Here is a 115343-nt window from a genome sequence, read left to right as displayed (position 1 = left end):
CAGGGAGCGAGTCGGGTACACTAAAAGAAATAAAAGATGAGATGCGCAGATGAAAAAGAAACCATCGCTTAGCGAGGAGGAGCAGACGCTGTTCCGACAATTAATGACCGGCACGCGTCAAATAAAGCAGGATACGGTAGTCCACCGCCCGACACGTAAAAAAATCAGTGAAGTCCCGGTGAAGCGCCTGTTGTCGGAGCAGGCGGATAACAGCCACTATTTCTCTGATGAATTTCAGCCATTGCTGAACACCGAAGGGCCGGTGAAGTATGTGCGCGACGATGTCAGCCATTTTGAACTAAAGAAGATCCGCCGCGGTGACTATTCCCCGGATCTGTTTCTCGACCTGCACGGCTTAACGCAGCTACAGGCTAAGCAGGAGCTGGGGGCGCTGATCGCCGCCTGCCGACGCGAACACGTCTTTTGCGCCTGCGTCATGCACGGGCACGGTAAACATATTCTCAAGCAGCAGACGCCGCTCTGGCTGGCACAACATCCGCATGTTATGGCGTTTCACCAGGCACCCAAAGAGTACGGTGGCGATGCGGCAATACTGGTGTTGATTGAAGTCGAAGAGTGGCAGCCGCCTGAGCTTCCCTGAACGCAACGGACGCGCAGAAACGTAAAAAGCCGCACAAGTGCGGCTTTTTTTCACGGTCCGGCGAATCAGATTGCTTTTGGCATTCTCAGGTTGCAGGGACTCATTTGCCAGTTGTAAACGCCTTTACCGCTCTCATCCAGCGTCACACTGGCAATCGCGGAGGTAGTGAACATTGGCGGTGTTTCACCCGGGCAAAGCTCGGACACCAGATACCCCACCAACGGCAGATGAGAAATCACCAGCACAGAGGAAGTACCTTCATTTGCCAACGCCTGGAGATAGGCGCTGACCAGACCAACATCACCACAAGGGGTCAGTTCGGGCAGGACATCCACGTTGTCGGGCAGGTTCATGCATTCACCCACCTCGTTTAGCGTCTGTTCAGCACGAAGAAACGGGCTGACCAGAACACGTTCGACATCCACTTTTTGACCTTTCAGCCAGGTTGCCATCTGACGAGATTCATCACAACCACAAGGGGTTAGAGGACGAACTGAGTCGCTGGCTGCATCGAGGGCTGCATCGCCGTGACGCATGATAAAAACTTGCATATTGCACCGCTTTTGTTAACCAGAAGCATTAACACTCCCCGCGTGAACAGTTCCATTACGACAGGAAATATCAATGGCCGGGCATTGTGCCTGATCCATTCGATGAATGAAACGCTGTTTTTTACCTCAATGGCGTAAGTATAGTCAATGACTGTTTACAAAATAACCATTGCCGCTTCATTCAACGCCGGATTTACCCTTTTTTGACCTTAACTTACAAAATCAGTTTCCTGCTTGTCCCAAAACTTTTCGCCCTGCTCAGCCATTTGTAACAAAAGCTGACAAGGTGCAAAACGTTCCCCATAAAGCGAAGCCAGGCGCTGCAGAGTTGCGACAATATCACCCGCGCCAAGGGTATCCATATAGCGGAACGGGCCGCCCAGGAAAGGCGGAAAACCGATGCCAAACACCGCGCCAATATCACCATCTCGCGGGCTGCGAATCACCTTCTCGGCGAAACAGCGTGCGGCCTCGTTAAGCATCATCATGACGCATCGTTCGGCAATCTGTTCTGCCGATAATTTGCCTGTGCCAGATGCCCCCACAAGCGGGTAAATTGCCGGGTCAGGCTGTTTGTTGCTTTTACGCCCTTTCTTACCGTAAAGATAGAAACCGCGCTCATTTTTTCTGCCTTTGCGATCGTCATTCAATATTGCAGAAACGACGCTTGCAGGGGCACTAAAACGATCACCATAAGCAGCCTCCAGTACAGGGATAATTTTAGTCCCGGTGTCGATGCCCACTTCATCCAAAAGTTGGATTGGGCCGACAGGAAAGCCAAATTTTACCAGCGCCTTATCGATATTCTCGATACGTTCCCCTTCGCTCAGGAGCCGCATCGCTTCGCTCATATAAGGCGCCAGAATGCGGTTCACGTAAAAACCCGCTTTGTCCGCCACGACGATCGGCGTTTTGCCCTGCTTCTTCGCCAGTTTCACCACTGTCGAAATGGTCTGTTCATCAGTACCGGCATGGGGAATGACTTCCACCAATGGCATCTTCTCAACCGGGCTAAAAAAATGTAATCCGATAATATTGCCAGGGCGCGCGGCCCTGGCCGCAATATCACCGATCGGCAATGACGACGTATTGGAGGCAAAAATGGTCTGCGGCGCACACTGCGCTTCAATCTCCGCCACCATCTGTTGCTTAAGAGTCAAATCTTCGAATACGGCCTCTATCACCACATCCCGATGGGAAAAACCGCTGTAGTCCGTAGTACCGGAAATGCGCGCCATTTGCGCATCACGCTCAGCAGATTTGAGATGGCGGCGACGCACCTTTTTATCAAGCTGTTCCCAGCTATATTTCAGCGCGTGGTTAATGCCTTTCGGATTAATATCTTTTATGCGAACCGGGAGATTACCCTTCACTGCCGTCACGTAGGCGATCCCGCCGCCCATTAACCCACCGCCGAGAACACCAACAGAGCGCAGCGGACCGGCGGCAACCGGGCTGCCGGGGTCTTTTTTCACCTCAGTGCTGGCAAAGAAAATATGCCGCAGCGCCTGCGATTGCGGGGTCATAGCCAGTTGACCAAACGCGCGTGCTTCGGCGTCATAACCACTGCTACTGCCCTGGCTTAAGCCCGTTTCGATAACATTCAGAATACGGGTCGTCGCGGGGTAGTTGCCCTGGGTTTTTTGCTCGGTTTTTTTTGCGACCATGCGGAATAACAGCGCGCGGACCAGCGGCCCGGCCAGCAGACGTTCACGTACCGGCAGGCTGCGGCTGGCAGGACGGTCCTGCGCGGCAAGCTCTGTGGCAGCATCCAGCAAAATGGACACCGGCACGACATCATCAACCAGCCCGGCTTTTAACGCCTGGCGCGCGCGCAGTTGTTTACCGGTCAGGATCATATCCAGTGCAGTGCTTACTCCGACCAGACGCGGCAGCCGCTGGGTGCCACCAGAACCAGGCAGCAGACCAAGCTGCACTTCGGGCAGCCCCAGGACCGTCTTCACATCATCCGTACAAATTCGGCGATGGCAGGCTAATGCCAGTTCCAGACCGCCGCCAAGACATGGGCCATGGATGGCGGCGATCACCGGGATCGACAGCGCGTGGATCTCGGCCATGATCTGCTGCCCCTGGCGCGCCAGATCTTCGGCCTCTTTCGCCGTTTTGCAGCGATCGATCATGTTGATATCCGCCCCGGCGATAAAATTATCCGGTTTTGCGGAAATGAACACCACGCCGCGAATCTGTTTGTTTTCACGAATTTGTTTAAGGATGGCGCGTACCTGGCTGCCAAACTCCGCCTTTAGCGTGTTCATCTTTTCGCCGGGAACATCAATACTGACAACGGCAACATTGTCCGGGCGTACAACGAGGGTAAATGCTGAGGTCATGTCCATTATTCGGCCTCCAGAACCATAGCTGCGCCAAGCCCGCCTGCGGCACAGGCGGTGACAAGGCCAAATCCGCCGCCGCGTCTGCGCAGTTCATGCAAGGTTTGGGTGATCATTCGCGCACCGGTTGCCGCAAACGGATGCCCGTAAGCAATTGATCCCCCCAGCACGTTGAATTTGCTGTCATCCACCTCACCCGTTGCCTGCGACCGGCCCAATACATCGCGGGCAAAACGCTCGCTGGCCATCAGTTTCAGGTTGGTCAGGGTTTGCGACGCAAAGGCTTCGTGCATATCCAGTAAGGTTAAATCCGCCATCGTCAGCCCTGCTCTGTCGAGCGCCAGCGGCGTCGCCCAGGCGGGTCCCAGCAGCATGTCCTGCTGCACGTCAATGGCGGTGAAAGCATAGCTTCGCAGGTATCCCAGAGGCTGCAAACCCAGCTCTTTCGCCCGCGATTCGGTCATCAGGATCACCGCTGCCGCGCCATCGGTAAGGGGAGTACTGTTCGCCGCGGTCACGGTGCCGTGTCGACGATCAAAGGCCGGACGCAGTTTGGCGTAATCCGCGAGGCTGGAATTTTGCCGTACATTATTGTCCTGGGTTATCGGATCGCGAAAAGGTGGCGCATAGGCGGTCATCACTTCATCCGCCAGCTTTCCTTCAGCCCAGGCCTGCGCCGCAAACTGGTGAGAACGGTGGGCCAGCGCATCCTGTTCTTGACGCGTGATGCCATAGGTTTTCGCCATCTGCTCTGCGGTATCGCCCATGCGTAAACCAGTAGAATATTCAGCTACCGCAGGCGGCACCGGCAGTAAATCACGCAGCCGTAAACGGGAGAAAAGCTTTAATTTTTGCCCTGTGCTGCGCGCTTTGTTGGCATCAACCAGCACGCGAGCCAGTTTTTTGCTCACGCCGATGGGCAACACTGATGAGGAGTCAGCACCACCCGCGATACCTGCACGGATCGTCCCCGCCATCAGGCTTTCGGCAACGTTTGCCACCGCCTGAAAACTGGTGGCACAGGCGCGGCTGACGCTGTAGGCATCGGTGTGCACACTCATGCCCGTTCCCAGCACGATTTCTCGCGCGATATTCGGCGCTTCCGGCATTTGCACCACCTGGCCAAAGACCAGTTGTTCAATGATTTCCGGCGGGATTTCGCTACGGGCAAGGAGTTCGCCCACCACCATTTTGCCGAGATCGATAGCCGGGACACCGTGGAATACCGTTGCCTGACGGGCAAATGGCGTACGTAATCCACTGACAATGGCGATGCGGTCGCCCTGACGGGTGACAAGCGGTAATGCCTGACTCATAACACTCCCCTGTTAACAGCATGATGCACTAGTGGTCGGACCTGATAACAGTCTTAACTAATTATTTACATTTAGCCAATGGGGGAAAGAAAAAAGTGGGAGGTAAAACACAGAGATGATTGAAAAAACGCTCCCGCAGATGCAGGAGCGCAGGCAGGAAGATTAACGCAGACCTAACTGGAAAATCAGGGTTTCCGCTTCGCAAGCGAAAACAAAATCGATATCCAGACGCACGCCGCCATCAACCTCAGTGAACGTTGAGGTGATCTGGCAAGGATCTGACTCCACGCCACGCGCGCGCGCCGTCAGCGCAGCCAGCGTCTCTTCTGCATCGGTGCGGTTTGTGAACACACGGCTATACGAGGCGGTGCAATCGGAGTTGTCCATGATGGTACCAACATCCATACAGCAGCAAACCGGGGTTTCGTCAGCACTGCATTTACTCATTGTGATTTCCTCTGAATTCGCACCCAAGGTGCCAAATAAACGTTGTGCATATTTTACCCCCCTCAATAACGCGTCTCCAGTTGATAATTTGAGGAACCGCCCTAAGTGACCGAAATCACACTTAAAAATGATCCAGAACAAAAACCACCCATTATCATTAGCGGCGCTGGCCACAATTTTGCCACGCAGATCCCGTTTCGAAGATCACAATTGAAAAATTTTATATACAAGCTTGCAACATTTGCTCTGGTCCGACCTATACTCTCGCCACTGGTCTGATTTCTATGAAGTACCGCAGACCCTACACTTCGCGCTCCTGTTACACCACGTAACATAGTTTAAATAAAAATAACCGGATGAGGTTTTGGTCATGAGCCATAAAAACCTGTTTACCAAATCTGCACTCGCAGTTGCAGTGGCAATCGTCTCCACCCAGGCCTGGTCCGCAGGCTTCCAACTCAACGAGTTTTCTTCTTCTGGTCTTGGCCGCGCCTATTCCGGCGAAGGCGCTATTGCAGATGACGCGGGCAACGTCAGCCGCAACCCGGCGCTGATCATGATGTTTGACCGTCCGACTTTCTCCGCGGGTGCTATTTTCGTTGACCCGGATGTTGATATTTCAGGCACGTCACCGACAGGTGCCAGCCTCGATTCGAAAAATATTGCGCCAACAGCATGGGTTCCAAACCTCCATTTCGTCGCGCCAATTAATGATCAGTTTGGCTGGGGCGCGTCGGTTACCTCTAATTATGGTTTAGCAACCGAGTTTAATAACAGCTATGCCGCAGGCGCATACGGCGGTAAGACAGATCTGGAAACCCTGAACCTGAACCTGAGCGGTGCTTATCGTCTGAATAACCACTGGAGTTTCGGTCTGGGCTTTGATGCGGTATATGCCAAAGCGAAGATCGAGCGCTACGCAGGTGACCTGGGCAAAGTCGTTGCTGGCTCAGGCGCGTTACCACCGATCCCAGGCCTTGCACAGCAGGTTGCAGGTATCCCGGCAAATACTCAGATAGCTTATCTGAAAGGTGATGAGTGGGGCTTCGGCTGGAACGCCGGTATCCTTTATGAACTCGATAAAAACAACCGTTACGGCTTAACCTACCGTTCTGAGGTGAAAGTCGACTTTGATGGCGATTACAAGAGCAGTCTGCCTTCAGCCTATAACCAGATCCTCGGCAACTTCGGTCTGCCAATGGGCACCAATGGCAGCACCACTGGCGGTTCTCTGACCCTCAACCTGCCGGAAATGTGGGAAATCTCAGGCTATAACCGCGTTGCGCCGCAATGGGCTATCCACTACAGCATGGCCTATACCAGTTGGAGTCAATTCCAGGAGCTGAAAGCGACAAACAGCAACGGTCAGACTCTGTTCTATAAAGATGAAAGCTTTAAAGATTCTTACCGTATCGCGCTGGGTACCACCTACTATATGGACGATAACTGGACCTTCCGTACCGGTATCGCCTTTGATGACAGCCCGGTTCCGGCCGACAAACGTTCTATCTCCATTCCGGACCAGGACCGTTTTTGGCTGAGCGCAGGTACCACTTATGCGTTTAATAAAGATGCGTCTGTGGATGTCGGCGTGTCTTATATGCACGGTCAGAAAGTGAGCTTCCAGGAAGGCCCGTACAAGTTCACATCAGAAGGTCGTGCGTGGCTGTACGGCGCGAACTTTAACTACGCGTTCTGATTTATTGCAGCCGTAAAAAAGGTGAGCTTCGCGCTCACCTTTTTTCGTTTATTCGGAGTCGATATCCTTGAGGTCACCCTGAATCGCCTGGGCGTTCGGGTTTTCCTGCGGTTTGAGCTTACCGCCGTTGGCGATAAAGTCATGACGCTGGAAGTAGGCTTCACGCACCATGATGTAAGGGTCGGAAGACTGACGCAGCAGGCCGTCGGAATCGAGCAACTGCGCGCGGGTTTCAATACCTTCCACCGTCCATTTACCAACCGACAGCGGCCAGGTCAGCCAGGACAGCACCGGATAGAGCGTATCCGCCATGTCGCCGCCATCTTCACGAAGCGTAAAGCTGCCGTAGAATGGCAACTGCATGTACGGCCCGTAGCCAACGCCATAATGCCCCAGCGTGCTACCAAAACGGTGCGGTTCAACGCGCTGCAGTTTCGGGTTCGACATCCCTGCAACATCCATCAGGCCACCCATACCCAGCAAGGTGTTGAGGAAGAAGCGCGTAAAGTGAACCATACCCTGATAGGGATCGCCCTGCAGGAAGTAGTTCACCATGATAGCCGGTTCTTCAAGGTTGCTGGTGAAATTGCTCAGGCCGTTACGCGCAGGCTGCGGCACATAATCACGCCATGCCACCGCAACGGGACGCACAACATACGGGTCCAGGACATTAAAGTTGAAGTTGTACATGGTGCGGTTAAATCCTTCCAGTGGATCTGAACGCCCCTGCGTGTCTCCTGAACTGGCGCAGCCCGCCAACAGTGTGGTTGCCAGCGCAATCGCCGACACACGAAATTTCATAGGTGTCTCCCTGAAGAAAATGGCTTTCGCTCAGTGCCATCCAAAAGGGCACAAACGCAATCTGCCTCGGTTCGCGTCATAAACATGCAAGGCATTGTATCAGCACACCTTGTGTTGTCTACGCAACGCGCGAATCTCATATTGAGCATAGTCGCAGTTTGTCCCCTCGTTTCGTTACAATTTTATCTCATCTTCGCCAAAGTCATATCACCATAGCTGCCATCTCCACCAAATTAGGAGGAAGCCCTCCAGACCTTCTAAAAAAAGCCGCTACGCTTAGACCATGGGCCACAAGTAGACAGAGGCAATATGGACGGCATCAAAGACGAGAAAATCGACAAACACAGCGACGGAATAGATGTGGAAAGCGAAGAGAAAATAGGTGGCGAGCAAATTGAAGTAGATGAAGAGCGCCTCCCCTCCCGCGCGATGGCTATCCATGAGCATATCCGTCAGGACGGCGAAAAAGAGCTGGAACGCGATGCCATGGCGCTGTTTTGGTCCGCCATCGCCGCCGGGCTGTCGATGGGTGCCTCACTGCTGGCAAAGGGGATTTTTCACGTTCAGCTCGCAGGCGTACCGGCCGCCTTTATTCTGGAGAACCTCGGCTATACCTTCGGCTTTATTATTGTGATTATGGCCCGCCAGCAGCTTTTTACTGAAAACACCGTTACCGCTGTACTTCCGGTGATGCAAAAGCCCTCATGGGTCAATTTTGGCCTGATGATGCGCCTGTGGAGCGTTGTGCTGCTGGGGAATCTCATTGGTACGGGTATCGCGGCGTGGGCCTTTGAATATATGCCGATTTTTGATGAGCCGACGCGCGACGCGTTCGTTAAAATTGGTATGGATGTAATGAAGAACACGCCGATGGAGATGTTTTCCAACGCCATTATTTCCGGCTGGATTATTGCCACCATGGTCTGGATGTTCCCGTCTGCGGGTGCTGCGAAAATCGTGGTTATTATCCTGATGACCTGGCTTATCGCTCTGGCCGACACCACCCATATCGTGGTAGGCGCGGTGGAGTTTTTTTATCTCATCTTTAATGGCAATATCCACTGGAGCGAATTTTTCTGGCCGTTTGCGCTTCCGACGCTTGCCGGAAATATCTGCGGCGGTACGTTTATCTTCGCGCTACTGAGCCACGCGCAAATTCGCAATGACATGATTAACAAACGCAAAGCTGAGGCAAAAGCCAAAGCAAAACAGGAAACAGCCGAAAACAGGGGCTGACTGGCGACACTTTAACCACTCGGGCGCAGGACACTTAACGCAAAGGCGAAATGACGTTATACTCCTGCCGCCTCGTCCCCTTAGTTAAATGGATATAACGAGCCCCTCCTAAGGGCTAGTTGCAGGTTCGATTCCTGCAGGGGACACCATACACACCTCTCCTGATCTCTGGCGAAACCGCTCTTCCCGACGTATGCCCATATGCCATGCCACCATTCGAGGGTCATCGTGTTCTTCATTTCCTGGTTTACCTTTTAACTAACTAAAGACAAATTTATCTGATATCGGCTAAATCAGTACTGATAAGCCCTTGTTGTTATGATAGCTACACCGACCTGCTTATCATTATCGGATATCGCCGGAACAACGCATTGCGATTCAGGCCCGCTATGACCTGAGCGGTTAATATACGCAAGGCGGCAGACATTCTCAGGCATACATCCATGTAAAGCCATCCGGATGAGATCAACGTCAATATTTTCTATTTATCAGGATAAGCATCCGCTAAAAAATGCTTTCCCCGAATCATTATTTTTAATCTGACACGCTTACTTAATACAACAACTCCCGGAATAGCCCAAATCGTATGTAAATAACCAGACCCACTTTTTTAATGTAGCAACAGTACAATATTCATAAAGCAGTGCTTTAGCGTAAATTATTCGACAAATGGCAATAACCAGCCACACTTTTAATGTTGTTTTCTCGCATCTTTCCAGCTCTGCACATTTCAACATCAATAAGGAGTTAGTTATGGACTGTTATATGGGAACAATTCTTCCTTTTGCTTTTAACTACGCACCAAGCTATTTTGATTTCTGCAATGGGCAACAATATAGAGTTTCGCAATATCAGGCGCTTTTCGCTTTGTTGGGCAAATTTTACGGTGGTGATGGCGCAACAACGTTTAACCTGCCTAATCTCCAGGGGCGAATGCCTATTGGTTTCGGTCAGCTACAAACGGTTATTCATAACATGGGCGATACTGGTGGCACTGCCAATGTTCAGTTGTCTACGGCAAATATGCCGGCACACACACATACCCCCGCTTTACAGGTAAAATTACAGGCCAGCGGCACTGCCAACCCCACAACACCGGCCAGTATCCCCTCAGCACAGGCGCCGTTCATTGGTGCATCCGGCGGCGGCACGGGGCTGGCAACCATCTGGTCAACCACACTAAAAGATCCTGTAGACGTCGGCGGTACCAGTATTACGGGTCAACTGAACCCTACAGGCGGGAATGTCCCTGTATCTGTCATGAACCCATTTCTGGCGATTAACTTCTGTATCGCAGTCACCGGAATATTTCCCATGCGCAATGATTAACATATCCAGAGGGTCTTATGCTGGAAGAAATTAACAGCCACTTATTTACATCTTTTATTGGGAAAACCTGTACGATGGATGCTGATAATGGTATGGCATTAACTTTATCAGTGCAGTCCGTCACATTGCTACCAAGAGCACAAATGCCTACGAAGCGGAATATATCACGCACTCCGTTTATTGTAGAACTGCAGGCCACGGCAAATACACCGTTGGTGAATGTCTATGGCATCTTACGATTACCTGAAACCACTGAACATCAGGAGTTAAAAATAGAAGGCGTCAATATCAACCGTACTCTGGAAATGGGAAGAGATCCTGCTTACAGTTATTTCCAGCTCATTTTTAATTAACGCCCTGGCGCAGAAAAAAATTCTGCGCCAATATAATTAGCTGTCTGAGGGATACCACACCCATTTATCCGCAACTGCACCTTGTTCCTCACACCGAAATCCCAGCGCCAGATATAACCGTTGGGCATCGTGATTCATTCGCCAGACGGTAGCACTGAGCGGGCAGCCGACTTTACGGGCAGCAACCTGTAGTTGCTGTAATATGAGGCGTCCGTAACCTTGTCCACGCGCTTGCGGCAACATAGCAATGAATATCACCCTTGCCTCATTAAGACCAAAATCGACCATCACGGTGCCGACATTCGAACCTGCACGCTCCACCATAAAATGCATGGCATTAGGGTGCTGTTCACCGCTGGATTGCTGCATCATATACCACTGTTGCTGGCGTACGGTCTCTATAAGCGCCTGTTCCCCATCAATCCACTGCAAATCAGGTCTGGCACTCTGATAAATTTGCTCAATCAATGGCATATCCGATGTGCGTGCAGGCCGCAAAGATAAGACATCTATAGACTTCGAAACCACGGGCTTAGACACCATCATGACTCCTTTATGAAAGGTAAATCCTGCCTCCAGACGGATTACAACCCCGCCTCCCGACCCAGACTGACCACCAGCCACTGCCAGGCACGTTGTAAAAAACTATGATGCTCACTCTGTAACACCACTTTTCCGGCCATCTCACGTTCTGGCGAAAGGCGTGTTTCGCAGGCGTCCAGACGAACGCGGAAAATGGTGTTGATGGGCACCAGACGCTCATTGATGATCTGCACCGGAATGCCACCTCCGTACACCGATGCCAGCAACGGTTGGTCAAGCGTCGTTTGGTTAAGCCTGTCAACCTGGCCGACTTTACAGCGAATCGCACTTGTTTCACCGCTGTCCGGCACAAAGAACGCAGCATCGCCAGGGCGCAGGGTCGTGACCGTATCTTCATCCACCCAACCTTCACCACGCATACCCTCTTTACCCAGAACTTGCATCAACCGCTCGCCCTGAACCACTACGGTGCCAGGCTTTAACGTATCGCTGGCATCCGCTATACGTCCGGCGAAAGGGGCGGTTAATGTCAGCCGCGCTTGCTGACGTAATAAACTTTCGATTTGCTGCTGAGCGGCCAGCGCCAGCTTTTTCAGTGCCGCACCTTGTTCATCAAGCCCCTTTGAAAAAGGCTGCTGAGCAACCTGCCAGGCCAGATTCGCAGCGATAACCTTAGCCTGCGCTATCTGGTAGTCAAGGCTGTCCGACGTCAATACCGCCAGTACCTGCCCTTGTTGCACCCAGTCGCCATCATGCACATTCACCTGCCCGACTAACGCATCCTCTGGCACATAAATAGCCTGAGATTGTGCCGCGTCCATCACGGCGGGTGCCGAAACGCCCCGCTGCCATGGCACAGCCAAAAAAAGCACTATCACAGTCAGGAAAAACAACGTGCGCCAGGTTCTGAATCCCCAGCGTAAATCATGGCGCCGCCGCCACCAAACCTGTAATTCATTAACAAAGGGTCGCACCACAAACCACCCCAGTTCCACCATCAGTAATATTATCCCCAGCGTTTTAAAAAAAAGGTGATAAACCAAAAACGCGATGGAGGTGAAAATGACCAGCCGGTATAACCAGGTCAGCCAGGCAAAAATAAGTAAACCACGTCGCCGTGAAGCAGAGAAATGCTCTGGCTCGGGATCATCAAGCCCCAACAACACTCGTCTCAAGTGCCAGCGTGCCAACGCGAAGGACCTGGCGTGTAGATTTGGCATCTGCAGCAGGTCCGATAACAGAAAATAGCCGTCGAACCGCATAAAGGGGCTGGCATTAATAGCCAGCGTCGCCAGCCAGGTTGTGCTGGCTAAGAGAAAAATACCGGCGCGAAACGGGCTATCGGGTAAGAAACACCAGAGTAACGTCGCGCAGGAGGCCAGCGTCAGTTCAGCCATCATTCCGGCGCCGCCAATCAATAATCGTTGCCGACGCGACGGTAATTTCCACGCATCATTGGTATCGGTATACAGCACCGGGACCATCACCAAAAAAGCGATCCCCATGGCGGGCACCCGGCACCCAAAATGGCGGGCGGTAAACGCATGTCCCAGTTCGTGAACCACTTTAGCGACACTCAGGGCCACCGCAATCCCTACCGCCGCCATCCAGCCGCCATAACTTGAAAACGTATGCGTGAAGGCATCCCACTGCTGAGACACCATAAACAAGCCGCTCAGGGTTATCAGCGCCATTAGCCACCAGAATCCCGGGCGAAAAACCCAACTGATCCAGGGTAACAAGCGAGCCAGAAGCGCATCCGGGCGAACCAGAGGAATACGGAAAAACAGATAATGGCTGAGCAGCCAGGATAAATAACCGCGATGGCGATGCTGATGCAAACGCCACAGCTCTTCACTCGACTCTGTTTGCAATAACTGATTTTCGCGCAGAAATTGCACCAGGTGGTGGATATCGTGCATATCCAGCGTCAATGTGGTTTGCGTATTGACGGCCTTCATCAGACGCCCGGCATCCCGTGCTCCCCAGCGTGACAGCATCTCAAAACTGGCCCACCCCAGCAGGAAAAAACGGTTTGCCGCCGGGTCGTGCAGCACCCAACCTGGCGAGCCATCCTGCTGATCCGGCCCGGCATGCAGGGTCAGTTCCTGACGCAGTGGAGGAAGCAGGAAATTATCCATGCTACCACCCAAGCCACTGTCGGGCGGCGGTCAAAGGACGCCGCAGAGCATAGTAGCCCAAAGGAACCCAGTCGCCATAAATACGCGCGGTGCCCATCTGCCCAATCATGGGTGTCTGTTTTGGCGCAAGGAATTTGGCCTGCAGGCGATAGCTCAGCACGTTGCCATCACTGACCTCTGCTTTATACGCTATTCTTACCAGGGTCGCGTCAAAGGCGCTAAAGGGCGATGCGTTTGGGTAAAGAGTGACTTTCGCCCCCGGTTGCAGATGAATAGCATCTGCCGCGGGTAACCAGGCCGCCAGCTCCACGTGTTCCGGATCGGCCAGGGTCATCACTTTCTCACCAACGTTAACTGCTTTTCCCTGCCATTCCTCAGCATCGGAAAACACCACCACGCCGCTGCCCGGCGCCGTCACGTTAAGTTTATCCAGCGCCTTTCCGGCATAGTCGGCCGAGATGTCTTTTGCCGCCAGACGAGATTTATCCTCAGCCAGTTCCAGCTTATTCTTGTCGCTGGTCACCGCCATCTGCGCACTGATCCGAAAGCGCTCTTTTGCCGCCAGCGCCTCCTGTTTTGCCAGGGCGAACTGCCCGGCCAGTACCGTTGCGTCCAGGGCGAAAAGCGCCGTTCCCTTCTGCACCACCTGATTCGGCTGTACCAGCACTTTATCGATAACCCCAACTACGGGAGCACGAATTAGCTCGGGATCCGATGGCACCACCTCTGCCCGCGCAAGCACACTCATCCGCACGGGTATACATAACAGGAGCAGCGGCGCCAGCAGCCACCATTTACGACGCGGCGACGCTTTCAACCAGGCCTGAAATTTCTGACGGCTATTCAGGTGAGGCAGATGCTGAACCAGCGCAAAACGGTAGCCGTGGATCAGTTCCTGGGCCAGATGGAGGGTTTCGTCATCCCAGGGCTCATCGCTGGCAAACAGTAATGCCCCCGCAGATCCCAACGGGAACCAGACGGCATGGGCGGGTAGCCACTGAGACCAGTCCGCAGCCAGAGACTCAGGTAAAGCCGCAGCCGTTAACGCCACATACGGCGGCAATTCAGGGTGGTGTTGATAAAGAAATCGAAAAACGCCGCTTAACCACTGTAAATAGGGTGACGTGGCGTCAGCTTCCGCAAGCCCGGAGACGGAAACAACCTGACGGCGCAGCCCCTCCTGCCAGAACGCCGCCTGGCGATAAACCAACAACTGGCGGGACTCATTCACCATAATGAATCCCAGACGTAGCGGACTTTGCGCCTCTCGCGCCAGATGAAGAAGATGCAGCAGTACCGCCAGCCCGTTATGTTGCGCTTGTTCCATATCAACCTTAATTAAAGTTTGCCCACCCACTCATACCGGGTAACAAATTCTCCGCATTCCCGGTGATAACGCCAATCACCGGAATGGTCTGGCTGACAGGGTCGATTTGCGCGCCTGTACGCTTGATTTTTGCCGGGAAGGTCTGCCCCAACTCATCAATCGTCACCTGGAATGTGGCACCGGCGTTTAAGCGCGGTAGCCATTTTGACGGCACCAGCATACGTAACTCCAAATCCTGGGTTGCCACAATATCGAGTACCGGTGCGCCTGGGGTCATATACTGCCAGGCGGCGGCATGTCGTTTTGAAACACGCCCATCAAAAGGTGCTGTGATCGTGCATTTTGAGACCAGCGTTTGCATATAGCTGACATCTGCCGCCGCCTCATCAAGCTTTCCTTTTGCCTGGGTCAATTCCAGGGTGCCGACAGAATTGTATTTCGCCAGTTGATTGTTCACTTTCAGCAACTGGCTGGCGGCCTCCTGCACGGCCTGCGCCTTACGCAGTTGCGCGCGATAGGTCGCACAATCGAACTCAATCAGTGTCTGGCCCTGTCGAAAGCTGTCGCCTTCCGATACTTTAAGTGCGGCAATGCGCGCCGCGACTTCGCCGGAGAGCGTTACCGCATGAGGAGAGAGCAGTTCAACACGAATCCCGCCATCACTACTGCCTGACGGCGTGCTCTCCGGCGTCGGCGATGAGCCGGTCGTTGCGCCAACCGCGCTGGCGCTCAGGACGCCCGCCATCAACCACAGCGCGTATTTTTTCATTGTTTATCGCCTGCCATTTGCTTATTTACGCGGGCTGTAACGCCTTTAAAGGCTTGATCCAATGAGGCAATATCATATCCACGCGTATCTTCCGGCAAAGGATCAAGCCCAAGGCTGGCCCCCATTTGTCCGTAGGCGTTTTGTAATGCGCCATAGGACTGATAGAGCCGTAATGATGAGTAGACTGCGTTAGCATCAGCCAGAATACCCTGCAAACGTGCCGATGCGCCGCTCTCTACCGCATGGCGTGTCTGCTCGTAAATCGTTTGATCAACCGTATTCAACTGGCGTTCCAGTTCAAACTGTTTGGTTTTACCTTCATAATCCAGCCAGGCGATATTCACCTGAGTCAGCACCGCCATGCTCAACGCCAGGCGCTGGGCATCGTTGACTTGTTTTTCCGCCTCAGCCGCTTTGGTAATCGGCCCGGCATTAAACAGATTGAGCAGATTCCAGCTCACACGTAACCCGGCATATCCCCAGGCATTGTTTGTCAGGAATTTATTGCTGTCATAGCTTTGCCCAACGCTTAACTCAATACCCGGTAATAGTTTGGCGATCGCTTTACGGGTTTCCAGTGCGCTGATGCGCTGGCTGTAATTCGCTTCCACCATTTCAGGACGGTTAAGCAGAGCGATATCTTCCATCTTATCGACGGGGATACCCAACTTAGGTACTGGCATATCATCAGATACCGCGACACTGAAATCGAGCCCAGGGGAAATGTTCATTAATGCTGCCAGCCGCGGTTTTGCCTGAGCCAGCGCGCTGCGCACCGCCGTTAGCTGGCGAATAACATCCAATAACTGACGCTGATAATTCAGGGCTTCCAGCGGGGAACGCAGTTTTAAGCTTTCGACCTCCCTGGCATCTTCCAGCGCGGACTGGGCCTGAGCAAGAAGGGTATCGATTCGCCCTTGTAACTGCTGCGCGCCTGCGGCCTGCCACCATGCTTCGCGCACTTGCTGAACCAACTGTTGCCCTACCCGGCGTTTACGTTGTTCCAGAATCAAAACGCGATCAGCCTGTTGCTGCGCGGTGTAATAACTCACGCCAAAATCCAGCACGTTCCAGCTCAGGCTTAAATCCGCCATGCGGTCCTGTTTTTCGGTTGAGATAGACGGAGCAAGGGATTGTTCGCCAGTGGCGATATTTTGCGATGAAGAGGCGTTGTCTTTATCCCTGGCGGTATAACCGGCAGAGGCGGCAAGTTTGGGCAACATATCCAGATTCGCCACATCCAACTGACGTTGTCCCATGGCCTCTTCCATGAGCTTGACGCGGTAATCCATATTGTATTTCAGCGCCCGGGCCATGGCATTTTCCAGAGTGATCGGCGCTGATATTTTTTCCTGGCTGCCAAACAGCGTTTGTTTATCGGCGGCGGCAGTGGCCTGCCGCTCTTGCAGGCTCACAGGATGCGGTTTGACCATACACCCTGACAGCAGCAGAGCGACCGCGACAGGGAGAAGGACAAACCGGCCTGGATGACGTTGTGCGGATAACGTACCTTGCATGCTACCATCCTTAATATATCAATTGATTTTAGTTATAAAAAACAGCGCATTAGATATTGGGTAAACATTACACCTGTTTTTCAGGCGTCATCAGTCGCCCTGCAAAAACGGTCTTTTGAGCAGCGATTTGTTGATCCAGACCGGGCTTGCCCGGTGATGCCTGAAGACTTGCCGAAGGGGTGGCTTCCCGCGGCCCGGCGACTTTCAGCTCCAGATGGCTGGTACCTGAATGCCCTTGTTTATCCACCACCCGAATTTCAATAGAGACGGGTTGCTTCCATCCGGCGGGTGGCTGTCCGGAAAACCGCCCGGTTGCTGGATCGAATTTAATCCATGAAGGCAGCGGCATACCGTTACTTTGGCGCACGGTCACCGATAAGTTCGCCATAGATTCACGGGTTAAAATCGTGCCTGCCGGGAGTGACACGCTAAAGCTTTGGCCGGATACGACCCCTACACTGCCCACATCCGCCCGCACTTCAAGGGCTGCCGTCGGGCTACTGGTAATAGAGCCAATATAAGAAGGCGATGCCGAACCGCCCGGAACCGCAAACTCACCAAAGGCTGGGGTAACGGAGAGGGTTAACGGTAAGGTTGCGTTTCCTGTTGCCAGCAAACCATCCCCGGTCAAACTTAACGCTGGCGTACTGATGCCGTTGAGCGCTGTTAAAACAATATTGGGCGCGATGGGAGAAGGAGCAGCCTCCTGAAACAGGCCTTTCATTGAATCGCTGAGCGGCGACTGCAGTGCTATCGCCGGCGCCGAATTCCCCGGCACCACTGGCGATACGGTAGACGGTGTTGTCGGCGTCACAGGTGTAACAGCAGGCGCGACCTGATACACCGGAACGCTGGCCTGCGAGCCTGACAACGTGTTCCCCGCGATGTCTTTAATAGTGCTATCTACAAAACCCAGGGTGACGGTGCCAGTGCCCTGGACACTTAATACAGCCTGCCATGTCGTGGCGTTGACCTGAGTAACCGAAACGATATTCGCCTGGACATTGCCCGTGACCAGCGCCTGCAACTCACTCGCGGATAAAGTCTGAACAGGTTTCGTGAAGGAGATGTTATACCCGACCTGCCCCTGAGCCCCTGTAAGCGTATTCTGCGCGGTAACTGCCTGCACCTGAGGTGCGGTGGTGTCCACCGTAAAGGTTGCAAACGCAGTCGCGGCACTGACGTTACCGGCGGTATCCGTCGCGGTGGCGCTGACCGTATGCGCGCCGTCGATCAGCGGAGTCGCGACGTTGTACTGCCAGACCCCGCTGCCGTCCGCGGTGGTGCTGCCAACAGCAGAACCATCGATATAGACCGTCACCAGGCTGCCCGCGGTAGCTGCCCCCGTGAGGGTCGGCTGGGGATTACTGGTCACCCCGTCACTGGCGCTGGCTCCGGTATCGGTGGCTGCGGTCAGCGTAATCCCTGTCGGGACTGCCGGGGCGGTAGTGTCCACCGTGAAGATCCGGGGGGTTGCCGCGGCACTGACGTTACCGGCGGTATCCGTCGCGGTGGCGCTGACCGTATGCGCGCCGTCGATCAGGGGAGCCGCAACGTTATACTGCCAGACCCCGCTGCCGTCCGCGGTGGTGGTGCCGACCGCCGTTCCGTCGATATAGACCGTCACCAGGCTGCCCGCGGTGGCTGCCCCCGTGAGGGTCGGCTGGTTATTAGCGGTCACCCCGTCACTGGCGCTGGCGCCGGTATCGGTGGCTGCGGTCAGCGCAATCCCTGTCGGGATCGCCGGGGCGGCGGTGTCCACCGTAAAGCTCCGGGGGGTTGCCGTGGCACTGACGTTACCGGCGGTGTCCGTCGCGGTGGCACTCATCGTATGCGCGCCATCGGCCAGGGGTGCCGCGACGTTATACTGCCAGACCCCGCTGCCGTCCGCGGTGGTGGTACCGACAGCCGAGCCATCGATATAGACCGTCACCAGGCTGCCCGCGGTGGCTGCCCCCGTGAGGGTCGGCTGGTTATTAGCGGTCACCCCGTCACTGGCGCTGGCGCCGGTATCGGTGGCTGCGGTCAGCGCAATACCAGTCGGGATCGCCGGGGCGGCGGTGTCCACCGTAAAGATCCAGGGCGTGGTCGCGGCACTGACGTTACCGGCGGTATCTGTCGCGGTAACGCGTACCGTATGTGGACCGTCCGGCAATAACCCAGCGACGTTATACTGCCAGACCCCGCTGCCGTCCGCGGTGGTGGTACCGACAGCAGAACCATCGATATAGACCGTCACCAGGCTGCCTGCGGTGGCTGCCCCCGTGAGGGTCGGCTGGGGATTACTGGTCACCCCGTCGCTGGCGCTCGCGCCGGTATCGGTGGCTGCGGTCAGCGCAATCCCTGTCGGGATCGCCGGGGCGGCGGTGTCCACCGTAAAGCTCCGGGGGGTCGCCGTGGCACTGACGTTACCGGCGGTATCTGTCGCGGTGGCACTCACCGTATGCGCGCCGTCGGCCAGGGGGGCCGCAACGTTATACTGCCAGACCCCGCTGCCGTCCGCCGTTGCGGTGCCGACCGCCGTCCCGTCGATATAGACCGTCACCAGGCTGCCCGCGCTCGCCGCGCCCGTGAGGGTCGGCTGGTTATTACCGGTCACCCCGTCACTGGCACTGGCGCCGGTATCGGTGGCTGCGGTCAGCGCAATCCCTGTCGGGATCGCCGGGGCGGCGGTGTCCACCGTAAAGCTCCGGGGGGTTGCCGCGGCACTGACGTTACCGGCGGTATCCGTCGCGGTGGCGCTGACCGTATGCGCGCCGTCGATCAGCGGAGTCGTGACGTTGTACTGCCAGACCCCGCTGCCGTCCGCGGTGGTGGTACCGACAGCAGAACCATCGATATAGACCGTCACCAGGCTGCCCGCGGTGGCTGCCCCCGTGAGGGTCGGCTGAGGATTACTGGTCACCCCGTCGCTGGCGCTGGCGCCGGTATCGGTGGCTGCGGTCAGCGCAATACCAGTCGGGACTGCCGGGGCGGCGGTGTCCACCGTAAAGGTCCGGGGCGTTGCCGCGGCACTGACGTTACCGGCGGTATCCGTCGCGGTGGCGCTGACCGTATGCGCGCCGTCGATCAGCGGAGCCGCAACGTTATACTGCCAGACCCCGCTGCCGTCCGCGGTGGTGCTGCCAACAGCAGAACCATCGATATAGACCGTCACCAGGCTGCCCGCGGTGGCTGCCCCCGTGAACGTCGGCTGGGGATTACTGGTCACCCCGTCACTGGTGCTGGCTCCGGTATCGGTGGCTGCGGTCAGCGCAATCCCTGTCGGGATCGCCGGGGCGGTGGTGTCAATCACTACCGACACGTTAGCGGAAACCACACTGTTCACGCTGCCGAGCGTAGCCATCGCGCTAATCGCATGGCTGCCTTCACTCAACGCACTGGAAGGGGTAAATGACCAGGCGCCACTGCCATCCGCCGTTGTGGCGCCCACTGAAACAGTATCGACATACACAGTCACGGTACTTCCCGCCTGGGCCGTGCCGATAAACGTTGGCTGTACATTGCGGGTTATGCCATCGGAAGCGCTGCTCCCCGTATCGCTGGCGGCTGTGATCCCGGTGACAGAGGGTACGGGAATGGACATAGCGATAGAGCGCGTTACGGTCGCACTGTTTTTGATTCCGTCGTTCACCGTAATACTGATAACCCGGGTTGCTGTATTGGGCGTGGTGGCCCCATCAGCCCAGGTCACCGCCCGTAATGCCGACTGCCACTGGCTAAGGGTCGCGGTAGCGCCAGCAGACGTCAGCGTTAATATTCCCGTGCCGCCATTATAACTGGCAACGATATTGCCAAATGTCGCGCTGCTGGTATTGGTAAAGGCCAATACATCCTCTGCGGATTGGAAGTTGCCGGTAATGGCGACGGTAGCGCTGGAAAACGTGGCGTTATCCAGGTCTGATAATGTCAGACCGCTGTCCACCGCAATGGGCGTACCAGGGGTTCCCAACGGATACGTGGTGCCAGGGCCAGATGTTGTTGCAATAGGGCTTTGATCCGTACTGGCAACCGTCACGTTTCGTGTCGCGGCGGTACTGGTTTTCGTGCCATCGTTGACACTAAAGCTGATGGTTCTTGTCGCGGTATTAGGGGTGATTGCCGTATCCGTCCAGGTCACGGACCGTAACGCAGCCTGCCACTGGCTCAGGGTCGCGGTAGCGCCAGCAGACGTCAGCGTTAATACCCCCGTGCCGCTATTATAACTGGCGACGATATTGCCAAATGTCGTGCCGCTGGTATTGGTAAAGGCCAATACATCCTCTGCGGAGTGGAAGTTGCCGGTAATGGCGACGGTAGCGCTGGCAAGGGTGGTGTTATCGATATCGGAGATCGTGAGAGCGCTGTCGATGACAACGGGCGTCGAGGGGATGTTATCGCCGGCGGTAAAGGCAACACTGCCGCCACTGGTCGTCAGTATCGGCGTCTGATCTGTCGCGGTAACGGTTATCTGCCGTGTCGCTACAGCGCTGTTTTTCGTCCCGTCATTAACGGTAAAGCCCACCGTCCGGGTCGCCGTGTTGGGTGTCACCGCTAAATCTGTCCAGGTAACCGCCCGTAATGCCGCCTGCCACTGGGCAACTGTTGCCGTCGCCCCGCTTGACGATAAGGTCAATATACCGGTCGCGCTATTATAACTGCCGACAATATTGCCATATATCCCGGCATTATTATTGGTGAATGCGAGCGCATCCTCACCGCTATGGAAATTACCGGTAATGGCCACGGTTGCCGAAGCGAATGTCGTATTGTCCAGGTCTGCTAAGGTCAGGCCGTTATCAACAACCACTGGCGTCGGCGCGGTATTATCACCCGCGGTAAAGGCTGCGCTGCCGCCGCTGGTGCTCACTATCGGTGTCTGATCGACAGCCGTTACCGTGACCGTCCGGGTGGCGACCGGGCTACTGTTGCTGCTGCCATCAGTGACCTGGAAACTGATAGTACGGGTAGCCGAATTGGGCGTCACGGCGGTATCCGTCCAGGTGACCGCTCGCATCGCCGCCTGCCACTGCGCAATCGTCGCCGTCGCGCCACTGGAGGTCAGTGTTAAAACACCGGTTGCCGCATTATAGGAAGCGACGATATTGCCATAGGTTGTCGTGTTGGTATTGGTGAATGCCAGAACGTCTTCGCCACTATGAAAATTCGAGGTAATGGATACCGTGCCGGACGCCAGCGTGCTGCTGGCATGATCAACAATACTCAGCCCACTATCGATAACCACTGGTGTTGAAACGCTATTATCCCCGGAGGTAAAAGCGGCACTGCCGCCGCTGGTGGTAACCAGGGCATTATTGTTCATGGCAATGGTGACACTGGATGTACTGCTGGTCTGCCCGCGGCCATCATTCACCACCACTTGTATTGTACGGTTTCCTGTTGTCGGCGTGGTGGCGCTATTGTAATAGGTCAGGGCACCAACCAGTGTCGAGACACGGCTGGCTGTCGCATTCGCGTTAAAGGTAATACTCAGATTATCGCCGTTTATCCCATCACCGTTGGTGGCAATACTCCCGATAGCGACGCCGCCAACAGAGATTACACTGCCTGCGGTCGTGCCATTACTGGCGGTCACCGTACCACTGGTATCGATACCCAGAACATCTTCTGCGCTATGGCCGTTAGCGGTGATTTGTACTGTCAGGTTTCCGCCATTGAAACTGGTCGTATCGCTATCGGTGACCGTTGCAGCGGTTCCGCTGTCCAGATGCACTGCCGTCCCGCCTGCATAAAATGTCCCGCTATCGCCATTAAGATTGCTGATAACAGGCGCGACATCCGCAGCAACGGTGACAATACGCGTTACGGTGCTACTGGTATTACTGGAAGCATCGGTAATGGTAAAAGAGAGTGTTCGGGAACTGGTATTTGGCGACAGAGAGCTGTCCTGATAAGTCACCGCTTTCAGCGCTGCCTGCCACTGCGCTGTCGTAGCCGTGCTGCCAGAAGAGGTTAATGTCAGCAGGCCCGTTGCACTGTTATAAGAACCGATAATATTGCCGTACGTCGTGGTATTAGTATTACTAAAGGCCAGCACATCTTCGCCACTGTGAAAGTTTCCGGTGATGGCAATTGTCGCGCTGGTCAGCGTAGAGGCGGCGGTATCGGTTAGCGTGATACCGCTATCGATGGCAACAGCGTTTCCAGTACCGCTGCTGTATGCTGTGCTACCACCACTTGTCGTTAATACCGGGCCGGGGAAATGGAAGTTAGTGGCATTAATCGCGCCAATACCAATTAAGCCTGTAATAGTATGGCCATTTGCCGCCGTAACGCGAAAGGAATCAATGTCCTGAAAAGCAGAATTAGATGAGACATTAAATGTGACAAGATTGCCACTGTTGTATATGTCATTAACATTCAATGTTAACGAGGCGGCGCTGACCGCAGAACCATTCAGATAGCCGGTTAATGTAACCGTTCCCCCGCTAAAAGCGGAATCATAGCCATTAACCACCACGCCAATAGAATTCAGCGTAAACAAAGAACCATCATTGGATTTTACCGAAAAATAGGTGATTTGCTTTAAGCCATCGCTCAAAGCATCGACGGTTTCCACTGTACTGGAACCATCTTTTTCCACAATAATCATTTCGTTCGCACCATCAGATGGTGAATTCATCTGCATGGTAAAGTCCCAGCCCATGTAATTAGGCGCCGTTATCGATGACTGGCCATTGGGGATGACCGTTAAAGAGCCATCGAGGGAATCAAAGAACGTTGTTCCTGACGTAGGACGAGTAAGGAGGCCGTCATAGCCCACTAAATCCAGGGCCGCGACATGTAACTTATCGGTGCTGTATTCCAGGGTCCAGTTACCGCCCAATGCTGCGGCACCAGTGGGATCCGTAGAACCCGCGACGGCATGTTGCGTGTCCTTAGCCAAAGCGCCAATCAATGCGGCACCGTCACTGCCCTGCGCAATACTACAGCCATACAATAAAATATCGCCATCGGCGCTCAGTGCCTGGCCGATGGTCGCCAGTTCACTTTCGTAATTCGCTATATTGGCGCTGTTCAGCGCCATCGTTCCCAGCATCAGGTCATTCTTTTCACCATGTGAAAGAATATGCATCGCACTGTAACCACTATGCGCACTGGCCCAGGCGGCGATTTGCGCCAGACCATCTTTTGAACTGTCCAGCACGACCACTTCATAACCGGACGGTAATTGATTGATCAGAGATTGATAATCCTTCACATCCGACTCCACAAATACGACCTGTGGCCCGCTGGCACTGCTCGTGCCGGATACAACGCTGGCAGCAGAGGTTTTACTGGTGTCCTGTGTTGTTGTGTTGGATGCAGAAGACGTTGAACTGGATGTTACGGCAGTGGTGCCAGATGTGGTTTTGCTGGTTTCGGCTGTTGTGGTCGCCGCCGCCGTGGTGGTGTCCGTATGCGCCACACTCACGGATGCCGTGGTATGCGATGCCGTATCAGTGTGAGTGGCATCAGCGGTCGCGGTAGTTGCGCTGACGGCAACACCATCAAACATCATTCTGGGCTCCAGCGCCTGAAGCAACAAGCGCCGGGGTTCAGGGGCTGCCGTTGAATTAATGATCGTTTTTTTTCCAGAAAAGACTTTCCACCACGACATAATCACTCCCCTTAGGCCCGAAGGTATTTGTCTTAAAAACCCGCAACACGATCCTATCGGCAGCTAAAAAATTTACTTTACTCTTACATTTTTTTACCAATCGGCAGAAAAGCACATAAAAACAGTGGGAATCAGGGGGTTAGCTTTCTTAAAAAAAATTAAAAGAGAGAAATCCGTCACATATTTCTTTCAATGTAACGACTGTGTTATGAGGGGAGTGTCTACAACACGCTAAACGCTGGCCCCGCACCGGGGCCAGCTTCCATCACACTTTTTCAATACAAGCTGGTAGTCCCTGACGCACGGACGACCCGGTTACCCAGTCAAGCCAGGGGCCGGGCACCTTGCGGGTGGGATCGGCAAAGCCCAAATCGTTGAGATTGACGCCGGATGCTATCTGGCTTTTATGCGCCAGCGGTTCACCGTCAAGCCAGTGCTGACGCGCCCCCATCTCCGTATGCCCATACCCATGTTCCATAGCAATCACACCCGGCATCACGCCTGAGAGCAAACTCACCCGCGCCTCCACACTGCCTCCCGGCGTCGTTATCTTTGCCTTGTCGCCATGCTGTAACCCAAAGCGTTTACCATCGTCGGGGTGAATGGCCACCAGTCCCATCGGCTTAACGTGATGCAGCCGCTCAACAACTGTCGTGGAGCTACTCATCAGGTTTGATTTAAAAGACATCAGTTTCATCGGCCATGTTGTCTGCGGGAAGACCTCCTCCAGCGCCCGTCCATCGGACAACCGCGCGGGATACCAGGTCGGGCAGCCGCTGAATCGCTCGCCGGTCATGGCATATCTGAAGGCCGCCACCTGGGCGTTCCAGATCTGCAGCGGCCTGGCCCATTCACCGCCGACCATCCCCTCTTTACGTCCTGAGGCATCGGGCGCAAAACGCCCTCCCCGGCTGTAGAGAAAGGCAACGGGCAATGCCTCTTCTGATTTCAACGTACGCTTTATTGCCGGAAATATGCGCTCAACGCCGGACAGCGCCACATCCTGCTCGCCAGCCGGCGGCAGCGGTTTCTGCCCGGCAAAAGTAACATTGGCCGCCACGCGCAGGTAGTAATCCTCCGCGCGGTTCAGGTCATGCATCGCCCCTTGCGCATCCGGTATCGCTTTCTCGCCAAATCCCGGCAACTGCATCCGTTTAGCCACTGCAATACAGAAGGATTCCATGGATACCGGGTCACCCTGTAGCGTCCTGACGGTCGCGGGAGCGACAACAGGCCAGCGCGCCGTTGCGGTTTTACTCGCCACGCCCCCCCAGGGAGCGCTGAATCCCCAGCTTTCAAAGTTATGGGTATCCGGCACGATATAATCCGCCAGCGCAGTGGTCTCATTCATAAAAGCATCGATGGCGATAAACAGCGGCAGACGTTGCGGATCTTTAAGCCGCTCTTCAATGACCGTGCGCAGACCGGGCACGCCGTACAGCGGATTGGTCATATTCGAAATCCACGCTTTTAATGGATAGGGATAGCCCTCCAGCGCGGAGGGTAAAAGTTCCGTCAGTTGCCCGGCAACAAACGGGTACCACGGCGCATTGGCGGGCCACGGCGACTGACCGACGGCCACTTTTGCCTGATACTCATCGGATTTGGCGTAGTCGGCTTTACTGCGCGCGATATTGAGCCCTTTGGGCGCGATCTTGCCGGGAAATTGTTCAATGTTGTAGCACGGCCCGTTAATCTCGCCGTTGAATTTACCCCCGCCGACAAATACACCGCCGCTCAGACTCATATTGCCCAGCAGCACATTGAGCATCATCACCGCCCAGGCATTATAAAAACCGTTGCCGGACATCATCCCGCCATGGGTCACCACCGCTGCCTTACGCCCGTGATTGGTAAACGCTTTCGCCAGCGCATGAATCTGTTTAACCGGCACGCCGCATTCCATGCTGTATTGCTCCAGCGTGAAACGGTGGGCCGATTCAGTCAGGCATTGAAAGCTACTTTTCACCGTAACCGTAGCGCCATCGTGCAGCGTGACCGCCTGCGATACCCGTAACGTCCCGCGATCGCACTGGCTGACAGGCACCAGATCTCCCGCCTCGTTCACCACCAGCGGTTCATCTGCCTGCCCGTCGCCGCCATTGAGATGGGATACGCTCAGGTGCTGTCCGCTCAGCGGATGGTTTTCATCGGTAATAACCAGCCAGGTGGCATTGCTCCAGCTTTTTTCTCCGGCGCGCGTCATCGCTTCCCGACTGGTCAGCATCAGGTACGCGGCCACGTAGCGTTCGTTATCAATAATCCAGCGGATCATAGCCATCGCCAGCGCAGAATCCGTTCCCGGTTTTATCGGCAACCAGTGACCATGGTCATCAGCCAGTACCGTGGTCAGGGGCAGCGCGGGAGACACCACAACGTAGTTAAAGCTTTTACGTAAGCGGGCGCTGGCAAGCTGTCTCGCCTGGCGTTTGAAGGGATTGCCGGATTGTGCGGGAGATGTCCCCATAAACAGCGCAAACTCGACGTTTTCCCAATCGGGTTTAACGTGGGGATTTTTATCCAGATCGCCCATCAGCGCACCGGAACCGGCGCGATAAGAGAGTCCACAGTAGGCACCGTGCGCGCCAAAGTTCTTTGAGCCAAAACTGTTCAGCGCAAAACGGCGCAGGAAGCCATCCCTGCCTTCATCGCTGGTGTTGGTAACCAGCAACTGGTTGGCCTTCGGGCCATAGGCGGGATGTTTTGCATCAACGGGCGTATTGAGATCACGAATGGTACGCAGTCCGTCGACGTGGCCTTCGCCAAACAGGTTACCGCCCTCCACCACCTCTTTAATCAGTTGCTCAAAGCTGATGCGCTGCCACTTGCCTTCCCCGCGCTTTCCGGCGCGTTTCATCGGCGTAAGGATACGCAGCGGGCTGTGCAGGCTCTCCAACAGAGTGGCGCCGCGCGCGCAGGCGGTAGAGCGCGATTCAAGCCCGCTTTCCCCCGCCATCTTTTGCAGCGCTTCGGAAAACGGCATCATGCTGTCAAAAGGCTTCTCGTGTGACAGCGGGTGCCATGGGTTTCCGGCGATGCGTAAGACTTTATTCTCTGCTCTGTTCACACGCACGCGAATGCCGCATAGCGTCCAGCATCCAAAACACTGGGTCATGGAGACCGCCTGATCGGGGTTACTCTGCCAGCCGCCGTGCGCGCTACCTTCCGGAACAAGAGCGTTACCGTGGATCCTGTCCCGCGTCACCTTCCCGGACGTGCCATTGACCAGCCCGTCCACAGCCCGTTTTGCAACATCACGATAGCTCAAACCGAACGCGGCAAAGCCCCCTACAGCTACCCCAATTTTTAGCCATTGACGGCGGGATAATTCAGACATGACGAAACCTCCTTGAAAGCCAGTTGACGCATTCCCTGATGGTTATCATGAGGGCGAACCACAGCCCGAAGGTGCCAATAATGGCCAGCAGACCGTCGGTCCCCGGGGGAAGGTGGTAGTCGTTAATCAGGGCGTTGTATTTCGGAACCGTTTGCCCGCCAATCAGCAGCGCCCAGCGCAACGTCCAGCACAGTGCCGCCACCAGCAGCGTGCTCGCCAGTGTCAGCGATAACGGAAAATCGTAGCGGTTCGCAGCGAGCGCCAGTACCAGCACGACGCCCCATAACGTCACCATCACCAGCATGTAAAAACGGATATCCGTAGCAAGCCGCCACTGCTGGCGCAGGGCCTCGCCCGACAACGTATCCCCCAGCAGCCATACCAGCGCCACGGCCCCGAGCAGCAGTAGCGTTACCACCTGCCCTTTCGCCAGCAATTTGCCGCAATAGCGATGCTTATGCAGGGCCAGGCTGAGGAGTGCCAGCAGCGCACTTATCGCACTTATAAACATCACCAGCGGATACCCATAGCTGAACCATATCGGTCTGGCCTGCACGACCGAAACTTCGCGTCCGGTATAGAGCAGCAAGCCGACCGCCGTCAGCGCCGCGGCGAGAGCTATCCAGCGCATCAACGGTGTAAAACGTTCCGTGGCCACGCGCAGATGGAAAAGCAAAAACCACAGCCCAACAAACACGGTAAACAGCGGCAAAAACAGCGCGCCCCAGGGCATCCATGACCAGGGCGTCGGCCAGACATAAAAGTGCCAGAAGCGGGCGGTCTGATGCAGATCAGCGGTTAACGCCAGCGGCGCGGCAATCCCGCAGGTTAAAGCGAGGAACAGGCAAATTCGCTCGAACGCTTCGCGATACCGATGCTGAGACCAGCGTGCCGCGCAGGCCAGCAGCACCGCGCACGAGGCGATACCGATAAAGAAAAAATACTGTACGGCCCAGGGAAGCCAGGTAATGTCCTGCGGCTGAGCCAGCACCTCATCAATGATCATGGGTGACATATTTCCATCTCCTGCCAGAGTGCGGGCTGCGCACGCCCCTGCAACGGGGAGACAAAGGCGTCGTCGAGCCCCAGATAAAAGACATGCGGGTGGGTGTTATTCTCCGGCTTGAGGACTTTTATCGCGTCCCGGTGCGCCGCCAGCAGCGTGCTGATCGTACTGTTGGGATCGTGTAAATCGCCAATAATCCGCGCGCCACCCACGCAGGATTCCACACAGGCAGGGAGCAGCCCGACCTCCAGTCGGTGTGCGCAAAAGGTGCATTTATCCGCCGTTTGGGTCGTGTGATTAATAAAGCGGGCATCATACGGGCAGGCCTGCACACAGTAGGCACATCCCACGCAGCGGGTGTTGTCGATAACCACAATCCCGTCCTTGCGTTGAAAGGTGGCCTGCACCGGGCAAACCGGCACACAGGGCGGATCGTCACAGTGGTTACACAAACGCGGCAGCAACACGTTGGTCACCTCGTCGCTGTCGGCGAGCTTCACCTGATACTGGTTCACCGTGGTACGGAAAGCCCCCTGCGGGATCTGGTTTTCTATGGTGCAGCTCACCGTGCAGGACTGGCAGCCAATGCAACGGCGCAAATCAATAAGCATGGCGTAACGCTGCTTCTCGGAGCCTTCGTGCCGTTCAGGCTTTAATGAGAGACTCGCCTGCGCCAGCGGTATCAGTGATGCCCCGGCGGTGACAACACCCAATTGCTGCAAGAAATGTCGCTTACTGATGTCCATAGTGACCTCCATTCAGTGCGCGGCTAAGGAAAAGATTAGGGATGGAATTACCTAACCAAATGTGATTAGTTACAGTCTAAAAATCCCGCCGGGTCGCCCTCTATTGTGGTTAACCACATAAACGAAGCGGGCTTGATCTACCGCAAACGAAAAGGGGCATTTGTCGCATGGATCGCATCGCAAAAATCCTGTTGTGCCTGTTCATCGTCGGGTTTAGCTCCCCTCTTCTCGCCGCTGACTGGACCATCGGCATCCTGGCATTGCGCGGTGAAGCGGCAACTCAACGTCACTGGCAGCCGCTTATCGACTCGCTTAACGACACCGTACCGGATGCCCATTTTCGGCTGCTCCCCCTTGATCTCAACGCGATGCGCGAGGCGGTAAACGCAGGAAGCGTCCAGTTTGTCATCACCAATCAGGCGCAGTTTGTGCAGCTAAATAGCCACTATCATTTGCGCTGGCTGGCATCGCTACGATCCGGGAAAGGGGCCGCCGGGGAGAGCATGGCCACCGGCAGCGCTATTCTGGTTCGCCGTGATAGCCCCATCACCCACGCGCGGGATCTGGCCGGACAAACCCTGGGCGCAGTCGATGCGCAGGCTTTTGGCGGCTATCTGCTGGGCTACCGTGAACTGCTGGATGCGGGGTTACGGGTGGACGACCAGGTGAAGGTGAGATTTTTGGGCTTTCCGGCTGATGCGCTGCTCTATTTGCTGCGCGAAGATGCCATTCAGGCTGCCATCGTTCCCGTGTGCCTGTTGGAAGATATGGACGCGGAAGGTCTTATTGCGAAAAACGCCTTTCGGGTTCTGCTTCAAAAACCGTCCGCATCTCCCTGCCTGACCAGTACCGCACTCTATCCTGACTGGTCGTTCGCTGCCCTGCCCGGCGTGGGTGACCGGGTTGCCGATGCCGTCGCAAAGGCGTTGCTGACGGCACCCCAGAGTGGTAGCTGGCACTGGGGCGCACCCGCCTCAACCAGCGATACCGAAGCCCTGCTTCGCGAACTTAACCGCCACCCGGAGCAGCAGCGGATCGGGCAAACCCTGCTTGCCTGGCTGAGCCAGCACAGGCTAATGATTGGGCTGATCCTTGTGCTGGGCGTGCTGTTCGTTGCCAATTATGGTTGGGTGATGGTGCTGGTAAACCGGCGCGGTAAAGCGCTCGAGCAGGCAAACGCCCGGCTGCGCGCCCAACAGCAGACGCTGGAGCAGGCCCGACAGATGAGCGTACTGGGTGAGATGGCCTCCGGTTTTGCGCACGAGCTTAACCAGCCGCTAGCGGCAATCCGCATGTATGCGCAGGGAGGGCTTACTTATCTCCCGCAGCCGGAAAAGAGAGAATCCATAGAAGAGGCGCTACACAACATCGATGCTCAGGCCGAACGCTGTGGACTTATCATCAAACATTTACGGGAATGGGCGAGTCCGCAGCAGCAAAGTGAAAATGCGCCCTGTGATGTCGCAGATACGCTCCGACACGTGCTCAGGCTTTTGCAGCTTGATAAAGCGTCACCCGACCTGCTTGTTGAGGTAAACATCAAGCGCCCCATGCCGCTTTCTCTGCCACCGGTCCTGCTGGAGCAGGTACTGGCAAATATCATTTTGAATGCGGTCCAGGCAGGTGCCACTCGCCTTTGGGTTACGGAGGAACGTGTTGGTCAACAGCAGCAGATTACGCTACTGGACAACGCGGGCGGCCTGTCAGCGGAACAGCTCTCGGCGCTGTTTCGCCCTTTTCACTCCACCAAAAAAGGGGGTATGGGGCTGGGACTCGTTATTTGCCAGCGCCTTCTGCGCAGCGTCAATGGCGAGATTAGTGTGAATAATCACAGCGCCCCGGATGGGCGTTATGGTTTACTCGTGGCCCTGACCTTTCCGACGGACCAATAACACAGAAGATTCAAATGATTCATTTAGTGGATGATGACGAAGCGGTGACCCGCTCATGCTCTTTTTTACTGGAAAGCCTGGGATACACCGTTCAGTGCTGGAACCAAAGTGAGCGCTTTCTGCACGAAGCAGCGCTTAAAGATACGGGCGTCGTGCTGTTGGATATGCGGATGCCGGGTATGGACGGGCATCGCCTGTTTCAGGCCATGCGTCACGATAACAGCACCCTTGCCGTTATTTTCCTGACAGGCCATGGCGATATCCCGATGGCGGTAAAAGAGATCCAGTCGGGTGCCGTTGATTTTTTACAAAAACCTGTCGCGCTTGATGCCCTAAAAGAGGCCATCAGTAAAGGCTACGAACACTCTGAGCGGCTGGCGAAAATACAGGAGCTTAAACAGCGTTACGGCCAACTGACACCCAAAGAAAAAGCCGTGGCGCATTATGTAGCCGCAGGCATGATGAATAAGGATATCGCCTCGCAGATGAATATTGCATTGCGCACGGTGGAAGTTCACCGCTCACGAGTTATGGAAAAAATGGACGCCAGAACGATGGCAGAACTGATCATGCAAATGAATAGCATTGATCTGTCAGGTGAAATTTAATTAAGCAATAAACCGACGCATTTGCTTCACCACAAAAAATAAAAAGGGGAATGAGATAAAAAGAAAACGCCATCTGTCGTCGGAAATGAACGGACTTTGAACAACTCAAAAAGCAGAGCAATAGCGTAACAGCGCTGATGGATTATTACGCTATGCTCTCCAGCGCTTTATTTTTTAACGTATGCAACAGCTTCGATTTCTACCAAAGCATCTTTCGGCAGCTTTCCTGCCTGAATACAAGAGCGCGCTGGCGCGCCAACATCGCCAAAGAATTCAGTATATACCTCATTAAACGCGGCAAAATCTTCCATTCTGCCCAGGAAACAGGTGGTTTTAATCACCGTATCCAGAGATGCCCCCGCTTGTTCAAGCACCGCTTTAACGTTGAGCAGGGACTGCCGTGTTTGTGCTTTTACGTCATCCGCAGGAAATGCCATTGTTACCGGATCAAGCGGCAACTGCCCGGAAGTAAATACCAGATCACCAAACGAAATGGCCTGAGAATAAGGCCCGATCGCAGCGGGTGCAGATGCAGTATTAATAATCAATTTCATTATTTTCTCCTGTAAATAAATAATGCTATGTTTGCACCAGCGCAGGCTGACACAATCACGCTGATATTAATTAACCTTCCAGATGACGCAGCGCCTGATCGAGATCTTTGACCAAATCAATCGGATCCTCTAAACCAATCTGCAGACGGAATGCCTCGCCTTCATACGGCCAGTGATATTCAGGACGGTCTTTACGCGGATTGAACGGGGTTGCCAGGCTTTCAAAGCCGCCCCAGGAAAAACCAATGCCGAAGTATTCCAGGCTATCGATAAATTTCTCCACAGACGCTTTTGAATACTGAGGCTTCAATACCACGCTAAACAGACCGCTTGAGCCGGTAAAATCGCGTTTCCAGAGTTCATGGCCCGGACATGACGGCAGTGCCGGGTGCAACACTTGTTCAACTTCCGGACGTTCCTCAAACCATTTCGCAATCTTAAGGGCTGAGGCCTGGTGGCGCTCCAGACGCAGTGACATGGTACGCAGACCACGCTGGGCAAGGTAGACATCATCCGGGGCTGCATGCAGGCCAAACAGATAGACGAAACGGCGAATCGCCAGCCATGTCTCTTTATTCGCGGTAATCAGCCCCATTTGCGCATCAGAGTGGCCGACGATGTATTTCGTGGCAGCATGGACTGACACGTCGACCCCGTGATCAAAGGGTTTAAAGAACAGTGGTGTCGCCCAGGTGTTGTCAATAATCACTTTGGCATTGCGCTCATGAGCGATTTTGGTAATGGCCGGAATATCCTGAATATCAAAGGTCTGTGACCCCGGAGATTCAGTAAATACTACCGTCGTGTTTTCTTTAAAGAGATCGACAATACCGCTGCCGATTGTCGGATCAAAGAACGTGGTCGAGACCCCCATTTTCGCCAGGACATTGTTTACGAAACCGCGCGTTGGTCCATAAACGCTGCCGCTGACAAGAATATGGTCGCCCGCTTTAACCAGCGCCAGCAATGCACTTGTGCAAGCGGCAAGACCTGTCGGCACTAGCAATGAGCGATAGCCTCCTTCCAACTCAGCCAGCGCTTTTTGCACAGCAAAGGTCGTCGGCGTACCGAAGCGTCCGTAATACATGATTTCATCTTCAGCATCTTCAAACAGCGCCTGATGACGCTCACTAAGCTCTTTGCAGTTCTTAAAGATAACGGTAGATGCATGGTAGACCGGCGGGTTAACTACGCCACCGAAGACTTCCGGATCAAACGGACCGTGACAAAGATACGTATCCGCTGACACCTGGTTATCAAAATTGTGATTCGACATTTTTCCCTTCCTCTTCTTACTACACTTACTTAATTTATCTGCCCTTTTCCCTAACGGATTAATAGGGCAACACATATCGATAATATTCATCTCACATTTGAGATTTATCTAAATAAGCACTCTAACTTTTCAACTGAACTAGCCAGGATTTGACACCGTTTAGAAAACATGGGCATATCAGCATTTTTAATATCAAAAAAACCTGTTATGAAATTATGGATAATTTGTAAAATCGCAATGCTATCTAAACATGTCAGGTATAAACCTATGCGTCATGTAATAACTCTTATGAGAACAGCATGACAAATGGCCCGATGCACATCAGCATACCAATCAAAATAACGTAATAGACAGACGCACCGCGTAAATCAACGAATTTATCATTTCTGAGGATAATTACCCCGGGAACGATACAGCTAATAAGTCCATAGGTTACACCACCAAATACAAAGACTTTCAGAATCGGGAAGTTCGTTAACACAATCAACCACAACACCAGCACAACCATAAAGAAAGCGGTAACGGTATTGAATTTCTCACTGTTATCTTTCTGCCGGAATACTTTCTGAGCAGCCACTTTGATTAACCCAACGAAGGACTCATGCACGGCCAGATAGAGAGCCAGGAATGCCGTCACAATAGAGAATACGTTGAGGATCACGCTCATGTATTTTACTGTCGCACCGGGAATCACTTTTGCCGCCAGAGCAAGCGCCGAGATATTATCCTGGTAAGCGCGTAATGCATCGGCTTCGCTGATAGACAAAACGATAGAAACAACGAATAACAAAACTGTTGCGACCAGAATGACGTAGGCCACTTTGTGTACGCGCAGCACTTTGTATTTCGCAACTTCTTTATCTTCTTCACGCTTTTTATACGCAATATTCATTGGGTTCAGAATACCGACAAACATAATCGAGAAGATGGCAAAAGGCAGCGTCGGGAAGGTGCCGACGACCAGATGGCTAACACTTGGAAAATCACCAATGTTATTTAAGTCCCAAAAAGGTACTACCACGAACCCAATAGCGACAATAATCACCAGTTTCACGGCAATCATACTGCCTGAGACTTTAAACAACAGCTTCTCACCTTTGGAGGCAACCAACGAGAGTCCTGCAATTAATAATAACGACCACCACCAGTGCTCAGACAGCGTCTGGGTCGTCAGACCAAATGTTTTCAGATAAGAAGCGCTATCGTTCGTTATTGCAAGTGCATATTCCACCATCGATTTCAACATGGTGATGGAATAGAGCGCGCCCAGAAATACGCCCCAACGACTGCCGACGTAGCTGGTGATAATGCTAAGGTATGAGTCATGTTCATCGCTACGCGCCATGGTTTCAATGAACAACTTTTGCATATAGTAAACTGCCGGATATCCAAGAATAACGGCCAGGGCAAATACCCAGACACCTTTCAGACCAACCTGTAAAGGAAAAAAGACAATTCCGGAACCAATGGCTGCGCCGATACACAGTACCACCCATCCCAGATCATACATGGTAAAAGGTATATTCTTTTTAGTAATCACTTCGTTATTAATTCCTACACTCATAGGAGTCCCCAATCAACTAAAAATAATCAACCGACCTGAACATGGCTTCAAAATATGTTCTTACATTTTGACGAACTTGCATGGGAAAGTTTCACTGCGTTCTTTTCCGATTATTTCAATCAAATAACCACATTGATACTAATGATTGAATGAAGAAAGCTTTACACAGCAAAAAACGGATGGCGAATGAATATTAGAGAAAACAGTTTCCACTTTTATTCACATCCAATTATTTAAAAAACTCATGATCAACCACACATTTATTTATTTTTTGCGATCAACAAATGTGATCTAAACGCTAGATTTTTATATTTATACTTTTCACTACTCGACTTTAAAAACGTGACCTGTGTCGCATTTGATTGTTTTCTGTTAAGACAGTGCTTCAATATCTTTTTCCCAGGCGTTCCACGGTTGTTTCTCTTCAATCAGGAAATCAATAAAAGAACGCACTTTGGGGTTGCGAAACTTACTGGGAAAATAGAGTGCATACAAGCTGTGTGTGGGATAGGCGTATTTTCCATCAAGCTTCAGCGCGACCAGTTCTTCGCTGGCGATATGCTTATTGATAAGATAAGAGGGTAACCAGGCAATCCCCTGCCCTGCAAGCGCCGCTTTCAGGAGTATCAAGCTACTGTTAGCCTGCACCGGTGTCTTCGCTTTGATATCACAGTGAGAGTGCTGCGGCATATCTGTAAAACGTAATGGCGGCGTCAATCCCGGGTAGACCAGGCATTCATGGCTGGTCAGTTCTACGCGTTTTGTTGGCGTCCCCATCCGTTGCAGATAGGCTGGAGAAGCACAATACATCCAGCTAATTTTGGAGAGCTTGCGGGCGGCATAATTCTGCGGTGGCGTTGCGGTAATCCGTAGCGCAATGTCTACATTGTTTTCATTGAGATTAATAAGGTGATCGTCAAGGTCCAGAATGAGTTCGACATCATGATTCTTTTGTCGGTACTCTTCAAAAATATCAATCAAATGCGCATAGCCAAATGCAACAGAACAGGTAATTTTTAATGCGCCATGGGGGTGATTAAAATAACCGCAGGTTGTATTAACAATATCATCAAATTCTTTTAATAATTCACTGGCTCGTGAAACAAAATATTCACCTGCCTCGGTCAACTGAAACGTCCGCGTGGTTCGTTGAATAAGCGGAACACCCAGGTTTTCCTCCATGACCGCAAGACCTTTACTGATCGCAGAGGGTGAAAGATTGAGAAGTCGGGCCGCTTCCGAGAGCCCTTTCCCCTCGCTTATTTTAACCAGCATTTCTATCTGTTTGATTGTCAGTGGGATTGTCATATCGTCTACTATTACGGAGTGCTCTCAAAGATTGAGATAAAGAGAGCACTTGTCATCTGATAGCAGAAGTATGAGTTGAAAAAAATTCACAACCAAAGCAGATTAACTTTCAATTACAGATAGTTTTTCTTTCCAGACTACGCCAGAACCCCCGAAAATCTATTAAAATCGCGAGCTTTGCGTCATGGGCACCCCGCTAAAATTCTTCGACTGACAACGCGTTAATTATCATACTATTTTCCTCTTATCTTTTTATTCCTGATCGTTTTATTAATTAACGGTGAGCACCATACGGAATTTAGCTTTCCCTGAGCGCATTTTTTCCCAGGCCTGCCGGGCGTTTTCCAGTGGCAGGGTTTCAATCATGGCGCGCACATCGGCCAGCAGACTAAAATCCAGCGCTTTTTCTAATTCGACAGGTGTACCGGTAATGGCACCCTGTACAGAAATTTCCCTGCCGACTATCAAGCCTGGCATCAGTGACAGGTTCTCTTTTCCAACCCCTAACACCATCAATTTTCCCTGTGGGGCGAGTGCAGGTATAAGCGCGGAGACGGCAATACTATCAGTGATGGTCGACAAGATAGCCTGCGCCCCTCCCAGCCCTTTAATGATTTCTACTGCATCTTGTTTATTGGTATCGATATAGACATGCGCCCCAAGGGCTTTTACGTCGTGCGCGATATCATTGCCCCGCCCCACTGCAACCACACGAAAACCCATTTTTCGGGCATATTGCAGGGCAAGATGGCCCAGCCCACCCACGCCCTGAATGACCACAGTATCCCCCGCCTGCGCGCGGGATTTTTTTAACGCATTGAAGGTGGCGATACCCGCACAGAGTAAAGGTGCGGCGTCGACGGAAGAGAGATCGTCCGGGATAGCCACCAGCCCCGTAGCCCGGGCAAGCATATACTCCGCATAGCCGCCGTCGCGAGAGCTGCCGGTGACAGGCTGATTCTGGCAAAGATTAAAGTGACCAAGACGACATTGCTCACACGCATTACAGTGCCCGCCCAGACGACCAACACCGACACGCTGCCCGACTTTTAAATACGCAGGCACCTGTTCCGGCAATTTCGCGATGGTGCCTACCACTTCGTGGCCGGGTACCCGAGGATATTCCACCCCTTTCTCATGTCCTTCAATTGCCCCCGTGTCGGCACCACAAATACCGCAGGCTTCCACTTTTATTAACACCTCGCCCGGGCCGGGAACCGGTAACGGACGTTCGACCATGTCCAGTTGACCTGGCGCGGTGACTTGCATGGCTTTATAGGTCGTTTTCATCTTTTCGCTCCGTATCATGCCCTTCGGTTCGGGTTTTTGAGGCCATTTTTACCGTCAGCCGGTTAACCCCTTCACGCGCTGCTTCGATAGCCCCCGCCAGATAGCCGGGAACCGTCGGAGACCATTCACTGGCGATACCGGTCAGGCAATGCGCCCACACGCCCTCAGAAGGAAAGGCAGGCGGAACATGATGAGCGGCCTGCACCACTAAATCGTGCGGCGCGGCGGTGAAGGGATCAGCAGACCAGTCTTTAAGAAATTCCGCAGAGGGAAACGCGGCTTTCTCACCAAATAACCTGACCATCTGCGCGCGGCACAGTGAAAGCAGCCTCTCTTCCCCAAGCGAGTGACGGGATGAGGCAGGTATGCCGAGGAAACCAAACAGGGCATTGACCCCGCCAGGCACGGAGACGTCATGCAGCTCAACTAACGGACCGACCATACTTCGCCCTTCCCCGGACAATCCTTCTGCCGTCCAGAAAGGGTCATCATAAAGCGCCACATATTTCGCCTGGGGCGCCATCCAGGTGCCGGTATTTCCCCACTCATCCGTCAGACGCCTGGGTAGCGCAGGCGTAAACCGAATCGAATTGACCAGCATGGGAGGCAGCGCCAGCAACAGATGTTCAGCTTGTACAACAACCTCTTCGCCACACACAGTGACGCCCCGTAACCTGATCTTCTCGCCCGTGTGTTCGGCATGGGTGATGCGCAATCCAGTGAGAGTATTCTTCGCTGGCAGCCGTTGATACAGTTTTTCTGTCACCTGAGACATCCCGTCACGCACACGCATGGCAGCAGGAGTTGAGACGTAACCAGGATAACGAGAGAGTGACCCCATTGCGCGTTCATAAATGAGATCACCCGTCTCATTCTGCGGGATAAGTGCAACGCCCAGACCCGAGAGCACCCTGACTATTTCAGGCTGAACAGCAGGCCAGATCCAGGTGGCCCCCAAATCCACCCCGGTATTGCCCGCCTGCTGGATGCGACCACCAACAAACGCCCTGCCTTCCAGCAAGAGATAATTGATATTGGCTTGCTCCAGCAGACTGGCGGCATATAAACCACTTAATCCCGCACCGACAATAGCCACCTGTGTTTTTAACATTGTGCGGTTTCCTGCATGGCTAAGAGATGCCCTTTTTTTATGTACAACAACGTATCGTCCGAACCGGCACTGCACACCAGTGGCTGCGTGACGGGAACACGTAGCCAGCTTCCTTCCCCATGGATACCATTTCCCTCAATGAGTGAGCCTCCCAGCACGAACAACTCAACGCCGCCGCTAAGCGCTGGTTCAAACAATAGCGTCCCGGTCGTCAGGCGCAGCAGACGGGTGTTTTCATGTTCGTTTTCAAACAGAGGGCACACCTTTATTCCGTCCTTCTCATGCCAGTTCGCTACATCACGGGTATTTATCCGAACGCGCGGCTGAACACCTGAGTTCATTTGTCCCAGTTTGACAAAAATTAGGGTGCCATTTTGGCTATGCGGTTGATGAGAGGAGCCCGGCGGGTTTCGTAAATACCATCCAGCAGGATAATCATTATCCCCCTCAGAAAACTGACCGGCTAAAACCAGAATTTCTTCACCGCCAGGATGGCGATGGAACGGGAATGGCGTCTCAGGAAGATAGCGGACAACACTGGTTGCGCGCGCAACCTCTTCACCAAGACGATCCAACATCACACGATCAACTCCCGCTTGTGGAGAGTTCACCCATTCATACTCTTCCCTGGCTATCGTGACGCGTCGGTTAAAATCATGATTAATCAACATCCTGAAATCCAGCGGTAGCAATAAAAAGCGACTCTCCCGCAGGAGAGTCACTGAGAGAAGATTATTTTGGCAATGCATCAAACGCATCAAGCGCACGGCTTGAGTAAACTAACGCCGCCCCCGTATTCAGGGTAATAGCGACAGCTAACGCCTCGGCAATCTCTTCACGCGTTGCGCCATGCTTTGCAGCGGCTTCGGCATGAACAGACAGGCAACCATCGCAGCGCGTGGTGATTGCAACCGCCAGCGCAATCAATTCATGGGTTTTGGCGTCCAGATGCCCGGATGCAGCAGCACCTTTTTCCATCTTGTCGATACCCTGCATAAACTCAGGTTGCAGGCCCGCAAATTTACCGACGGCAGAGCGTAACTCTTTACGCAGTTCAGTCCAGTCCAGATACATGTAAGCCTCTATAAGCGTTGGGGGTTACGCAACTGTGTAGATACGTACATCGGGTGCGCTGTTCAGATATGGTTTCAACGCTTCAACCACATCGTCGGTAAAGAGCTGAGAGCTTAAATAAGCCTGCGCTTGTTGTTCAGTTTTAAAACCATGCAAAACCTGAACATCTTCTTTACGTACCAGCAGTTCTTTTGATACCGCACCGTCAATGTTGCTGAGGAACGGGGCTTTATACTTTTGGTACACCGCCGCTGCCGCAGCACGGTTTTGCTCACTGATATCCAACGTAATTTGTAAATAAGCCATGGTTAGCTCCTGGATTTGATTAATTACCGGTCGGTCTTTAACACGGCCGATCGCGTCCCACATGTTTTACGGTGCCAGGCTCGACAAGCCCTCCCCGGCAAATACAGAAAGAAAATCTTTTTGATTTACTCTAAGCAATAGCTGCGCCGGTTGAGAGCTTTGTTATGATCCCCCTCACCGTTTCTGCATTATGTTAATGATCCCCATCAGGAACAAATGAGATAATCTTGGCTCTATAAAAAGTTTTTCTATCTAATATGAAGATACCTGTTCATCTCAATGCATTACGGGCCTTTGAAGCCAGCGCCCGTCACCAAAGCTTCTCCCTGGCAGCCGAAGAGCTGAACGTTACCCCTGCTGCCGTCGGCCAGTTGGTACGTTCCCTGGAAGATGTAGTGGGCTACCCGCTATTCCATCGCAGTAATAATCGACGTGCCGCCCTGGTGCTCACCGAGCCTGCGCTGCGCGCGTTACCCGATATCCGCGCCGGGTTTCAAAGCCTGAATTTAGGGATGACGCTTCTGCGTGAAGGGGCGACAAATGGCATTCTCAATGTCACCATCAGTCCAGCATTTGCGGCGAAATGGCTGCTGCCGCGCATTGAAGATTTTCAGAGTCGCTGGCCGGATATTGATGTCCGTCTTGAAACCAGCCTTAAAATCCTTGATTTCACGGCGCAGGGTATTGATGTAGGGATTCGCTACGGGTTGGGTCAGTGGGAGGGATTACAGGCTGAACTGCTGATGTCTGAGGAGGTGTTCCCGGTTTGCGCGCCGTCATTGATGGCCTTAAACCCGACCCTGAATTGCCTGACTGGCGTACCGGAACAGACGCTTATCCACGACCTGTCTATGGAGCATCACAAAGACTTTATTACCTGGGAGCAGTGGCTTAAGCGTTTTAACGTCCAGGCTATAGCCCGTAAACCTGGTCTCAGGATCAATAACTCAGCGGCAGTGTTACAGGCTGCAATTGACGGACATGGTATTGCGCTGGCGCGTAGCATTATGGTTGAAGACGATCTGAAAAGCGGCCGCCTGGTCCGGCTTTGTCCTGAATTGTCTCTGCAAAGCCCACTGGCCTATTACCTTGTTTATCGCCCTGGGTGCGACAGCCTTCCTAAGATTGCCTGGTTCCGTGAATGGGTGATTCAACAAGCGGCATTTGTTAATCAGGCGCTGATGAGCAGTCATTGAGGTGTATATCAGGGGGAGGTTTACAAACCGGGGTGAATGTCGAAGAAGCTGTGCTAAAAATACAAAACCTGCCTATCCACGCTCAAACCAAAGCGGGCTTACACCTTGCAAAGCCATATGTAAAATGGCGCGTGAAAGCCCGGCTTAACAGCGATTAACCCTGCACTTTCACCGTCACGCTGTTTTTAATAATGGAGAGAAACGCAATGCCTACCGGGACAAGCGATCCCCACAATACCGCGTTCCAGCCAAAAAGATTGAGCAGTGCCCCCGATGAAAATGAGCCCACGATCATCACACCAAACACCACAAAATCATTGAGCGACTGCACCTGCGTCTTTTCCTCCGGACGATGATAATCAATGATTTTTGCTGACGCGCCGATAAAACCAAAATTCCAGCCAATACCCAGTAAAATGAGTGATAACCAGTAATGGAAGATGTCGGTTCCGCTTAACCCGGCCACCACGGATCCGGCAGTAATCAGTAGCCCGACCGCCGCAATACGCATAGCGCCAAAGCGACCGATGAGTTTGCCTGTAAAGAAACCCGGCCCGTACATCGCAATAACATGCCATTGGATCCCAAGATTAGAGGCCTCCTGCGACAGGCCATGCATATGCATTGAAAGCGGGGCCGCTGTCATCAGGAAATTCATCACCATATAGGTGACTGCACCGCTAAATACCGTGTTAATAAAGCCAGGCTGGCGCACAATTTCAGCCAGTGGTCGCCCTGCGGCTTTCGCCACAATCATTGGTTCTACGGATTTTACCCCTTTCAGCACCAGTGCGGAGAAAGCAGCCACAAGCGATTGCGCGATAAAGGTCATCGCAAACGTGTGAGGCGGCCAGAGATGCATGGTGCCAGTTACCAGCATGGGGCCGATCACGCCCGCCGCCACGCCGCCGCCCATCACCAACGACAATGCGCGTGCACGACGCTCTGGGGTGACGCCATCCGTTGCAGCAAAGCGGAAACTTAGCGCAACGGCCGCATAAGCGCCGCCAAGAAAGGCCGCGATACAGAACAGCAGAAATGAGCCCAGCACCACCGCGAGCGCAGCCGTAAGTCCCGTAATGACCCCCGTCCCGGTTCCGGTCATAAAAGCCGTTTTACGCCCATAGTTTCGCGCAAGCGCTCCCAATGGGAGAATGCAGGCCGCCATGCCCAGCACAAACATGGTGATAGGCAGCGTCGCCAGCGAGCTACTCGGCGCGATGGCATTTCCCACAATCGCCCCGGTGGCATAGAAGACCACTGAGTTAGCCCCGGCTAATGCCTGGGCCAATGCCAGGCGGGTAATATTATTATTCTGCTCAGCGACAGACAGCGTACGTTCTTCGGTCATCGGATAAATGTTCCTGATTTTTTGTGCGTCGCAATGAGCAACATAGTTCTATTATCGTTAGCCATTCAGGTCACGACTAAATTACCTTCAATCGTCATGTTCTGTGACAACAGCCAGCGGTTAGGGGAAAGTGTTATTACCCGGCGATGCAGATGCTCATATTGGCTGATATTCCCGGCGCCACTTACATGAATGATGTACTGGATCCGTCCGGGCACATTCCGGGTGGATGGCTTACAGGAAACCGGAATCCCCGTACTGAGTTCGCCCCACGTCTGGATTTCGAGCGAAGTCAGGCAGATATTATCCCGACTGGCCTCATGCACAAATGCGGCAGTCATGCAGGCATTGAATGCCGCCAGCAGCAGTTCCTGAGGATTTGCTGCCCGTCCTTTACCACCCAGCGGTTCTGGCTCATCCGCATGGATCACCTGTCCGTGTGAAGGCTGCAGGATCTCCCCGACAATGCAGGAGTGGCAGCATGTCTGGCTCGCCATGCCGCCTCGCCATGTTGTCACGATGTCATACTTCGCAACGTCGCTTTCCATTTTCTCTCCTGCGCCGAGCGCTTTTACCCGCACGGCATAGTCATCAGGTGTTACGGCCCGCCATGACGCCACCATCGATATCCCAGATGGCACCGGTCACCCATTCAGTCTTCTCTGACAGCAGGAATACAACGGTTTCAGCAATATCCACAGGTGTCCCCACACGTCCAATAGGATGGAAGCTGTCGAAGCTGTTCATCACCTCTTTTACATCGTCTTTCGGAATAAAACCTTCATAAATTGGCGTGTGCACCACGGCCGGAGAGACCGCGTTAACCCGAATGCCTCTACCACCAAGCTCAATAGCCATGTTTTTGGTTAACGCGTGCAGGCCCGCCTTTGCCATTGAATATGCCGAAGATGGCGTTGCGCCGATGGCCTGCTGCGCCCACATAGAGCCGACATTGACAATAGCCCCTTTCATGCCAGCTTCAATCATGTTGCGTACCACATCGCGGGTAATAAAGAAGATGGCGCGGTTAATACTCATATACATGTCGTAATCCGACGTTTCGTGTTCAGTAAAGGCTTTCGGGAAGAACACACCCGCCGCATTCACCAGCAGGCTGATGTCTTTATGTTCGGTATTAATAGCGTCTATAACGTTTTGCATGCCCTTTTCTGTCATGAGATCCGCAACGATAACAGAAACCTGTCCGTCAACAGCCAGCGTCTGGCGCGCCTGTTCCGCTTTATCCTGACGGTTGCCCACCAGCACAACGCTTCCCCCCTTTTTCAGGACGAGTCTTGCCGTTTCAAACCCCATTCCGCTCGTACCACCCACTACCAACAGCTTTTTACCGACAAAAGATGTGTTCATCGCTAACCTATTGAGATTCGTTGAATTATTAAAATGAGCTGGTTTTATACTCATCGTGTGAAAAAAGAATGCCATGGCTGCATAAGGCGGACGAATGAGAAGAAATTGCGATACGAGAAAGAAAATCTATCCCGGTGACATATACTGATGGACATCAATGAAAATCAGGTTGCAGGAATGCGTTCGCTTAATCGATTGAAATGGTTGCATGCTTTTGAAGCAACGGCCCGTCATGCCAGTTTTACTGGTGCAGCGCAGGAACTGGGAGTGACTCCGGCAGCGGTAGGTCAGCTTGTCCGCGCACTGGAAGACTGGGTGGGTCATCCGCTTCTTCACCGAACGCGTTCGGGCAAAGAACGTCTGACGCTGGTTGAAGAAGCGCAGGACGCGCTTGAGGACATTACAGAAGGGCTGGATAAACTCGAAACGGGTCTTAATAAGCTGCGCGGTCGACGGGCTCGGTCCGTTGTGGTGATCACCGCTTCTCAGGTACTGATGATGAACTGGCTAATGGAGCGTCTGAATCGGTTTTCCGAAACCCATGAGAATATCGACCTGCGTCTGAACGTAACCGAGAAAATAATGGATGTCTCCCACGGCGAAGCGGATATCGGGATTCGCTGCGGACAAGGAGACTGGCAGGGCGTTAACAAAACCTGGCTGATGGATGAAGAAGCCGTGCTGGTCTGTAGCCCCCGGCTTGTACCACCGGTAAAAATCAGTTGCGGTGAGTGGCTCGCCACACAAAAATTGATTTACGATGACACGCCGCACCCGGGGGCCAATTTTCCAACGTGGGAAAATGTTCTCAGAACAGTAGGTGCACCCGAAGCACGCGAAAGTGGACTGCACATTAACTCCACCTCAGCCGTCATTTTGTCTGCACTGAGCGGCCGGGGAATAGCCATCGTTCGTTATGCGCTGGTAAAGCAACTGATTGCTACCAACCAGCTTGTGCAACTGCATTCCGAATATCGCTGGCCATTAAAATGGTCTTATTACCTGGTGACGCCACAACAGAAAGTTGTGCGCAAGGAAGTCAAAGTGTTTCACGACTGGCTTCTTGAGGATGTTATTTCTGAAACCCCGTGATAACCCGTTTAGATAAATTTCTGGGCCGCGGTCATAATGTCATCCGATGAAAGCTGTCGGTCAGTAGCGACACGAATCTCCAGATGATCACCGGTGAGTGAGTGAACGCCTGCGTGCATAATATTTAGGGTCGCTTTCTCGCCGTTAGGGTATTCACAATCAACGGTCTTATCGCTGGCATTTCTGTCAACAGCTTTGACTGGCTGAGAGTTGAAAAAAACCAAAACTTTTGATGTCATAAGTCGGTCCTTAATTGATTACGTGAGGCAGGCGAAATATCTATGCGATATGCGTTGCTGTGATATTTCTGACAAATGGCACAGGATGCATTGTCGCTAAATTGTAACGTTCATTGGTTACCATTACGGTTTTGCAAAAAATACATTTTGCGCCATATGGATTAGTTTCTGTTACATCAAAATGCGAAACACGATATTGCGAGCCGTGACATTTTGGACAACGAAGATGAATATTAGAAATAGTGAAAGTGTCCTTAAAGTACTACTACATTAACAGCGGAAGGGCCTTTCGGACCGTTTTCGACTGAGAATTCAACCTCTTGATTTTCTTCAAGCGTTTTAAATTCATTGCTTTGAATAGCAGAAAAATGCACGAATACATCTTTGCTACCATCTTTTGGAGTGATAAAACCAAAACCTTTTTCAGGGTTGAACCACTTTACGTTACCTGTCGTTTTTGAAGACATAATTTTTTACCTATATAAATGTAAGCCTTTCGGCATGCAGGGTCCGATTACAGAATAATCGCATAACTTTCAATGAAGACTCAAAAAGAGATATCTAAGGATACTTAAAATGAGGGCTAAAAATGGAATGCTTTGGACTGGTCTGTGTATCAAACCGACAACTCATTAAGGCATGTCATATCCTATTATGCAAGTTTTATTTTCCTGGTCCATTCACCCCCGTTACGTTCGCAAGCATTCGTTTAATGTTGAAATCGCCAGCGACGCGTTTCTGATGCAGGGACTAATCATGCCTTTTAACGTAAAGAACTGCTACAAAACAGGCCAGGCCCGGCGATGACCTTTTTAACAAAGCGCCCTGACCAGCATGGATAATATCCCTGCTTAAATGGGAGCGAAAAAATGAGTATGGGCAATGCGCGCAGGGATAGTGTATGGTTACAGCCCATTTATCAGGAAAGACCCTATGCCACAACGCAAAGATTCAAAAAATAATCGCAACTATCTCGTCAAATGCACCTGCCCTCACTGCACCAAACAGTCAGAACATAGCTTTACACGAGTCCAGAAAGGCTTGTCATTGATGTGCCCTCATTGCAGTAAACTTTATAATCAAGACAAAACAGCCTTTGCTTAAGTCCGGTGTTTTTCCCGGAAATACATCACGGGTCAGAAGATCGTATAATACTTAAGTATTAATTTCATACGAAACCCTCCCGTCTGGCTTTTTCACACAGACGGGTACCACAAAGCTATATGCTCTGAACTCTATAACAAATCTACTTGTTCGCCTCCTTTCCAGAGGAATTATCTTAATTTATTTCACGTACAAACTGTAACAAAATAAGCGCAACAGCTAACCAGCAAATGCTATAAATATTATCAGGATGGAAAATACAGAGTGCGGAAATAAGGAGTAAATATGAAAGTTAAACTAACAGCCCGATTTATGGCCAGAGTGCATTTATTTTTGGCGTTAATTTGGGCAGTGCTGACAATCCCAACATTGCTGTGGTGGAAAAATAGCATACTCTGGGTTTCGCTAATGAGTATTTACGCCATCGTCATTTCGCATCTGGCAGCCTATAGTGCCGCACACGCCGAAAAAGCCGCCAGTCAGGCACTGAATGAAAGTGGCGAAGCGAATAAAAAAATACATGCGAAAAATACAGAGGCCGCAAAACAATAATCACCCGGAATTCACCTCGCCTGCTTTGCAGGTGAGGTCAGATTAACCGGGCGCAGTAATGTAGGGTTTCGATTCAATCTGACATAGCATCAAAAAAACGCATCGCAGGAAAGAACGTATATTATATTTCGTCATCCTGTCGCAGTAACGTCACTCTTCTGATAATACCCCACCCGGTCGGCTTCCCAACCAGAATCAGGCGACACAGTTTTTTAGAGATGCATTTACTCAGAAAATCAACGTATTACTCATCCTTTTTTTTGAGAAGAGGTACTCTATTCATACTGATAATGCTGTGAAGGCGGGATGCCATTTTATTTTTCTCTTCTTGCGAAACGTCGGTGCAACACTCCGCCAGTTCCTGCCAGAGGAACAGCGCCCCCTCTGCCATCGTGTACCATGTAGCAGCCACCCGACCATACTCGGGGTCACATTCACGGATGGCCTTGTCCATCATAAGATTCAACACACTTTCGGTATGATCAGTTATCACATCAAGCCGCATAATTTATCTCTCCACGATACATTATGTATGGGATAGCGTAACGGTATAAGATTGTTAAAATTATTTATATACTACTGAATAATATATTTTCGGAATAAGCTTAAATTCTGATTTTTGAGACGAAGTGCAAAGGAATACTATACCGCATTTGCTGCCAAATTAACTCAAGCAAAACATAGTGGTGGTGAAGATACCAGGCAAAAGGAGTGTAAGCCTCACTGTGTCGACCAAAAAAGGATCCCCCTTCACAATTGAAGCAGCACTGCATAAAAATTAATAAATACTTAAACCGCATCTTTCCGCCAGCACGAAAGCATAGAGAAAAAAGCTGTTCTAATAACGTCAAAAACACACATGCAGCGAAGAGCAGGCAGAATACATACCTGAAACCTATGACGCCTCTTATGCATTCATTCTTTACCATCGCCTTCTTCTATGAATAACAATTCACTTTTTCATAATAATAAAGTTGTAAAGGTTAGCCAGAAATGTGCCGATAGCACTTATAAGACAACACAGCAAATAAGGAAAATAACGATATGTCATGGATTTATCGTATTTCTATGAGAATGAAGTTATTTATCGCGTTATTCCCTCTGCTACTTGCGCTGATATGGTTTGCCGGTTCAGGCATGCTCAGCCGCATCGGTACCGAACGACAGATGGACACTATCGGTCAGTTAACAACGCTTGCCCGCAGCACGGGGGACGTTGTTCATCAACTGCAACGTGAACGTGGAATGAGCGCCGGTTTTATCGGTGCGCGTGGGCAGCAGTTCCGCGATGAAATCCTCGTGCAGCGGAAATTAACTGACGACGCACTGGTAAAGTTAAACCAGGCGTTAGCCCGGACGGATACGAATTTAATACAGGGCAATATTGCCGCCACACTGAAAATGTTTAAAGACAATATTCAGTCCCTCGACGCCACCCGTAATGCGATAAGCGCGCTGAATATAGAGGCGTCAAAGTCGACGCAGTTCTATACGCAGACCATCTCCGGGTTGCTGAGTTTCGTTGGTGGTATAGGTCAGTTAAGTGCCTCCGGCCCAATGGTGAATGAGCTGGCAGCCTTCTATAGCCTGCTGAATTTAAAGGAGCAGGCCGGGATCGAGCGCGCACTGCTCACCAATGTCTTCTCTGTTGATCGCTTTAGCGACGGTCAATTCCGTATGCTCAGTGATGTGGTGGGTAAACAAGAAGCCTGGCTGACCGCCACCCGCCGCTTTAGTAGCGAAGCTCAGGCTGCAGAGCTGGATAAAGCCCTTGCGTCGGCCGAAGTCACCCGCGCTCTTGAGCTGAGAACGATTGCCTTGAATAAAGCGCAGGAAGGCGGATTTGGCGTTAAACCGACGGACTGGTTTACTGCCCAGACCAAACGCATTGAGATACTTCGCCAGGTAGAAACCCAGGCGGCGGATGCCCTGCTCGCACATTCGGCGGCACTGGCCCACAACGCACGTGTTGACTGGCAATCTTTTCTGGCGATCAGTCTGATTGCCCTGCTCATTGCTATTGCCTTTGCCATGATAGTGGTGCGCAGTATTCAGCAACAACTAACCAACACACTGAAAACCATCAATGAGATGGACGGCGATTTGACCCGCCGCCTCGATGTACCGGGTAGCGACGAGCTCTCTGCTCTTAATCGCGCCTACAATCAGGCAATCGAAAACATTCAGCATATCGTGCAGGAAATTAAATCGGGTGCGCTGATACTCAGTAACGCCAGCAGTGATATTACCGACGGTAACCAGGATTTGGCTCAGCGTACCGATGAGCAGGCTGCATCCATCGTTGAAACCGCCGCCAGTATGGAACAGATATCGACGGCTATCTCCCAGACGGCCCATAACGCCAGCGAGGCGGAGCGACTGACCCAGTCGATGGCAAATGATGTCATGGATGCGACCCGCGTTTCCAACGAGGCCAGCCAGAGCATGGCGGCTATCCGTTCGTCCAGCGACAATATTTTCCAGATTGTGGCGTCAATCGATGAGATCTCGTTTCAAACCAACTTACTGGCGCTAAACGCCGCAGTTGAAGCCGCCCGCGCGGGGGAACTGGGCAAAGGTTTCGCCGTTGTGGCGGCAGAGGTGCGTCATCTCTCCCAACGCTGTGCCAGAGAGGCCAGCCTGATTCGGGAGTTGGTTAATCAGAACATGGATAACATTGGCGAAGGGGTGCAACGGGTTTCGGCGTCCGAGGCGGCACTGAAAGCGGCGGCGGATACGACCGGGCGGATGAAGCAATATGTCAGTGATATCGCCCGCGCAGCCAATGAACAATCGCTTGGCGTAACACAAGTGCATCAGGCATTGAATCAACTGGAGCAGGTCACTCAGCAAAACGCGGCGCTGGTTTCCCAGATGGCAACTGCCAGTCAAATGCTTGACGCACAGTCGAAATCGATGTCCACGCTTGTTGACCGCTTTGTATCCTGAGATAACGGAAAGCAGACATCAGGTCTATCCGGGTGTCTGCCGCCCTCTCAGGACTCAACAACGCTTAATTATATTAACCGTAAACGCGACATAACGTCCCGGTTATACTCAACGTCCAGTCACCGGTCACTGCTGGAATAAACACCGATTGCCCCTCCTTGAGGGTCGCCGTTTCTCCACAAGGATGATGCAATAACGCCTGCCCATCGATCACTAAAACAATCTCTGCACTCGTAGTCTGTATAGCAACATCTTTCACATCGCTATAGACATCAAAGCAAAAATCCTCCACCGGAATCGGATAATGGTGTTTTCCTGCTTCACTTATCGGCCGCATGCGTAATTGCGCCGCATACACCGGTTCAAATACCGTGCAGGCCATAAGCTCCTTCAGATTAATTTTTTTCGGCGTTAATCCGGCTCGCAAAACATTATCGGAGCTGGCCATCACTTCCACGGCGACGCCATGAACATACGCATGTAACGTACCGGGTGAAAGAAACATCGCCTCCCCTGGCTGCAATGTCAGGCAATTGAGAAACAGCGGCGCGAACAGGCCAATATCGTCAGGATAATATTGATGCAGGCGTAATATAAACGTCGCCAGATTATCGTCATACCAGTCCCTGGCATTATCAATAAGCCGTTTTAATGCCTGCTGTTTTTCATCCTGTGGTAGCTGCATCACCAGGAGGAAAAATGCCTGCAGTGTTTCTGCGCAGGGGGAGACGACTAATTGTGTTAACGCATCACTGAGTGACGGAATATTAAGTGGCGTAAAGTTACCCACAATGTCAGCGGGGTTACGAAAGCCGTTCATCGCCATAAACGGCGTCAGCGCATAAACCAGCTCTGGCTTATGGTTATCATCGTTGTAATCAGGCGGGTTATCCGGATTTTGTTGTTGGCGCTGAAACACCGCCTGCGCCTGCGCTTTTTGCGGATGAACCTGAATCGACAGCGCACTTTCGGCGGCAAGGATCTTTAACAGATACGGTAGCTCACCGAATTGACCGGCAATTTTACTGCCGAGCATGGCCTGCTTATCAGTAGCAATCAGTTCCGTCAAAGAACAGGTGCCGTCTTCACAGACAACCTGAGAAATCCCCGCCGGATGCACGCCCATCCATAATTCTGCCTGCGGTTGGTCATCAGGATTCGGAATATGAAAACGTGCGTTGAGCGCAGAGCGACTCCCCCACGGATAATTCTTCACCACATTTACAAGTGGATAGAAACAGTGACTCACGTCGATTACTCCTCGTCAGTGAACTGGTTGGTTTGGGCAAGCGTCTTAAACCATACCCCGTTGCGCTTTATATGCCGCTCCCCTGTTTCAATATCGAGACGATAAAAGCCATAGCGACGTTTGAAGGAATTAATCCACGACCAGTTATCAATGAAGGTCCACTGGTGAACACCAAAACAGTTCGCCCCATCCGCAATAGCCCGATGTAGCTGAATTAAATGCTCCTTCATCAGACCGATACGGAAACTGTCATCAATCATGCCATCAGCCTGAACCGGTCCCTCAGATTCGAGATCCATGGCAATACCAATCTCCGCCAGATACCATTTAATATTGCCGTAGTTGTCGCGGATATTTGCGGCGATGTCGTAAATCGCCTGCGGCAAAATTTCGTTATTATCCCGGTATGGGTTAAAGCGCCCGTGCGGATTCACATAATTTTCGAAATAAAATTCTGGGGTGAAATAATCGAGGGTGTAGGCGGACTCCCGTGCTTTTACACGCCGGGGGACATAATAATTGACGCCAAGAAAATCGATATGCGATGAAGTAATCAGGTCAACGTCGGCTTTCGCCACCTCCGGCAGGGACTTATTCGCGACGAGGATTTCGCATAACTCTTTCGGGAACTGATGTTTCACCAGCGGATCAAGAAAACTGCGGTTGAACAGTAAATCAGCATACGCGGCGGCTTTTTTATCTTCAACAGAATCATTGCGGGTGTAGGACGGCGTCAGGTTCAACACCACACCAATCTCGCCGTCCAGCGCCAGTTGTCGATAGACCTGAACCGCCTTTGCATGCGCCAGCATAATATTGAATGCCACCTGCGCCGCCAGCTTGCCATCTTTTTTGCATGGATAGTGGAAGTCATACAGATAGCCCCCTTCAACCGGCACAATCGGCTCGTTGAAGGTTATCCAGTATTTCACTTTATGGCCGAACAGGGTGAACGCGGTCTGTGCAAAACGGGCGAACAGGTCGGTGACTTTCGCTGATTCAAAACCGCCATATTTTTTCTGCAGCACTTCGGGCATATCAAAGTGGTAAAGGTTGATCATCGGCTCAATGCCGTTGGCGATCATCTCGTCCAGATATGCATGGTAGAAACGCACCGCGTCGGCATCGGGCTCACCCGTTTCAAAGTCGGCAATCAGCCGCGACCACTGAATCGAAGTGCGAAAAGAGTTGAAGTTCAACCCTTTCATTAACGCCACATCGTCTTTGTATTTGGTGTAGGTTTCACATACCTTTTGCGGCCCCATTTGCTGATAAAACCGCTCAGGGTGTTCAGCAAACCAACTGTCCCAAATGGAACGATGGGCTTTCCCTTCTACACCTTCGGTTTGTGGGCCAGATGCTGCTGCACCCCAGAAAAATCCGTCCGGGAATTGATACCGGGTCATAACGCCTCCTCAGATAAAAAAAGGCTGCGCCCAACGGACGCAGCCAATGTCACTACTCTGCAGTCACTTCAATGGATTTAATAAACATGTAGCCCCAGTCGCCCGGGAACTTGCCGAAACTAATGGTATTTGTGCCCGCGTTTAGCGTCACAGGCACAACCATTTGCTGACCTTTTTCATCGGTCTGCGGGAATTCAACCTCGACTGGCGCCTCCTCGTTCACAACAAACGAATTCTTTTTACCGCCCCATTTGCCGTTGAAGGTCACGTGTAACGCGAAGCGCCCCTCCCAGGGAACCTCCACCTGCCAGGTAACCTTATCGCCTTCACTGGCGAACGGGCCGAGAAAACCGTCATCGCCAATGGCAAGCTGGTTTTCACTGGCTTTCACCACATTCAGTTTGCCTTTACTGACGTCCAGCACGCCGCCGCCAAAAGTACAGTAATCAGCGGGTGATTTACCGACGGCCTCTTTCACCGTGACGTTGACGGTTTTGCTCGTACTCAGCAGGCCGTCGTCAGCCGTAAACGTCAGGGCATAAGTACCCGGCGCGGAGAACCAGGCACGCGTGTCGGCTTTACTGCTGTCGCACAGATGCACCTTGTCATTGCCGTTATTGCTCCAGCTAAGCGCCAGTTTGCGGTCAGGCAGATTGTCGTCTGTCGCGGTGGCTTTCAGCGCCACGCCTTTATCCTGTGTTGTCGCCAGGGAAGCGGTCAGCGCAACGGTCGGGGCTTTATTCTCCTGAGTATGTTTCACGCTGATCACGTTCGATGGTGCTGATGCCCCGCTCTCGTTTTTGGCTATCACGCGGTAGTAATAGGTTTTTCCCAACTGTAAGTTGCGGAAGTCGTCGCGGAACAAGGCCATCGTTGCCGGGTTCCACTCGTTCACCCCATCAGAGATATCTTTGCCGACCACCTGCCAGGGACCGGTTGCCGAGGCGGCACGCTCAACATCGTAATTGCGCCCAACGGCGGCCCCCATCCAGTTAATGGCAAAAGGTGAATTGGTTTCACGCAGACGCGGCGCATCCGGTACGGGGAGCGCAGGTGCTTTATCTAAACCAGCAAGCTGCGCTGAGGCCCTGCGCACCAGATTCACCACCTCCATTTCCTGATTCGCTTTACCTTCTAGCGGGAATCCTGGCAGGTGGTAGCTGTAGTGGCCGGTGTACTCTTTGTGCCAGTAAAAACCGCCGTCATGGCGATGGCCGCGAAAGCCCCAGATAAAGCCGCCGACGGCCTGCGCGCCGTTGACCTCGCTGTGCACAATCGATTGCATAATGTCATTGAGCTGCGCGTGGCCAAGCAGGCCAAATTCGCCGACCAGATAGGCTTTTTTACCGCCGATGGCCTGCAGATCTTTGCTGACCTGATCGGGGTGGTTATTCCCGGCATTGGTGTAGTAGTGGTTGCTGACGATATCGATATTCGGATCGGTCAGGGCAAACGCATTTATCTTTTTATAGGTGCCGTCGACGATGAGCTGATGCGGTGCCCATTTACGGATCCATGCCGCCGTTTGTTTGAGGAAATCGGCATTGGTGTCTTCCAGCTCATTGCCCGTTTCCCAGGCCATGATTGCTTTTTCATCGAAGTAGGCTCGCCCGGTTACCGTATTGGTACGAGTAATCACCTGACGAATAACGTCCAGATAGGCTTTAAAGGTTTTACTGTCAGTACGGTAAAAATCCTCGGGTTTTTCATGATAGAACGCGGCCAGTTGTTCACGGCCGCCCCACCACCACCAGTGATCGATAAAGGGCAGGATTAAACGCAGTCCTTGTTTATCGGCTTGCGCAATCATGTTGTCGTAAACTTTCATCGCCACTTCATTCAGACGCGGCATGCCATCCGGCGTTTCAGGCGCGAGAATATGCGTTGCGCGCCCGCAGGCTACATCGTTTTCCTGTTGAACAGAGAGCACATAGACACGCTGCGCTTTGGCGCCGGTTTGTACTATCGCGCGGATCCAGTTTTCCTGTTCTTCTGCGGTTGGCCATTTGAAGTACTGCCCCCAACCGCGTGGATCGGCTTTGCAAACTCCACGCGCGTCATCCTCAATGCGATGCAACTCCGGCGCGTGGATACCGGCAAAGCGAAAGACGTTGTTGCCGTCTTTCAACTGCGCGCCATCACGGGTGATAAAGTTTTCGAAATGCGACTGTTCTGCGGCCATGGCCCCTGAGCTTCCCAACACCGAAAGCATCGACACCAGCAGCCATTTGCGTAAAGGTTTAGACATGTTCATCTCTCCTTAGAACCACACTTCAGCCTGAACGCCAAAGTTTACGGTGTCCGTACTGCCGCTGCGGCTGTACCCCCCGGCGGAGATGGTGTTGGTGCTCCAGTCATAGTTGCCGTCCAGGGCATCAGATACGCCTTTATCCCATTTGGCGTACGTTACAAAGAAGCGCAACTGCGGGCGACTCCAGTAACCCGAGTCGAACGTCAGGGTTGGCGCGACGGTCACTTTCGTCAGCCCCCCTTTACCTTTGCCATTCACACCTTTGTAGTTTTCATCATCCAGATACTCGTAGCCTACTTCATACTGCATGGCGAAATTCTTAGTTATCTGGTGATACGGACGAACCCCGGCAACCCAGCGCGTGCGGCCCCAGCCGTCAGCATCGCTGCTCCACCAGCGGTAATTTTTATCCTTCTGGTAATAAGCGAAGGTCGAGATATCAACGTTATTCACTGACGCCATGCTATCCAGTATGACGCGCCACGACTGGGTATCGTCCAGGTTGGCCCAACCCCAGCCATTTTTACCCAGCGAATCCCCCGCCCCCAGGCCGCGTCCATACTGCATAACCAGTTTTGAATAGCCGCCGGTCAGTCCCCAGAAACCATCAAAATTGTAAACCCCGGTGATGCCATAGCCTTTTTCAGCAGACGTTGGATGGTTTTCGTTGCGGTTCATGTGATGACCGACGAATTCAAGATCCAGGCCGGTGCCGCCGATTTTCTTCAACCACACGTTGAGGGAATAGTCATCCGGATACCCCTGATCGCCCTTATCAACAGGATAGGCTTTGGTTTCATCGGTCGGAGAGAAGGCGTAGACACCGGCATCCAGGCTCGCAAAACCGAGATCCATATGATCGAAACCGCCACCGGTACCGTTGTACTGAATGTATTCCCAGTCGTACTGATGACTTGAGGTATTGGAACTGCTGTAGCGCTTGCCGCCCCAGAAGGTGATGTCCGGGGCAAAGTCGAGGTTGCTTAATTCAACAAACCCTTCGCGGAATTGCGCGTCATGGCCATCGTCGTCCCGGCAGTTCCAGTCAGCGGTACATTTGCTCTGATGGGTAATATTGGCCTGAATTTTTGCCACCGCGCCTGATGTTGATTTCAGCGTAACCTGTGGAATTAATTCGATTTTGGTGTCTTCTTCGTTCCCCAGACGCCATTTTCCGTCGGGCATCAATCCTACGGAGTCGACGCGGTTGCCATCGGAATTCGCCAGAATGCCGGAACGAATATAGCCGTGAAGCGTGAAGTCATATGCCTTGACCTCCTCAGCCTGGGCGTTCGCGCAGAGTGCAGCGTTAATGAGTAAGGCCAGAGGTATTAATCGGTTCAACCTGTTCATGATTTTCCTTTTTCTTTTTCTGAGTGAAAGAGCGTCTTATTGGCGCGAAGGGAAATTTACGGATCAAAAAAGGAAAAGTACATCCAGATACGGAAAGCGCTTTCCATAATTGCCGGATCAAATCACAAAATCGAGAATAATGGCAATGATAACGTGATGAAAATCACATAAATGGGTGTGAGTTATAAAAAAGCCAGCGCGGTCATCGCGCTGGCCGGGAAACGGCGGCAGGTTTACTTACTCTCTGCATCCAATAACTGGCGTTCATACACCCTAAAAAATGGCCGGTAGATCATCCAGGAGTTGAACAACGCAAACAGGCACATAAACATGTTTTTCCAACTGCCGTTTGCTGACCAGGCAGCGGCGATGGCATTGACCAGGGCAACATCGCCACGGCGCGGTCCAGTACGCCAAGGTGTGTGAGATACCAGGCAATACAGGCATTGATGACAGGAACGAAAATAAAAGGGATTAAAAATATGGGGTTAAGGATAACCGGAAAGCCAAACAGAATAGGTTCGTTGATATTAAACAGCGAGGGAATAAAGCCAAGTTTCCCGACGCTTTTCAACTGCCGGGAACGGCTGCGTAGCGCCATAAAGATCAGTGGTAAGGTGGAGCCTATTCCGCCAATCAGCAGATAGAAATCCCAGAAACCCTGCAGATAAATATGGGGAAGCTGTGCCTGCCCGCTTGCCAGCGCCTGCTGGTTTTCAAACAGATAAGTCATCCAGAAGGGATTTATGATGCCGGTCACAATTAAGGCGCCATGGATGCCGACAAACCATAATAAATTGCAAATAATCAAAGAGATAAGAATAGCCGTCAGCGTATCAGAAGCGATAATTAACGGGCGAAAGGCTTCGCTTATCAGACCCGGGAGGATCATGCCGGTGGTCAGCTTTAACGTCATATTTACCGCCGTGACAGACAGCATCACCACCAGCAACGGCACAAGGAGCTGGAAACCATTGCGCGTCATCACCGGCACCTCATCCGGCAGGCGTATACACCAGCCTTTATTGTAAAAAAATCTAATAACTTCAATACTATAAAAGCTTGATATCAACGCGCTAAATATCCCTAACCCTCCTAAATAAACATTGCTCCCATCCGTGGTTTTAAAGCCAATAAAGAGCAGAAAACTTATGCACCCTGTCAGGCCCGATAACCTTTCCGGCAACTGGTATTGCTTGGCAAGACTGGCGCTGGCCCCAAAGGCAATGATTAACGCCACCAGACCAATCGTCAGTTCAAAGGTGGGTAAAAGCATCGGGCGAACAAACTGGTAGTAACCGCCAAACCACGAGAAAGGGTTAATGGAAACAGGCGGAAAGATCAACGGCACCATCAGGCTACCGACGATAACAAAAGGCATTGCCAGCGCAAAACTGTCGCGCATGGCGGTGATGTGCTGGCTGCGGGTGAGCATATTGGCAAAAGGGGTAATCCGTTGCTCGATCAGCACAACAACAACATTCATAAACTGAATGTTCATGATGGAACCTATTTAATCCACGAAGTCGCGGGATCATCGCTTACATCGATCCAAAGTGAAAGTCTCAAACTGGTGATCGTGCTCACATTTAATGCATCCATCTATGGAAAGCGCTTTCCGTTCTGAATCCAAAAAGTCTATAGTGCGCCCATTCTCGTCACACAGTCAGGAGTCTTTTCATGAAAAAAATCATGCTTTGTTGTTCCGCTGGCATGTCGACCAGCTTGCTGGTGAAAAAAATGGTGGAAGAAGCGGAAAAGCGCGGTCTGGACGTTGATATCAAAGCCTTTGGTGTCGCGGAATTTGAACAACAAGTGGGGCATTACGAGGTCGTTCTTCTTGGCCCGCAAGTGAAGTACATGCAGAAGGATCTGCAACATAAAGCGAATGCCTACGGTATTCGCGTTGAGCCCATCAACATGATGGATTACGGGATGCAGAAGGGTGCAGCAGTTTTAGATTTTGCCCTTTCATTAATCGACAATAAAAAATAAGGGACACGCCATGAGTTCTCTGTACTCGAAATTAATCGCGGTGATTGAGCAAAAAATCACGCCGCTGGCCGGCGCCGTCGGCCAGCAAAAATACGTTACCTCTATTCGTGACGGTTTCATCCTTGCGCTGCCGTTTATGATTGTTGGCTCTTTTATGCTGGTGTTTATTTTTCCGCCCTTTTCCCCCGACACCACCTGGGGATTCGCACGCGCCTGGCTGCAATTCTCGCTCGATCATCGCGCCAACCTGATGCTGCCGTACTATTTCAGCATGGGCATCATGACGATATTTATTTCTGTCGGGGTTGCCGCCAGTCTCGCCCGCCATCATGAACTGGATCCACTGACGTCAGGCATGCTCTCGCTGATGGGCTTTTTGCTTATCGCCGCGCCGCTTAAAGATGGGCAAATTTCGACGGCGTATTTCTCCGGCCAGGGGATTTTCACCGCCCTGCTGGTCGCCATCTATACCACGGAGCTGTACGCCTTCCTGCGTCGGAACAACATCACCATCCGCCTGCCGCCTGAAGTCCCGACCGGGGTGGCACGTTCGTTCGAAATCCTCATCCCGGTTCTTGCCGTGGTGCTGACGCTGCATCCGCTGAATCTGGTTATTGAAGCCCAATTTGGCATGATCATCCCGGAAGCGATCATGTCGCTGGTTAAACCGCTGGTCGCCGCGTCGGACACCTTACCGGCTATTTTGCTCTCTGTGCTGGTGTGCCAGATCCTGTGGTTTGCCGGGATCCATGGCGCGCTGATCGTCACCGGCATTATGAACCCTTTCTGGATGGCGAACCTGTCCGTCAACCAGGCGGCCATTGCCGCAGGCACCGCCATTCCCCACATTTATGTGCAGGGTTTTTGGGATCACTATCTGCTGATCGGCGGCGTAGGTTCAACCTTACCGCTGGCGCTGCTGTTGATTCGCAGCAAAGCCGTGCACCTGCGCACTATCGGCCGTATGGGTATCGTTCCTGGTATGTTCAACATCAATGAACCCATTCTGTTTGGTGCACCGATCATTATGAACCCGCTGTTCTTCCTTCCGTTTGTGCTTGTGCCGATGGTCAATGCGACCCTGGCCTACCTGGCACTCGACTTTGGCCTGGTCGCCCGTGTGGTCTCGATGACCCCGTGGACCACGCCGGCGCCGATCGGCGCCTCCTGGGCGGCGAACTGGGCTTTTAGCCCTGTCATTATGTGTCTCATTTGTATGGTCAGCGCCACCGCCATGTATTTTCCGTTCTTTAAAGCCTACGAAAAACAGCTGCTTGCACAAGATACCGCTGAAAATCAGCCATCCGGTGCTACAGGCCAGTCAGAAACCGCATAACTGCAATAACCGAACTCAGAGGATGTTATGGAATTAGAAGAGCAAGTCATGGGCATTATCATCAATGCCGGACAATCACGCAGCCTGTGCTATGAAGCATTGCAGAGCGCCAAAGAAGGCAATTTTGCCGATGCTGATGAAAAAATGCAGCAGGCGCAACACTTTGCCCGTGAAGCGCATTTAGTCCAGACCCAGCTTATTGAAGCCGATGAAGGCGAAGGAAAAACCAAAATGACGCTGGTGATGGTGCATGCCCAGGACCACCTGATGACCTCCATCCTTGCGAAAGAGTTAGTGACGGAACTTATCGAGATTTACCGCACGCGCCATTAATTGCACGACACCGAAGAGAGGCACAGCCTCTCTTCTTTTACTGGAGGATGACAATGCTTCACCTTGGCCTTGATATTGGCGGTACAAAAATGGAAGCGGTACTGCTGGACCAAAACGGCACCGTTCGTTTTCGTGAGCGGCGTCCAACGTATAAAGCCGACTACGCCGGATTTCTTCATCATCTCGTCGGGATGGTGGAATACATCAAAACCGAACAGAAGCAGGAATTTACCATCGGGATTGGGCTGCCGGGCGCGATAGACCCGGAAACCGATCTTATCAAGAATTGTAATTGTCTGGTGCTGAATGGCGAAAATTTAGCAAAAGATCTGGCCTGTCGCCTGGAACAACCGGTTTTTCTGGCCAACGATGCCGACTGTTTTACCCTCTCCGAGGCCATCGACGGTGCGGGCAAGGGTTATGGGACGGTGTTTGGCGTTATTATCGGCACCGGATGCGGCGGCGGCGTGGTGGTGAATGGACAGTTACTCAGCGGCCCCAACGCCATTGCAGGCGAATGGGGACACAATCCACTGCCAGGCTGGACAGCAGAAAAAGATGGCCCGATTCAGCACTGCTATTGTCTGCATGAGAACTGTATTGAAAGCTATATTTCCGGCACCGGATTTAGCCGTCGTTTCAATGAGAAACAGGAAAGCCAGCTAAGCACGGAGTCGATCATTGCCGCAGCCGAAGCAGGCGATCCGCTGGCATTCGCCCATTATCAGCACTTTATCGACGCTTTTGCGCGCAGCATCGCCGGGGTTATCAATACGCTCGATCCGCATGTCATTGTCATTGGCGGCGGCCTTTCTAACGTTGCATCGATCTATCGCGACCTTCCACCAGCTATCAAGAGGTACATTTTTTCATCCTCTTGTCACACTGCTATTGTGAAAGCCAGGTTCGGCGACGCCAGCGGGGTTCGCGGCGCTGCATGGCTACCCACGCTTCATTCACACCAAACTGATACGGCGCGCCGTACGGCGTAAGTGACTAAAACTGGTCTGCATTTATGGTATTATTGGGAGAAAATCGCCATACAGAAAACACCATGCCTACTATTGATGATGTTGCAAAATTAGCCAATGTTTCCCGCGCCACGGTTTCACGCGTGCTGACCGGCACACGTGGCGTGCGCGACGATAGCCGTGAAGCGGTGTTAAAAGCCGTTGAAGTGCTCGACTACCGTCCCAGTTTTGCGGCGCAGACGCTGGCCAGTAATACATCAGGTTATATCGGTATGGTGTTGCCCGCTCATGAAGCCAGTTTCAGCGCGACGCTTTTGCCTCGCCTGTCGCTTGCGGTGAAAGCACTCAATAAATCATTACTGATTCAGTACGTTAATGATGAAAATGAGCAAAAAGCCGCCATACACAGTCTGCATCATCAATGCGCGGCTGTGGTGACCTTAAGTCATGCCAGTAGCGATATGCCAGCCAATGTCATCGCCTTTGACGCCTTTTCCACCAAAGGAAGCGCCAACCAGGGCTATAACTATGCTTTCGCGGCAGAAAGCGCCTGTCGTTATGTGCTCGGGAAAGGGCACCGCAATATTGCCTTGCTCGTTGATAATGAAGACGACGTTGCCAGTAAGCAGATGCTGGAAGGGTATCGCAGCGTTTTGCAGAATTACTCGCTACCGTTTAACCGCCAGTTGCTGGTTATGGCCAACAACAATATCGAACAGGCATTGTTAAAACTCATAAACAGTTTTACAAAATACACGGCAATCATTGCCAAACGCGACAGCTACGCCGCCGAGGCCATGCGTTTATTGCGTGAATTTAATATCGCCGTACCGCAAGAAGTCTCTATCGTCAGCCTTGAGGATTCCCCGCTTGCCGCGTTGCTTTATCCTCCGCTGACCTGCATCGCTTACCCTGTCGATCAATTGCTGGAACAATGTATACAACGTATTCAGTCATTGATTGATGGGCACCCTGTCTTTGTGGAAGAGGGCAAATCGATTACCGGACGCCTGGTGGCACGCGCATCGGTAACCGATATTAACGCGATGTGAAATTCCCTTTCGCGTAAATGGGCGCAGCGGGAAAACCTCAACATAAGGAGCACGATTCTGTCGCTGTAGATGACCTTGCCTGCCCTTATCCTTCTGCCCTGCCCCGTTTACGCCGTCAGCGCGCGACATTCCGCCATAAGATATTCGCGCTACTGCCGCGGCTCACTAAAACGGCCGCGTCGCGGAGGTGCGAATGGAGAAATCCAGAGAAACAGCGTCATCCTGGTCAACGTCTATTACGCTCATCACACGGTCATCCGTGCTGACGTGGCGCGACCTTAACGCCTGTGCTTTTTCCGGTTGCCCCGCCAATTCGTAGGCCTGCGCCAGATCGCGTCGCCAGTTGGCATTCCATGGGCAGGCCTGGAGTCCCTTTTCCATGTGCCCGATGCCATCGGCCAGGTGCCCTTTGCGAACATAAATCAGGCCTACCATGAAATGCGCGGTAGCGTGTTCGGGCAGATGGTGCAACAGGCGTCTGAAAAGCATCTCGGCTTCATCAAGTTTTCCCTGACGATAGTAGACGATACCCTCGGTCTGCATTCCCGGCACCGGCAGGCTTACCATCTCAACAGGCTCATGCACGATCTTCGCATTGGTTCCCGCGGTAAGCGGCGCCAGAAAGTCCGCGTAACGCCGCCAGCGTTCGCGCGCGGTCTGATAGATAGGCTGACGCACCTGCCACACACTGGCGGTCTTGACCGGCCTGTCCAGTTCAGACGTGTCGAGCACCTGTGGCTCCCACTGCACGCCCAGATAAGCGAGCATGCGGCGCGCCTCACGCTCCGGGTCAGAGACGACATCCTCGTAGCGCACCTCAAGAATTTCGCCGGGGAATAGCTGGTTCCAGTGGTGCATCAACAGATTGTGGTCGGCCAGTTGTTCACCAATCCATTGCAAATCATAGGCGAAGCCCATACCGCCATGTTTGGCTGCGTAGTCGGTGAAGTAGTTGGAGATAGCGATATCACGCGGGTCGCGTCGCACTGAGATTATCCGCGCGTTCGGGAACAGCAGCTTGATAAGACCAATGTTCTCGAAATTGTGCGGCAGCTTGTCCACCACATGCCGAACCTCAGAAGCGTTTTCTGGCACGGTTTCCCGCAGTTCCTTGAGCAGGCTGGCGGTGATACCCGCCACGACATCGGCCGACAGATCGTCCACACAGTCCGGATAATGGTGTCCTGACCCCGTATGACGCTCCCAGCGTTCCAGCCTGGCGATCGTGCTGGGAATCACCCCCAGTTCGCCCGCGCCGTGGATTTGGCTGTGCCCCGCCAGAATCTGTTCAATCAGCGTCGTACCGGAACGCGGCATACCCAGTACGAATACCGGCAGCGTTGAATCGTTGCCGATGTGGCGCCGGTGATCGTAGAGCGAACGGCTGAATGCGTGGCGGATACGCGCGCAGCTTTGTCGGTGTGCAACCGGATCGTAACGTAGAAGTGCGCGGTGGGCGGCATTGGCTTCGTTGGCCAGGGTGAAGGCTCTGGCGTACTCTTTGCGTTTTTCCCAGGCGGCAGCCAGTTGCAGCAGCAATCCAGGCTGCACCGGGCCGGACAAGCCAGGCCGACGCGCCAGATTTTCCAGGCGAATCAACGTCTCTTCATCTTGCGGAAAACGACGGGCATTGATCAGCGCCGCATGACCGCGTGCCGGATCGATCGCCAAAATTTGCTCGAACAGCCCAACAGCCTCGTCGATACGCCCCAATTGCATATATAACTGTCCCAGCCCTTGCAGTGCCGGGAGCAGTTGCGGATGTGCCTGTAGCACGTCGATGTATCGCGCCTCTGCCCCGGCGTACCGCTGTTCCTGCGCGTCTGCACCGGCCAGTGCTACTTGCGCCTGCGCCAGCCAGTGACCGATTTGCGCGGCGTCCATATCGGGTGAAGGCGTCAGCGCCCCGGCCTCCTCAAGAGCCTGTTCAGCCATTGTACGCACCAACGCCGGATGCCCCTGGGTAGCGACGCTGGCAAGCTTGAGGCGCAGAGGAAGCGTTATTTTTTGCTGCTGCCCGGCCAGATTAATGGCACGGTGCAACAAGGCAATGGCATGCGGTATGCGCCCCTGCAACTCAGCCAGTTCAGCGTGCTGTAGGTACAGGTCCGGATGTTCCGGGTAATGACGCAGACCATGGCGCAGCGCATCCTCGGCCTGGGCATGGCGTCCTCGCTCGGCCAGACGCTGAACATAACCGGTCAGCAGGCCGCAGTAATCGTCCTCAGCCAGTTCAGCATGGCGTGCGTCCAGCCAGGCATCAGCGCGGGCGAAGTCGCCACAGGCCAGCCACAGCTCCAGACGCAGGCCGCGCAGTTGCTGATCGTGCAGCGCCACCTGCTGTGCGGGCCAGTGCTCCCGCTCGCCTGCCCAGAAGCGGTCTGCGGCGGCCAGCGTCTCTTCGGCCTGATGCAACGCCTCACTTTGCAGGTAGAGACGCAGCAGTTGCTGATAGACGTCGATACGTGGTTGCAGGCGCAGACTGCATTCATACAGGGGGATAGCCTCCTCCTCCCGTTGATGCTGCACATAACAGGCAGCCAGACGCGCCAGCAGAAGCGAGTGGTCTGGTGCCTCGGTGCGGGTGGCTTCCAGCAGCGCCTGCGCCGTGGCAGATTCCCCAAGAAGCAGATGCACGGCAGCCAGGTCGACACGGGCATCGACCTCCAGTTCAGCCGGGATCAGCACCCCCAGCGTCTGGCGGGCCGCCTCTGGCTGGCCCAAATGGGCCTGAGCCAGGGCCAAAAGCACCTGTTCTGCTGATGAGAGCGCAGGCAGGCTAAAGACAGCCTCCTGCAGCGCCTCGAATTGCCGCATTTCGACCAGACGGCGTAGCAGAATCAGTGAACCTGTCATGGTATCGCCAGCCCTTGCGAGGTGAGGACGCCGGCAGGCATCGCCTGCAGATACGCCTGAGCAAACGAATTATCCGAATTCGGGTTCGCGGCCCAGGTGCCGTTCCAAAGATCCGCGTTATTTCCACCACGAGCGAATTGGCCATTTGCGGCAACGCCGGCGACATTAGAAGAAAGCGTAGAAGAGAACCCCGCCACCCAGTTAACGTAATTGCCGCCGTGATTCATCGCCATTACTGCGTCGCCATGGCTTCCCTTAACATCACTCCCCGTGCCCACCAGCACAATCTTGTCGTCCGTGCCCAGATTCTGCGCGCCCGACCACATTTCGTTGCTATCCAGACCAACCAGCGGGCTGTAAGTGCTGTTGACCTTGATATAGATGGTGTACGCGGTATTGGCGTCAAAGACACGCCCGTTATGCTCGGAACTTTGTCCCGTCGTCAGGTCGAACACCACGATGGAAGGATCCCCGACCGAGGCGGAAGCGGTCGTGAAATTCAACCCCGTCGACGTGCTGATACCTGCATAGTTATTCCCCGCCGCGTCGTGCAGCGCGGTACTGTCGATTTGGACATGGTAGTTTGCGCCAGCCGCCAGATCCGTTGTCGGGTTGACCGTCACCGTGTGACCGCTGATAGAGACCTGCGAACTGTCGGTGATGTCGATGACCTTGTTCAGACTGCTGTTGCCGTCGTTAACGAGGGTGATATGGCCGCTGCCGGCCTGCACGTTCTCGCTGAAGGTCAGTGTCAGGTTAGAGCCCGTGGCAACGCTGCCGCCGTTATCCTGCGGCGTGCTGCTGGAGAGCACAGGCGCTGTGCTGTCTACCGTAAGACCAGTGCTGTCCGCCGCAGTGGCCGAGGTGTGGCTCGCCGTGGTGGCCGTAACAGAGACGTTGAGACCATGAACGTTGTTAATGGAGCCGGCGGCGATAGTGTATTGGGCCGTATATTTACCATCGCCAGCGGTGACATCGCCGTGGGTACCATCGTCCCAGGCCGTCACCGGCGTGCTGGCGCCAAACTGGCTGAAATCCATGGTGACGCCGGTCACTGTGCTGGTATTGGCGTCGCCACTGGCAGAGTTATCCCATACGGCGGTGACGGTGTCGCCAATCTTGTAGGTACTGCCGTCTGCGCCACCTGGCGTGGAGGTGATGGCGATATGGGCATCGGTCACTATCGGTAACGCGGGAGCAGGACCTGCGTTCAGGCCAATCTGATAGATATCGCCGACAGCATAGCCAGCCTTACCGCCATCGCTTGTGTCGCTATCAAACAGCACAGAGTAGGTGATGTCATGGCCGCCCGCGCCATCGGAGACGATCCGCACGTTGTACAACTGCCCGCCCTGGGGCACCGTGATACCGGTGTCCGTCACCGCACTGGTCAGCTCGCCGGTGGTTTTGGAGATACTGACCTGGCTCAGGCCGCCGTTACCGTCAGGGAACACGAACACCAGATCCGTACCGTTGTCGTACACCGTGGCTGATGCCGCCAGGTAGCCGGTGGTGCTGTACTGCAACTCATCATGGGTCAACTTGTCCATCGCACCAACGTCCACGGCGTGATAGCTCTGGGTCCCCATGTTATAAACGGTGTTGCTCTGGACGTTGGTGGTGATGAGCGTGCCGTTGTTGTTATAGAGCGTGACCTGCCAGGTCGCAGTGCGATATTCCTGACTAAAGACAGCAAACCCCCCATCGAAAGCAATGGCGTTCGTCGGCGAACCCTGCTCGTCGTTCCAGTTAACGCGCTGCCAGGTCGTGCCGCTGTCGAAGTTGGCCAGCGAACCGGTGGCGTCGAGTTTGAAGATGAAGGCGCCGATAGGCGTGCTTGTAGCCGACTGGCCGGGCGTGCCTATCCAGTCGTAGACCTCGGACGCCAGCACATAGCTGCCATCGCTCAGTGCCGTCAGCACACCCGGCGTCAACTGGAATTTCATCAACTGCACTGCCGGGCTGGCGACACCGCCGAAGTTTGCGCTCGAACTGTTGCCACCAATCAGGGTCTGCGCGCCCTGGGTGAAGCTGAGTCCGCTGCCGTTGTAGTGGAAGACAGAAATAGCTTCCTGCTGATCGGTCCCGGTCCCCATCGTCTGGTAGGCGATCGCGAAATCACCGCCATTCGCGCTGCTCTGCGCCGCGATGGTGACCCCGGTACCAGGGGCTGCCAGGGTGTTGCTGGATTGCAGATTGCCGCTGTTGTCATAGATCGCATAGTGGACGCTGTAATCTGAGTAATTAGCGGTATCCACCTGCGACCAGGCCACGACGAAACCGCCGTTGGCCAGCGCCTTGATCTGTGTATCCATCATGGTGTAGCCATTGGGGATACTGATGTCGACGGTCTTGATGACGTTATTGCCCGCGTCCAGCACCTTAATAACGCCAGCGTAAAGCGGGCCGGTCGGATCCCAGGAAATATTGTCGCCGCCGGTCTGCTTCATGTACTCCAGCACCGTGTAGCCGTTACTCAGTTTCTCCAGACCGACGTTGATGTTCATCTCGGTGGATGTGTCGGTGGTACTGCCCGAGACCAACGCGCTGCCATTAAGGCCAGCACTGACGTTAAGGGTGACAGTCTGGCTACTATGGTTGCCAGCGGCATCGGTCGCGGTAACGATGAAGTTATAGCTGCCCTCGATAGCGGCGTTGTTGAGTGTGACGACGCCGGTGGTGGGGTTGATGGAGAAATTGGCGAGGCTGTCCGCGTCCAGGCTATAGGTGATGGCATGGGCGTCCGTGGCGTTGGCATCGTACACCTGGGTGCCAGCCGCCGTGCCGCCAACAATGGTGGCGCCGGTAGCGGTGGCGCCGCCTGCGATAACGGGCGCGGTGTTGTCCACAATCACGCTGCTGCCGGAAATGATGGAAAGATTGCCTGCCGCATCAACGGCATAAGCGTGGTAAGTACCTTCGGCAAGGCCAGTCAGCGCCAGCGTGGTGCTGGCGTTTGCCGCGACGGCGACGCTGTTCACCAGGTTGTCGGCGGCGGCGGTGAGGCTGCCCAGATTCGTCACTGTCACGCTGTCGCTGACCAGATATACCGTGCCGGCCTCGGTGCTCTGCACGGTGACCGTCTGGCTGCTGTTCTCCACGCCATCCACGTCGCGGGTGAGCGTGACGGCAGGCGGCGTGGTATCGACGACGTTGTAGGTGACGGTATGCGTGGTCTGGTTGCCAGCGGCGTCGGTGGCGGTGACGGTGAATTGCGCACCGGTGGCCTTAGCCGGGCTGGAGAGCAGCGTCACGACGCCAGTGCTGGCGTTAATATGGAAGTGCCCGGTGTCGCTCAGGCTGTAGGTGACGCCGTGCGCATCGGTGGCGGCAGCGGTGTAGACAGTATCGCCGACGGCAGTACTATCGGTAATATCGGCGGCGGTGGCAGCGCTGGTGAAGACAGGCGCGGTGTTGTCCACAATCACGCTGCTACCCGAGATGGCGGAGACATTGCCGGACGCGTCCACAGCATAAGCGTGGTAGGTGCCTTCGGCAAGGCCAGTCAGCGCCAGCGTGGTGCCAGCGTTTGCCGCGACGGCGACGCTGTTCACCAGGTTGTCGGCGGCGGCGGTGAGGCTGCCCAGATTCGTCACTGTCACGCTGTCGCTGACCAGATATACCGTGCCGGCCTCGGTGCTCTGCACGGTGACCGTCTGGCTGCTGTTCTCCACGCCATCCACGTCGCGGGTGAGCGTGACGGCAGGCGGCGTGGTGTCGACGACGTTGTAGGTGACGGTATGCGTGGTCTGGTTGCCAGCGGCGTCGGTGGCGGTAACATTGAATTGCGCGCCAGTGGCGCTGGCCGGGCTGGAGAGCAGCGTCACGACGCCGGTACTGGTGTTGATACGGAAGTGCTGGGTGTCGCTCAGGCTGTAGGTCACGCCGTGCGCATCGGTGGCGGCAGCGGTGTAGACAGTATCGCCGACGGCAGTGCTATCGGTAATATCGGCGGCGGTGGCAGCACTGGTGAAGACAGGTACGGTGTTGTCCACCAACACACTGCGGCCGGAAATAACAGAAAGATTGCCTGCCGCATCGACGGCATAAGCATGGTAGGTGCCTTCTGCGAGATTTGCGGCAGAGATAGTTGCGCTGGTATTGGCTGTGACAGTCGTGCTGGCCCACTGGTTGCTGGCGGCGCCCGTAATGTCGCTGAGCTGACTGACCACGACATTGTCGTTGACGAGATAGATGGTGCCACTTTCGGTACTTTGCACGGTGGCGTGGCCATCGTGGTTGAGCACGACGAGGTTTTCGTGGATGCTGCCGTCGGCGTTAAATTTCTGCACAAAGAGGTGATAGCCTGAAATGCCGCTGGCATAACCGTACCAGGTCACCATGTATTCGCCGTTTGTACCAACGGCGGTGACTTGTGGATAGAGGTCGGTCGCGCCGCTGGAAGCTTGCAGTTGTACGACACCGCCCACCAGGCCGCCACTGGCATCGAATTTCTGCACATTGACGTCCCAATTCGAGCTGCCCAAACTCATCCAGGTAACGACATAGCCGCCATCGCCCAGCGCCGTGATGCGCGGTAATTCGTCGTAGTTATTGCTCGTATTGTTGTGTGATGCGTCCAGTTGCACGGTAGCGCCCACTTTGCTGCCGCCAGCAGAGAACTGTTGAACAAAGACAGTGTAATCGTCGGAGCCGTTTGTATCGGTATATTCCATCCATGTGATGGCGTAGCCACCGCCGGTCAGCGCTGCAACGTACGGGTAGGTATATTCGCTACCGAAATTACTGTTACTCGCGCCGTTCAGTTCGACGATGCTGCCAACCCTGGCGCCGTTGGCATCGAACTGCTGCACATAGGTGCTGCTGTTGTAGTTCGAGTTGCTGTAGTTGTAGCCGGACCAGGTAACGACATAGCCGCCGTTAGCCAGCGCCGTGATCTGCGGCAGGGTTTCGTAGTTAGTACTGTTTCCCGTCGAGGCGTCCAGCACCACCGGGGTGTTAGTGGAAGCGGTGCCAGTAGCGTCGAACTGCTGCACGTAGATGTGGTAGTCGCCGGAGGTTTGGCCCTGCCAGGTCACCACGTAGCTACCGCTGTCCAGCACGGTCACCTGCGGGCTGGCGTTGTTAGAGGAGCCTTGCGCAATCAGTGGCACGGTGTTGCCAACGGCAACACCCGCGTCATCAAAGCGCTGCACGTAGACACCGCCGCCGTTGATGTACCAGGTCACGATATAGCTGCCATCGGTAAGCGTCGCGATCTGCGGGGCGATATCCTGCGCAGAAGCGGCCCCATCAAGTTTCACGGCTGCGGATATTGGGCTACCGTCAGCATTGAACAACTGCGTATAGATGCTGCTGTCAGTGCTGGCGCTATTCTTGCCGGTCCAGGCCACGGCATACGCCCCTGCATCATTAATGGCCGTCACACTGATGACGCTGTCCAACGCGTTGGAGTAAGTGTTGGTCGCGCTTGATGCGAGCTGTACGGGATCGCCCATCGCCACACCCTGAGCGCTCAGGCGCTGCGCATAGATCCCGTAGCTGCCATTGTTGTTGCCTGCCCATGTCACCAGGAAGCTACCGTCGCCCAGCGCGGTTGTGTCGAAACCGTTGGGGTAAATGTAGCCCGTCGCCGGGCTCAGCATCACGGGCCCCGTCGAGCTGCCGTCGAGTGTGACAGTCGGTGCGATTTCGTCCACATCGGTGACATTAACGGTGACGGTCTGCGTGGTCACATGGCCTGCCGCGTCAGTGGCGGCGACGATAAAGGTGTATGCAGGCGCGTGGGTACCTTCAAAGTCAGGGCTGGCTTTGAAAGTGACCGCACCCGTTGCCGCATCGATAGTGAAATACTGGGCGTCTGCGCCATTATCCGCATCGATCAAGCTGTAGGTGACGTGCTCGCCACCATCGGCGGCGTCATTGTCAAAGGCCTGCGCGGTATAGATGGCGGTGCTGGTGGCGGTGTTCTCGGCAACGCTCACCGTGGCGGTGGCGAAGCTGTCGCTGCTGTTGCCCGTGGTGAAGCTGGGGGCGACCTCATCGAGGTTATTGATGCCCAGGGTGACCGTGCGGTCGCTGGCATTGCCTGCCGCATCGGTGGCAACAACGGTGAAGCTGTAGCTGGATTTGCTTTCAAAATCCGGGTTGCCGGTCAGTGTGACCGCACCGGTGGTCGGGTTGATGGTCAGCCCCGCGTCGCTGCCCGCTTTGAGCGAGAAGGTCACCCCACCGCTGATATCGCCGCTGTCGGTGGCCGTGGCGGTGTAAATCACCTGACCCGCACCGCTGTTTTCGTTGATCGCCGTGGCCGTCGTGCCGCTGGTGATCGTCGGCGCCACTTCGTCGAGGTTGTTAACCGCCAGGGTGACCGTGCGGTCGCTGGCATTGCCTGCCGCATCGGTGGCGACGACAGTGAAGCTGTAGCTGGATTTGCTTTCAAAATCCGGGTTGCCGGTCAGCGTGACCGCACCGGTGGTCGGGTTGATGGTCAGACCCGCGTCGCTGCCCGCTTTGAGCGAGAAGGTCACCCCGCCGCTGATATCGCCGCTGTCGGTGGCCGTGGCGGTGTAAATCACCTGACCCGCGCCGCTGTTTTCGTTGATCGCCGTGGCCGTCGTGCCGCTGGTGATCGTCGGCGCCACTTCGTCGAGGTTATTAACCGCCAGGGTGACCGTGCGGTCGCTGGCATTGCCTGCCGCATCGGTGGCAACAACGGTGAAGCTGTAGCTGGATTTGCTTTCAAAATCCGGGTTGCCGGTCAGTGTGACCGCTCCGGTGGTCGGGTTGATGGTCAGCCCCGCGTCGCTGCCCGCTTTAAGCGAGAAGGTCACCCCACCGCTGATATCGCCGCTGTCGGTGGCCGTGGCGGTGTAAATCACCTGACCCGCGCCGCTGTTTTCGTTGATCGCCGTGGCCGTCGTGCCGCTGGTGATGGTCGGTGCCACTTCGTCGAGGTTATTAACCGCCAGGGTGACCGTCTGGCTGCTGGCATTGCCGGCGGCATCGGTGGCGACGACGGTGAAACTGTAGCTGGCTTTGCTTTCATAATCCGGGTTGCCGGTCAGTGTGACCGCACCGGTAGAGGCATTGATGCTAAACAGCGCGCTGTCACCGGTGGTGCCCAGGCTATAGCTGAATTGACTGGGGTCGGTAGCAACGGCAGTCCAGACCACCTTACCTGCCCCGATGTTCTCATCCACACTGGCCGTCGTGGCGCTGCTAAAGACAGGCGCATGGGTATCAATAATGAGGCTGACGCCGCCGGATGCATCACTGGCGGTCGCCGCGCCTTTAATCAGCAACGACTGCGCGCCATCGGACAGATTGTTAGTGCTGCCGAGTGTAATTCCGGCAGCGACGGTGTCCAGGATGGTCTGGGTGGTCGCACCCGCATTGGCTTCAGCACCGGAGAAGGCCGCCAGCAGGAGGCCATATTTTTCACCGGCACTCAGGCCATCGGCAGCATCAAAACTGCCGCCGTTGGTAGCGGTAACCGTCGTGTTCAGAATGTTATCCACGCCAAACAGGTTACTGATGGCCGTTGCCGTGTCGGTCACCTGGGTTGCGCTCAGGGTGGCGGGATTGTCAGGCGTGCCACCGAGGGCCTCCTGGGCCTTGGTATAGGCGAGCGTGGTCAACACGTTAACATTGAGCACAAGAGTACTGTTGTTTCCGGAGATAACCCCCATACTCCAAAGCTGAGCAGAGAGGTCTTTACCCGCGCCAGTGGCTTCGTCCAGGTAGTCAGCGGCGCTGCCGCTGTTGACAAGTTTCACAATAACGACGCCGGTGTAACTGCCCGCAGACACCGTGACCGAGCCATCGGCCCCCAAAGTCCCCGTGCCAATCAGCGTTTTGCCATCGGCCTGATAAATCTCTACTTTCAAATCGTTACTGCTAAGCGCCGGGCCGCCGACAAAATTAAGCTGAACAGCGTTCTGGACCGGGGTTTCTCCCCCACCGTTATTGTTGTTATCGCCACCCTTATCATGCCCGCCATGGCCACCGCTTGCCGCTGCAACCCCGATCACGCCCCCCAGCCCGAGGGCAGCGGCGATATAGCCCGCATAAGAGTGCGACTGAGGAAGGTACGTGACAGGATGGCCAGTCACTACCGAGCCATCATGCAGGCCAGCTAAGATACCTTCCAGCCCGGGGTGGCCTGAGGTCATGCTGGCCAGCGCGTCAGGAGAACCGTGCGCATAAAGAACATGGCTGCCGTCAGACAGGGCTGCCCCTTCGGTGCTCCCCGGCGTAATCACCTGGGTAGAAGTGCCATCGGCAGGCAGGGTTACACTGGTATCGCTTTCGGTATACCAGCCCTGTAGGGTCAGCGTGGTGCCATCGGCATAGTCCAGTTGCAGATCCTGTCCGTGACGTGAAGCCACTACGTCATCAGCCAGCTTTTCCTGATCATTTTCACCCTGGCGTTTAAGCACCCGGTAAGATTCACCCGGCGCAGCTTTGTGAATATTGGTCTGCCCGGCCTGCAGGGAGATGCGGGTTTTACCGGTACTGAGCGTATATTGGCGTGGCTTCATCTGGGTCTCGGGTTTCATAATGTGTTATCTCTCTCTGGGGCGGACAGGAAAATCGGGTTGCAACGGTCACCGGCGGTGTCATCGCTCCTGGAATGATTCACTGAGTGTTTTACGCAAAGGTTTAAGTAAGAAGTCCATCAGCGTGCGATCACCGGTACGGATGTCGAGCTGGGATGTCATGCCCGGCAGGATGTCAAGCTGACGACCTGTCGTACTGCGCACAAGCTGCCCATCTTCCTGATGGTCTGACAGACCTTCTGCATGGCTTTTCAAACGAACATGGACGCGGTAGTAGATCTCCTCGCCACGCGAGGTGTTTTCTTTAAGGGTATCGGCCGATACGTAAATCACTTCACCCTGCAATGCCCCATAAATGGTGTAATCGAAGGGATCAAGGCGCACAGTAGCCGGTAATCCAACCTGAACGCGGGCAATATCAGCAGGCAGAACCTTGGCTTCTATGATGAGGGCATCATCTGACGGGACGATTTGCATAATCTCATCACCGGCACGTAATACCCCGCCCAGCGTGGTGACGCGGACATTTTTAACAATCCCAGGCCCCATGGCCGTAAACACCGTATCGTGTACCTGCTGGCGACGACCGGCCATCTGTTGCAAGGTCTGGCCCAGATCATCTTCTGCCTTGGTGAGATCGGCCCGCGCATCATCCAAAAACTTATTGCGCCGACCAAGCAGGCGGGCACGAGCCTCATTAAGCTCGCGCTGTGCATTAAGCCGCTCACTGGCGCTAACATCGCCAGAGCGTTCCAGCCCGTTCACCAGGCTGAGCTTCTGGTTGGCTAAATTCACGGCGGTTTGCAGCGCTGTTATATCTTCCTGCAGGCTCTGACGGCGTTGCAGAAACAGTGCGCGTTCAATATCGGCCTGCTCGCGTAACGCCGGACCGGGATCGGCGGGGAACTGGGGAGCGGATTGTCCCGTTGATTCTGCGCGAAGTCGGGCAATGCGCGCCCTGAGACCGGCGATGCGCGCGTCCACTTCACCTGCCGCCGCCTCCACGCGAGTTGGATCGAGGCGAGCCAGAATCTGCCCCGCCTTAACATGATCACCCTCTTTGACACGCAGTTCGGAAAGTACGCCACCGTCCACGGTCTGGATGATCTGCACACGGCTGCTGGCGATAACCTCACCGTGAGCCCGTGCCACTTCATCAATGCGAAAATACATAGCCCATATGACAAAACCCAGCACCAGTACGACGATGCTCCAGATAAGCCCTGCCGGGACTCGGCTACGGTAGTAATTTTCCAGACGATTCACGCGAGCGGCGTCAGCGACCTCGTCGTCAAACAGTTCAACGGCCATGAAGGACTCCTGCTGAATGTGATGCTGCGGGCATGTGTGTTTTCACGTTCGTTACCTCAGCGGCGGGACGCGAGCCAGTGGCGCGGGCCATCAGTCCTGGCAACACCTTGTCAGGAGTACCATCACGTACGACAGTACCTTCCTGTACGACAAGCACGCGGGTAGCAAAATTAACGGCCGCCATCGGACGATGAGTGGCGACGATGAGGATATCTTCCGGCTGCAGCCTGGCTTGTAATGCTTTCCAGACACGCGTCTCCGCTTCGCCATCCAGCGAGGCCGTCGGTTCATCCAGAAGCCAGATACGAGGACGGGACATCAGCACACGCGCCAGGCCAACAAGCTGGCGCTGACCGCCAGAGAGACCTGAGCCCCCCTCACTGATAGGCATATCCATACCCAGCGGATTACTGGCCGCCACCTGATCCAGCGCCAGATCGCGGGTGATGTCTGTCAGCGTGGTGTCGCTGACGGCGCCTGCGAGCATCAGATTGCTTCGCAGCGTCCCTTTGAAGAGCTGCACCGCTTGTGGCAGATAGCCAACCTGAACGCTGACCACCTGGGGATCGATCTCCCACAGATCCACATCGCCCAGGCGGACACGGCCCTCACCGGGGCGATAGAGTCCGGCCAGGATCTTGAGCAACGTTGATTTACCGCCGCCAACAGGGCCCAACAGCAGAACACGTTCACCAGCGTGAAAGTGGAGTGCGGGAATATTGAGTTGTTGTACCGGAGACTGCGGAAAGGCAAAGCGCAGCTTTTCGACACTAATATGTTCTGGCAGGCGATCGGGCAGCAGCAGGGTCTGTCCGGCGCGGCGCTCTGTAGGTTTGCGCAGCAGGTTGTTCACCATATCCAGCGCCTCCCGGACCTGCTGCCACTGCATCAGATACTGAACGCCCTGGCTCACCGGCCCGATAACACGGCCCCCCAGAATACTGCACGCGACCATGCCCCCGGTGGTCAAATAGCCGGCTTCAACGCCCCATACCCCAACAACAATGCCCATGATATAGGCCAGCGTCGACAGGCTGGCGGTGGTGTTCGTACAAAACTGGCTGAGGGATTTTTGTTGGATACTGTAGCCTGCGATGGAATGACTGAGCGTCTCCCAGTCTTGCGCAAAACGCCAGCCAGCATGACTGGCGCGCAGGGTTTCGGCACCGCGAATACTGTCGACTAACAGCCCCAAACGCTCATTGCTGCGCAGCATTTGTTGGCGCGTGAGACGGCGTAAGCGCAGACGGGTATACAGACCCAGCGCCAGCGCGATGGGGAGCATTCCCAGGTAAACCCAGCCGACTGGCCCCCCGATCAGACCAATAATCCCGATAAACAGCAATGCAAATGGCAGATCCACGATTCCAAAGACAAGACCGGCAGAGAAAACTTGTCGAACCGAATCCAGCGCCCCTACCTGCGCGGCCAGCGTGCCCAGGCTACCGGGCTGTTGGTCGAGTTGCAGGTGCAACAAATGTTCATAAACATGCTGGGAAAGGCGTTTATCCACACTGCTGGCAACGCTGTCCATGATGTGGGCACGCAATGTTTTGAGCAGCCAGTCCAGTCCTACAACCAACCCCATCCCCGCCACAAGCGTAGTCAGTGTCGCCCAGGCCAGGGTGGGCACGACACGATCGTAGACCTGCATGGCGAAGAGGGATGTGGGAATGGCCAGAATATTCACCAGCAGCGTGGCGGCAGCTACCCGGAACACCCAGCGGCGATCGCGCAACAGTTCTCGCCAGACCAGGCGCATAGCCGGATTTTCGCTGTCAGAGAGGTTCTCTGACTGTACGTGTGAAGCCAGGCTGAACCAGAGTACAGCCGTTTCGTCACCCGCCGTCGTCCCCGCGCGCCGGTCACAATGTCGTCTATCGCCAGCGTTCGGGGTTCGACACCTTCACGGGTCAGCGTAAGGGTATCGGCTCTCCCCTCTTCGTTGTGCCGTTCAGCCAGCCACCATGTCTGTTCGTGCCACATCAGTGCCGGGAGGTGACGGGGATCAAAACGCCGCCAGGGGAACAACGCCAGCCGGATATCTTTCATTCCCGCGTCTGACAGCAAACCGCGCACATAATCCTGTGGACGATCGGTTAACGGTGGAACGGCCTGCGCGCGGGCATACGCCTGCGTTAATGCCGCTTTATTCACCGGGGCATGTAGCTTGTCCAGCAAGGCCAGTAATTCAGGAAGAGGAACAGGTATCATCAGGGATGGCTCGCAGACGTGTTAGCAAATTGAGTGCCCGTGGTCAGGGCGCCAGTGGTATCGTCCATACGGCCCGTGCGTGCGGCCAGGCGCAGGCAATCGACCCGCCATGCCGATCGCACCGATACCAGTGCTTGTTGTTGTTCGGTTAATTCGCGTACGGCGTTGAGGACATCCAGCCAGCTCTTGTAACCCGATTCGTACTGGCGACGGAACGAGGCCAGCGTGCCGCTAAGTTCGACGACAGACTGTTCATAACCGGCAATCAGCGTCTGGTTAGCATCACGCTGATCAAGCAACTGGCGCGTTTGAATGTCTTCGCTGTGGCGTTGTTCGGCCAGATCCTGTCGTGCGGATTCCACGCGTTCCAGCGCCGCGTTCTGGAGGCCACGGGAGACCAGCCCCAGCCCCTCCATCGTGCCGGTCACAACCACATTGACCGTATTATTATTTCTCTGGTTGGGCATACCTGAATATTCGTTGCGCGCGGCTTGCAGGGAGACGGTCGGTCGCGATGAGGTGCGCTGACGTTCCACATCAGCTTCGGCAAGCGTAACCGCCGCTTCACGTGCTCGCACCGTCGCACTCTGCGCAAGGATTTGTTCCTGTATAGAGGTATCAGCAGGCAACTTGAGGATGCTGCCAGGGATCGGCAGTTCGCTTGCGATCGGCACCTGAGTCAGGGATAACAGCGTGGATTCGGCGGTACGCAGGTCCGATTTGGCCTGTTCGAGCGATGAGCGTGCCTGTAACAACCGGGCCTTCGCAAGGCTGACATCGGCTGGAGAAGCCAGCCCCCCTTGCGCGCGGCGCTGGATTTGTTCCTGCAACGCCTGATGATTGTTAACGTTTGATTCAGCAACGGCAAGACGCTCGCGAATACCCTGTATATTCGCGTAAGCCACCGCGGTATCTTCCAGCAATTCACGACGGGTAGCCCAGGCCGTGGCTTGCTGAGCAAGGGTGTCATTGTCGGCGTAGTCAATAGCACTGTCGATACGCCCAAAAGCCCATAACGGTTGCGAAACACTCAGCGTGGTTGTACGGGAATCACTGTAACCCGAAATTTGCCCCGTCCCGGCACTGGCACCAAGCGTTGGCAAACGTGCCGCGCGGGCGCTGTCGGCGCTGGCCTCTTTGGAACGCACAAGCGCCTGCTGACTGGCCAGACTGGGGTGATGGAGCATCGTGCTGCGCAACGCGGCAAACAGACCACCCGGCGAGGTATCCTCAGAAATACGGTGTGATGACGACGAAAGGGTGGCGGCCTCAGCCTGGGTGACTGAAATGACAAAGGGTAAAAAAAGACTGATTACAGTAAGTATGTAATAACAGTGACGATCTGAACGAATCCCCATTGTCTGATGAGCCCTTTATTAAAGAAAGATAAAAGACTCGTCGATCCTGATGTTGCTCATGTTATCCCGACGTCACCGTTAGTGGATAAATGGCGTGGCCGGTATAACGAGTCATAAATAAGAAAAAGACTATTGCTTCACGTCATAATTACCTATTGATAACATCTGTGTCAAGGTATGTAATCGTGTAATAAAACCTGTAAAACATAGTCAATTATTAAGTTAAGTTTACCTAACGCAAATATTCGCATCGGCTGAAAAATTATTATCAGCGGGCTATCTGATGAAGCTGTAGAGAACTGACGGATTGCAGGATGTGGAGAGCGCAGAATGGCCAGGGCGAGCCTGAGTCCAGCGCGGCGAAACCTTATACAGGATTTTCACGCCGGCCAGACTTCTGTACTGGTAAAAAGTGAAGATAACGACTGGAAGAGTGTTGCTTGTTAAAAATATATCGTGGCGTCTTGCAGCCGCAGGCCAGTTCGCGGGGAAAGCTGTCGTTGACATCTCTCACCCGGTCTGTGCAGGTATGGCACCAGCATGGGTAAACCTCGGGTAATACTTGCTTGTTATTTACCTCATATTTACGGCAAATAACAACACATCGTCATACCCGCCTTATTATCCCGAAGATATATCTGGCGACTAATACTGAATATTTGCCATCGCTTTATACCGTTCAGGCAAAGCGCTATTCAGGGCCAGAATCTTTTCAAGAATATGGAATGAAGAGGTACCTTTAGCGCGTTCTGCATCGGTAATGGCAGAGCGTATCGTCGCCGCCGCGGCTGAGATACGCTGAAAATAGGCTTCGGATTCAGGCGTCTGTGCCTCACCTGAGCCGGCATAACGCACCGCAGGCCAGTGTGTGAAATCCATTATCGGCCAGGCTTCTTCTTCCGTCGGGGTATTAGCAGCTAATAATTGTTCTGCTTTTTTCGAATCTTGTTGTGCAGCAGAGATCAGTGCTAAGCGATATTTCATTTTTGACAGCGTATCACCACTCTCTTTTTGTTGTGAAAGGTATGCAATAAAAGCTGACAATTCATCATCTGCTGGCTGTTGATGACCATCAGCGTTTTTTTTCATAACTGGTGAGGTCGAGGTATTGTTTAATGCTAATTCAATTAAATAATTCAACATCTCTAATGTCATCTTATTCACCTTGTAAAACTGACAGTCTTAATTCAACTTGTAGTGAGGATTTTTATCTATTGCTTTAATCTCGTGACTCACCAAAATAAATACCTGCATCCCAAAGATGCTGAAATAATGTATCGCAACGTGAAAAAGAGTTTATTTTGAGGGCCTTAAAAAGGCCGATAAATGCAAACAACTCTCCACCAGATAAATAGTGTGTTCGTTAATGAAAAAATCTCTGGGTCTGGTTTACTGTCTCAGTATTGTTGAAAGATTCTCGTTTGCAAAACGATAAAAACTGCAACTCATTGTGAGTTAAACTCACAATGGAAGTGAAATCAGCGTACAAAAGGCAGGTGGAGAAGACGGCATTCGTTACGCACTTTGCGGATTAAAAGACATAAAAAACATATGGTTATTGAAGCAGATTTAAGGATATCTGACAGGTGCAGGCCTGGGCTCTTTAACAAAATAAATATCCTCCGGCATAGCCGGAGGTTTTTCAGATGCGCCTGTAAGGCTCTGTTACCAGCCGCGCCCTAACAGGCGCATACGATCTGACATTTGCATCAAACTTCCTTACTTACGGCCCGTAAACGGGCTGCCCGGATAAGGGATCGACAACTGCTCACCCATTTTATCCTCCTCAAGCTGGTGCTTTATGTATTCCTGTATCTTCGCTGTGTTCTTCCCTACCGTATCCACGTAGTATCCCCGACACCAGAACTCCCTGTTCCTGTATTTGAATTTCAGATCTCCGAACTGCTCATAAAGCATCAGACTGCTTTTCCCTTTCAGATATCCCATAAAGCCGGATACGCTCATTTTGGGCGGGATTTCCACAAGCATATGGATATGATCTGCACAGCATTCAGCTTCCAGGATCCGTACGTTTTTCCACTCACACAGCTTTCTTAAAATGCTGCCTATCGCCAGACGTTTCTCTCCGTAGAACGCCTGTCTTCGGTATTTCGGCGCAAAAACTATGTGATATTTACAGTTCCAGCGGGTGTGCGCTAAGCTCTTTTCGTCCCCCATCGGGACCCCCTTTTGATTTCTTGTTGAACTTTTGCAGTTGCCAGACCGCAAGCTGTTTTAACAAATCAAAAGGGGTTTTAATAACTGGCTTAAAGCTGAAAGCTTTCCGGAACCCCCAGCCTAGCTGGGGGTTTTCTATAGACAATAAAAAGCCTGCTCATCGCAGGCTTTTTGACTTCAACGCTTAGCGCTCGCGGAACGCTTCTGCTTTGGCGCGCAGAATAGGCTTAAGCAAATACGCCAGAATGGTTTTCTTGCCGGTAATGATATCCACCGAGGCCACCATGCCAGGAATAATCAATAGCGGTTTTTCATCCGTGCCGAGGTGGTTTTTATCGGTACGCAGGCGAATAATATAAAAACTCTTCCCGTCTTTGTCGGTCATCGTATCGGGGCTTATTTGTTCTAGTTTGCCCTTAAGCCCACCGTAAATGGTGTAGTCATAGGCGGTGAATTTTACCGTTGCTTCCTGCCCCGGTCGCAAAAAGGCGATGTCCTGGGGACGAATTTTGGCCTCAACCAGCAACGTGTCATCAAGCGGAACAATTTCCACAATGTCATTGCCCGGCTGGATCACCCCACCAATGGTGTTCACCAGCAGTTGCTGGACGATGCCGCGAACCGGTGAAGTCACCAGTGTGCGGTTCACCCGGTCGGTAATTGCTTTACCTGATGCTTCAATTTTACTCAGATCGGTACGGGCCTGGTTCAGTTGTTCCAGCGCTTCGCTGCGATAGCGCCCTCGCGTTTCACTGACCTTGTTTTCAATCTCCTTGATTGCCGCCTGCGCGCGCGGAATAGCAAGGATGACGGAATCCAGTTGCCCCTGCGTCTCAACCCCGGCGCGACGCAGACGCAGCATTTCCACTTTTGAGATAGCGCCTTTTGCCACCAGCGGTTCAGACATGGTGATCTCTTGCTGCTGTAGCTCAAGGCTACGGCGGTACTGCGTCAGTTTGCCCTGGAAATCGAGCAGTTCCTGTTTCTTCTGAATCAACTGTTCGTTCAGTCCGGCAAGTTCACTCTGAATGCGTTTATTGACGCTGGTGAACAGCGCCATTTCCCCACTGGCGATTTCCGGCGCCTGACTGACTATTTCCGGCGACAGCGTCAGTTCGCTGGCCTCATCAAGCTGAGCGGTCAGGCGCTGGATCCGTGCTTCGAGCGCCAGTTTATCGGCCTCGCTTTCTCCGGCGTTAGAGCGAAAACGGGTGTCATCCAGACGCAGCAGCGGCGCACCGGCTTGTACCACTTCGCCTTCATGGGCAAAAACTTCGGCAACGATCCCCCCTTCAAGGTTCTGGACTTTCTGCAGACGGGATGAGGGAATAGCCCGCCCTTCCCCGCGTGTCACTTCATCAATCTCGGCCAGCGAAGCCCAGACGATCATCGCAATAAAGAAGGCGAAAATGGCCCATAGGGTTACCCGCACCACGCGGGGCGCATCATCAAGCAGCGCCTTGTTAACCTCATTGGTGGTAAAGGTTGCTGACGGTTTCTCTCCTGAGAGCCAGTTCATCAGGCGGCTAAGCGCATCAACGATTCGCATGAATTTGTCCCTTTTTCAGCGCGTTCATGACGCTCTCTTTCGGGCCGTCGGCAATGATCTTACCGTTGTCGACGATAATCAGCCGATCAACCAGCGACAGCAGCGACGCACGGTGCGTCACCAGCAATAGCGTCTTGTTGCTGATAACCGGTGCCAGCGCTTTTTTAATCAGATCTTCACTGGTGTTGTCCATTGAACTGGTGGGCTCGTCCATCAGCAGGACCGGCGGGTCGAGCAACAACGCCCGCGCCAGCGTAACCGCCTGACGCTGCCCGCCGGAAAGGCTCATGCCACGTTCGCCAACCTGCATGTTGTAGCCAGAGGGATGACGGCGGGCAAACTCATGGACGCCGGTCAGGTTCGCGACCCGCAGCATGGTCTCGTCGTCAACATAGCTTGCGCCGTAGAGCAGGTTTTCCCGCAGCGTGCCGTTGAACAGGTGGATGTCCTGCGGCGCGTAGCCAATGTTATGCCGCAAATCGTGCACATCGATCTGGCGAAGGTCGATACCGTCAATCAACACGCTGCCGCTGTCCGGCTGGTAAAAACCGACCAGCAATTTCGCCAGCGAGCTTTTTCCTGAACCGCTACGACCGATTATGCCCACCTTTTCACCGGGCTTAATGACCAGTGAAACGTTACTTAGCGAGGCATACTGGTTGCCCGGATAGCAAAAGGTCACATCACGCAGTTCAATTGCCCCCGAAAGGGTTTCACGCTTAAGCGGTACCTCACCCTCCTGCACTTCCTGCTCCAGCCCCATCATTCTGTCGATGGTCGATTTCGTCATTCGCGCACGCTGGTAACGGGTAATCAGACTGCAAAGCTGGCCGATGGGCATCATCGCACGGCGATGCAACAGGTAGCAGGCAATCAGCCCCCCCATGCTGAGATTGCCGCCGATGATGACATATACCCCGGCGACAATAATTGCCACGCCGCTGGCCTGTTGCAGCCAGGAGGTAAAATTCACCGCCACGTAGGAGAGTGATTTCACCCGCAGCTCCAGTTTGCTCAACTGGCCGGTAAGATGCTCCCATTGGTACTGGCGCTCACTCTGCGCGTTATTGATTTTGATAGCGTCAAGGCCGGTCAGTGTCTCTACCAGCATCGCCTGACGCTCATTGGCCAGTTGATAGGTTTTTTGTACCCGCGACATCAGCGGGCGCTGAATAAGCCAGCTCACCAGCAACGCCAGCGGATAGGAAAGCAGCGGGATCAGCACCAGTGGGCCACCAATAACTCCAATCACCAATAAAATTAATAAGGTGAAGGGGAAATCAATAAAGGCTGTCAGCGTCAGCGACGACAGGAAATCACGAATCGACTGGAACTCCTGGAAGTTCTGCGCAAAGCTGCCCACCCGCTTTGGACGCAGCTTCATCTTCATCCCTAAAAGCCGCTCGAACAGCGCCGAGGAGACCACCAGGTCGGTCTTTTTACCCGCCAGATCGAGGCAAATCCCCCGCAAGATTTTCAGTACAAAATCGAAAACAAACGCAATACTCACCCCAATGGCCAGTACCCATAGGGTGGCCGTTGCCTGATTAGGCACAACCCGGTCATAAACGTTCATCACAAACAATGGGGCGCACAGCGCCACAAGATTGACCAGAAAGCTGGCGATCACCGCATCGAAGTAGAGGAATTTTGAGAGTTTAAGGGTGTCCTGAAACCAGGCGGTCGTTCGCGGTAACGTGGCCGTCGGCTGGGCGTCAAACTCATGTTCCGGGGAGATAAAAATCGCCCTGCCGCTGTAATTTTCCGCCAACGTTTCCCGTGATAGCGTAATTTCCCCGCCTTCCGTTTCACTGGGCAGCAGTCGGGCCTGCTGGTTGTCATCCCAGCCGATTAATACGGCCGCCTGATCGTTTTTCAGCAACAGAATGGCAGGCAGCGACAGCGCGGTAATGTTATCAAAAGGGCGTTGTACCACACGCGCTTTCAGCCCCGCACGCCCCGCAGCACGTGGAAACGCCTCCAGCGTCAGCGAATGGGTCGCCAGCGGCAGCCCGGTCGTCAGAACAGTACGGCTGGTTGCGATGTTATGCATCTTGCAGATGATCATCAGCGCGTCCAGCAACGGATCATCATGGGTTTGCCGGGGATCGTGCCTGACCGGGGCTTCGGGGGAAATATCGACGTTCTCAGGCGTGTCAGTAGCAGGCGTCATTCTTTGCCTCAGTGTTCTGCAGACTCAGGCCGCAGGTCATAAACAGCGAGGTGAGCGCCGGTTTTATGCCGCCAGTCACCCCACAACTCTTTAGAGCCGTATTAATTCAGTTCCGGCAGTTCCGCCTGCGTACGCTGAGCCTGATCAAGCGGCTGTGAGGCCGATGGCGGCTGAATGTTCAGACTCTTAAGCAGTTCCCCCGTACGGGCACTGATGCGATAGGTCGTAAACATGTCGACAAATTGCAGTTCAACGTAACGGCGTTGTGCCGTGAAGACTTCATTTTCACTGTCGAGCATGTCGAGCAGCGTACGGTCGCCCAGGCTGAACTGTTCCTGATAGGCGCTGCGCACCGTCACGCTACGCTCAGCATATTCTTTGGCGATCGGCACCTGTTGTTCAGCGTTGTTCTTCGCATTCCAGGCAAGACGCAACTCCTCGTTTAACTGGCGCAGGGCATTATTTTTCACATCCTGAGCCTCTTTCATTTTGTAAGCGTAAGAGGTGAGTGTCGCCTGGTCGCTGCCACCGTTGTACAGGTTGTAGCGCATACGCACCATTGCCTGCCATTCCTGGTTATGTCCGCGCGTACCGTCAAGGTTGTTGTCCATCGTGCGACCGACTTCGACGTTAACATTCGGGTAAAAACGCGATTTCTGCGCTTCATACTGCTGGCGGGTCGCTTCCACATCGGCATCAGCCTGTTTGAGCAGCGCGTTGTTTTCCAGCATCACTTTGCGGGCGGCCTCCAGTGAGGCGGGAACCGTAATTTTGCCTGGCATCACCAGCGTGTCGGCATCTTTGCCGGTAACGCTTTGATAATTAGCTCTGGAGTCTTCAAGGTTGGTTTGTTCGGTCAGGAGATTGTTCCGCGCCTGCGCCAGGCGGGCTTCCGCCTGATCGTAATCGGCCTGGCGGCCTACCCCCTGGGCGGTGCGCAGGCGAATTTGATCGAACACGCGCTCGTGATTGTGCAGGTTGTCTTCCGCCAGTTTTACCATCTGCTCACGCATCAGCACATCAAGATAACTTTGAATAGCCTGCAGGGCGGTGCTTTCGCTGGTATTCAACACGGTCCAGGCGCGCGAGTTTACCGTTGCTTTCTGACGCGCGACTTCGCTGGTAGTCGCAAAGCCATTAAAGACATTTTGCGTAAGATTAATAGCCGATTCGCTGCGGTTCAGGTTACGCAAATGCTCGCCCGCCGCACGGGTCGTGGAATTGTCGGTTTGTTCCCAGCCGCTACCGGCGGTGAGATCCAGCGAAGGCAGATAGCCGCCTTTGGCGGCGCGAAGATCCTGTTCAGCGGAGTATCGACTGTTTGCCGAGGCGTTAACTTGTGGGTGCCATAACAGGCTGTCTTTTACCGCCTGCTCAAGGGTAGTAGCCTGGCTCTGTGTCGCGCACACAGTCAACGCTGCACCCATGAATAACTGGCTACCATATTTCATTCTTGTCTTCCTTTTCGTTATGCCCCTGATTGTGGGGATGACCCACCAGGGAAAATGCCACGGAACCGGGGGAGAAATTGCGTCCTGGCTGTTTTAATTGCTCGTAATCTCTCGCCAGCCCTGAATTCACATTGCGGTGACAGGCCGCTTAGCCACCCAGGGGCGCTAAGCGGCGGCTTATCAGGTTGTTTCTTCCGGTTTAGAGATCAGGTTATCAACCATCGCTTCGTGGCCAGCATCGTAACTATCAGTATTCGCAGTCATACCGCCTTCGGCCGGGACATGCTCGGCTTCCGTCGGGTTATTCGCCGTTTCACTCTGCGGCCCCGCCTGGATCAAACTGCTGAGGTCGTGATGTTCTTCATCATGGATGATGTCGCTAAAGTTCAACTGCTGGTCATTGTCCACGGCGGTGGTCGGGGTGTTTGCCGCCGCCTCCTGCGCATGGGCAGAGAGAGGCGTCATCGCGTTATCCGCCGATGCCGTCGGTGTCTCTGCGTGACCGGATGTGTTATCGGCAGCCAGCGGAGTGAGCATTAAGCTTGTGTCATCAATTAACGATGCGCTGTGGCTACTGTCAGTGAACAAACTATGATCAGCTTCTGTCGTTTGCGTGTCATTTGCGGCGCTGCTGCTCATCCGCGCCTGACTGTCGGTATCCGACAGCGAGTCACTGTCTGAATGGCTCTCATCGGCGATATGACTCAACGTCATATGTGTCTCGTCAGACGTATCTGCAAGATGGTTTACATCTGCGCCATCACTATGGCTGTCGCTGATGTGCTGCCCGCCCTCTTCACCATCAAAGGTGAAATGGTGTTCGAGTTGATCGGACGCGGTGGAGTCGACATCCAGAGTAATATCGCCAAGTGTGCTCTTGCCATCCGGTAATTCAACGCTGACCTGTCCGGAATAGTGTGTCGTGTCGCTGGCAAAGGTCAGAACATAGACCTTGTTGACCGCATCATAAGTGACATCCGTGTAATTGCCGCTAAAGGTCGCGTGTTCAGGGATCCCGCCAACCGTGATGGCGTTCAGATGGTCATTGCTGTCGGAGCTTTCGAGGTTAACGTCAAGATTCAACGTGACCGTGTAGCTTGTGGTGGTGCTGCCGCCGTGAGATGACGATGGCCCGTCACCAAAGACCACGCCCTCAATATGGTTCGCGTTTTCAAAAGGATGCTTACCGTTCTCATCGGTAATCTGCAGATTATCAATATCGTTGTTCTGATGGTTCTGCGGATGAGGAACCCCTGTTACCTTGTAGTCCTCACTGTTACCCTGAACAAAAATATAGTCTTTGCCGACATCGCCTTCCGTTACGTTGCCGTTGCCAGTGATCCCTTTGAGGGAGACGAAATTATATTTGCTGTTCGGCCAGTCACTCTGCTGGTAATAACCGCCCGTATGGTCACCGACAACGAAGATATCGGTGTGCCCTTTGGCACTATCGTCGGTGTTGGCATTACCGCTGCTGGTGTAGTAGTGAATCTGCGACGCGCTGTCGGATTTCGGCACAAAGTCGCCCTTGATGGCGCCATCCGGGCTATCCGGCGTCAGCCAGACATGTACGTTACTGCCAATCGCCACGATCACGCCGTTCTGGATATCGTATCCGTTCGGGTTCCCGCTGCCGCCATTGATATGGGTGATCGTATTATCTGACGTATCCGTTGTTTTGCCGCCAGGCGTGATCGTCACGGTCAGCTTCACATCGGCGTCGGCATCGGAATCCGCGTCGGCGTCGGCGTCCGCATCGGCATCAGAGTCTGCATCGGCGTCGGCATCCGCGTCGGCATCTGCGTCTGCGTCGGCGTCGGCGTCGGCGTCGGAATCAGCATCCGCGTCAGCGTCAGAATCTGCATCGGCATCGGAATCCGCATCTGCATCGGCATCGGCATCGGCATCCGCGTCTGCATCGGCGTCCGCATCCGCATCTGCGTCGGAATCAGCATCCGCGTCGGAATCAGCATCCGCGTCGGCGTCAGCATCCGCATCTGCGTCGGCATCGGCATCGGCATCGGCATCGGCATCAGAATCTGCATCGGCATCGGCATCGGCATCGGCATCGGCATCGGCGTCCGCATCAGCGTCGGCATCGGCATCGGCATCGGCATCCGAGTCAGCATCTGCATCTGCATCAGCGTCTGCATCGGAATCCGCATCCGCATCCGCGTCCGCATCGGCATCAGAATCTGCATCCGCGTCGGCGTCCGCATCTGCATCAGCATCGGAATCGGCATCGGCATCGGAATCTGCGTCTGCGTCTGCGTCGGCGTCTGCGTCGGAATCCGCATCAGAATCAGCGTCGGCATCCGCATCGGCATCGGCATCTGCATCCGAGTCAGCATCTGCATCTGCATCTGCATCAGCGTCTGCATCGGCGTCGGAATCAGCATCAGCATCGGCATCGGCATCGGCGTCCGCATCGGCATCGGCGTCCGCATCGGCGTCCGCATCGGCATCTGCATCCGAGTCAGCATCTGCATCTGCATCAGCGTCTGCATCGGAATCCGCATCCGCGTCCGCATCGGCATCAGAATCTGCATCCGCGTCGGCGTCCGCATCTGCATCGGCATCCGAGTCAGCATCTGCATCTGCATCAGCGTCTGCATCGGCGTCGGAATCAGCATCGGCATCGGCATCGGCATCGGCATCGGCGTCCGCATCGGCATCTGCATCCGAGTCAGCATCTGCATCTGCATCAGCGTCTGCATCGGAATCCGCATCCGCGTCCGCATCGGCATCAGAATCTGCATCCGCGTCGGCGTCCGCATCTGCATCAGCATCGGAATCGGCATCGGCATCCGAGTCAGCATCTGCATCTGCATCAGCGTCTGCATCGGCGTCGGAATCAGCATCGGCATCGGCATCGGCATCGGCATCGGCATCGGCGTCCGCATCGGCATCTGCATCCGAGTCAGCATCTGCATCTGCATCAGCGTCTGCATCGGAATCCGCATCCGCGTCCGCATCGGCATCAGAATCTGCATCCGCGTCGGCGTCCGCATCTGCATCTGCATCGGAATCGGCATCGGAATCTGCGTCTGCGTCGGCGTCTGCGTCGGAATCCGCATCAGAATCAGCGTCGGCATCCGCATCGGCATCGGCATCTGCATCCGAGTCAGCATCTGCATCAGCGTCTGCATCGGCGTCGGAATCAGCATCGGCATCGGCATCGGCGTCCGCATCGGCATCGGCGTCCGCATCGGCATCGGCGTCCGCATCGGCATCTGCATCCGAGTCAGCATCTGCATCTGCATCAGCGTCTGCATCGGAATCCGCATCCGCGTCCGCATCGGCATCAGAATCCGCGTCGGCATCCGCATCGGCGTCTGCATCGGCGTCTGAATCAGCATCAGCGTCGGCATCCGCATCTGCATCCGCATCGGCATCGGAATCCGCATCCGCGTCGGCATCCGCGTCGGCATCCGCATCGGCGTCTGCATCGGCATCCGCATCCGCGTCGGCATCGGCATCTGAGTCAGCATCTGCATCCGCGTCGGAATCTGCATCTGCATCGGCGTCCGCATCCGCATCGGCGTCGGAATCATCGGGCGGGTTCGGATTCGTATTGGGATCGGCAGGCGTTGATGCAGTGGCAACGCCTGGATCAAGCCGCGTTAATTCCTGAGGGCGTTCGGCATCAGGGAAATCAATGCCAACCGTTGGGTATCCGGCACCAGGGTCAACGATCTGACCGGTTAAATCGAGAACCACATGTGTGTGCGATCCGCCGCCGCTTCCGCCGGCATCACTGCCGCCAGTGCCCCCTGCCTGGGGACCCGCGGCTGGCGCTTCAAGGGCTTGCGTCGGATCCTGCCCATCTGCGATCGCCTGTTGTATAGCGGCAACATCTTGTTGCTGAGTAGCCGTAGGTTCAGTGGTCACGCTGCCCGTACTGTCCCAGTGACTGTCACGGCCAAGGTCCAGTTGCTTGCCATCCGCCAAAGACAAGGTAATTGCACCAGAAGCCCCAGTCTCGACCTGTTCTCCTTCGAGGACCCTGTCACCTTCAACCAATAAACGCTGGCTGCCATCAGGTGCTACTGCAAACACTTGTCCTATTACCGCTTTGACGATCCCAGAGACGCCGCTCATGTGTAGTTCCCTCGATCCTGTTCTCGCCCAATTCATCCACTGACCAGGCGTAGAATGCTAAAAGAGAATTTAATTAGTATTTGTAATGCAACATGTAACAAAGGTAATGAAAGCACGTTCCGGCAGAGGATTTATTGATGCCGCTTCGCTTAAGGACCTTATATTAATAGATGAAGTGAATGAATAGTAGTGCGGGCAGGAATTTAGGTTAAAAAAAAGGGACTTTGTCAATAGTCCCTGTGTCGTACATGATATATATTAAGTAAGTAAAAATGACGAATTATATAAATCCCTCATCGTCATCATCGGAAATTAATCCTTCCAGACCACTCAACGAACGACGCGCCTGTGCACGGCTGGTCAGCTTTGCCTGAGCGACCGGTGGCAGATCGGTAATGCTGATGACGCCTTTACTCATCAGCACTTCGATCAGGTCCTCCAGGACGCGAACCATCTCAAGATCGCTCTGCCGCAATTGCAGTAGCGATGCCTCGCGAATTTCTCTCTGCCGCATCCATTCGTCAATTTCTGCAGTGCTGACTTCACTTTGTTCTGTCATGGCATGAAAAGGGACAAGCTCCACCTGAATAATACGCCCCGCTTCATCGCGTTCTATGTAGTACATTTTCAGCCTCTTTTTAGCCTGACAGGTTAATTTCCACCCAGGGTGCTGGCATCAGCAAAATAGCGCCCCATTGCGCCATACAGGCCGATATTTTCGAGAACCGCCAGTTCGCCCGCTGTTTCCACACGTTCAGCAATCAGTGGCAAATTAATTTGTCGGGTTGCCCAATAAATGGCCTCGATAAACAGTTTTTTATCTTCTTCACTATCAATATTACGAATGTAGCTACCGTCAACTTTGAGCCAGGCAAGCCCCCACTGCGGCAAATTGCCGATGAGATGGAACCGGCCGCCAAAATGTTGGATCCCTAAACGGCAGCCCAGCGTTTTAAGCCGTTTGACCAGAATAGTGACCCGCTCGGCATCAGGTAGCTCGTTTTCATCCAGTTCCAGCGTCAGGCGCGATGCCAATTGTGGCGCATTCACCAAGGGTTGTAACAGTGCATGAAGGCTTTGGTCATCAGCCACACTGGCACCGCTAATACTCAGTGCAAGTGGCCGGTTTGATTTTTCCATCTCACGCAGCGTCTGTTGCAACATCACAATATCCATGCGGCGACTGAGATCGAGGCGGTGGATCCACGGCATAAAACGTCCTGCGGGTATCAGCTCGCCCTCCGGCGTTCTGATACGGGCGAGCACTTTATGATGCAAAACAACATGCGCATTGTTGCATTCATAAACCGGCTGCGAGAAAAGCTCGAAAGCACCGTCTGTCAGTACCGCATCCAGACGGGTATACCAGCTATGATGATCCTCTTCGCTATCGTCTGTAACCGTCATATCCGTGCTGGCAAAAAAGCGCATTTCGGTTTCCGCCATCGCCAGCGCCTGGTCTGCCTGCATCAGTATCGTCTGTGGCTTGTCGCCAACATGGAAGGGCACCAGAGCGAAATGGGCGACCGGTGTCACGTCGCTCATTCCTGTTTCTGACAGCGCCTTAAGCTGGGTACTGAGAGTGTTAGTCAGGTTGTCGAGTTCATTATGCAGGAACTGCGGGGCAAGGATGGCAAACTCCCCGCCGCGCACACGGGCCAGGAAACCTTCATTACGGAAGTAATGCTTTTGCAGGCCATTGAGAATATCTGCCACCGCGATCAGCAGCTTATCGGTTTTCGCGCCGCCAAGACGCTGATTAAGGCCGATAAGATCCTGAACCCGCAACAGGATCAGGTGACCCGCGTCATTCTCTTCATCGCTCAGACGCGACTGCAATTGCATATCAAAAGCGCGACGGTTGTTCAGGCCCGTCAGGCTGTCGTGGTAAGCCTCCCGGCGCAAGGATTCGGTGCGCTGCGCCTGCTCGCCAAACAACGCCTCAAGTTGCGTCACCATCAGGTTGGTCGCCTCAACGACCCGACGCAGTTCCGGCGTTTTCGGCAGCGCGGGAACATTGAGAAACTCGCGGCGACAGATAGCCATCGCCTGCTCCACAATGTAGTTAAGCGGTCGCAAGAGACGGCGCAGCAGAAGAGTTACGCCGAGAATAAATAACAAGCTACAGCCGATAAGCCACAAAAAGCTGGCGACCATATTGTCCCAAAGACGCGCCAGGGCAAACATCGGATGGCTAACGACCTCAACCCTGGCAACCTGCGTCCAGCCATGCGTGACAATGGCGTCGCCTTCCCCTGGACTCAGATTTACCATGCGAACAAACCAGTCCGGCACGCTGGCGCTTTGCGGATTGTCGGTGCGTTCAATGATGGGTTTGTTGGTTTTAATATCCACCACCCGAATACGGTAAAAATAACCGCTGTCAAAGATGGAGTTCACCATCAGTTCCGTCATTGCCGGATCATCAATATGGGTCGTCAATGACAACCCCAGCGCCGTTGCCGCATCCTGTGCGTGGGCGCTGAGCTGATTCCGGTATTGCTCCCTGGAACCCTCCAGAGAAACAAAAAAGTTGCCGCAGAAAATGACGAGCGTAAATAAACAGATGCCGATCAGTAGCTGCTTATAAAGGGACATAGCCACATCCTATTCATTAATTTCAAATCCTTCTGCACGCATTCTGGTGAGAAGATCCTGCCAGCGGGAGAGTCGTTTACTGTCCCCCACGCGTTTATTCCCGCCGGATTGCGGCAACCACAGCCCTTCCCCATTAAAAGCATAAACCGGGAGCAGATCTGTACGCTGTGTGGCAGGCAAGATGGCGGTTTTCAGGTTATCCAGTACTAATGGGATCGCATCAGGGGTGGCATACCACGTCACCACCATATGCGCCTGATTTAACTGAAGTGCTTTAACGTAAGTAATACGCAACTGGTTGGCGGGAACCCCCATCTCACGCAGCGTAAAATATTTCGCCAGCGCAAAATCTTCGCAATCCCCTGCCCCTTTACGTAAAAATTCTATCGGCGTTGCCCAATAATCCTGCTGATGCCAGACGACAATGTCATCTTTGAACGCCATTCGGGCATTAAAAAACCGGTTTACCTGATTCAATTTATCCTGAATCGTGCCCTGCGGTGGATTTTTAAGCAAGGCGGCCCACTCATCAATCCGCTGCCTGGCGGCTGGCGTCGCCGGGCCGTAGAGCCGCTCAGTTTGCGTGGAGATGGCGTTAAAATCGCACCCGGCGCCCAGTCCTGGAGAGAAAATAAGCAACACCACCAGCGCGAAGGATAACCCGCGTCGCAACGTTGCACACAAAAAATGACGGTAGGGGCGCCGCATATGTCAGCCTGTCCGGGCAACGTTGCTAACGGGCATTGTCAGTTGCATGGCGCGCTCAGGTCGCGTCAGCCAGCGTTTACGGTACGCGACATAGCCGGAAAGGTAATGCTCAACATCGTCAATCCTGACGCGATAACTGTGGTGACGAATAAAAAAGCTGCCGACAATACGCGGCGGATTTTTAAAAAACATGGCCAGCTCCGGCCAGAAAAAACCATTCGCCAGGTAGCGGGCACGGGTTTCCAGCGCCTGGTTGAATACGGTCATGTCGAAGTCCGCTAACAGGTGCTGGTATGGCGAAACGGCAAGCCGTTCTATCATCCGCGACGCCGCCATCATCAACTCCAGCAACGTGGGGTAAGTGGTAATACGTTCCTGCACAAAATCGAGATGACCGCGCACATTATCCAGACCGAACTGATAATAGCGTTCCAGCGGTCGGTAGAGCGTCAGTTCATTAACGCAGTAACTGAGCCAATGGTCGTGGGCCTGCCAGTGCTTCTGTTCGATAAAATAGTCCATTGCCCGCTCGACCATCTCCAGCCAACGCGGTGTCTTCGTCAATCCATAGAGACGCATCAGGGCAAAGGCGGCTTCCCCGTCGTAATAGATAATGCGGTGCTCCGCCTTGAGCGATAAATCCCCGGCGTTGAGCACATGTACGAAGCCCCCGTTCTGCGCGTTCTGCATAAAACCGATGCCAGCCGCCAGCCGCGCCATTGCACCCAGATAGCGCTCGTCATTGGTCAGTTCTGTATATTTCGCCATCGCCAGGATACAGACCGCGTTACCGCCCAGTTTGATCTCATCACCCGTATCTACCAGGAAATCGGCTTCGCCGCCATCGGGCAAGGAGCAGGTACGAATAAACGTGGTAGACAGGGCATCCAGCGCCCGCTCAATAGCCGCAAAATGGGCGGGGTGTTGCGTCACTTCCCACCCTTCGAGCAAGGCGTAAGTCGAGCTGGCATGGCGCAAGGCGTTATAGGTCGGAATGGCGCGATCAAAGCAGGGGAACCAGCCGTAATGATAACGTCCGGAAGGTGTCACCTGGCGTGCCAGGTAATCCGTCGCCGAGTCAATCATCGGCTCCAGGGCAGTCTCCTGCCACTCGGGCAACTGGCGATAACCGCTGTTACGTCCGTCCGACTCGATGGGCAATACCTGCTCACCATCGCAAAACAGCGCGCGGGTAGTGAAACGCCACAGCGTCTGGTCAGGGTGCTCAGGCCAGTTCAAGACCGCCCCAAAGCGACGACGGGAATAATGGGCAAGGTTACTGGCGTTAGGGGTAGCGACGCCGTGATCGCCGTTATAGAGCAGCGCGTTGGCGGCGATCTCTTGCTCCAGCATGGCATAGCAAAATGCCGGGTCCAGACTCAGCCCGAAGCGAAAATAGTTCCGTTTGGTCTTCGCCAGACGAGCTTGCAGCGTATCCCAACGTAGCGTGTCGACCTTGTCGACCATGTCAACTCGCAGCCAGCAGGCCTTAAGACCGCTCTTTTTACGCCACTGTTGCAGCGACTGCGTTCCCTGCTGCCAGGCTTTGTCGAATGTCTCGCCACAGCCGCGCACAACGTGGGCACGGCTTTTACTGTCGGACACGCTAAAAAAGATGACCCAGGACGGGCACAGAGACGGTTTTGCCGCTACATCCAGCGTTTCCATCACCGGGCGGGTTTGCGCAAGTAAGTGGCTGAGCGACATTTGACTCCTTAATTGCTCCCGGGCATCCCCAGTGCTGAAAATCCTTGTATCATAATAACATTATGAATGCCTGGTTGTGTATTCTGTACATCTATATCTTTGCCCGTTGAGGCGGTGCTGTGAGGCCCTTTTACGCACTTTTTCTGTTGCTGCTTGTCGGTGTGGTCGCCCATGCCGACACGCCGCTACTGTGGAACCAGCCCGCTAACCCGCAGACCTGTCCGGTTGGCGATGACGCCGTGTGGGTTCAGTATGCGGGCGGCTCGGCCTGTATTCGCTACTTTAGTGCGGGCTCCCTGCAGGATGCGCCGCTGGCACTGGTGATGTTTAAAGGCGATCGGGTATCGCTGATTAAGCGCCCGCCAGACCAGATCCCGGCCAATACAGCCGACGCGCAACGCCGCGAGGCGCAGGCCATTTTTCGTCGAAGCGGGCTACCAACATTGATTGTTGCCCGTCCGGGAACCTATGGTTCCAGCGGCAACCACTATCGCCGCCGCCAGGCAGAAGAATTTCTCGCGCTGAATGCCGCCGTAGATGCCATCAAAGCACGCTACGGTATTGCGCGCTTTATCCTCAGCGGACACAGCGGTGGCGCAACGGCCGCATCGGCGCTGCTCACGTTTGGACGCCGGGATATTGACTGTGCCGTGCTCACCTCCGGCGCATGGGGGCTACTGGAACGGGCCGGGCGTATGCGCAAAGAACGTGGCGAGGCATCAGCCCCGGGCCTGGACGGCACCGGGCTCGCTAACCCGTGGGATCCCCTCGACCACGTAGCGGGTATAGCGAACGATCCCGCACGATTAATCCTGGTGATCGGCAACCGGCAGGATCGTAACACGCCGTTCGATCTGCAAACCCGGTTCGTACAGGCTTTGCGTGAACATGGCCATCAGGTGAAGCAGCTCGAACGCCCCGCCGTCGCGCCGGAATACCATGATTTACAGGGTAATCAGGGGGTTAATGCGATAGCCCTTTGCCCGCACCACGGCACTGCCCTGAATGAGTAAGGATACAACCATGCGCCAGAACCCCCCTCTCCCGCGCAACACTGGCCCCAACACGCCGGGCTGGACCGCCGCAGATCTTACGCAGTTGTTACCCGGCAGCCTCTGGCACAACCGCCCGGATGCCGCCTGGATTGCGGGCGACATCGCCATTTTGCATGACAACACGCCGTATGACCGCCCCTGTCTGTTCGTTGCGATCGACACCGATACCTGGCTGCAAGGCTCAGGTAATACCGGTATTTACGCGGGCTGGAAGGATACGCACACCCTGCTGCCAGAGCAGGCTTCCCGCTACTGCGGCGCGATTGTCCAGCGCAAACTCGCAGGCCTGCCGCCTGACTTTCCGCAACTGGTGGTTGGTGACAGTTATCAGGCGCTTCACTTACTGGCAGAAGAAGCACGGCGGCGATTTAACGGCAAACTGGTGGCCGTCACAGGTACCGTCGGCAAAACCTCGACCAAAGAGATGCTGGAGGCGATCCTGACCGACAACCTGTCTGTGATAGCCAGCCGCGGCAATCACAACACGCGTACCGGCGCCTCCGTCACCCTGGCGCGTGCAGTATCGAACCCACAGGCCGTCGTGATGGAAGTGGCCATCTCCGCGCTCTGGATGCGTAATGGAGGCGTCGGGCATCGCATTAAGCCGCACATCGTTATCATTACCGAAATCGGAATGACCCAGGTGGGCAAGAACGTGACCACCCTGAATGACGTGGCACGCTATAAGGCGCGCATCAGTCATGGTCTTATCCCCGGTGGTTACGCCATTTTGCACCGCGATATGGCCGAGTATGCGACTGTCGCGGCAAGCGTTGAACGCGACGGCGCGCGGATTATCAGTTACGGATTCAACCCGGACGCAGATGTGCGTATCACCGGGATAACACCAGACGACAACGGAAGCAGAGTCACGGTCACTTTTCATAAGCAGGTCGTCAGCTACCGGCTGGCCGTGCCCGGTAACGGTGGCGCGCTCAATTCGGTTGCATCGCTGATTGCCGCCGATCTGCTGGGCGTGAACCTGTCGCAGATTATCGCAGGCCTTGAGGGTTATCGCAGCGATGGTCAGCATCTGTGCATTACCCCGTTGTCCCTGCTCGGCGGCGGGACAGCCACGCTGATTGATGACAGTTACAACGCCGAATATCTTTCCATGCTCAATGCGTTTGCGGTTGCGGCGCAACGTGCCCGTGCTCATGGCGGGCGTGTCATTGCCCTGCTGGGACGCATTGTTAATCTCGGCGATCAGAGCCAGGCCATTCACCGTTCTCTGGCGACGCCATTACTGGAAGCTGGCTGCCAGCACGCCTTTCTGCACGGCGAGGAGATGAAGGCATTATATGAGACACTGCCGGAAGCCACGCGGGGTGGTCATTTTCTGACGGCGCAGGCGCTGGTTGACGCCGCTGCCCCGACGCTGCGCCCCGGCGATATCGTGCTGGTAAAAGGCAGCGTGCGAAACTCGGATTTCAGGCAGGTTGTCAGTCTACTGAAAACCCGACTTGCCGCCCCGCCCGCGCTGCGTAAAGGGCACTCCGCGCGCCTGCTGCTCAACCTCTCGACCGGTGAGCAACGCGTCGCGGAACGGGCCGATAGCCCCTTTGCGTCGCACTATCTCAGCCAGTTACTGCTGACCTGTTGTGTCGCCGATCGCCTGTTAAATAAAAAAACCACCCTGGAGACCGCCATCGCCGTGCGGGAGATCGCGGCGGATATCCTGAAAGGTAACCCGGCGCTGACACTCAAGCAGAGTGACAAACTGACCGTGAAGTCCCTGCTACAGGGAATGTTGCTACATAACGCCTGCGATGCGGCCATTAACCTGGCAGAGCATCTGGCTGGCAGCAGCGCAAAAGCGCTGGCCCAGTTGCAGGAACTGAGCGCCACTATCGGCATGCCGCACACGCATATGAATACCGTCTCCGGTCGCGTGCGCCCAGGGCAGCGCACAGCACTTTTGGATATCGCCAGGCTTGTGCGCCATTTCTACCAGCGCTATCCGCATCTGTTGCCGTGGTTTTGCGAACAAGAAGCCGTCATCGGCGAGCGCATCTATCGCAAAACTGGCAATCTGCACAGTAACGGCAGCGCGTGGGGGCAATTCAGTGCCGGAAACTGGGGTTTTGCGCTGCAATGGTTTTCAGGCGAACTTTGGTTGGCCTGCGCGGCGGGTGCAAACGATGCTTTCCACCTTGATTATCTTCTGGATGAACTGCTGGCGCAGGCCGATACCGCCCATCAACCGGTCGCCTGTGCCCCCAGCGTTCGCCAGATTGACTCACCGACGGCGACCCTGACATTTCTGGGGGATACCTATTTCGGTGAGTGGTACACCGCCCGGCGTAAGGCCCGCGGTATTGATGACGCACTCCAGCGCTACGGCTATGACTATAGTTTTGCGGCTATCGCCCCCCTTCTTCACAACAGCGACATGACGCTTGCCAACTTTGAAGCGGCGCTGACCACCGATCTCAGCGCCAGTCTTGCAGGCCGTAAACCGTTCTGCCTGACAGGCGATCCTGCCGCCTCTGTCGCCGCCCTGCGCAAACAGGGCATCAATGCGGTGGCGCTGGGCAACAATCACGCGATGGACGCCGGGTTACCCGGTCTGTATAGCACGCTGACAGCGTTTCGCGAGGCGGGAATCGCCTGCGTGGGCGCCGGGATAAACGCGCAGCAGGCGCAAGCGCCGCTGGTCGTCACCGTGGGCAAGCGGACGTACAAGATTTTCAGCGCCTACTGGTATCGACGTTATATGGAAGAGGAATGCGCCTTTTATGCCCGCCCTCGCCGCGCGGGCGTCGCCTGTATCAGTGGTGGACTGATTGAACAGCTTCGCAAGGAGAAAGCGAGCGCTCACCCCGCCACGCTGATTGTTCTTGCTCACTGGGGGCTGGACTACCGCTGGACCACCGCCCGGCAGCGCACCCTGGCTAAGCAACTGAGTGATGCCGGTGCCGATCTGATTATTGGCTCCGGGCCGCATATGGCAGGCGAAGCGGCGCAGCAGGATCAAAGCCTGGTGATTTACAGTATCGGTAATGCGGTATTTAACAGTAACGGTGAATATCAGGAGCGCGGCATGCCGGCTTACGGTTTTATCGTTCGTCTGTTAGTGGGTACCCGGCAGCCGCAAATTCAGTTGCTGCCCATCTTTACTGATAATAAAAAGACCTTCTGGCAGCCCCGTCCGGTGAATGAGGTAGAGTTTTCAACGCTGATTACGCATCTGACGCAACAGGGAATGCCTGTTATTTGGGAAGGAGAAACGGGCACGGGCTGGCGTGCGCTGACTGTCGATAATGAATGCAGGCTGGTCATGTCGCTTAGTGAGTGCTTTGGCGAAAGTTAACACCGCTCTGGCATAAAAAACGGCATCTTACACAGTGGATATCCCACTTTTCAGATGCCGTTTACTTATTTTGACCGGATACTTATCGCCTTTTTAACGGGCTATAAGTCCCTAAGGTATTAATTGTGCTGTGATTTCATCGCACTTAGCTTGTAAAAGCTCTCTGTATTTCGGGATCTCTTCAGTCTGGCACTGGAGGACTATGCAATATCCCTCAATCCATACTTTTATATCCTGATTCACAAAGTGGCTTTGAAAAATACGCGCCCATTCGTCACTCGGTACACCTTCAAGTTCGAAATATTTAAGCGCGCCGTTCCCACGTAAACTGCGATGCTCATCCAATCCAATTATTTTCATTTTATTCATCCTTAAGCAAAACCATAGAAATAGTAATGCCTGAAAGATGAACAAATTAAGGAGATTATCAAAATAATATTAAAATAAAACTTAACTCAAACTCTCATATATTAAACCTGAAAATTTCAGTTAATGTGGCGTAATAATATAAGTATCAATCAAGGATAAAGAGATATCACTGACGTGCGCAAAAGAGCAAACGCAGCCAGCCGACGTTTGCTCAAACATAAAGGAGGGTTTTCACATCTGTTCGGTGAACATCGGCAGGCGAATTTACGTCACGCTGCGATACACCGGGACTCGCCGGGTAGTACCCGTCAGGTTGTCAAAGATATCCACTTCCGCCGTGGCGATCGCCATACCGGTTTTTCGCAACCGTTGCACATCGGCAGCAATACGCTGGATCCCAAACCAGAAAAGCCCGTCAAGCGCTGTAACCGGCAGCCCCCTTTCCAGCGCCAGTTTTAGTCGTTCGCGTGGAGCTTTTACCTCTTTTGCGATTTGCTGATAAGGCGTAGCCACTGACCCGGAGGCATCTACCCGCCGGATACGGGTTGAAAGGCGATACTGGAATGTATCCGGTATATCGCTTAAATCGGTTTTCAGGGTATAGACGCAGCCGAAACGTTTACCGTTGAAAATAACGTTTTTCTGACCGATTTGTAGCTCATCACGCAGGCTGGCAATCAACTGCGGCGCGCGAATTAACAATAAGCGAAAAGGAAGCTCAAAGCTGGTCACGTAATCGACGTTGAGCAGCGCAATGCGTAATCGCTCTTCGGCGTTCGCCTGCGTCTGACGGCACTCGTCAAGCGTGTCTGCCCACTGGCGAGCGATACGGGGAGATTCATTCAGTTCGGTGAAGCTATATTTTTCGATTTCATAATCAATCCGATCCACCACTGCGTCTCCCTCATTCCTGCGGATAAGTGTAAGTCTGCCGGGCGGTTATTTTAGCAACGAAGCGGCGTGGTCGAAAGCACTCTTGTTTTAAGATATCCCGACGCCATACCAACAGAAAAACGGGGTATCTGCAGATACCCCGCTCAGGGAGGGACGTTATGACGGGACGGTCAGCGCGCCATTAACGCAAATACACCCCAGCCAAGGAACTCACGCGTCCAGCTAACATGGCGTTTTGGCGCTGCCGTAAGCGTCGCACGAATCTCTGGCGCGAAATCATCATCAGGGTTGGCCTCAAGCCAGCGGCGCATCGTCAGCCACTTCGCTGCTTCATACCGGTCCCACCCTTCCTGGTCTGCCAGTACCATCTCGACGACGTCAAAACCCAGCTCATCAAATGATGCGACAAGCTCAGGTAGCGTATGAAAGTCTGCTATCGCATTGGCGAAACAGGCCTGGGCTACCTCTTCCGTTGGCGGTAGCTGCCGCCAGTAAGGCTCGCCAATAAGGATAATCCCTTCGGGGCGAAGGCTTTTTTGTAACAGCGCGATAGCCCCTGCTACCCCGCCACCAATCCAGGTTGCGCCCACACAGGCGGCCACGTCACATTTTTCATCCGTGACAAAACCTGCCGCATCGCCATGAATAAATGTCACGTTTTCGCTTACACCAAGTTCTTCGCTACGCTGTTTCGCCTGTTCGCTGAAAAGCTGGCTCATATCAACGCCGACGCCGGTGATGGCATAATCGCGTGCCCAGGTACAGAGCATCTCACCCGAACCGCTGCCAAGATCCAGTATGCGCATACCCGGTTTCAGGCGTAGTACCGCACCGAGTGTCGCGAGTTTTTCTGGCGTAAAGGGGTTATGAATGCGGTGTTCGCTTTCGGTAATCGTAAAAATACGGGGGATATCCAATGCAGAAATTCCTTTTACTGTTGATGTAACGACCAATAACCTTAAAGGTTGTGGTGATTAAAATATATCACCTTAACCTAAACGTTATCTCAACAGTACGAAATATCGCCTGCATGTTTCGTGATAATGACTGCATTCATACGCCAAAATGATTAATCTGCCGTGTGAAAAATGCCCGCTCTTTGGAGTGATGTCATGAGATTGTCGCATCCGCCCAGGCGAGAGCTTCCTCCATTGCATCAACAGCCGCCCAGCCTGGAATATTCAGTTTTTTTGCCTGTTGCTGTACCGTTTCCCATTCACAGCGCTCATAATTTTGTACCAGGTTAAGGACGTCATAAAGCGTACCCTGTTTATGCACCAGCGCATTGCGAACGGATAAAGGAAGTGTTATTTGCTCGAAAATTTCCTCAAGCGGGGTTTCCAGCATGGCATCCAGTAATGAAAATAATCCGCATAAAAATGCCTCCTGCGCACAACACGTTGAATGTGTACGCGCAACAATGATTTCGCAGAATTTTGCTCTGGACAGAGAAAGATGATAAAGCTCGTTAGTGTCTTTATTAGAGAGATTGGCCAGGCAAACCAGCGAAACAAAGCGAGTTAATTCACTTCGCCCCAAATAGATAGCAATTTTTTTGAGCGTTAAGTGGTCGACAGCGCTTATGCCACTAACGCGATGCACAATATTTTTGGCATATTTTAAGATCTTGTAAGTCAACGATAAATCATGTTCAAGTATACGTCCGATTTTATCAAAATCTAACTCTGGCGCGTTAACTTCGCTCATCAACTGGAAGAGGTGTGCAGCTTTGTGTGGCAGGCGTTTGCTCTGAATAATTTCCGGCTTACTGTAAAAATAACCTTGAAACAAATGGAAGCCCTGGTCTTTATATTTTTTAAACTCGTCATATGTTTCGATTTTTTCCGCCAGCAGATTTTTTGTTTTTAACTGCAACGCATGACGTTTCAGAAATCCATTGATTTCTTCAAACGAATTTGCCTTAACGTCAAATTTCAGGATAGTTATATAGGGTAAAAAACGATCCCACGCCTCGTCCATCGCAAAATCATCTAATGCCAGCGTATAGCCTGAGGCGAAGAGATAGCGCACGGCCTCGAACAGCGCATCATCAGGGACAGCATCTTCCAATATTTCAATGACGACGCGTTCGCGAGGTAAGATGTCAGCCATCCCCTGAACAATCATTTGATAGGGGAAATTAATATAAGAGATGTTCTCCCCTACAAAGCGAAAGGTTGGGATACCCAGGAACTGGTCGGAGATCATCTGGCTGGTCGCATAATCGGCCGGTACGTTTGGAAAATAGTTATTCATTCCAGAACGAAAAAGGAGCTCATAGGCTACGGTATGCAAGTCACGATCGAATATCGGCTGTCTGGCAACGAAAGAGTCCATAGCTTCCCCCTAAGTATCCATTAGATTAAGTGAACCAGAAATTAAATTTAACTTTAATCCGATTGTTCATTTATTTAATTGAGTTATTTGAAAGATACTTATTCTCGCGTAGCCATGATCAGGCTAAGTAAATTTCCCCCAGGCGTTCAGTTTCAGAGAATACAATTAGCCTGCAAACCAAATTCCATAAAAATTATGCAAATCCATTTTAATAGCAAATTATTATCATCTCATTCACTGCCAGTTAAACTTATAAATGATGTTATACGCAGTTTTATGGCAAAAATGAGAGACATCGCAATTTTTGAAGTGATAATAATGAAGGCATACCTCACAAATACAGATTTGTTGTTCGGTAAAAAGCACTGTTTTCAGGCCGGTGATGCATACCTCTTGAAAAGACACTCCCACTGACAATGCTGTACCGAATCGCCTGTCCATTCGCAGTGGCGAGCACAAAACGTGCGACCGATCACAAAATAACCTTGTAATTCAACGGTCAAATTACAGGTTTCAATCCTGTGACAACGCGTCGCTCAACGGGCATTTATTCCGCAAAGAAATTAATCTGTCGCCAAAGCCCGACACTCTGTAAGTTGCGGAAAGTATTTAAAAAAATGCCCCTTGTAAGGCGCAAAATTTAGGCGTACATTAGCCCCGTCTGATGCGAGATGCATCAAGAATTCTGAGATGGAGCTGTGGCCGAAAGGGAGAAAATTCCCATTTTCAATTTGGCGTAGTTTCACCTCTCTATACTCAGTCCTGATCTGGTCATGAATGCATACGTATGTATGCGGAGCGATGAAGCGTGAAATATTTCTTTATGGGCATTTCGGTGATGGTCATTGTTTGGGCCGGTACATTTGCCCTGATGATCTGAGCAACGTTCGTAGAACGAAAAGAAGAACAGGAGCCATTTGGCTCCTGTTTTCATTTGTGAAAAGGCCTGTGTGCCCAGGCTTACTGCTCTGTGTCTTCCGCCGTGGATTTTGTGGTAGCGGGAAGCAGACCATCGGCGCGGAACATCGCTTTGATGCCCCTTACCGCCTGACGAATACGATCGCGGTTTTCAATCAGGGCAAAACGCACATGCGTATCGCCATAATCACCAAACCCGATGCCAGGCGACACGCAAACTTTGGCATCCTGTAGCAGCTTCTTAGCAAATTCCAGCGACCCCATGGCGGCATAAGGTTCAGGGATTTTCGCCCAGACGTACATTGACGCCTTTGGCATTTCGACCATCCATCCGGCTTCATGCAGGCCTTTTACCAGCACATCGCGGCGGCGCTTATACTGTGCGGCAATATCGTGCACGCACTGCTGGTCGCCTTCGAGCGCGGCGATGGCTGCCACCTGCAGCGGCGTAAAGGTGCCGTAGTCGTGGTAGCTTTTAATACGCGCGAGCGCATTCACCAGCGTTTTATTGCCGACCATAAAGCCGATACGCCATCCCGCCATGTTGTAGCTTTTTGAGAGCGTAAAGAACTCAACCGCCACGTCGCGAGCACCGGGAACCTGCATGATCGACGGCGCTTTCCAACCGTCATAGACGATATCCGCATAGGCCAGGTCGTGAACGACCAGCACATCGTAGCGTTTTGCCAGAGCGACCACTTTTTCAAAGAACTCCAGTTCTACGCACTGCGCGGTAGGGTTGGAGGGGAAGCCCAGAATCATCATCTTCGGTTTAGGGTAGCTTTCGCGGATCGCGCGCTCCAGCTCATTGAAGAAATCAACGCCTTCCACCAGCGGCACAGAACGCACCTGAGCACCGGCAATCACCGCACCGTAAATGTGAATTGGGTAGCTAGGATTGGGCACCAGAACCGTGTCGCCATGATCCAGGGTTGCCAGCATCAGATGCGCCAGCCCCTCTTTTGAACCGATGGTGACGATCGCTTCGCTTTCCGGATCGATATCGACCTGATAGCGATCCTGATACCAGCGTGAAATGGCACGGCGCAAACGCGGAATGCCGCGCGACGTGGAATAACCGTGCGTGTCCGGGCGCTGAGCAACAGTACAGAGTTTTTCAACGATATGGGCCGGTGTCGGACCGTCAGGATTACCCATGCTGAAATCGATAATATCTTCGCCGCGCCGACGCGCAGCCATTTTCAGTTCAGCCGTGATATTGAAAACATAAGGGGGGAGACGATCGATACGCGTAAAACGGCGTTCAGGACTGAATTCAGCCATAACTTCCTCAGATTAACGTTAGCGCCCGGACCGTCCGAGCGACGCCGCCACGGTTGTGGCGTTTCCTGAACATAGCCTGAAAAAAAACCTGCTGTCGAGAGGAAATGTGAAAAAATTTTACGTCTAAAAAAGGGGAAGCCAAAAAAAATGCGCAAAACAAAACCCTGGCAACAAGAGAAAATATACACCCTCAAATTTAACAAGCTGATATCAATGAAGTTACGTTCTAATAAGGCATTTTTTCACATGTGGCGAAACATCTTCCGACCGGTATCAATCCCCTTTTAAGGAAGGGGGTTTTCCTCATTGCCAAATACGCGCACCTGACTGGTCATTGGCGGCGATGTTTTTTATCATAGCTTTTTCACGCCTTTTACATGAGCCTTCCCGTGCACGAAATATTCAACATGCTGCTGGCGGTATTTGATCGCGCGGCGCTGATGCTGATCTGCCTTTTCTTTCTGATCCGTATCCGCCTGTTCCGCGAGTTACTGCATAAAACGGCGCACACGCCAAAAGAGCTGCTCGCCGTCACGGCTATCTTCTCAATGTTTGCGCTGTTCAGCACCTGGTCTGGCGTACCGGTCGAAGGCTCGCTGGTGAATGTGCGCATTATTGCGGTGATGTCCGGCGGCATTTTATTTGGCCCCTGGGTGGGCATTATTACCGGCGTTATCGCCGGGATACACCGCTATCTGATTGATATCGGCGGCGTAACAGCCGTACCCTGCCTGATTACCAGTATTATTGCCGGTGTTCTCTCTGGCTGGATAAATCGCAAAATCCCTAAGCAAAAGCACTGGAGCGTGGGCATCATCGCCGGGATGTTGTGCGAAACCCTGACCATGACGCTGGTGGTACTTTGGGCGCCGTCGACCGCACTGGGCCTGGATATCGTATCGAAAATTGGCGTGCCGATGATTCTGGGTAGCGTCTGTGTGGGCTTTATCGTTTTGCTGGTACAAAGCGTGGAAGGTGAAAAAGAAGCCATTGCCGGACGTCAGGCCAAACTGGCGCTGGATATCGCCAATAAAACCCTGCCGCTGTTTCGCAACGTCAATAGCGAATCCCTGCGCCAGGTATGCGACATCATTCGCCGCGATATTAATGCCGACGCCGTGGCCATCACCAACGCCGACCATGTGCTGGTGTATGTCGGCGTGGGCGAAGACAACTACCGGGACAGCGACGATATCATTAGCCCGACAACACGCCAGGCAATTGATACCGGGGAGATCATCATTAAAAATAATGATGAAGCCCACAGAACGCCGCAGATCCACTCAATGCTGGTGATCCCGCTATGGGAAAAGGGGATCGTCACCGGCACGCTTAAAATCTATTATTGCCATGCGCATCAAATCACCTCCTCGCTGCAGGAGATGGCGGTTGGTCTGTCGCAAATTATCTCTACGCAACTGGAAGTTTCCCGTGCCGAGCAGCTACGTGAGATGGCCAATAAAGCGGAACTGCGCGCATTGCAAAGCAAGATTAACCCACACTTTCTTTTTAACGCCCTCAATGCGATTTCATCCTCTATCCGTCTTAATCCGGACACCGCCCGTCAGTTGATTTTCAATCTGTCGCGCTACCTGCGCTATAACATTGAATTAAAAGACGATGAGCAGATTGATATCAAAAAAGAGCTCTATCAAATCAAAGACTATATCGCCATTGAACAGGCCCGTTTTGGCGACAAGTTGACGGTCATTTATGACATTGATGAAGAGGTGAGCTGTGTTATTCCCAGCCTGCTGATTCAGCCGCTGGTTGAAAATGCCATTGTTCACGGTATTCAGCCCTGTAAAGGAAAAGGGGTAGTGACCATCAGCGTGGCGGAGTGCGGCAACCGCGTGCGTATTGCCGTACGCGATACGGGGAACGGCATTGCGCCCGAGATGATCGCCCGTGTGGAAGCCGACGAAATGCCGGGTAATAAAATCGGTTTGCTCAATGTCCACCAGCGCGTGAAGTTACTGTATGGCGAGGGGCTGCATATCCGCCGCCTGACGCCGGGTACCGAAATTGCGTTTTATGTGCCCTTGCACACCACACCTGTGACCACGCCGGCCACGCAGTTGCCTTAACGGGGGAAGTGAATGAAGGTCATCATTGTTGAAGATGAATTCCTGGCGCAACAGGAGTTGAGCTGGCTTATCAAAACGCACAGCCAGATGGACATTGTGGGTACATTTGAGGACGGTCTCGACGTGCTGAAATATTTACAGCACAACAAAGTGGACGCCATTTTCCTTGATATCAACATCCCGTCCCTGGACGGAGTCCTTCTGGCGCAAAATATCAGTCAGTTCGCCCATAAACCGTTTATCGTGTTCATTACCGCCTGGAAAGAGCATGCGGTAGAAGCATTCGAACTGGAAGCGTTTGACTATATTCTCAAACCGTATCAGGAATCGCGCATTATTAGCATGTTGCAAAAGCTGGAAACAGCCTGGCAGCAACAAACCGGCACCAGTGCCAGCCCTGCCCCACGCGAGAATGCGACAATCAACCTGGTGAAAGATGAACGCATCATCGTCACCAGTATTCACGATATCTATTACGCAGAAGCGCATGAAAAGATGACGTTTGTCTACACCAAACGTGAATCCTATGTCATGCCAATGAATATTACGGAGTTTTGCAGCAAGCTCCCGGCGGCGCACTTTTTCCGCTGCCATCGCTCCTACTGCGTCAATCTGGATAAAATTCGCGAAATTGAGCCCTGGTTCAATAACACCTATATCGTGCGGCTGAGAGACCTGGATTTCCAGGTCCCCGTCAGCCGCAGTAAGGTAAAAGAATTCAGGCAGTTAATGCATCTTTAGAGATAATACCCCAGCGACTGGCGCAGGTGCGCGCCGGCGCCGAGCAGGCCTGGGTTATCATGCGTGATCAGGAAGACCGGGATGTCTTGTACGTAGGATTTAAAGCGACCTTTATCTTCAAAACCACCGCGGAAACCGGAGGCGGTAAAGAAATCCAGGAAGCGCGGCACGATACCGCCCGCGATATAGACACCGCCAAACGTACCGAGATTGAGCGCCAGGTTGCCGCCAAAACGCCCCATAATGACGCAAAACAGCGACAGCGCGCGGCGACAATCGATACAGCTATCCGCCAGGGCACGTTCGGTGACATCTTTCGGTTGCAGGTTTTCCGGCAGCCGTCCGTCCGATTTCACGATTGCGCGGTACAAATTGACCAGCCCCGGACCGGACAGAACACGCTCGGCAGACACATGGCCGATCTCCGCGCGCAGCTCCTCCAGAATAATGCCCTCTTCTTCGCTGTTCGGCGCAAAATCCACGTGTCCGCCTTCACCCGGCAGGCTGACCCAGCGCTTATCGACATGCACCAGATGTGATACGCCAAGGCCCGTGCCCGCGCCATAGACCGCGATTGGCTTGCCCTCAACCGGCTCACCGCCGCCGAACTGAGTCAGATGCTCTGGTTTCAGCATCGGCACCGCCATAGAGACAGCGGTGAAATCGTTAATGATTTCCAGATGTGCGAAGCCAAGGTTTTTTTTCATCTCTGCGATAGAGAAAGCCCAGGTGTGGTTGGTCATCGCCACCCAGTCACCGGTAATAGGGCAAGCGATGGCGATACAGCCATCTTTTACCTCTGCCTTATGCTCATCGAGGTACACGCGTACCACCGCCTCAAGGCTGGGATAATCAAGGCCTGAATAGGTTTTGGCCTGGGAGATGGCTCCGCTACTGAGATCGCAGAGCGCTAATCGTGCGTTCGTGCCGCCCACGTCCCCTACTAAAGCATATTTTGTCATTCTTTTACGGCTCCGCTAAAGTCAGAATAAATCTTTGGCACACTGTAAATTCAAGGCGCTGTAACGACAACGAACATAGCATGAGTGCCCCGGGATTATCGATCTTCGTCACAAATTAACGTAACGGTTTCAGCAATATCTGCACTCGCCGGATATTTTCCACGAGCGTGCTGTGACCTCTGTGCTCAGTTAAAAGGAAATGAACATGCTCCATCCGCGAGCCCGAACGATGCTGCTACTGGCGCTTCCCGCGCTGATTATCGGTGTCGCATCCAGTCTGGTGTTATTGCTGGTCATGAAAGTGGCCGCCGTTCTGCAATTGATACTGTGGAATGGGCTGCCTTATCGTCTGGGTTTTACCCCTGACTCCCCTTTCTGGGTGATTATGATGCTGACCCTGACCGGGCTGGCGGTCGGCCTGGTGATTCGTTACAGCGCCGGACACGGCGGCCCGGATCCGGCAACCGAGCCGCTGATTGGCGCACCTGTACATGTCTCTGCCCTGCCCGGCCTGCTGGTTGCCCTGGTACTTGGCCTGGCCGGTGGCGTGAGCCTTGGGCCGGAGCATCCTATTATGGTGCTCAATATTGCCCTGGCTGTGGCACTGGGTGGAAAATTGTTCCCGCGCGTTGCCCCTCTCGACTGGACTATTCTCGCCTCTGCCGGAACCATTGGCGCACTGTTTGGCACCCCCGTGGCAGCCGCGCTGATTTTCTCCCAGACACTGAATTCAAATACTGACCTGCCGCTATGGGACCGCCTGTTCGCCCCGCTGATGGCCGCCGCCGCAGGCGCCCTGACCACCGGGCTGTTTTTCCATCCCCACTTCGCTCTGCCTGTTGCGCATTATCCGCAAATGCATCTGGTCGATATCATCAGCGGTGCGGTCGTCTGCGCCATCGCGATTGCGCTGGGGATGGTAGCGGTCTGGTGCCTGCCACGTTTGCACCAGTTGATGCATCGCCTGAAAAGCCCGGTACTGATGCTCGGGATCGGCGGCTTTATTCTGGGCGTGCTCGGCGTTATTGGCGGCAATATAACCCTGTTTAAAGGGCTGGATGAGATGCAGCAAATGGCGTTCGCGCAGACCTTTACCGTAACGGATTATCTGCTATTCGCAGTGATAAAACTGGCGGCGCTGGTGGTTGCGGCGGCCTGTGGTTTTCGCGGCGGGCGCATCTTCCCGGCGGTGTTTGTTGGCGTCGCTCTCGGCCTGATGCTGCATGAACATGTCAACGCCGTCCCGGCAGCAATCACTATCTCGTGTGCCATTCTCGGCATGGTGCTGGTCGTTACCCGCGATGCCTGGTTGAGCCTGTTTATGGCTGCCGCCGTGGTGCCGGATACCAGTCTGCTGCCCCTGTTATGCATTGTGATGTTACCCGCCTGGCTGCTGCTGGCAGGAAAGCCGGTAATGATCGCACCACGCAAAAAATAGTGCGTAACGGCAGAATTTAGCAGAGGAAATCAGCGAGAACCGGCAAGCTGGTGTAAGCTCGAAGACCACGTGTGTAAACGTATACACTGACATTAAGGGCATATGTATGGTTTATCTGGCCTCCGGGGATCGCTATCAGAAAATGGAATTTCGCCGCTGCGGTGACAGTGGGATTAAGCTTCCGGCAATCTCACTTGGACTGTGGCATAACTTTGGCGATGCCACACTCATTGAAAATAGCCGTCAGCTACTCAGACATGCTTTCGATTTGGGGATAACCCATTTCGATATCGCCAATAACTACGGGCCGCCTCCCGGCTCTGCCGAGCGCAATTTTGGTCGTCTGCTACAGGAAGATTTTCTGCCTTATCGGGATGAACTGATCATCTCGACCAAAGCAGGCTATACCATGTGGGATGGCCCCTATGGGGACTGGGGTTCACGCAAATACCTGATTGCCAGCCTCGATCAAAGCCTGCGCCGGATGGGGCTCGATTATGTCGATATCTTCTATCACCACCGTCCGGACCCAGAAACGCCGCTGAAAGAGACCATGCGGGCGCTGGACCACGTTGTCCGCCAGGGCAAGGCGCTGTATGTCGGTCTGTCGAATTACCCGGCCGATTTGGCGCGCCAGGCCATTGAGATACTCAATGATCTGGGCACGCCCTGCCTTATCCATCAGCCCAAATATTCGATGTTCGAGCGTTGGGTGGAAGACGAGCTGTTGACTGTGCTGCAACAAGAAGGGGTCGGCAGCATTGCGTTTTCGCCGCTGGCAGGCGGACAGCTTACCGACCGTTATCTGAATGGTATTCCGGCAGATTCACGCGCCGCCAGCGGTAGCCGTTTCCTCAATCCCGATCAGATTACGGATGAAAAGCTGGCAAAAGTCCGCAAGCTGAATGATCTGGCGATTGCCCGTGGGCAAAAATTATCGCAAATGGCGCTGGCATGGGTTCTGCGCGGGGACAAGGTGACCTCCGTGCTGATTGGCGCCAGTAAAACCAGCCAGCTCGATGACGCCGTTGGCATGCTGGCTAATCGCCAGTTCAGCGAAGCGGAATGCGCCAACATTGACGCGATCCTGAACAGCGCAAAATAACAGCGCTTTTAGCAAAAAGTGCTGTCACTATGGATTTAGGAGTTCCGCCGAAGATGCGGGCATAAACGTTACATAATATTGCTGCAACAGACCCGATCGTGAAGGAGAAAACTATGTTCAGGTCACTGATTCTCGCAGCAGTATTAATGGCATGTGCCCCGCTGGTCGCTAACGCTGGCGAAATAACACTGCTGCCTTCTGTAAAATTGCAAATTGGCGATCGCGACAATTACGGCAATTATTGGGACGGCGGACGCTGGCGCGACCGCGACTACTGGCATCGTAATTACGAATGGCGTGACCATCGCTGGCGTATGCATGACCGTGGCTACCACCGTGGCTGGGATAAACGTGATGCTTACGAACGTGGTTACCGTGAAGGCTGGAATGATCGCGATGATCGTCGCGGCCCGGGACGTGGTCACGGCCATGGTCACTGGCGTTAACAAACAGGCTATAAGCAAAAAGGAGCGCATGCGCTCCTTTTTCTTTGCCAATATTTAGCGTTATACCCCTAAAGCGGTTCCCACCAGCAGCCAGCCATTTAGCGCCACCACCAGGATCACAATCAGCCAGCCAACGCGCTTGACCGTCGGCGTATTCACCAGTTCCCCCATTAACCCGCGGTCACTGGTAAAGATCAGCAATGGCACCAGCGCCAGGGCGATGCCGAAACTGAGCAGTACCTGGCTCATCACCAGAATGCGTGTGGGATCAAGCCCCATCAGGATAACGACAAACGATGGCATCATGGTGATGGTCCGGCGTACCCATAATGGAATGTGGAAACGCACAAACCCCTGCATCACCACCTGCCCGGCCAGCGTCCCTACCACGGTGGAAGAAAGCCCGGCAGCCACCAGGCTCAGGCCAAACACGGTAGCCGCCGCATGACTGAGCAGCGGTTCAAGCGTTAAATAGGCTTCGTCCAAATCGGCAATGCCGGTATGACCATTGAAGTGAAATGCGGCAGCGGCAGTCGCCATCATCGCCAGATTGACGAAACCGGCGATAGTCATCGCGATACCCACATCCCATTTGGTCGCGGAATACCGCTCGCGGCGCGTTCCCTCATGCAGATACTGGGTCAATGAGGAGTGCAGGTAAATCACGTGCGGCATGATTGTTGCCCCTAACACACCGGCGGCAAGGAACACGGCTTCGGTACCCGGCAGGCTTGGGATCAAGATGCCTTTACTGAGCGGAGCCAGTTCAGGACGTGAGAAAACCAGCTCAACAATATAAGCCGCCGCAACAAACAGCAGCAGCCCGCCAATGACTTTTTCCAGCGGTTTCTGCCCGCGGCGTTGCAGCATCAGAATTAAAAAAGTGGCAATACCGGTCAGTACCGCACCTTGTAACAGCGACACGCCGAGTATCAGCTTAAAACCGATGGCGGCGCCGATAAACTCGGCAAGGTCCGTGGCCATGGCGATAATTTCCGCCTGTACCCAGTAGAACCAGACCAACGGACGCGGGTAATGGTCGCGAATTTGTTCTGCGAGGTTCTTACCCGTAGCAATCCCTAATTTTGCTGACAGCAGTTGAATCAGCATGGCCATCAGGTTCGCCCAGACAACCACCCACAGCAGTTGGTAACCGAAGCTGGCCCCGGCCTGAATATTAGTGGCGAAGTTACCCGGATCGATATACCCGATCGCCGCAATGAACGCAGGTCCCATTAACGCGAGCTTTAACTTGCGCGCTGCACGTCCACTGCTACTCTCAACGCGACTGTTGTTCATTTCTTGCCCCTAAATATAGCCTTTGCTATGTTTCATGCTACCAAAATGAGAATGATTATCAAGTTCATTTAGAGTAGATTCGATTGATTTCTTCGATAGTCAGAAACGATGACGGGCCGGATGTTTTTAAGACAGGGACGATGGGATGCAAATCACACCGTCTTGTTAAGAGTTTAGCATTACAGTGCAACTTTTCATTCTTTTACTTAACATAACAGAAATGTATGGCGGATCACTATTTTTGAGTCTGGTCACAGGTCATTAATATACTGTGTGTTTGATCTCGTTTTCTTTCCGCTTGTTACATAGAATGTGCACGAAATTTCTACCCGTCTCATATTTGGAGCAAATATGTCCCGCGTTCTGCACTTTGTTCTGGCGCTTGCCGTTGTGGCGCTGCTTGCATTACTTGTAAGCAGTGACCGCAAAAAAATCCGCATTCGCTTTGTTGTCCAACTGCTCGTGATCGAAGTCTTGCTTGCCTGGTTCTTCCTGAACTCTGACGTGGGTCTGGGTTTTGTGAAAGGCTTCTCCGAGATGTTTGAAAAACTGCTCGGATTTGCCAACGAAGGGACAAACTTCGTCTTCGGCAAAATGAACGATCAAGGCCTGGCATTCTTCTTCCTGAAAGTGCTCTGCCCGATTGTCTTCATTTCTGCGCTGATCGGTATCCTGCAACACATCCGCGTACTGCCAATTATTATTCGCGCTATCGGTACCGTCCTGTCCAAAATCAACGGCATGGGTAAACTGGAATCGTTTAACGCAGTCAGCTCCTTGATTCTGGGTCAGTCTGAAAACTTCATCGCTTACAAAGATATCCTCGGAAAAATGTCCCGCAACCGCATGTACACCATGGCGGCTACCGCGATGTCTACCGTTTCGATGTCAATTGTTGGCGCGTACATGACCATGCTGCAGCCGAAATATGTGGTCGCAGCGCTGGTTCTGAACATGTTCAGCACCTTTATCGTGCTGTCCCTGATCAACCCGTACCGCGTTGATGAGAGCGAAGAAAACCTGCAGATGTCTAACCTGCATGAAGGACAGAGCTTCTTCGAAATGCTGGGCGAGTATATTCTGGCGGGCTTTAAAGTCGCGATTATCGTTGCGGCGATGCTGATCGGCTTTATCGCTCTGATTTCTGGGCTGAACGCCCTGTTCGCTGCCATCCTCGGCATCTCCTTCCAGGGGATTCTGGGCTACATCTTCTACCCGATTGCCTGGGTAATGGGTGTACCGTCCTCAGAAGCGCTGCAGGTGGGCAGTATCATGGCAACCAAACTGGTTTCCAATGAATTCGTGGCGATGATGGATCTGCAGAAAATCGCATCCAGCCTGTCTCCGCGTGCGGAAGGCATCCTGTCTGTCTTCCTGGTTTCCTTCGCTAACTTCTCTTCTATCGGTATTATCGCCGGTGCGATCAAAGGCCTGAACGAAGAGCAAGGCAACGTGGTTTCCCGCTTTGGTCTGAAACTGGTTTACGGTTCAACGCTGGTGAGCGTCCTGTCCGCCTCTATCGCGGCACTGGTACTGTAATTCAGATAAACCGGGGGCAACCCCGGTTTATTTCTTCCCCGCCGCAAATAACGGCTGCGCTTTCCCCGTTAATATCCCTTGCAGATAGTCCCGATGCGTTCATTAACAATGCGCGCTATTTCCTGGTCTCGGCAAATTCCCCAATCACTGTTTTTACCAGCGTAATATTCATAAACCCATAATTGCAGCTAAACCTGGAAAGAATGTACATGAGGAGACAAAACGGAGAAATAAAAAACCCCCGCCGTAGCGAGGGTTCGAATTTTGGTGGAGCTAAGCGGGATCGAACCGCTGACCTCTTGCATGCCATGCAAGCGCTCTCCCAGCTGAGCTATAGCCCCACAATGTTCTTTACGCACCAAATCACCTGGGTGGAGGAT

General features: G+C 53.7%; 83 protein-coding genes, 2 tRNA genes and 1 pseudogene. 27 read left to right on the top strand and 59 right to left on the bottom strand.

What is annotated here, in order from left to right:
• Nucleotides 1-49: 49 nt before the first annotated feature.
• Complete coding sequence (smrB, locus tag MRY16398_RS07995; RefSeq protein ID WP_039079832.1) at nucleotides 50-601, top strand: endonuclease SmrB; 552 nt, start codon at nucleotides 50-52, stop codon at nucleotides 599-601.
• Nucleotides 602-666: 65 nt separating this feature from the next.
• Here the strand turns inward: smrB and sixA are convergent, their stop codons facing one another.
• The 4 genes from sixA to MRY16398_RS07975 form a co-directional block, all read right to left on the bottom strand.
• Nucleotides 667-1152 carry a phosphohistidine phosphatase SixA gene (sixA, locus tag MRY16398_RS07990; RefSeq protein ID WP_039079831.1) on the bottom strand — a complete coding sequence of 162 codons (486 nt, stop codon included), beginning with the start codon at nucleotides 1150-1152 and terminating at the stop codon, nucleotides 667-669.
• A gap of 209 nt (nucleotides 1153-1361) precedes the next feature.
• Nucleotides 1362-3509, bottom strand: coding sequence for a fatty acid oxidation complex subunit alpha FadJ (gene fadJ, locus MRY16398_RS07985; protein ID WP_125124133.1), 2148 nt, complete (start codon nucleotides 3507-3509; stop codon nucleotides 1362-1364).
• Nucleotides 3509-4819, bottom strand: a complete 1311-nt coding sequence (fadI, locus tag MRY16398_RS07980; RefSeq protein WP_071196191.1) for an acetyl-CoA C-acyltransferase FadI — start codon at nucleotides 4817-4819, stop codon at nucleotides 3509-3511. Before fadI ends, fadJ begins: the two co-directional genes overlap by 1 nt.
• 162 nt (nucleotides 4820-4981) lie before the next feature.
• On the bottom strand, nucleotides 4982-5266 hold the full coding sequence (locus MRY16398_RS07975; RefSeq protein ID WP_039079828.1) for a YfcZ/YiiS family protein: 285 nt from the start codon (nucleotides 5264-5266) through the stop codon (nucleotides 4982-4984).
• Nucleotides 5267-5636: 370 nt separating this feature from the next.
• Here MRY16398_RS07975 and fadL point away from each other — a divergent pair, with 370 nt between their 5' ends.
• Nucleotides 5637-6965: a long-chain fatty acid transporter FadL gene (fadL, locus tag MRY16398_RS07970; protein WP_039079827.1), complete on the top strand. Its 1329-nt coding sequence runs from the start codon at nucleotides 5637-5639 to the stop codon at nucleotides 6963-6965.
• A gap of 48 nt (nucleotides 6966-7013) precedes the next feature.
• On the opposite strand, the gene mlaA is transcribed toward fadL, so the two are convergent.
• Nucleotides 7014-7766: a phospholipid-binding lipoprotein MlaA gene (gene mlaA, locus MRY16398_RS07965; protein WP_039079826.1), complete on the bottom strand. Its 753-nt coding sequence runs from the start codon at nucleotides 7764-7766 to the stop codon at nucleotides 7014-7016.
• A 309-nt stretch (nucleotides 7767-8075) separates the two neighbouring features.
• Between mlaA and MRY16398_RS07960 the strand changes: the two genes are divergently transcribed.
• The 4 genes from MRY16398_RS07960 to MRY16398_RS07945 all read left to right on the top strand — a co-directional run bounded on the left by MRY16398_RS07960 (nucleotide 8076) and on the right by MRY16398_RS07945 (nucleotide 10684).
• The gene (locus MRY16398_RS07960; RefSeq protein WP_125124132.1) at nucleotides 8076-9002 is read left to right on the top strand and encodes a formate/nitrite transporter family protein; all 927 of its coding nucleotides are present in this window, start codon (nucleotides 8076-8078) and stop codon (nucleotides 9000-9002) included.
• A gap of 74 nt (nucleotides 9003-9076) precedes the next feature.
• Nucleotides 9077-9151 (top strand) — tRNA-Arg (locus MRY16398_RS07955).
• Between the two features lie 604 nt (nucleotides 9152-9755).
• A complete protein-coding gene (locus MRY16398_RS07950; RefSeq protein WP_039079824.1) occupies nucleotides 9756-10331 on the top strand; it encodes a phage tail protein in 576 nt (191 codons plus the stop codon).
• 17 nt (nucleotides 10332-10348) lie between these two features.
• Complete coding sequence (locus MRY16398_RS07945) at nucleotides 10349-10684, top strand: hypothetical protein (protein WP_039079823.1); 336 nt, start codon at nucleotides 10349-10351, stop codon at nucleotides 10682-10684.
• A gap of 36 nt (nucleotides 10685-10720) precedes the next feature.
• On the opposite strand, the gene MRY16398_RS07940 is transcribed toward MRY16398_RS07945, so the two are convergent.
• The 9 genes from MRY16398_RS07940 to ttrB all read right to left on the bottom strand — a co-directional run bounded on the left by MRY16398_RS07940 (nucleotide 10721) and on the right by ttrB (nucleotide 29670).
• Nucleotides 10721-11230, bottom strand: coding sequence for a GNAT family N-acetyltransferase (locus MRY16398_RS07940; protein WP_197718606.1), 510 nt, complete (start codon nucleotides 11228-11230; stop codon nucleotides 10721-10723).
• A gap of 38 nt (nucleotides 11231-11268) precedes the next feature.
• The gene (locus tag MRY16398_RS07935) at nucleotides 11269-13368 is read right to left on the bottom strand and encodes an HlyD family efflux transporter periplasmic adaptor subunit (RefSeq protein ID WP_197718605.1); all 2100 of its coding nucleotides are present in this window, start codon (nucleotides 13366-13368) and stop codon (nucleotides 11269-11271) included.
• A 1-nt stretch (nucleotide 13369) separates the two neighbouring features.
• Nucleotides 13370-14695 carry an efflux RND transporter periplasmic adaptor subunit gene (locus tag MRY16398_RS07930; protein ID WP_107224745.1) on the bottom strand — a complete coding sequence of 442 codons (1326 nt, stop codon included), beginning with the start codon at nucleotides 14693-14695 and terminating at the stop codon, nucleotides 13370-13372.
• 7 nt (nucleotides 14696-14702) lie between these two features.
• Nucleotides 14703-15464, bottom strand: a complete 762-nt coding sequence (locus tag MRY16398_RS07925; protein WP_039079821.1) for an efflux RND transporter periplasmic adaptor subunit — start codon at nucleotides 15462-15464, stop codon at nucleotides 14703-14705.
• Nucleotides 15461-16981, bottom strand: a complete 1521-nt coding sequence (locus tag MRY16398_RS07920; RefSeq protein WP_110294578.1) for a TolC family protein — start codon at nucleotides 16979-16981, stop codon at nucleotides 15461-15463. Before MRY16398_RS07920 ends, MRY16398_RS07925 begins: the two co-directional genes overlap by 4 nt.
• Before the next feature lie 67 nt (nucleotides 16982-17048).
• Nucleotides 17049-24581 carry an Ig-like domain-containing protein gene (locus MRY16398_RS07915; protein WP_125124131.1) on the bottom strand — a complete coding sequence of 2511 codons (7533 nt, stop codon included), beginning with the start codon at nucleotides 24579-24581 and terminating at the stop codon, nucleotides 17049-17051.
• A 265-nt stretch (nucleotides 24582-24846) separates the two neighbouring features.
• Entirely contained in the window at nucleotides 24847-27918 is a 3072-nt protein-coding gene (ttrA, locus tag MRY16398_RS07910; RefSeq protein WP_125124130.1) for a tetrathionate reductase subunit TtrA, read from the bottom strand.
• Entirely contained in the window at nucleotides 27911-28924 is a 1014-nt protein-coding gene (ttrC, locus tag MRY16398_RS07905) for a tetrathionate reductase subunit TtrC (protein WP_125125642.1), read from the bottom strand. The genes ttrA and ttrC overlap by 8 nt, the downstream gene beginning before the upstream one ends.
• A complete protein-coding gene (gene ttrB / locus MRY16398_RS07900) occupies nucleotides 28921-29670 on the bottom strand; it encodes a tetrathionate reductase subunit TtrB (RefSeq protein WP_125124129.1) in 750 nt (249 codons plus the stop codon). The genes ttrC and ttrB overlap by 4 nt, the downstream gene beginning before the upstream one ends.
• 167 nt (nucleotides 29671-29837) lie before the next feature.
• Here ttrB and ttrS point away from each other — a divergent pair, with 167 nt between their 5' ends.
• Nucleotides 29838-31562, top strand: a complete 1725-nt coding sequence (gene ttrS / locus MRY16398_RS07895) for a tetrathionate respiration histidine kinase TtrS (RefSeq protein ID WP_125124128.1) — start codon at nucleotides 29838-29840, stop codon at nucleotides 31560-31562.
• An 8-nt stretch (nucleotides 31563-31570) separates the two neighbouring features.
• Complete coding sequence (gene ttrR, locus MRY16398_RS07890; protein WP_172600699.1) at nucleotides 31571-32170, top strand: tetrathionate respiration response regulator TtrR; 600 nt, start codon at nucleotides 31571-31573, stop codon at nucleotides 32168-32170.
• A gap of 167 nt (nucleotides 32171-32337) precedes the next feature.
• On the opposite strand, the gene MRY16398_RS07885 is transcribed toward ttrR, so the two are convergent.
• The 9 genes from MRY16398_RS07885 to MRY16398_RS07845 form a co-directional block, all read right to left on the bottom strand.
• A complete protein-coding gene (locus tag MRY16398_RS07885) occupies nucleotides 32338-32724 on the bottom strand; it encodes a RidA family protein (protein WP_079496225.1) in 387 nt (128 codons plus the stop codon).
• A 70-nt stretch (nucleotides 32725-32794) separates the two neighbouring features.
• A complete protein-coding gene (gene metC, locus MRY16398_RS07880; RefSeq protein WP_125124126.1) occupies nucleotides 32795-34000 on the bottom strand; it encodes a cystathionine beta-lyase in 1206 nt (401 codons plus the stop codon).
• Between the two features lie 286 nt (nucleotides 34001-34286).
• Entirely contained in the window at nucleotides 34287-35564 is a 1278-nt protein-coding gene (locus MRY16398_RS07875; protein ID WP_079496223.1) for an amino acid permease, read from the bottom strand.
• Between the two features lie 372 nt (nucleotides 35565-35936).
• Nucleotides 35937-36872 (bottom strand): LysR family transcriptional regulator, encoded by a 936-nt coding sequence (locus MRY16398_RS07870; protein ID WP_071196184.1) that lies wholly within the window; start codon nucleotides 36870-36872, stop codon nucleotides 35937-35939.
• 270 nt (nucleotides 36873-37142) lie between these two features.
• Nucleotides 37143-38162 (bottom strand): alcohol dehydrogenase, encoded by a 1020-nt coding sequence (locus tag MRY16398_RS07865; protein WP_125124125.1) that lies wholly within the window; start codon nucleotides 38160-38162, stop codon nucleotides 37143-37145.
• Nucleotides 38146-39273, bottom strand: coding sequence for a flavin monoamine oxidase family protein (locus tag MRY16398_RS07860; protein ID WP_125124124.1), 1128 nt, complete (start codon nucleotides 39271-39273; stop codon nucleotides 38146-38148). The genes MRY16398_RS07865 and MRY16398_RS07860 overlap by 17 nt, the downstream gene beginning before the upstream one ends.
• Complete coding sequence (locus MRY16398_RS07855; RefSeq protein ID WP_232034388.1) at nucleotides 39267-40031, bottom strand: cupin domain-containing protein; 765 nt, start codon at nucleotides 40029-40031, stop codon at nucleotides 39267-39269. Before MRY16398_RS07855 ends, MRY16398_RS07860 begins: the two co-directional genes overlap by 7 nt.
• Nucleotides 40006-40347, bottom strand: coding sequence for a carboxymuconolactone decarboxylase family protein (locus tag MRY16398_RS07850; protein WP_071196180.1), 342 nt, complete (start codon nucleotides 40345-40347; stop codon nucleotides 40006-40008). Before MRY16398_RS07850 ends, MRY16398_RS07855 begins: the two co-directional genes overlap by 26 nt.
• 24 nt (nucleotides 40348-40371) lie before the next feature.
• On the bottom strand, nucleotides 40372-40653 hold the full coding sequence (locus MRY16398_RS07845) for a hypothetical protein (RefSeq protein WP_071196179.1): 282 nt from the start codon (nucleotides 40651-40653) through the stop codon (nucleotides 40372-40374).
• A gap of 257 nt (nucleotides 40654-40910) precedes the next feature.
• Between MRY16398_RS07845 and gcvA the strand changes: the two genes are divergently transcribed.
• Nucleotides 40911-41849 carry a transcriptional regulator GcvA gene (gcvA, locus tag MRY16398_RS07840; protein WP_071196178.1) on the top strand — a complete coding sequence of 313 codons (939 nt, stop codon included), beginning with the start codon at nucleotides 40911-40913 and terminating at the stop codon, nucleotides 41847-41849.
• A gap of 154 nt (nucleotides 41850-42003) precedes the next feature.
• On the opposite strand, the gene MRY16398_RS07835 is transcribed toward gcvA, so the two are convergent.
• From MRY16398_RS07835 to MRY16398_RS07825, 3 genes are all read right to left on the bottom strand, one after another.
• Nucleotides 42004-43200 carry an MFS transporter gene (locus MRY16398_RS07835; protein ID WP_071196177.1) on the bottom strand — a complete coding sequence of 399 codons (1197 nt, stop codon included), beginning with the start codon at nucleotides 43198-43200 and terminating at the stop codon, nucleotides 42004-42006.
• 65 nt (nucleotides 43201-43265) lie between these two features.
• Nucleotides 43266-43748 carry an OsmC family protein gene (locus MRY16398_RS07830; RefSeq protein ID WP_125124123.1) on the bottom strand — a complete coding sequence of 161 codons (483 nt, stop codon included), beginning with the start codon at nucleotides 43746-43748 and terminating at the stop codon, nucleotides 43266-43268.
• Nucleotides 43749-43791: 43 nt separating this feature from the next.
• Entirely contained in the window at nucleotides 43792-44568 is a 777-nt protein-coding gene (locus MRY16398_RS07825; protein WP_103245384.1) for an SDR family NAD(P)-dependent oxidoreductase, read from the bottom strand.
• Between the two features lie 177 nt (nucleotides 44569-44745).
• On the opposite strand from MRY16398_RS07825, the gene MRY16398_RS07820 reads away from it, so the two are divergent.
• On the top strand, nucleotides 44746-45660 hold the full coding sequence (locus MRY16398_RS07820) for a LysR substrate-binding domain-containing protein (RefSeq protein WP_125125640.1): 915 nt from the start codon (nucleotides 44746-44748) through the stop codon (nucleotides 45658-45660).
• Between the two features lie 8 nt (nucleotides 45661-45668).
• On the opposite strand, the gene MRY16398_RS07815 is transcribed toward MRY16398_RS07820, so the two are convergent.
• From MRY16398_RS07815 to cspE, 3 genes are read right to left on the bottom strand one after another with little or no spacing between them, the layout of a single operon-like run.
• Nucleotides 45669-45899 carry a hypothetical protein gene (locus MRY16398_RS07815; RefSeq protein ID WP_039079816.1) on the bottom strand — a complete coding sequence of 77 codons (231 nt, stop codon included), beginning with the start codon at nucleotides 45897-45899 and terminating at the stop codon, nucleotides 45669-45671.
• 40 nt (nucleotides 45900-45939) lie between these two features.
• Nucleotides 45940-46140, bottom strand: a complete 201-nt coding sequence (gene ymcF / locus MRY16398_RS30875) for a cold shock small protein YmcF (RefSeq protein ID WP_072039759.1) — start codon at nucleotides 46138-46140, stop codon at nucleotides 45940-45942.
• A 13-nt stretch (nucleotides 46141-46153) separates the two neighbouring features.
• Entirely contained in the window at nucleotides 46154-46366 is a 213-nt protein-coding gene (gene cspE / locus MRY16398_RS07805) for a transcription antiterminator/RNA stability regulator CspE (RefSeq protein ID WP_039079815.1), read from the bottom strand.
• 415 nt (nucleotides 46367-46781) lie between these two features.
• Here cspE and MRY16398_RS30870 point away from each other — a divergent pair, with 415 nt between their 5' ends.
• Both MRY16398_RS30870 and MRY16398_RS07800 read left to right on the top strand, forming a co-directional pair.
• A complete protein-coding gene (locus tag MRY16398_RS30870) occupies nucleotides 46782-47003 on the top strand; it encodes a YnfU family zinc-binding protein (RefSeq protein ID WP_313790280.1) in 222 nt (73 codons plus the stop codon).
• A 285-nt stretch (nucleotides 47004-47288) separates the two neighbouring features.
• Entirely contained in the window at nucleotides 47289-47555 is a 267-nt protein-coding gene (locus MRY16398_RS07800) for a hypothetical protein (RefSeq protein WP_039079814.1), read from the top strand.
• Between the two features lie 244 nt (nucleotides 47556-47799).
• Here MRY16398_RS07800 and MRY16398_RS07795 read toward each other — a convergent pair whose 3' ends face one another.
• Nucleotides 47800-48060, bottom strand: a complete 261-nt coding sequence (locus tag MRY16398_RS07795; protein ID WP_079496217.1) for a hypothetical protein — start codon at nucleotides 48058-48060, stop codon at nucleotides 47800-47802.
• Nucleotides 48061-48599: 539 nt separating this feature from the next.
• Here MRY16398_RS07795 and MRY16398_RS07790 point away from each other — a divergent pair.
• On the top strand, nucleotides 48600-50504 hold the full coding sequence (locus tag MRY16398_RS07790; protein ID WP_079496216.1) for a methyl-accepting chemotaxis protein: 1905 nt from the start codon (nucleotides 48600-48602) through the stop codon (nucleotides 50502-50504).
• Between the two features lie 73 nt (nucleotides 50505-50577).
• On the opposite strand, the gene manA is transcribed toward MRY16398_RS07790, so the two are convergent.
• The 5 genes and pseudogenes from manA to MRY16398_RS07765 form a co-directional block, all read right to left on the bottom strand.
• Entirely contained in the window at nucleotides 50578-51753 is a 1176-nt protein-coding gene (gene manA, locus MRY16398_RS07785; protein WP_125124122.1) for a mannose-6-phosphate isomerase, class I, read from the bottom strand.
• A gap of 5 nt (nucleotides 51754-51758) precedes the next feature.
• On the bottom strand, nucleotides 51759-53159 hold the full coding sequence (locus MRY16398_RS07780; protein ID WP_039079810.1) for a glycoside hydrolase family 1 protein: 1401 nt from the start codon (nucleotides 53157-53159) through the stop codon (nucleotides 51759-51761).
• 52 nt (nucleotides 53160-53211) lie between these two features.
• The gene (locus MRY16398_RS07775; protein WP_125124121.1) at nucleotides 53212-55407 is read right to left on the bottom strand and encodes a CBM35 domain-containing protein; all 2196 of its coding nucleotides are present in this window, start codon (nucleotides 55405-55407) and stop codon (nucleotides 53212-53214) included.
• A 12-nt stretch (nucleotides 55408-55419) separates the two neighbouring features.
• Entirely contained in the window at nucleotides 55420-56763 is a 1344-nt protein-coding gene (locus tag MRY16398_RS07770; RefSeq protein WP_079496213.1) for a maltoporin, read from the bottom strand.
• 233 nt (nucleotides 56764-56996) lie between these two features.
• Nucleotides 56997-58264 (bottom strand): annotated as a pseudogene (locus MRY16398_RS07765) (PTS sugar transporter subunit IIC).
• A 179-nt stretch (nucleotides 58265-58443) separates the two neighbouring features.
• Here MRY16398_RS07765 and MRY16398_RS07760 point away from each other — a divergent pair.
• The 5 genes from MRY16398_RS07760 to MRY16398_RS07740 all read left to right on the top strand — a co-directional run bounded on the left by MRY16398_RS07760 (nucleotide 58444) and on the right by MRY16398_RS07740 (nucleotide 62450).
• Entirely contained in the window at nucleotides 58444-58758 is a 315-nt protein-coding gene (locus MRY16398_RS07760) for a PTS sugar transporter subunit IIB (RefSeq protein WP_039079806.1), read from the top strand.
• Between the two features lie 10 nt (nucleotides 58759-58768).
• The gene (locus MRY16398_RS07755) at nucleotides 58769-60094 is read left to right on the top strand and encodes a PTS sugar transporter subunit IIC (RefSeq protein ID WP_125124120.1); all 1326 of its coding nucleotides are present in this window, start codon (nucleotides 58769-58771) and stop codon (nucleotides 60092-60094) included.
• A 27-nt stretch (nucleotides 60095-60121) separates the two neighbouring features.
• Entirely contained in the window at nucleotides 60122-60427 is a 306-nt protein-coding gene (chbA, locus tag MRY16398_RS07750) for a PTS N,N'-diacetylchitobiose transporter subunit IIA (protein ID WP_039079804.1), read from the top strand.
• Between the two features lie 53 nt (nucleotides 60428-60480).
• Nucleotides 60481-61419: an ROK family protein gene (locus tag MRY16398_RS07745; protein ID WP_125124119.1), complete on the top strand. Its 939-nt coding sequence runs from the start codon at nucleotides 60481-60483 to the stop codon at nucleotides 61417-61419.
• Nucleotides 61420-61481: 62 nt separating this feature from the next.
• Entirely contained in the window at nucleotides 61482-62450 is a 969-nt protein-coding gene (locus tag MRY16398_RS07740; protein WP_039079802.1) for a LacI family DNA-binding transcriptional regulator, read from the top strand.
• 165 nt (nucleotides 62451-62615) lie between these two features.
• Here the strand turns inward: MRY16398_RS07740 and MRY16398_RS07735 are convergent, their stop codons facing one another.
• From MRY16398_RS07735 to MRY16398_RS07650, 16 genes are all read right to left on the bottom strand, one after another.
• The gene (locus MRY16398_RS07735) at nucleotides 62616-65306 is read right to left on the bottom strand and encodes a tetratricopeptide repeat-containing sulfotransferase family protein (RefSeq protein WP_125124118.1); all 2691 of its coding nucleotides are present in this window, start codon (nucleotides 65304-65306) and stop codon (nucleotides 62616-62618) included.
• The gene (locus MRY16398_RS07730; RefSeq protein ID WP_172600631.1) at nucleotides 65303-73810 is read right to left on the bottom strand and encodes a beta strand repeat-containing protein; all 8508 of its coding nucleotides are present in this window, start codon (nucleotides 73808-73810) and stop codon (nucleotides 65303-65305) included. Before MRY16398_RS07730 ends, MRY16398_RS07735 begins: the two co-directional genes overlap by 4 nt.
• Nucleotides 73811-73888: 78 nt before the next feature.
• Complete coding sequence (locus MRY16398_RS07725) at nucleotides 73889-75139, bottom strand: HlyD family efflux transporter periplasmic adaptor subunit (RefSeq protein ID WP_079496207.1); 1251 nt, start codon at nucleotides 75137-75139, stop codon at nucleotides 73889-73891.
• Entirely contained in the window at nucleotides 75129-76901 is a 1773-nt protein-coding gene (locus MRY16398_RS07720) for an ATP-binding cassette domain-containing protein (protein WP_125124116.1), read from the bottom strand. Before MRY16398_RS07720 ends, MRY16398_RS07725 begins: the two co-directional genes overlap by 11 nt.
• A complete protein-coding gene (locus MRY16398_RS07715; protein ID WP_125124115.1) occupies nucleotides 76847-77353 on the bottom strand; it encodes a hypothetical protein in 507 nt (168 codons plus the stop codon). Before MRY16398_RS07715 ends, MRY16398_RS07720 begins: the two co-directional genes overlap by 55 nt.
• Complete coding sequence (locus MRY16398_RS07710; protein ID WP_039079771.1) at nucleotides 77353-78711, bottom strand: TolC family protein; 1359 nt, start codon at nucleotides 78709-78711, stop codon at nucleotides 77353-77355. The genes MRY16398_RS07715 and MRY16398_RS07710 overlap by 1 nt, the downstream gene beginning before the upstream one ends.
• Nucleotides 78712-79356: 645 nt before the next feature.
• A complete protein-coding gene (locus tag MRY16398_RS07705) occupies nucleotides 79357-79866 on the bottom strand; it encodes a hypothetical protein (protein WP_125124114.1) in 510 nt (169 codons plus the stop codon).
• Between the two features lie 564 nt (nucleotides 79867-80430).
• Entirely contained in the window at nucleotides 80431-80889 is a 459-nt protein-coding gene (tnpA, locus tag MRY16398_RS07695) for an IS200/IS605 family transposase (RefSeq protein WP_038918153.1), read from the bottom strand.
• 184 nt (nucleotides 80890-81073) lie between these two features.
• On the bottom strand, nucleotides 81074-82438 hold the full coding sequence (locus tag MRY16398_RS07685) for an HlyD family type I secretion periplasmic adaptor subunit (RefSeq protein ID WP_125124113.1): 1365 nt from the start codon (nucleotides 82436-82438) through the stop codon (nucleotides 81074-81076).
• Nucleotides 82425-84611, bottom strand: a complete 2187-nt coding sequence (locus MRY16398_RS07680) for a type I secretion system permease/ATPase (protein ID WP_125124112.1) — start codon at nucleotides 84609-84611, stop codon at nucleotides 82425-82427. Before MRY16398_RS07680 ends, MRY16398_RS07685 begins: the two co-directional genes overlap by 14 nt.
• Nucleotides 84612-84712: 101 nt before the next feature.
• A complete protein-coding gene (locus MRY16398_RS07675; protein WP_039079767.1) occupies nucleotides 84713-86062 on the bottom strand; it encodes a TolC family outer membrane protein in 1350 nt (449 codons plus the stop codon).
• A gap of 180 nt (nucleotides 86063-86242) precedes the next feature.
• Nucleotides 86243-90163 (bottom strand): retention module-containing protein, encoded by a 3921-nt coding sequence (locus MRY16398_RS07670; protein WP_172600630.1) that lies wholly within the window; start codon nucleotides 90161-90163, stop codon nucleotides 86243-86245.
• Between the two features lie 280 nt (nucleotides 90164-90443).
• Nucleotides 90444-90788 (bottom strand): tryptophan synthase subunit beta, encoded by a 345-nt coding sequence (locus MRY16398_RS07665; protein ID WP_079496204.1) that lies wholly within the window; start codon nucleotides 90786-90788, stop codon nucleotides 90444-90446.
• A 26-nt stretch (nucleotides 90789-90814) separates the two neighbouring features.
• Entirely contained in the window at nucleotides 90815-92761 is a 1947-nt protein-coding gene (lapD, locus tag MRY16398_RS07660; protein ID WP_071196166.1) for a cyclic di-GMP receptor LapD, read from the bottom strand.
• 9 nt (nucleotides 92762-92770) lie between these two features.
• A complete protein-coding gene (lapG, locus tag MRY16398_RS07655) occupies nucleotides 92771-93469 on the bottom strand; it encodes a cysteine protease LapG (protein WP_125124110.1) in 699 nt (232 codons plus the stop codon).
• 3 nt (nucleotides 93470-93472) lie between these two features.
• A complete protein-coding gene (locus tag MRY16398_RS07650; protein ID WP_197718604.1) occupies nucleotides 93473-95176 on the bottom strand; it encodes a condensation domain-containing protein in 1704 nt (567 codons plus the stop codon).
• Nucleotides 95177-95295: 119 nt separating this feature from the next.
• Here MRY16398_RS07650 and MRY16398_RS07645 point away from each other — a divergent pair, with 119 nt between their 5' ends.
• Both MRY16398_RS07645 and MRY16398_RS07640 read left to right on the top strand, forming a co-directional pair.
• The gene (locus MRY16398_RS07645) at nucleotides 95296-96189 is read left to right on the top strand and encodes an alpha/beta hydrolase family protein (protein ID WP_232034387.1); all 894 of its coding nucleotides are present in this window, start codon (nucleotides 95296-95298) and stop codon (nucleotides 96187-96189) included.
• Nucleotides 96190-96199: 10 nt separating this feature from the next.
• The gene (locus MRY16398_RS07640; protein WP_172600629.1) at nucleotides 96200-99544 is read left to right on the top strand and encodes a CapA family protein; all 3345 of its coding nucleotides are present in this window, start codon (nucleotides 96200-96202) and stop codon (nucleotides 99542-99544) included.
• Nucleotides 99545-99655: 111 nt separating this feature from the next.
• Here the strand turns inward: MRY16398_RS07640 and MRY16398_RS07635 are convergent, their stop codons facing one another.
• The 4 genes from MRY16398_RS07635 to MRY16398_RS07620 all read right to left on the bottom strand — a co-directional run bounded on the left by MRY16398_RS07635 (nucleotide 99656) and on the right by MRY16398_RS07620 (nucleotide 103144).
• Nucleotides 99656-99904: a hypothetical protein gene (locus MRY16398_RS07635; protein ID WP_039079762.1), complete on the bottom strand. Its 249-nt coding sequence runs from the start codon at nucleotides 99902-99904 to the stop codon at nucleotides 99656-99658.
• Nucleotides 99905-100177: 273 nt separating this feature from the next.
• Entirely contained in the window at nucleotides 100178-100807 is a 630-nt protein-coding gene (locus MRY16398_RS07630; RefSeq protein WP_125124108.1) for an ECs1377 family protein, read from the bottom strand.
• Between the two features lie 170 nt (nucleotides 100808-100977).
• On the bottom strand, nucleotides 100978-101724 hold the full coding sequence (locus tag MRY16398_RS07625) for an SAM-dependent methyltransferase (protein ID WP_125124107.1): 747 nt from the start codon (nucleotides 101722-101724) through the stop codon (nucleotides 100978-100980).
• A gap of 193 nt (nucleotides 101725-101917) precedes the next feature.
• The gene (locus MRY16398_RS07620; RefSeq protein WP_125124106.1) at nucleotides 101918-103144 is read right to left on the bottom strand and encodes an EAL and HDOD domain-containing protein; all 1227 of its coding nucleotides are present in this window, start codon (nucleotides 103142-103144) and stop codon (nucleotides 101918-101920) included.
• Nucleotides 103145-103952: 808 nt separating this feature from the next.
• On the opposite strand from MRY16398_RS07620, the gene ypdK reads away from it, so the two are divergent.
• Nucleotides 103953-104024, top strand: a complete 72-nt coding sequence (gene ypdK, locus MRY16398_RS07615; RefSeq protein ID WP_099458783.1) for a membrane protein YpdK — start codon at nucleotides 103953-103955, stop codon at nucleotides 104022-104024.
• Nucleotides 104025-104104: 80 nt separating this feature from the next.
• Here ypdK and alaC read toward each other — a convergent pair whose 3' ends face one another.
• The gene (gene alaC, locus MRY16398_RS07610; RefSeq protein WP_039079758.1) at nucleotides 104105-105346 is read right to left on the bottom strand and encodes an alanine transaminase; all 1242 of its coding nucleotides are present in this window, start codon (nucleotides 105344-105346) and stop codon (nucleotides 104105-104107) included.
• Nucleotides 105347-105735: 389 nt separating this feature from the next.
• On the opposite strand from alaC, the gene MRY16398_RS07605 reads away from it, so the two are divergent.
• Together MRY16398_RS07605 and MRY16398_RS07600 are read left to right on the top strand one after the other, a co-directional pair.
• Nucleotides 105736-107433, top strand: coding sequence for a sensor histidine kinase (locus MRY16398_RS07605; protein ID WP_125124105.1), 1698 nt, complete (start codon nucleotides 105736-105738; stop codon nucleotides 107431-107433).
• Nucleotides 107434-107445: 12 nt separating this feature from the next.
• On the top strand, nucleotides 107446-108174 hold the full coding sequence (locus MRY16398_RS07600; protein ID WP_039079756.1) for a LytR/AlgR family response regulator transcription factor: 729 nt from the start codon (nucleotides 107446-107448) through the stop codon (nucleotides 108172-108174).
• On the opposite strand, the gene glk is transcribed toward MRY16398_RS07600, so the two are convergent.
• Nucleotides 108171-109136 carry a glucokinase gene (gene glk, locus MRY16398_RS07595; protein WP_039079755.1) on the bottom strand — a complete coding sequence of 322 codons (966 nt, stop codon included), beginning with the start codon at nucleotides 109134-109136 and terminating at the stop codon, nucleotides 108171-108173. The genes MRY16398_RS07600 and glk overlap by 4 nt on opposite strands.
• A gap of 205 nt (nucleotides 109137-109341) precedes the next feature.
• Here glk and MRY16398_RS07590 point away from each other — a divergent pair, with 205 nt between their 5' ends.
• The 3 genes from MRY16398_RS07590 (at nucleotide 109342) to ypeC (ending at nucleotide 112125) form a co-directional block, all read left to right on the top strand.
• Nucleotides 109342-110574, top strand: a complete 1233-nt coding sequence (locus MRY16398_RS07590; RefSeq protein ID WP_039079754.1) for an ion channel protein — start codon at nucleotides 109342-109344, stop codon at nucleotides 110572-110574.
• Nucleotides 110575-110680: 106 nt separating this feature from the next.
• Nucleotides 110681-111679: an L-glyceraldehyde 3-phosphate reductase gene (gene mgrA, locus MRY16398_RS07585; protein ID WP_079496195.1), complete on the top strand. Its 999-nt coding sequence runs from the start codon at nucleotides 110681-110683 to the stop codon at nucleotides 111677-111679.
• Nucleotides 111680-111792: 113 nt separating this feature from the next.
• Nucleotides 111793-112125, top strand: coding sequence for a DUF2502 domain-containing protein YpeC (gene ypeC, locus MRY16398_RS07580; protein ID WP_039079752.1), 333 nt, complete (start codon nucleotides 111793-111795; stop codon nucleotides 112123-112125).
• Between the two features lie 60 nt (nucleotides 112126-112185).
• On the opposite strand, the gene MRY16398_RS07575 is transcribed toward ypeC, so the two are convergent.
• Nucleotides 112186-113424, bottom strand: coding sequence for an Nramp family divalent metal transporter (locus MRY16398_RS07575; RefSeq protein ID WP_039079751.1), 1239 nt, complete (start codon nucleotides 113422-113424; stop codon nucleotides 112186-112188).
• A gap of 351 nt (nucleotides 113425-113775) precedes the next feature.
• Here MRY16398_RS07575 and MRY16398_RS07570 point away from each other — a divergent pair, with 351 nt between their 5' ends.
• On the top strand, nucleotides 113776-114963 hold the full coding sequence (locus tag MRY16398_RS07570) for a NupC/NupG family nucleoside CNT transporter (protein ID WP_039079750.1): 1188 nt from the start codon (nucleotides 113776-113778) through the stop codon (nucleotides 114961-114963).
• Between the two features lie 265 nt (nucleotides 114964-115228).
• Here MRY16398_RS07570 and MRY16398_RS07565 read toward each other — a convergent pair.
• Nucleotides 115229-115304 (bottom strand) — tRNA-Ala (locus tag MRY16398_RS07565).
• Nucleotides 115305-115343: the final 39 nt, after the last annotated feature.

Origin of the sequence: Phytobacter sp. MRY16-398, from assembly GCF_003925915.1 — a bacterium.
Taxonomy (GTDB): domain Bacteria; phylum Pseudomonadota; class Gammaproteobacteria; order Enterobacterales; family Enterobacteriaceae; genus Phytobacter; species Phytobacter diazotrophicus.
This window is presented reverse-complemented; position numbering and strand designations above follow the sequence as displayed.

What these genes read in the sequence shown, in the direction of transcription:
- smrB (WP_039079832.1), top strand. Translation starts at nt 50, where the DNA reads ATGAAAAAGAAACCATCGCTTAGCGAGGAGGAGCAGACGCTGTTCCGA.
- sixA (WP_039079831.1), bottom strand. Translation starts at nt 1,152, where the DNA reads ATGCAAGTTTTTATCATGCGTCACGGCGATGCAGCCCTCGATGCAGCC.
- fadJ (WP_125124133.1), bottom strand. Translation starts at nt 3,509, where the DNA reads ATGGACATGACCTCAGCATTTACCCTCGTTGTACGCCCGGACAATGTT.
- fadI (WP_071196191.1), bottom strand. Translation starts at nt 4,819, where the DNA reads ATGAGTCAGGCATTACCGCTTGTCACCCGTCAGGGCGACCGCATCGCC.
- MRY16398_RS07975 (WP_039079828.1), bottom strand. Translation starts at nt 5,266, where the DNA reads ATGAGTAAATGCAGTGCTGACGAAACCCCGGTTTGCTGCTGTATGGAT.
- fadL (WP_039079827.1), top strand. Translation starts at nt 5,637, where the DNA reads ATGAGCCATAAAAACCTGTTTACCAAATCTGCACTCGCAGTTGCAGTG.
- mlaA (WP_039079826.1), bottom strand. Translation starts at nt 7,766, where the DNA reads ATGAAATTTCGTGTGTCGGCGATTGCGCTGGCAACCACACTGTTGGCG.
- MRY16398_RS07960 (WP_125124132.1), top strand. Translation starts at nt 8,076, where the DNA reads ATGGACGGCATCAAAGACGAGAAAATCGACAAACACAGCGACGGAATA.
- MRY16398_RS07950 (WP_039079824.1), top strand. Translation starts at nt 9,756, where the DNA reads ATGGACTGTTATATGGGAACAATTCTTCCTTTTGCTTTTAACTACGCA.
- MRY16398_RS07945 (WP_039079823.1), top strand. Translation starts at nt 10,349, where the DNA reads ATGCTGGAAGAAATTAACAGCCACTTATTTACATCTTTTATTGGGAAA.
- MRY16398_RS07940 (WP_197718606.1), bottom strand. Translation starts at nt 11,230, where the DNA reads ATGATGGTGTCTAAGCCCGTGGTTTCGAAGTCTATAGATGTCTTATCT.
- MRY16398_RS07935 (WP_197718605.1), bottom strand. Translation starts at nt 13,368, where the DNA reads ATGGATAATTTCCTGCTTCCTCCACTGCGTCAGGAACTGACCCTGCAT.
- MRY16398_RS07930 (WP_107224745.1), bottom strand. Translation starts at nt 14,695, where the DNA reads ATGGAACAAGCGCAACATAACGGGCTGGCGGTACTGCTGCATCTTCTT.
- MRY16398_RS07925 (WP_039079821.1), bottom strand. Translation starts at nt 15,464, where the DNA reads ATGAAAAAATACGCGCTGTGGTTGATGGCGGGCGTCCTGAGCGCCAGC.
- MRY16398_RS07920 (WP_110294578.1), bottom strand. Translation starts at nt 16,981, where the DNA reads ATGCAAGGTACGTTATCCGCACAACGTCATCCAGGCCGGTTTGTCCTT.
- MRY16398_RS07915 (WP_125124131.1), bottom strand. Translation starts at nt 24,581, where the DNA reads ATGTCGTGGTGGAAAGTCTTTTCTGGAAAAAAAACGATCATTAATTCA.
- ttrA (WP_125124130.1), bottom strand. Translation starts at nt 27,918, where the DNA reads ATGTCTGAATTATCCCGCCGTCAATGGCTAAAAATTGGGGTAGCTGTA.
- ttrC (WP_125125642.1), bottom strand. Translation starts at nt 28,924, where the DNA reads ATGATCATTGATGAGGTGCTGGCTCAGCCGCAGGACATTACCTGGCTT.
- ttrB (WP_125124129.1), bottom strand. Translation starts at nt 29,670, where the DNA reads ATGGACATCAGTAAGCGACATTTCTTGCAGCAATTGGGTGTTGTCACC.
- ttrS (WP_125124128.1), top strand. Translation starts at nt 29,838, where the DNA reads ATGGATCGCATCGCAAAAATCCTGTTGTGCCTGTTCATCGTCGGGTTT.
- MRY16398_RS07885 (WP_079496225.1), bottom strand. Translation starts at nt 32,724, where the DNA reads ATGAAATTGATTATTAATACTGCATCTGCACCCGCTGCGATCGGGCCT.
- metC (WP_125124126.1), bottom strand. Translation starts at nt 34,000, where the DNA reads ATGTCGAATCACAATTTTGATAACCAGGTGTCAGCGGATACGTATCTT.
- MRY16398_RS07875 (WP_079496223.1), bottom strand. Translation starts at nt 35,564, where the DNA reads ATGAGTGTAGGAATTAATAACGAAGTGATTACTAAAAAGAATATACCT.
- MRY16398_RS07870 (WP_071196184.1), bottom strand. Translation starts at nt 36,872, where the DNA reads ATGACAATCCCACTGACAATCAAACAGATAGAAATGCTGGTTAAAATA.
- MRY16398_RS07865 (WP_125124125.1), bottom strand. Translation starts at nt 38,162, where the DNA reads ATGAAAACGACCTATAAAGCCATGCAAGTCACCGCGCCAGGTCAACTG.
- MRY16398_RS07860 (WP_125124124.1), bottom strand. Translation starts at nt 39,273, where the DNA reads ATGTTAAAAACACAGGTGGCTATTGTCGGTGCGGGATTAAGTGGTTTA.
- MRY16398_RS07855 (WP_232034388.1), bottom strand. Translation starts at nt 40,031, where the DNA reads ATGCGTTTGATGCATTGCCAAAATAATCTTCTCTCAGTGACTCTCCTG.
- MRY16398_RS07850 (WP_071196180.1), bottom strand. Translation starts at nt 40,347, where the DNA reads ATGTATCTGGACTGGACTGAACTGCGTAAAGAGTTACGCTCTGCCGTC.
- MRY16398_RS07845 (WP_071196179.1), bottom strand. Translation starts at nt 40,653, where the DNA reads ATGGCTTATTTACAAATTACGTTGGATATCAGTGAGCAAAACCGTGCT.
- gcvA (WP_071196178.1), top strand. Translation starts at nt 40,911, where the DNA reads ATGAAGATACCTGTTCATCTCAATGCATTACGGGCCTTTGAAGCCAGC.
- MRY16398_RS07835 (WP_071196177.1), bottom strand. Translation starts at nt 43,200, where the DNA reads ATGACCGAAGAACGTACGCTGTCTGTCGCTGAGCAGAATAATAATATT.
- MRY16398_RS07830 (WP_125124123.1), bottom strand. Translation starts at nt 43,748, where the DNA reads ATGGAAAGCGACGTTGCGAAGTATGACATCGTGACAACATGGCGAGGC.
- MRY16398_RS07825 (WP_103245384.1), bottom strand. Translation starts at nt 44,568, where the DNA reads ATGAACACATCTTTTGTCGGTAAAAAGCTGTTGGTAGTGGGTGGTACG.
- MRY16398_RS07820 (WP_125125640.1), top strand. Translation starts at nt 44,746, where the DNA reads ATGCGTTCGCTTAATCGATTGAAATGGTTGCATGCTTTTGAAGCAACG.
- MRY16398_RS07815 (WP_039079816.1), bottom strand. Translation starts at nt 45,899, where the DNA reads ATGACATCAAAAGTTTTGGTTTTTTTCAACTCTCAGCCAGTCAAAGCT.
- cspE (WP_039079815.1), bottom strand. Translation starts at nt 46,366, where the DNA reads ATGTCTTCAAAAACGACAGGTAACGTAAAGTGGTTCAACCCTGAAAAA.
- MRY16398_RS30870 (WP_313790280.1), top strand. Translation starts at nt 46,782, where the DNA reads ATGCGCGCAGGGATAGTGTATGGTTACAGCCCATTTATCAGGAAAGAC.
- MRY16398_RS07800 (WP_039079814.1), top strand. Translation starts at nt 47,289, where the DNA reads ATGAAAGTTAAACTAACAGCCCGATTTATGGCCAGAGTGCATTTATTT.
- MRY16398_RS07795 (WP_079496217.1), bottom strand. Translation starts at nt 48,060, where the DNA reads ATGCGGCTTGATGTGATAACTGATCATACCGAAAGTGTGTTGAATCTT.
- MRY16398_RS07790 (WP_079496216.1), top strand. Translation starts at nt 48,600, where the DNA reads ATGTCATGGATTTATCGTATTTCTATGAGAATGAAGTTATTTATCGCG.
- MRY16398_RS07780 (WP_039079810.1), bottom strand. Translation starts at nt 53,159, where the DNA reads ATGACCCGGTATCAATTCCCGGACGGATTTTTCTGGGGTGCAGCAGCA.
- MRY16398_RS07775 (WP_125124121.1), bottom strand. Translation starts at nt 55,407, where the DNA reads ATGTCTAAACCTTTACGCAAATGGCTGCTGGTGTCGATGCTTTCGGTG.
- MRY16398_RS07770 (WP_079496213.1), bottom strand. Translation starts at nt 56,763, where the DNA reads ATGAACAGGTTGAACCGATTAATACCTCTGGCCTTACTCATTAACGCT.
- MRY16398_RS07760 (WP_039079806.1), top strand. Translation starts at nt 58,444, where the DNA reads ATGAAAAAAATCATGCTTTGTTGTTCCGCTGGCATGTCGACCAGCTTG.
- MRY16398_RS07755 (WP_125124120.1), top strand. Translation starts at nt 58,769, where the DNA reads ATGAGTTCTCTGTACTCGAAATTAATCGCGGTGATTGAGCAAAAAATC.
- chbA (WP_039079804.1), top strand. Translation starts at nt 60,122, where the DNA reads ATGGAATTAGAAGAGCAAGTCATGGGCATTATCATCAATGCCGGACAA.
- MRY16398_RS07745 (WP_125124119.1), top strand. Translation starts at nt 60,481, where the DNA reads ATGCTTCACCTTGGCCTTGATATTGGCGGTACAAAAATGGAAGCGGTA.
- MRY16398_RS07740 (WP_039079802.1), top strand. Translation starts at nt 61,482, where the DNA reads ATGCCTACTATTGATGATGTTGCAAAATTAGCCAATGTTTCCCGCGCC.
- MRY16398_RS07735 (WP_125124118.1), bottom strand. Translation starts at nt 65,306, where the DNA reads ATGACAGGTTCACTGATTCTGCTACGCCGTCTGGTCGAAATGCGGCAA.
- MRY16398_RS07730 (WP_172600631.1), bottom strand. Translation starts at nt 73,810, where the DNA reads ATGAAGCCACGCCAATATACGCTCAGTACCGGTAAAACCCGCATCTCC.
- MRY16398_RS07725 (WP_079496207.1), bottom strand. Translation starts at nt 75,139, where the DNA reads ATGGCCGTTGAACTGTTTGACGACGAGGTCGCTGACGCCGCTCGCGTG.
- MRY16398_RS07720 (WP_125124116.1), bottom strand. Translation starts at nt 76,901, where the DNA reads ATGCGCCTGGTCTGGCGAGAACTGTTGCGCGATCGCCGCTGGGTGTTC.
- MRY16398_RS07715 (WP_125124115.1), bottom strand. Translation starts at nt 77,353, where the DNA reads ATGATACCTGTTCCTCTTCCTGAATTACTGGCCTTGCTGGACAAGCTA.
- MRY16398_RS07710 (WP_039079771.1), bottom strand. Translation starts at nt 78,711, where the DNA reads ATGGGGATTCGTTCAGATCGTCACTGTTATTACATACTTACTGTAATC.
- MRY16398_RS07705 (WP_125124114.1), bottom strand. Translation starts at nt 79,866, where the DNA reads ATGACATTAGAGATGTTGAATTATTTAATTGAATTAGCATTAAACAAT.
- tnpA (WP_038918153.1), bottom strand. Translation starts at nt 80,889, where the DNA reads ATGGGGGACGAAAAGAGCTTAGCGCACACCCGCTGGAACTGTAAATAT.
- MRY16398_RS07685 (WP_125124113.1), bottom strand. Translation starts at nt 82,438, where the DNA reads ATGCGAATCGTTGATGCGCTTAGCCGCCTGATGAACTGGCTCTCAGGA.
- MRY16398_RS07680 (WP_125124112.1), bottom strand. Translation starts at nt 84,611, where the DNA reads ATGACGCCTGCTACTGACACGCCTGAGAACGTCGATATTTCCCCCGAA.
- MRY16398_RS07675 (WP_039079767.1), bottom strand. Translation starts at nt 86,062, where the DNA reads ATGAAATATGGTAGCCAGTTATTCATGGGTGCAGCGTTGACTGTGTGC.
- MRY16398_RS07670 (WP_172600630.1), bottom strand. Translation starts at nt 90,163, where the DNA reads ATGAGCGGCGTCTCTGGGATCGTCAAAGCGGTAATAGGACAAGTGTTT.
- MRY16398_RS07665 (WP_079496204.1), bottom strand. Translation starts at nt 90,788, where the DNA reads ATGTACTACATAGAACGCGATGAAGCGGGGCGTATTATTCAGGTGGAG.
- lapD (WP_071196166.1), bottom strand. Translation starts at nt 92,761, where the DNA reads ATGTCCCTTTATAAGCAGCTACTGATCGGCATCTGTTTATTTACGCTC.
- lapG (WP_125124110.1), bottom strand. Translation starts at nt 93,469, where the DNA reads ATGCGGCGCCCCTACCGTCATTTTTTGTGTGCAACGTTGCGACGCGGG.
- MRY16398_RS07650 (WP_197718604.1), bottom strand. Translation starts at nt 95,176, where the DNA reads ATGTCGCTCAGCCACTTACTTGCGCAAACCCGCCCGGTGATGGAAACG.
- MRY16398_RS07640 (WP_172600629.1), top strand. Translation starts at nt 96,200, where the DNA reads ATGCGCCAGAACCCCCCTCTCCCGCGCAACACTGGCCCCAACACGCCG.
- MRY16398_RS07635 (WP_039079762.1), bottom strand. Translation starts at nt 99,904, where the DNA reads ATGAAAATAATTGGATTGGATGAGCATCGCAGTTTACGTGGGAACGGC.
- MRY16398_RS07620 (WP_125124106.1), bottom strand. Translation starts at nt 103,144, where the DNA reads ATGGACTCTTTCGTTGCCAGACAGCCGATATTCGATCGTGACTTGCAT.
- alaC (WP_039079758.1), bottom strand. Translation starts at nt 105,346, where the DNA reads ATGGCTGAATTCAGTCCTGAACGCCGTTTTACGCGTATCGATCGTCTC.
- MRY16398_RS07600 (WP_039079756.1), top strand. Translation starts at nt 107,446, where the DNA reads ATGAAGGTCATCATTGTTGAAGATGAATTCCTGGCGCAACAGGAGTTG.
- glk (WP_039079755.1), bottom strand. Translation starts at nt 109,136, where the DNA reads ATGACAAAATATGCTTTAGTAGGGGACGTGGGCGGCACGAACGCACGA.
- MRY16398_RS07590 (WP_039079754.1), top strand. Translation starts at nt 109,342, where the DNA reads ATGCTCCATCCGCGAGCCCGAACGATGCTGCTACTGGCGCTTCCCGCG.
- mgrA (WP_079496195.1), top strand. Translation starts at nt 110,681, where the DNA reads ATGGTTTATCTGGCCTCCGGGGATCGCTATCAGAAAATGGAATTTCGC.
- ypeC (WP_039079752.1), top strand. Translation starts at nt 111,793, where the DNA reads ATGTTCAGGTCACTGATTCTCGCAGCAGTATTAATGGCATGTGCCCCG.
- MRY16398_RS07575 (WP_039079751.1), bottom strand. Translation starts at nt 113,424, where the DNA reads ATGAACAACAGTCGCGTTGAGAGTAGCAGTGGACGTGCAGCGCGCAAG.
- MRY16398_RS07570 (WP_039079750.1), top strand. Translation starts at nt 113,776, where the DNA reads ATGTCCCGCGTTCTGCACTTTGTTCTGGCGCTTGCCGTTGTGGCGCTG.